This window comes from Maritalea sp. YIW29, from assembly GCF_057219265.1.
In genome coordinates, this window is the sequence record NZ_JBXVVF010000003.1 from 1 (window position 1) to 115,343 (window position 115,343).

General features: G+C 49.7%; 109 protein-coding genes, 1 tRNA gene and 1 riboswitch (1 of these 111 running past the window's edge). Of the genes, 47 read left to right on the forward strand and 63 right to left on the reverse strand.

Annotated features, from left to right (window positions below; all coding sequences use genetic code 11):
• Positions 1-67: 67 nt before the first annotated feature.
• Positions 68-676, reverse strand: a complete 609-nt coding sequence (locus tag AC2D8L_RS15500) for a Crp/Fnr family transcriptional regulator (protein WP_484686414.1) — start codon at positions 674-676, stop codon at positions 68-70.
• 49 nt (positions 677-725) lie between these two features.
• On the opposite strand from AC2D8L_RS15500, the gene AC2D8L_RS15505 reads away from it, so the two are divergent.
• Positions 726-1,292 carry a hypothetical protein gene (locus tag AC2D8L_RS15505; protein ID WP_484686415.1) on the forward strand — a complete coding sequence of 189 codons (567 nt, stop codon included), beginning with the start codon at positions 726-728 and terminating at the stop codon, positions 1,290-1,292.
• Here AC2D8L_RS15505 and AC2D8L_RS15510 read toward each other — a convergent pair.
• From AC2D8L_RS15510 to AC2D8L_RS15590, 17 genes are all read right to left on the reverse strand, one after another.
• A complete protein-coding gene (locus AC2D8L_RS15510; RefSeq protein WP_484686416.1) occupies positions 1,279-1,965 on the reverse strand; it encodes an aspartate/glutamate racemase family protein in 687 nt (228 codons plus the stop codon). The genes AC2D8L_RS15505 and AC2D8L_RS15510 overlap by 14 nt on opposite strands.
• Positions 1,966-2,481, reverse strand: coding sequence for an RNA pyrophosphohydrolase (locus AC2D8L_RS15515; protein WP_484686417.1), 516 nt, complete (start codon positions 2,479-2,481; stop codon positions 1,966-1,968).
• 1 nt (position 2,482) lies between these two features.
• The gene (locus AC2D8L_RS15520; protein ID WP_484686418.1) at positions 2,483-3,658 is read right to left on the reverse strand and encodes a divergent polysaccharide deacetylase family protein; all 1,176 of its coding nucleotides are present in this window, start codon (positions 3,656-3,658) and stop codon (positions 2,483-2,485) included.
• 56 nt (positions 3,659-3,714) lie between these two features.
• Positions 3,715-5,043: a S41 family peptidase gene (locus AC2D8L_RS15525; RefSeq protein ID WP_484686419.1), complete on the reverse strand. Its 1,329-nt coding sequence runs from the start codon at positions 5,041-5,043 to the stop codon at positions 3,715-3,717.
• A 3-nt stretch (positions 5,044-5,046) separates the two neighbouring features.
• Positions 5,047-6,387, reverse strand: coding sequence for a murein hydrolase activator EnvC family protein (locus tag AC2D8L_RS15530; RefSeq protein ID WP_484686420.1), 1,341 nt, complete (start codon positions 6,385-6,387; stop codon positions 5,047-5,049).
• A gap of 90 nt (positions 6,388-6,477) precedes the next feature.
• Complete coding sequence (rlmH, locus tag AC2D8L_RS15535; protein WP_484686421.1) at positions 6,478-6,960, reverse strand: 23S rRNA (pseudouridine(1915)-N(3))-methyltransferase RlmH; 483 nt, start codon at positions 6,958-6,960, stop codon at positions 6,478-6,480.
• A complete protein-coding gene (gene rsfS, locus AC2D8L_RS15540; RefSeq protein WP_484686422.1) occupies positions 6,960-7,349 on the reverse strand; it encodes a ribosome silencing factor in 390 nt (129 codons plus the stop codon). The genes rlmH and rsfS overlap by 1 nt, the downstream gene beginning before the upstream one ends.
• Positions 7,350-7,486: 137 nt before the next feature.
• The gene (locus tag AC2D8L_RS15545; RefSeq protein WP_484686423.1) at positions 7,487-8,113 is read right to left on the reverse strand and encodes a nicotinate-nucleotide adenylyltransferase; all 627 of its coding nucleotides are present in this window, start codon (positions 8,111-8,113) and stop codon (positions 7,487-7,489) included.
• Entirely contained in the window at positions 8,110-9,396 is a 1,287-nt protein-coding gene (locus AC2D8L_RS15550) for a glutamate-5-semialdehyde dehydrogenase (RefSeq protein ID WP_484686424.1), read from the reverse strand. Before AC2D8L_RS15550 ends, AC2D8L_RS15545 begins: the two co-directional genes overlap by 4 nt.
• Entirely contained in the window at positions 9,393-10,550 is a 1,158-nt protein-coding gene (gene proB, locus AC2D8L_RS15555) for a glutamate 5-kinase (protein WP_484686425.1), read from the reverse strand. The genes AC2D8L_RS15550 and proB overlap by 4 nt, the downstream gene beginning before the upstream one ends.
• Positions 10,551-10,555: 5 nt before the next feature.
• The gene (obgE, locus tag AC2D8L_RS15560) at positions 10,556-11,605 is read right to left on the reverse strand and encodes a GTPase ObgE (protein ID WP_484686426.1); all 1,050 of its coding nucleotides are present in this window, start codon (positions 11,603-11,605) and stop codon (positions 10,556-10,558) included.
• Between the two features lie 27 nt (positions 11,606-11,632).
• A complete protein-coding gene (locus tag AC2D8L_RS15565; RefSeq protein WP_484686427.1) occupies positions 11,633-12,166 on the reverse strand; it encodes a GNAT family N-acetyltransferase in 534 nt (177 codons plus the stop codon).
• Positions 12,167-12,178: 12 nt separating this feature from the next.
• On the reverse strand, positions 12,179-12,706 hold the full coding sequence (locus tag AC2D8L_RS15570; protein WP_484686428.1) for a GNAT family N-acetyltransferase: 528 nt from the start codon (positions 12,704-12,706) through the stop codon (positions 12,179-12,181).
• Positions 12,706-13,269, reverse strand: a complete 564-nt coding sequence (locus AC2D8L_RS15575; RefSeq protein ID WP_484686429.1) for a GNAT family N-acetyltransferase — start codon at positions 13,267-13,269, stop codon at positions 12,706-12,708. Before AC2D8L_RS15575 ends, AC2D8L_RS15570 begins: the two co-directional genes overlap by 1 nt.
• 134 nt (positions 13,270-13,403) lie before the next feature.
• Positions 13,404-13,670 (reverse strand): 50S ribosomal protein L27, encoded by a 267-nt coding sequence (gene rpmA / locus AC2D8L_RS15580; RefSeq protein WP_484686430.1) that lies wholly within the window; start codon positions 13,668-13,670, stop codon positions 13,404-13,406.
• Between the two features lie 17 nt (positions 13,671-13,687).
• Positions 13,688-14,278, reverse strand: coding sequence for a 50S ribosomal protein L21 (gene rplU, locus AC2D8L_RS15585; protein WP_484686431.1), 591 nt, complete (start codon positions 14,276-14,278; stop codon positions 13,688-13,690).
• Positions 14,279-14,549: 271 nt separating this feature from the next.
• Positions 14,550-14,906: a winged helix-turn-helix transcriptional regulator gene (locus AC2D8L_RS15590; protein WP_484686432.1), complete on the reverse strand. Its 357-nt coding sequence runs from the start codon at positions 14,904-14,906 to the stop codon at positions 14,550-14,552.
• 111 nt (positions 14,907-15,017) lie between these two features.
• On the opposite strand from AC2D8L_RS15590, the gene AC2D8L_RS15595 reads away from it, so the two are divergent.
• The gene (locus AC2D8L_RS15595; protein WP_484686433.1) at positions 15,018-16,100 is read left to right on the forward strand and encodes an NAD(P)/FAD-dependent oxidoreductase; all 1,083 of its coding nucleotides are present in this window, start codon (positions 15,018-15,020) and stop codon (positions 16,098-16,100) included.
• A gap of 15 nt (positions 16,101-16,115) precedes the next feature.
• Here the strand turns inward: AC2D8L_RS15595 and AC2D8L_RS15600 are convergent, their stop codons facing one another.
• The 7 genes from AC2D8L_RS15600 to AC2D8L_RS15630 all read right to left on the reverse strand — a co-directional run bounded on the left by AC2D8L_RS15600 (position 16,116) and on the right by AC2D8L_RS15630 (position 23,865).
• Entirely contained in the window at positions 16,116-16,529 is a 414-nt protein-coding gene (locus AC2D8L_RS15600; protein WP_484686434.1) for a hypothetical protein, read from the reverse strand.
• Positions 16,516-17,940 carry a M20 family metallopeptidase gene (locus AC2D8L_RS15605; RefSeq protein WP_484686435.1) on the reverse strand — a complete coding sequence of 475 codons (1,425 nt, stop codon included), beginning with the start codon at positions 17,938-17,940 and terminating at the stop codon, positions 16,516-16,518. Before AC2D8L_RS15605 ends, AC2D8L_RS15600 begins: the two co-directional genes overlap by 14 nt.
• A 77-nt stretch (positions 17,941-18,017) precedes the next feature.
• Positions 18,018-18,932: an ABC transporter permease gene (locus AC2D8L_RS15610; protein ID WP_484686436.1), complete on the reverse strand. Its 915-nt coding sequence runs from the start codon at positions 18,930-18,932 to the stop codon at positions 18,018-18,020.
• Positions 18,925-19,935, reverse strand: a complete 1,011-nt coding sequence (locus AC2D8L_RS15615) for an ABC transporter permease (RefSeq protein ID WP_484686437.1) — start codon at positions 19,933-19,935, stop codon at positions 18,925-18,927. The genes AC2D8L_RS15610 and AC2D8L_RS15615 overlap by 8 nt, the downstream gene beginning before the upstream one ends.
• Positions 19,936-20,058: 123 nt before the next feature.
• Positions 20,059-21,762 (reverse strand): peptide ABC transporter substrate-binding protein, encoded by a 1,704-nt coding sequence (locus tag AC2D8L_RS15620; protein ID WP_484686438.1) that lies wholly within the window; start codon positions 21,760-21,762, stop codon positions 20,059-20,061.
• A gap of 122 nt (positions 21,763-21,884) precedes the next feature.
• A complete protein-coding gene (locus AC2D8L_RS15625; protein WP_484686439.1) occupies positions 21,885-22,895 on the reverse strand; it encodes an ABC transporter ATP-binding protein in 1,011 nt (336 codons plus the stop codon).
• Entirely contained in the window at positions 22,885-23,865 is a 981-nt protein-coding gene (locus tag AC2D8L_RS15630) for an ABC transporter ATP-binding protein (RefSeq protein WP_484686440.1), read from the reverse strand. The genes AC2D8L_RS15625 and AC2D8L_RS15630 overlap by 11 nt, the downstream gene beginning before the upstream one ends.
• Positions 23,866-24,162: 297 nt before the next feature.
• On the opposite strand from AC2D8L_RS15630, the gene AC2D8L_RS15635 reads away from it, so the two are divergent.
• On the forward strand, positions 24,163-27,375 hold the full coding sequence (locus AC2D8L_RS15635) for a WD40/YVTN/BNR-like repeat-containing protein (protein WP_484686441.1): 3,213 nt from the start codon (positions 24,163-24,165) through the stop codon (positions 27,373-27,375).
• Entirely contained in the window at positions 27,372-28,586 is a 1,215-nt protein-coding gene (locus AC2D8L_RS15640) for an MFS transporter (protein ID WP_484686442.1), read from the forward strand. The genes AC2D8L_RS15635 and AC2D8L_RS15640 overlap by 4 nt, the downstream gene beginning before the upstream one ends.
• A 49-nt stretch (positions 28,587-28,635) precedes the next feature.
• On the opposite strand, the gene AC2D8L_RS15645 is transcribed toward AC2D8L_RS15640, so the two are convergent.
• Positions 28,636-29,250, reverse strand: a complete 615-nt coding sequence (locus tag AC2D8L_RS15645) for a pyridoxamine 5'-phosphate oxidase family protein (protein WP_484686443.1) — start codon at positions 29,248-29,250, stop codon at positions 28,636-28,638.
• Positions 29,251-29,445: 195 nt separating this feature from the next.
• On the opposite strand from AC2D8L_RS15645, the gene AC2D8L_RS15650 reads away from it, so the two are divergent.
• From AC2D8L_RS15650 to AC2D8L_RS15665, 4 genes are read left to right on the forward strand one after another with little or no spacing between them, the layout of a single operon-like run.
• Positions 29,446-29,736, forward strand: a complete 291-nt coding sequence (locus AC2D8L_RS15650) for an STAS domain-containing protein (RefSeq protein WP_484686444.1) — start codon at positions 29,446-29,448, stop codon at positions 29,734-29,736.
• A gap of 7 nt (positions 29,737-29,743) precedes the next feature.
• Positions 29,744-30,103 (forward strand): response regulator, encoded by a 360-nt coding sequence (locus tag AC2D8L_RS15655; protein ID WP_484686445.1) that lies wholly within the window; start codon positions 29,744-29,746, stop codon positions 30,101-30,103.
• A 32-nt stretch (positions 30,104-30,135) separates the two neighbouring features.
• Positions 30,136-32,580, forward strand: a complete 2,445-nt coding sequence (locus AC2D8L_RS15660) for a chemotaxis protein CheA (RefSeq protein ID WP_484686446.1) — start codon at positions 30,136-30,138, stop codon at positions 32,578-32,580.
• A gap of 22 nt (positions 32,581-32,602) precedes the next feature.
• Positions 32,603-33,082 (forward strand): chemotaxis protein CheW, encoded by a 480-nt coding sequence (locus AC2D8L_RS15665; protein ID WP_484686447.1) that lies wholly within the window; start codon positions 32,603-32,605, stop codon positions 33,080-33,082.
• 103 nt (positions 33,083-33,185) lie between these two features.
• Here the strand turns inward: AC2D8L_RS15665 and AC2D8L_RS15670 are convergent, their stop codons facing one another.
• Complete coding sequence (locus AC2D8L_RS15670) at positions 33,186-33,539, reverse strand: hypothetical protein (RefSeq protein WP_484686448.1); 354 nt, start codon at positions 33,537-33,539, stop codon at positions 33,186-33,188.
• Between the two features lie 158 nt (positions 33,540-33,697).
• Between AC2D8L_RS15670 and AC2D8L_RS15675 the strand changes: the two genes are divergently transcribed.
• The 9 genes from AC2D8L_RS15675 (at position 33,698) to AC2D8L_RS15715 (ending at position 44,280) form a co-directional block, all read left to right on the forward strand.
• Positions 33,698-34,279: a chemotaxis protein CheD gene (locus AC2D8L_RS15675; RefSeq protein ID WP_484686449.1), complete on the forward strand. Its 582-nt coding sequence runs from the start codon at positions 33,698-33,700 to the stop codon at positions 34,277-34,279.
• 286 nt (positions 34,280-34,565) lie between these two features.
• Positions 34,566-35,468: a CheR family methyltransferase gene (locus AC2D8L_RS15680; protein WP_484686450.1), complete on the forward strand. Its 903-nt coding sequence runs from the start codon at positions 34,566-34,568 to the stop codon at positions 35,466-35,468.
• Positions 35,465-36,520: a protein-glutamate methylesterase/protein-glutamine glutaminase gene (locus AC2D8L_RS15685; protein ID WP_484686451.1), complete on the forward strand. Its 1,056-nt coding sequence runs from the start codon at positions 35,465-35,467 to the stop codon at positions 36,518-36,520. Before AC2D8L_RS15680 ends, AC2D8L_RS15685 begins: the two co-directional genes overlap by 4 nt.
• Positions 36,521-36,615: 95 nt before the next feature.
• Positions 36,616-37,005: a response regulator gene (locus tag AC2D8L_RS15690; RefSeq protein WP_484686452.1), complete on the forward strand. Its 390-nt coding sequence runs from the start codon at positions 36,616-36,618 to the stop codon at positions 37,003-37,005.
• 208 nt (positions 37,006-37,213) lie between these two features.
• Positions 37,214-39,733 (forward strand): methyl-accepting chemotaxis protein, encoded by a 2,520-nt coding sequence (locus AC2D8L_RS15695; protein WP_484686453.1) that lies wholly within the window; start codon positions 37,214-37,216, stop codon positions 39,731-39,733.
• Between the two features lie 269 nt (positions 39,734-40,002).
• The gene (locus AC2D8L_RS15700) at positions 40,003-40,368 is read left to right on the forward strand and encodes a YbaN family protein (protein WP_484686454.1); all 366 of its coding nucleotides are present in this window, start codon (positions 40,003-40,005) and stop codon (positions 40,366-40,368) included.
• Between the two features lie 85 nt (positions 40,369-40,453).
• Positions 40,454-42,625 carry a malate synthase G gene (locus tag AC2D8L_RS15705; protein WP_484686455.1) on the forward strand — a complete coding sequence of 724 codons (2,172 nt, stop codon included), beginning with the start codon at positions 40,454-40,456 and terminating at the stop codon, positions 42,623-42,625.
• A 3-nt stretch (positions 42,626-42,628) separates the two neighbouring features.
• Positions 42,629-43,438, forward strand: a complete 810-nt coding sequence (locus AC2D8L_RS15710) for an IclR family transcriptional regulator (RefSeq protein WP_484686456.1) — start codon at positions 42,629-42,631, stop codon at positions 43,436-43,438.
• Positions 43,439-43,578: 140 nt separating this feature from the next.
• Complete coding sequence (locus AC2D8L_RS15715; protein WP_484686457.1) at positions 43,579-44,280, forward strand: L,D-transpeptidase; 702 nt, start codon at positions 43,579-43,581, stop codon at positions 44,278-44,280.
• Between the two features lie 19 nt (positions 44,281-44,299).
• Here AC2D8L_RS15715 and ppk2 read toward each other — a convergent pair whose 3' ends face one another.
• Positions 44,300-45,160 carry a polyphosphate kinase 2 gene (gene ppk2, locus AC2D8L_RS15720; RefSeq protein ID WP_484686458.1) on the reverse strand — a complete coding sequence of 287 codons (861 nt, stop codon included), beginning with the start codon at positions 45,158-45,160 and terminating at the stop codon, positions 44,300-44,302.
• A gap of 166 nt (positions 45,161-45,326) precedes the next feature.
• Between ppk2 and AC2D8L_RS15725 the strand changes: the two genes are divergently transcribed.
• The 7 genes from AC2D8L_RS15725 to phoB all read left to right on the forward strand — a co-directional run bounded on the left by AC2D8L_RS15725 (position 45,327) and on the right by phoB (position 53,481).
• Positions 45,327-46,619, forward strand: a complete 1,293-nt coding sequence (locus tag AC2D8L_RS15725) for a sensor histidine kinase (protein ID WP_484686459.1) — start codon at positions 45,327-45,329, stop codon at positions 46,617-46,619.
• A gap of 230 nt (positions 46,620-46,849) precedes the next feature.
• Complete coding sequence (locus tag AC2D8L_RS15730) at positions 46,850-47,851, forward strand: PstS family phosphate ABC transporter substrate-binding protein (RefSeq protein WP_484686460.1); 1,002 nt, start codon at positions 46,850-46,852, stop codon at positions 47,849-47,851.
• 84 nt (positions 47,852-47,935) lie between these two features.
• Positions 47,936-49,327: a phosphate ABC transporter permease subunit PstC gene (gene pstC, locus AC2D8L_RS15735; RefSeq protein ID WP_484686461.1), complete on the forward strand. Its 1,392-nt coding sequence runs from the start codon at positions 47,936-47,938 to the stop codon at positions 49,325-49,327.
• Positions 49,320-51,158: a phosphate ABC transporter permease PstA gene (gene pstA, locus AC2D8L_RS15740; RefSeq protein WP_484686462.1), complete on the forward strand. Its 1,839-nt coding sequence runs from the start codon at positions 49,320-49,322 to the stop codon at positions 51,156-51,158. Before pstC ends, pstA begins: the two co-directional genes overlap by 8 nt.
• A 34-nt stretch (positions 51,159-51,192) precedes the next feature.
• On the forward strand, positions 51,193-51,999 hold the full coding sequence (gene pstB / locus AC2D8L_RS15745) for a phosphate ABC transporter ATP-binding protein PstB (RefSeq protein WP_484686463.1): 807 nt from the start codon (positions 51,193-51,195) through the stop codon (positions 51,997-51,999).
• A 23-nt stretch (positions 52,000-52,022) separates the two neighbouring features.
• Positions 52,023-52,727 carry a phosphate signaling complex protein PhoU gene (gene phoU / locus AC2D8L_RS15750; RefSeq protein ID WP_484686464.1) on the forward strand — a complete coding sequence of 235 codons (705 nt, stop codon included), beginning with the start codon at positions 52,023-52,025 and terminating at the stop codon, positions 52,725-52,727.
• Between the two features lie 52 nt (positions 52,728-52,779).
• Positions 52,780-53,481, forward strand: a complete 702-nt coding sequence (gene phoB / locus AC2D8L_RS15755) for a phosphate regulon transcriptional regulator PhoB (RefSeq protein ID WP_484686465.1) — start codon at positions 52,780-52,782, stop codon at positions 53,479-53,481.
• A 210-nt stretch (positions 53,482-53,691) separates the two neighbouring features.
• Here the strand turns inward: phoB and AC2D8L_RS15760 are convergent, their stop codons facing one another.
• Entirely contained in the window at positions 53,692-54,153 is a 462-nt protein-coding gene (locus tag AC2D8L_RS15760; protein ID WP_484686466.1) for a MarR family winged helix-turn-helix transcriptional regulator, read from the reverse strand.
• A gap of 95 nt (positions 54,154-54,248) precedes the next feature.
• Here AC2D8L_RS15760 and AC2D8L_RS15765 point away from each other — a divergent pair, with 95 nt between their 5' ends.
• Complete coding sequence (locus AC2D8L_RS15765) at positions 54,249-54,473, forward strand: hexameric tyrosine-coordinated heme protein (protein ID WP_484686467.1); 225 nt, start codon at positions 54,249-54,251, stop codon at positions 54,471-54,473.
• A 118-nt stretch (positions 54,474-54,591) separates the two neighbouring features.
• On the opposite strand, the gene AC2D8L_RS15770 is transcribed toward AC2D8L_RS15765, so the two are convergent.
• Together AC2D8L_RS15770 and AC2D8L_RS15775 are read right to left on the reverse strand one after the other, a co-directional pair.
• The gene (locus AC2D8L_RS15770) at positions 54,592-55,347 is read right to left on the reverse strand and encodes a globin domain-containing protein (protein ID WP_484686468.1); all 756 of its coding nucleotides are present in this window, start codon (positions 55,345-55,347) and stop codon (positions 54,592-54,594) included.
• A gap of 217 nt (positions 55,348-55,564) precedes the next feature.
• Positions 55,565-56,116 carry a GcrA family cell cycle regulator gene (locus AC2D8L_RS15775; protein WP_484686469.1) on the reverse strand — a complete coding sequence of 184 codons (552 nt, stop codon included), beginning with the start codon at positions 56,114-56,116 and terminating at the stop codon, positions 55,565-55,567.
• 373 nt (positions 56,117-56,489) lie between these two features.
• Here AC2D8L_RS15775 and AC2D8L_RS15780 point away from each other — a divergent pair, with 373 nt between their 5' ends.
• From AC2D8L_RS15780 to AC2D8L_RS15800, 5 genes are all read left to right on the forward strand, one after another.
• Positions 56,490-57,668 carry an acetylornithine transaminase gene (locus AC2D8L_RS15780; RefSeq protein WP_484686470.1) on the forward strand — a complete coding sequence of 393 codons (1,179 nt, stop codon included), beginning with the start codon at positions 56,490-56,492 and terminating at the stop codon, positions 57,666-57,668.
• A 41-nt stretch (positions 57,669-57,709) separates the two neighbouring features.
• A complete protein-coding gene (gene argF / locus AC2D8L_RS15785; protein ID WP_484686471.1) occupies positions 57,710-58,636 on the forward strand; it encodes an ornithine carbamoyltransferase in 927 nt (308 codons plus the stop codon).
• On the forward strand, positions 58,636-59,637 hold the full coding sequence (locus AC2D8L_RS15790) for an Hsp33 family molecular chaperone (protein ID WP_484686472.1): 1,002 nt from the start codon (positions 58,636-58,638) through the stop codon (positions 59,635-59,637). Before argF ends, AC2D8L_RS15790 begins: the two co-directional genes overlap by 1 nt.
• 117 nt (positions 59,638-59,754) lie before the next feature.
• On the forward strand, positions 59,755-61,287 hold the full coding sequence (locus tag AC2D8L_RS15795) for an efflux RND transporter periplasmic adaptor subunit (protein WP_484686473.1): 1,533 nt from the start codon (positions 59,755-59,757) through the stop codon (positions 61,285-61,287).
• A gap of 1 nt (position 61,288) precedes the next feature.
• The gene (locus AC2D8L_RS15800) at positions 61,289-64,444 is read left to right on the forward strand and encodes an efflux RND transporter permease subunit (protein WP_484686474.1); all 3,156 of its coding nucleotides are present in this window, start codon (positions 61,289-61,291) and stop codon (positions 64,442-64,444) included.
• Positions 64,445-64,512: 68 nt separating this feature from the next.
• On the opposite strand, the gene AC2D8L_RS15805 is transcribed toward AC2D8L_RS15800, so the two are convergent.
• A complete protein-coding gene (locus tag AC2D8L_RS15805) occupies positions 64,513-65,958 on the reverse strand; it encodes a TrkH family potassium uptake protein (RefSeq protein ID WP_484686475.1) in 1,446 nt (481 codons plus the stop codon).
• Between the two features lie 130 nt (positions 65,959-66,088).
• On the opposite strand from AC2D8L_RS15805, the gene AC2D8L_RS15810 reads away from it, so the two are divergent.
• Positions 66,089-66,721, forward strand: coding sequence for a CDP-alcohol phosphatidyltransferase family protein (locus AC2D8L_RS15810; RefSeq protein WP_484686476.1), 633 nt, complete (start codon positions 66,089-66,091; stop codon positions 66,719-66,721).
• A 12-nt stretch (positions 66,722-66,733) separates the two neighbouring features.
• On the opposite strand, the gene AC2D8L_RS15815 is transcribed toward AC2D8L_RS15810, so the two are convergent.
• Together AC2D8L_RS15815 and metZ are read right to left on the reverse strand one after the other, a co-directional pair.
• Positions 66,734-66,964 carry a hypothetical protein gene (locus AC2D8L_RS15815; protein WP_484686477.1) on the reverse strand — a complete coding sequence of 77 codons (231 nt, stop codon included), beginning with the start codon at positions 66,962-66,964 and terminating at the stop codon, positions 66,734-66,736.
• 9 nt (positions 66,965-66,973) lie between these two features.
• The gene (gene metZ / locus AC2D8L_RS15820) at positions 66,974-68,179 is read right to left on the reverse strand and encodes an O-succinylhomoserine sulfhydrylase (protein WP_484686478.1); all 1,206 of its coding nucleotides are present in this window, start codon (positions 68,177-68,179) and stop codon (positions 66,974-66,976) included.
• A 30-nt stretch (positions 68,180-68,209) separates the two neighbouring features.
• Positions 68,210-68,288: riboswitch (SAM riboswitch) on the reverse strand.
• 119 nt (positions 68,289-68,407) lie between these two features.
• Here metZ and AC2D8L_RS15825 point away from each other — a divergent pair.
• On the forward strand, positions 68,408-69,502 hold the full coding sequence (locus AC2D8L_RS15825; protein ID WP_484686523.1) for a 2'-deoxycytidine 5'-triphosphate deaminase: 1,095 nt from the start codon (positions 68,408-68,410) through the stop codon (positions 69,500-69,502).
• On the opposite strand, the gene AC2D8L_RS15830 is transcribed toward AC2D8L_RS15825, so the two are convergent.
• The 3 genes from AC2D8L_RS15830 to AC2D8L_RS15840 form a co-directional block, all read right to left on the reverse strand.
• Positions 69,499-69,942 carry a hypothetical protein gene (locus AC2D8L_RS15830; protein WP_484686479.1) on the reverse strand — a complete coding sequence of 148 codons (444 nt, stop codon included), beginning with the start codon at positions 69,940-69,942 and terminating at the stop codon, positions 69,499-69,501. The genes AC2D8L_RS15825 and AC2D8L_RS15830 overlap by 4 nt on opposite strands.
• 49 nt (positions 69,943-69,991) lie before the next feature.
• Entirely contained in the window at positions 69,992-71,347 is a 1,356-nt protein-coding gene (locus tag AC2D8L_RS15835; RefSeq protein WP_484686480.1) for an MATE family efflux transporter, read from the reverse strand.
• Between the two features lie 115 nt (positions 71,348-71,462).
• Positions 71,463-71,768, reverse strand: a complete 306-nt coding sequence (locus tag AC2D8L_RS15840; RefSeq protein ID WP_484686481.1) for a DUF6460 domain-containing protein — start codon at positions 71,766-71,768, stop codon at positions 71,463-71,465.
• Between the two features lie 74 nt (positions 71,769-71,842).
• Between AC2D8L_RS15840 and AC2D8L_RS15845 the strand changes: the two genes are divergently transcribed.
• The 3 genes from AC2D8L_RS15845 to pdeM are packed head-to-tail and all read left to right on the forward strand — an operon-like array spanning position 71,843 to position 75,567.
• Complete coding sequence (locus AC2D8L_RS15845; RefSeq protein ID WP_484686482.1) at positions 71,843-74,386, forward strand: ligase-associated DNA damage response DEXH box helicase; 2,544 nt, start codon at positions 71,843-71,845, stop codon at positions 74,384-74,386.
• Positions 74,387-74,395: 9 nt separating this feature from the next.
• Positions 74,396-74,857 carry a GNAT family N-acetyltransferase gene (locus AC2D8L_RS15850; RefSeq protein ID WP_484686483.1) on the forward strand — a complete coding sequence of 154 codons (462 nt, stop codon included), beginning with the start codon at positions 74,396-74,398 and terminating at the stop codon, positions 74,855-74,857.
• Positions 74,854-75,567: a ligase-associated DNA damage response endonuclease PdeM gene (pdeM, locus tag AC2D8L_RS15855; RefSeq protein WP_484686484.1), complete on the forward strand. Its 714-nt coding sequence runs from the start codon at positions 74,854-74,856 to the stop codon at positions 75,565-75,567. Before AC2D8L_RS15850 ends, pdeM begins: the two co-directional genes overlap by 4 nt.
• On the opposite strand, the gene AC2D8L_RS15860 is transcribed toward pdeM, so the two are convergent.
• The 5 genes from AC2D8L_RS15860 to AC2D8L_RS15880 form a co-directional block, all read right to left on the reverse strand.
• Positions 75,564-76,007 (reverse strand): GNAT family N-acetyltransferase, encoded by a 444-nt coding sequence (locus AC2D8L_RS15860; protein ID WP_484686485.1) that lies wholly within the window; start codon positions 76,005-76,007, stop codon positions 75,564-75,566. The two genes, pdeM and AC2D8L_RS15860, sit on opposite strands and share 4 nt — an antisense overlap.
• 4 nt (positions 76,008-76,011) lie before the next feature.
• Positions 76,012-76,464 carry a DUF3429 domain-containing protein gene (locus AC2D8L_RS15865; RefSeq protein WP_484686486.1) on the reverse strand — a complete coding sequence of 151 codons (453 nt, stop codon included), beginning with the start codon at positions 76,462-76,464 and terminating at the stop codon, positions 76,012-76,014.
• 5 nt (positions 76,465-76,469) lie between these two features.
• Positions 76,470-77,207, reverse strand: a complete 738-nt coding sequence (locus AC2D8L_RS15870) for a TIGR02186 family protein (RefSeq protein ID WP_484686487.1) — start codon at positions 77,205-77,207, stop codon at positions 76,470-76,472.
• Positions 77,208-77,230: 23 nt separating this feature from the next.
• A complete protein-coding gene (locus tag AC2D8L_RS15875; protein ID WP_484686488.1) occupies positions 77,231-78,160 on the reverse strand; it encodes a sulfite exporter TauE/SafE family protein in 930 nt (309 codons plus the stop codon).
• A 123-nt stretch (positions 78,161-78,283) separates the two neighbouring features.
• Complete coding sequence (locus AC2D8L_RS15880) at positions 78,284-81,721, reverse strand: peptidoglycan-binding protein (protein ID WP_484686489.1); 3,438 nt, start codon at positions 81,719-81,721, stop codon at positions 78,284-78,286.
• Positions 81,722-81,943: 222 nt separating this feature from the next.
• On the opposite strand from AC2D8L_RS15880, the gene AC2D8L_RS15885 reads away from it, so the two are divergent.
• Both AC2D8L_RS15885 and AC2D8L_RS15890 read left to right on the forward strand, forming a co-directional pair.
• Positions 81,944-82,351: a MerR family transcriptional regulator gene (locus AC2D8L_RS15885; RefSeq protein ID WP_484686490.1), complete on the forward strand. Its 408-nt coding sequence runs from the start codon at positions 81,944-81,946 to the stop codon at positions 82,349-82,351.
• A 90-nt stretch (positions 82,352-82,441) separates the two neighbouring features.
• On the forward strand, positions 82,442-83,104 hold the full coding sequence (locus tag AC2D8L_RS15890; RefSeq protein WP_484686491.1) for a response regulator: 663 nt from the start codon (positions 82,442-82,444) through the stop codon (positions 83,102-83,104).
• On the opposite strand, the gene AC2D8L_RS15895 is transcribed toward AC2D8L_RS15890, so the two are convergent.
• Positions 83,101-83,787 (reverse strand): ArsR/SmtB family transcription factor, encoded by a 687-nt coding sequence (locus AC2D8L_RS15895; RefSeq protein ID WP_484686492.1) that lies wholly within the window; start codon positions 83,785-83,787, stop codon positions 83,101-83,103. The two genes, AC2D8L_RS15890 and AC2D8L_RS15895, sit on opposite strands and share 4 nt — an antisense overlap.
• Positions 83,788-83,859: 72 nt before the next feature.
• Between AC2D8L_RS15895 and AC2D8L_RS15900 the strand changes: the two genes are divergently transcribed.
• Both AC2D8L_RS15900 and AC2D8L_RS15905 read left to right on the forward strand, forming a co-directional pair.
• Complete coding sequence (locus tag AC2D8L_RS15900) at positions 83,860-84,186, forward strand: NIPSNAP family protein (protein ID WP_484686493.1); 327 nt, start codon at positions 83,860-83,862, stop codon at positions 84,184-84,186.
• Positions 84,183-84,530: an antibiotic biosynthesis monooxygenase family protein gene (locus AC2D8L_RS15905; protein ID WP_484686524.1), complete on the forward strand. Its 348-nt coding sequence runs from the start codon at positions 84,183-84,185 to the stop codon at positions 84,528-84,530. The genes AC2D8L_RS15900 and AC2D8L_RS15905 overlap by 4 nt, the downstream gene beginning before the upstream one ends.
• Here the strand turns inward: AC2D8L_RS15905 and AC2D8L_RS15910 are convergent.
• Positions 84,527-86,116, reverse strand: a complete 1,590-nt coding sequence (locus AC2D8L_RS15910; protein WP_484686494.1) for an ATP-binding response regulator — start codon at positions 86,114-86,116, stop codon at positions 84,527-84,529. The genes AC2D8L_RS15905 and AC2D8L_RS15910 overlap by 4 nt on opposite strands.
• 546 nt (positions 86,117-86,662) lie before the next feature.
• Here AC2D8L_RS15910 and AC2D8L_RS15915 point away from each other — a divergent pair.
• Together AC2D8L_RS15915 and AC2D8L_RS15920 are read left to right on the forward strand one after the other, a co-directional pair.
• The gene (locus AC2D8L_RS15915; protein WP_484686495.1) at positions 86,663-87,301 is read left to right on the forward strand and encodes a response regulator transcription factor; all 639 of its coding nucleotides are present in this window, start codon (positions 86,663-86,665) and stop codon (positions 87,299-87,301) included.
• Positions 87,302-87,465: 164 nt separating this feature from the next.
• Positions 87,466-87,876: an ACT domain-containing protein gene (locus AC2D8L_RS15920; protein ID WP_484686496.1), complete on the forward strand. Its 411-nt coding sequence runs from the start codon at positions 87,466-87,468 to the stop codon at positions 87,874-87,876.
• Between the two features lie 53 nt (positions 87,877-87,929).
• Here AC2D8L_RS15920 and hemA read toward each other — a convergent pair whose 3' ends face one another.
• Positions 87,930-89,210, reverse strand: a complete 1,281-nt coding sequence (gene hemA / locus AC2D8L_RS15925) for a 5-aminolevulinate synthase (protein ID WP_484686497.1) — start codon at positions 89,208-89,210, stop codon at positions 87,930-87,932.
• A gap of 278 nt (positions 89,211-89,488) precedes the next feature.
• Complete coding sequence (locus AC2D8L_RS15930) at positions 89,489-90,946, reverse strand: pyridoxal phosphate-dependent decarboxylase family protein (RefSeq protein ID WP_484686498.1); 1,458 nt, start codon at positions 90,944-90,946, stop codon at positions 89,489-89,491.
• 264 nt (positions 90,947-91,210) lie between these two features.
• On the opposite strand from AC2D8L_RS15930, the gene AC2D8L_RS15935 reads away from it, so the two are divergent.
• On the forward strand, positions 91,211-92,782 hold the full coding sequence (locus tag AC2D8L_RS15935) for a putative bifunctional diguanylate cyclase/phosphodiesterase (protein WP_484686499.1): 1,572 nt from the start codon (positions 91,211-91,213) through the stop codon (positions 92,780-92,782).
• Between the two features lie 17 nt (positions 92,783-92,799).
• On the opposite strand, the gene AC2D8L_RS15940 is transcribed toward AC2D8L_RS15935, so the two are convergent.
• The gene (locus AC2D8L_RS15940) at positions 92,800-93,285 is read right to left on the reverse strand and encodes a TspO/MBR family protein (protein ID WP_484686500.1); all 486 of its coding nucleotides are present in this window, start codon (positions 93,283-93,285) and stop codon (positions 92,800-92,802) included.
• A 293-nt stretch (positions 93,286-93,578) separates the two neighbouring features.
• Between AC2D8L_RS15940 and AC2D8L_RS15945 the strand changes: the two genes are divergently transcribed.
• Genes AC2D8L_RS15945 through pcp form a run of 3 tightly spaced genes read left to right on the forward strand, consistent with a single transcriptional unit; the run spans position 93,579 to position 97,098 of the window.
• Positions 93,579-95,039 carry an NAD-dependent succinate-semialdehyde dehydrogenase gene (locus AC2D8L_RS15945; RefSeq protein ID WP_484686501.1) on the forward strand — a complete coding sequence of 487 codons (1,461 nt, stop codon included), beginning with the start codon at positions 93,579-93,581 and terminating at the stop codon, positions 95,037-95,039.
• A gap of 53 nt (positions 95,040-95,092) precedes the next feature.
• Positions 95,093-96,451: a mechanosensitive ion channel family protein gene (locus AC2D8L_RS15950; RefSeq protein ID WP_484686502.1), complete on the forward strand. Its 1,359-nt coding sequence runs from the start codon at positions 95,093-95,095 to the stop codon at positions 96,449-96,451.
• On the forward strand, positions 96,448-97,098 hold the full coding sequence (gene pcp / locus AC2D8L_RS15955; protein ID WP_484686503.1) for a pyroglutamyl-peptidase I: 651 nt from the start codon (positions 96,448-96,450) through the stop codon (positions 97,096-97,098). The genes AC2D8L_RS15950 and pcp overlap by 4 nt, the downstream gene beginning before the upstream one ends.
• A 15-nt stretch (positions 97,099-97,113) precedes the next feature.
• Here the strand turns inward: pcp and AC2D8L_RS15960 are convergent, their stop codons facing one another.
• From AC2D8L_RS15960 to AC2D8L_RS16005, 10 genes are all read right to left on the reverse strand, one after another.
• Positions 97,114-98,502, reverse strand: coding sequence for a serine hydrolase domain-containing protein (locus tag AC2D8L_RS15960; protein WP_484686504.1), 1,389 nt, complete (start codon positions 98,500-98,502; stop codon positions 97,114-97,116).
• Positions 98,503-98,611: 109 nt separating this feature from the next.
• On the reverse strand, positions 98,612-99,886 hold the full coding sequence (locus AC2D8L_RS15965) for an NAD(P)/FAD-dependent oxidoreductase (protein WP_484686505.1): 1,275 nt from the start codon (positions 99,884-99,886) through the stop codon (positions 98,612-98,614).
• A gap of 82 nt (positions 99,887-99,968) precedes the next feature.
• On the reverse strand, positions 99,969-101,078 hold the full coding sequence (locus AC2D8L_RS15970; protein WP_484686525.1) for a Gfo/Idh/MocA family protein: 1,110 nt from the start codon (positions 101,076-101,078) through the stop codon (positions 99,969-99,971).
• Positions 101,079-101,111: 33 nt separating this feature from the next.
• A complete protein-coding gene (locus tag AC2D8L_RS15975) occupies positions 101,112-102,170 on the reverse strand; it encodes a sugar phosphate isomerase/epimerase family protein (RefSeq protein ID WP_484686506.1) in 1,059 nt (352 codons plus the stop codon).
• A gap of 35 nt (positions 102,171-102,205) precedes the next feature.
• Positions 102,206-103,327, reverse strand: a complete 1,122-nt coding sequence (locus AC2D8L_RS15980) for a Gfo/Idh/MocA family protein (protein WP_484686507.1) — start codon at positions 103,325-103,327, stop codon at positions 102,206-102,208.
• Between the two features lie 11 nt (positions 103,328-103,338).
• Positions 103,339-104,085: a sugar phosphate isomerase/epimerase family protein gene (locus tag AC2D8L_RS15985; protein WP_484686508.1), complete on the reverse strand. Its 747-nt coding sequence runs from the start codon at positions 104,083-104,085 to the stop codon at positions 103,339-103,341.
• A gap of 22 nt (positions 104,086-104,107) precedes the next feature.
• Entirely contained in the window at positions 104,108-105,184 is a 1,077-nt protein-coding gene (locus tag AC2D8L_RS15990) for an ABC transporter ATP-binding protein (protein WP_484686509.1), read from the reverse strand.
• A gap of 2 nt (positions 105,185-105,186) precedes the next feature.
• On the reverse strand, positions 105,187-106,104 hold the full coding sequence (locus AC2D8L_RS15995) for a carbohydrate ABC transporter permease (RefSeq protein ID WP_484686510.1): 918 nt from the start codon (positions 106,102-106,104) through the stop codon (positions 105,187-105,189).
• The gene (locus AC2D8L_RS16000) at positions 106,094-106,990 is read right to left on the reverse strand and encodes a carbohydrate ABC transporter permease (RefSeq protein WP_484686511.1); all 897 of its coding nucleotides are present in this window, start codon (positions 106,988-106,990) and stop codon (positions 106,094-106,096) included. Before AC2D8L_RS16000 ends, AC2D8L_RS15995 begins: the two co-directional genes overlap by 11 nt.
• A gap of 130 nt (positions 106,991-107,120) precedes the next feature.
• Positions 107,121-108,356 (reverse strand): ABC transporter substrate-binding protein, encoded by a 1,236-nt coding sequence (locus tag AC2D8L_RS16005; RefSeq protein WP_484686512.1) that lies wholly within the window; start codon positions 108,354-108,356, stop codon positions 107,121-107,123.
• 200 nt (positions 108,357-108,556) lie between these two features.
• Between AC2D8L_RS16005 and AC2D8L_RS16010 the strand changes: the two genes are divergently transcribed.
• Entirely contained in the window at positions 108,557-109,579 is a 1,023-nt protein-coding gene (locus tag AC2D8L_RS16010) for a LacI family DNA-binding transcriptional regulator (protein ID WP_484686513.1), read from the forward strand.
• A gap of 14 nt (positions 109,580-109,593) precedes the next feature.
• On the opposite strand, the gene AC2D8L_RS16015 is transcribed toward AC2D8L_RS16010, so the two are convergent.
• A complete protein-coding gene (locus AC2D8L_RS16015; protein WP_484686514.1) occupies positions 109,594-111,771 on the reverse strand; it encodes an EAL domain-containing protein in 2,178 nt (725 codons plus the stop codon).
• Positions 111,772-111,947: 176 nt separating this feature from the next.
• Between AC2D8L_RS16015 and AC2D8L_RS16020 the strand changes: the two genes are divergently transcribed.
• Complete coding sequence (locus AC2D8L_RS16020; RefSeq protein WP_484686515.1) at positions 111,948-112,994, forward strand: hypothetical protein; 1,047 nt, start codon at positions 111,948-111,950, stop codon at positions 112,992-112,994.
• A 35-nt stretch (positions 112,995-113,029) separates the two neighbouring features.
• On the opposite strand, the gene AC2D8L_RS16025 is transcribed toward AC2D8L_RS16020, so the two are convergent.
• From AC2D8L_RS16025 to AC2D8L_RS16045, 5 genes are all read right to left on the reverse strand, one after another.
• Positions 113,030-113,104: transfer RNA gene (locus tag AC2D8L_RS16025), tRNA-Phe, on the reverse strand.
• 185 nt (positions 113,105-113,289) lie between these two features.
• Entirely contained in the window at positions 113,290-113,499 is a 210-nt protein-coding gene (gene yacG / locus AC2D8L_RS16030) for a DNA gyrase inhibitor YacG (RefSeq protein WP_484686516.1), read from the reverse strand.
• Between the two features lie 2 nt (positions 113,500-113,501).
• The gene (locus tag AC2D8L_RS16035) at positions 113,502-114,134 is read right to left on the reverse strand and encodes a Maf family nucleotide pyrophosphatase (RefSeq protein WP_484686517.1); all 633 of its coding nucleotides are present in this window, start codon (positions 114,132-114,134) and stop codon (positions 113,502-113,504) included.
• 32 nt (positions 114,135-114,166) lie between these two features.
• On the reverse strand, positions 114,167-114,385 hold the full coding sequence (gene infA, locus AC2D8L_RS16040; protein WP_269392687.1) for a translation initiation factor IF-1: 219 nt from the start codon (positions 114,383-114,385) through the stop codon (positions 114,167-114,169).
• Between the two features lie 61 nt (positions 114,386-114,446).
• Positions 114,447-115,343, reverse strand: partial view of a UPF0262 family protein gene (locus tag AC2D8L_RS16045; protein ID WP_484686518.1) — the 3' portion only. Its footprint extends 63 nt past the window's final position; 897 of the gene's 960 nt are visible here — the last part of the coding sequence; the start codon falls outside the window, past its right edge; its stop codon occupies positions 114,447-114,449.

The following is a 115,343-nucleotide window of genomic DNA, read 5'->3' on the forward strand; positions in this document are numbered from 1 at the left end:
TAAAAGTTTACCTACGACCTCACCGCGTAACATCAAGACCGTTCGGATGAAATGCCGAGCGGTCTTTTTATGTTGAATGTTTGCGCGCACGGCTGAAACTGACCGGCGTCATGCCCAAAAATGAAGCAATTCGCCAATGCTCGAATTTGTCTTCAAAATCAATGTGAGAACGCCGGAACCATTCTAAACGTTTGGCATTGTTTAAGGCTGCAAGTGCCCATTGATGCTCGGATTGTGCGCGCATCCGCTCACGCATAATAGTGTTGCCCCAGTCGCGCACGGTTTCATTTGCGACCATCAGCTCCATAAATGCTGACGCAGATGCACCAGCAATTCGGCAAGGGGAGTTGGTTTCGATTGAAACCCAGGATACGTCGTCTTTTGTCCGGGAAATGTGGGGTGGCAGCACACAAGGGCCTTCAAACATTCCAACGCAATGTGCAGCGCCTTCTTCATCACAGATAGAACAGGAAACACAACCACTAAGCAGCAGAAGCTCTTGGTGAGATTGTTCTCCCTGTCGGACGATTGTCGAATTCTTCTTCGCTGCCTCAATTGCAAATATAGGCACGATGAGGGTTGCCCTATCTGAGCTCACCCCAAAGTGTTGTGTAAGAATTGTCTGAAGTTCGATGGCGTCAACTGGTCTTTCCATTATCAAATGATAATGCGCCATGCTGCCGCCTTATGCCATCAAATTCATGTGGCAACAAAAGGAAATCAAAATGTACCGCATGAATTTGAAACCAAGTATGACTTGGATATGTTTCGTCGCAGCGATGGCAATATACGTGACAATGTTAGTTGTGACATTGCCATCTCTTGCGAACATGGCGAACGGTTTGCTCGCATTTGATATGCGCCCGTTTGGCTATTCGGTTGATGATGCTAATGTTTATTTACAGGCGCTATCCGAAGCGGAGCGCAATTATTATATCGAGCGCCAACTTGTACTCGATATTTTTTATCCGCCATTGCTGAGCCTAACGATATTTGGTGCCGCTAAATGGTGTTGGAGCCGGATAGGGCACGACACAAAATATGCGTCAATTGCATTCGTTATTGTCTCATTTTCAATCACGCTATTCGATTATGCCGAAAACATATTCATCTATTTCATGTTGACCATTCAGAATGTCCCGGATGATCTAATTGAAATAGCAAGCCTGACGACAATCCTGAAATCCAACGCAACAATATTGGCGTTTTTGGGACTGATCGGCCTGTTCGCAATCCAAGCAGCCATCTGGCTGCTACCACGGCTAAGAAAGTTAGTTGCTAGCTTAAAATAAAGTCAGCCGCAGCGTGAGCGTGAAGGGCCGTCGTATCGAATGTGGGAATAGGGCTGTCATCGTCACCAATGAGCATGGTAATTTCTGTGCACCCTAAGATGACAGCTTGCGCGCCTTGGGCCTGCATCGAGTTGATGGCATCCACATAAACAGCGCGGGATTGATCAGAAACGATGCCTTTGCAAAGTTCATTGTAAATGATCCCAGAAATGTTGGTACGACCCACTTCTGGCACCACCACGTCTAGACCACGCATCTGCAGCCGTTCTTTGTAGAATGGCATTTCCATTGTGAAGGCCGTGCCAAGCAATCCAATTTTATCATACCCATCCGCCAACAAGGCATTGGCTGTCGGGTCTGCAATATGGGTAAATGGCAAATCAGTAGCGTCTTCAATACGGTTGGCCACATTGTGCATTGTATTGCTCGCCAAGAAGATCGCCTCGGCCCCGGCAGCAGATAAGCGTGTTGCACTGTTAGCCATAGCACTGCCTAAACCGTCCCAATCGTGATTGGCTTGCTGCTCCGCAATTGGTGCAAAATCAACGGAATGAAGCAGAATGGGTGCGGAGTGCAGCCCACCCTTACGCTTTGATATTTCGCGGTTAATCGCAGCGTAATAAAGGGCTGTCGATTCCCAGCTCATACCACCAATCAGGCCAATGGTTTTCATTTAAGCTGACGCTCCAATTTGCCCAAATTCGGCGACCAGTTTTTGGTAAACATCGCGCTTGAACGGCACAATGAGGTCTGGCATTTCAGCCAAGTCCTTCCATGCCCACGTAGAGAACTCTGCAGCATGTTTCCCATTTGCTGGCCTCGTCACATTTATTTCTGCTTCGTCGCCAGTAAATCGGTATGCAAACCAGTCTTGCTGCTGGCCACGAAATTTGCCTTTAAGGCCGACACCTAAAAGTTCATCGGGCAAGTCGTAGAATAGTGGTTCAGCCGTCCGCGCGATCATTGTGACGGATGTAACATTTGTTTCCTCGTAAAGTTCGCGCAACGCGGCCTCCGCCGCAACCTCGCCACGATCAACACCGCCTTGCGGCAATTGCCACACATATTTTGTGAACTTTTGATCCTGCGGTAATCGTTTGCCTGCAAAGACTTTACCTGCAGTGTTGAACAACAAGATACCAACACATTGCCGATAGGGCAGTTGCTCTCGTAAAGCATAATTTGTCATATTAAATTCCAGTATTATCAGAAAGTAAGGCGCTAACGGGGACCAAAATAAAGCCCCTATCTTCCAATCCGTTTGCCCATTGGGTAAGTGTTGTTACCGATATTGGCAGCACTGAAGCAATGCCGATCGCTTGCCCTTTGTCGCGGGCACGTTGCTCTAGCTTTTTCAATTGCTCCAAAATTTTGCCCCGCGAAGGTACATTATCCAGCATCAAATCTGATTGGGCAAACGCTGCGCCTGACGTTTGTGCCAGCTGCCGCGCAACGGAACGATTGGATGTTCCATCGTCAAAATAGGCTAGGCCTCGAAGTGCAATTTCTTCCATAATTGGTTCAAAGTCATTGCTGGCGGAAGTGAATTTCGCCCCCATATGGTTGATAATACCGATATAGGAATCGATGCGGGACATAAGCCAATAAAGCCGGTCCAGGTTGGCGCGTGCGGATTGGCCAACCAGCAATGTCTGCGGCCCCGGGTCATTTTGCGGATAGTCAAAAGGCTCAAGAGGCACTTGCAGCACAATTTCGTGGCCGCCCTGGCGCGCGCGTTGAGCGACCTCGGCGACGTTTTTGCCATAAGGGGCAAATGCCAACGTGAAGTCATCAGGCAATTTGTCGATCGCATCAACGCTACCATCTTTGGAAAGCCCCAATCCGGATACGATGACGGCGATTAGAGGTTTGCCATCCGCAGACGAGCTTGTGATTGACGCGCGTCTATAAACATCAATTGGACGATCGCCGTCGGGTGAAACTTGCGGAATAGACCCATGCTGGCTTAATTCCAGCATGTCAGCTTGGGCGAGAAAAGTCTCGGCGCCATCATTGTCATCCGGCAGCCCATCGGTGCTGATGATCAGTTGGTCGCTTTGCGCGTTTTGGGTTGTTGCATCAACATTGTCTTGCGCGATGATCAGGTCAGGCGTTTCATCTTCAATAGCCAGATTGCGTTCAAGTTCGTTGCTGTCGACAACGGAGTTTACCTCAACATCAGCAACAGGGCGTCCTCCATTTGGATTATCTACAAACCAAATCCATGCGACAGGTGCACTGATCACGAGAACGAGCAAGCCAACGCTCAACTGCACAATGGGCAATCGCCCACGTCCTGAGCCGCTGTTATGTCGTCTGCCCTTGGAGCGGGTGCGCCCCAAGGGTTTATCTAACTTGTCGATCATTCGCCGCAAACAATCCTATTCAGGTTGGCATGGAATTGGCCCCATGCTCGTGTGGTTTAGTTCTCCGAATTCGGTGGAAATGCCTCATGAGTTTCATTGCCCAAAATCAAGTCGACAGCATATTTTAGCTGATTGTCTTGGTCTGGATCACCCGGCACGTAAACGGATGAACCTGTTGTGGCTTCCTGTTCGGTGCCACCACCAATTTGACCGTCCAACGCCGCTTCACCGATAATCTCGTCGCGCCCTTGCAGTGCTTCAGGAATGTCTTGAAAAATTTCGATGTCAGGCGTGATGCCCGCGGCCTGAATAGAACGACCGCTTGGTGTGTAATAGCGAGATGTGGTCAAACGCATTGCGCCATTCGCACCCAGTGAGATGATGGACTGAACTGACCCTTTGCCGAAAGAACGTGTGCCAAGCAATGTTGCACGTTTTTGATCTTGCAAAGCGCCAGCAACAATTTCTGATGCGGAAGCAGAGCCACCATTGATCAAAACAATCAGTGGAATGTCAGAAATCAACTTGTCCAAATCATCCGGGTTGGCGTCATAGCGTGTGTTTTCGTCTGCTGTGCGCCCACGAGTTGAAAGCACATTGCCACGGGCTAGAAATGCATCTGCGATGAAAACAGATTGGTCAACTAGTCCGCCTGGATTGTTCCGCAAATCCAACACTAGGCCTTTGAGGTCGTCGCCGAGTTCATCGTGCAGATCACGAATGCCGTCTTCGATGCCAGCGTAGGATTGACCGGTGAAACGGGCCAAGCGGATCACACCAACATTGTCACGAACCGATGTGCGCACAACGCGGAACGCGATAACGTCGCGGGTAATGGTGAGTTTAATAGGCTCAGCGACACCCTCACGCACAATGGTGATGACAATGTCAGTGCCAATTTCGCCACGCATTTTGTCGATTGATTGGTCAAGCGAAAGTCCACGCACCGCGACCCCGTCCAATTCAACAATATAGTCATTGGCCAGAACGCCTGCCCGCGCAGCGGGGGTCTCATCAATTGGCGACACCACTTTGATCACTTCATCTTCCATGATCACTTCAATGCCTAGTCCACCAAAGGTGCCCTGCGTATCTTCACGCACCTCTTCGTAGTCTTGTGGGTCAAGATAGCCCGAATGCGGGTCAAGAGAAGTTAGCATACCTTGAATGGCGGCACGCACGAGCTCTCGTTCGTTGGGCGCATCTACATATTCTTCGCGAATACGGTCGAATATTTCGCCTAGCAAGTTGAGTTCTTGATAGACTTCCTCCTCGCTAAGGGGAGCCTTTTCAACTTTTTCAGCCTCTTGTGCTGAAATTGGGAAGCTGCCAGCAATGACAATTGCAAGGGACATCCACAGGGGTTTAAGCACACTAAGTTTCATATTCTATCCATCACGTGTTGCGGTTTTTGTGGTTGCCCACCAATCAGAAGGGTTAATTGGTGTCCCTTCCTCCCGAAGTTCAATATATAGGGTTGGACGCGAGTTGCCAGCACTGGTCGCGATTGTTTGAGATATTGTGCGCTTGCCCATTATCCCTACTGGTTCTCCCATCAAAATAAACTGGCCAAGTTCAACTGATGTTTCAGCCAAGCCCGCCAGCAGAATATTATATCCCTGACCAACGTTTAAGATGACAATTTGGCCGTAATTAAGGTACGGGCCCTTATAAATCACCCACCCGTCGGCCGGTGCGACCACTTGAGCCTCGGCGCGGGTAACGATAAAGGTGCCGTTGGCAACGCCGCCAAATCCATCATTATTGCCAAATTCGATAATGCTCACGCCGTTCGAGGGAACGGTGAGGTGACCTTTGCCGGAAGGAAATGGAAATGCAGGTTGATCACGATCTGTGTCCGCCAGCGCCAATTGAATAGCTTCTGCCTCAAGTTGTGCGCCGATATTGAACCGTGGGTTCTCATCAGATTGCCGTGCCGCCTCGTTGGCTTCTCCAACCGACTTGACCTCTTTTTCTAGGGCGCGAACCAACTGGTTTAGGGAACTCGCCCGGCTGGCGAGCAGCTCTGCTTCGCGCTGTTCAGCTTCTAAAGCTTGTCCCGCACGTTCAACGCCGGTGCGTCGCGCTTCCAGCAATACGGCGATTTTTAGCTTTTCTTCGCGCAAGACAGAAAGGTTCTTAAACAGTTCAGCTTCCTCGGCTGCTGCTTGCGCCTTGATTTCCCGCAATGCTTCCAGTTCCACCCGAATGGCATCAGCTCTGTTGCTCAATTGCGGCAATATGGATGCCAGCAAAAGTGCCGCACGCGCGGAGCTCGTGGCGTTGTCAGGTTCAACGATCAGCGCTGGCGGCGGGTTGCGGCCGATGACCTGCAAAGCGGTGAGCAACGTGCTGATTTCAGCATTCTCAACATCCAACACTTCTTGGATGGATTGTTCCTCGTCACGCAACTCGCCCATACGTTCCGAAATTGAGCCAACTTCAATCTCAGCAAGTTTGACCCGTTGTGCCGAGGCAATCAGTGCCGCTGTTTGCTTGGAGCGATCACCTTCCATATCGGCAATCTCTTGTCGCAACTCTTGGACACGTTGGGTGCTGATTTCAATTGTCTGCTCAACGCGTTCAAGTTCGGCGCGGGCATCTTGCTCTGTTTGAGGGTCAACAAATTGCGCAATTGCTGGCATCGCATTAACAGATGCGAAGACAAGGCCACAAAATGCGGCGCACCGTAATATTAAGCTGGAAAATGGAGCACGAGACAAACTCACATAACCTCAAAGCGCAATGGGGACCGAATCAGTGATTTCAATCTAGCAAATCGTCAAAAGGTTTGGGGATTTTGTTGGATCAATTGATCGCTATTCGCGGTGATAGGGATGGCCGCTCATAATTGTGATGGCGCGATACAATTGTTCGCACAGCAATGCACGCACAATTTGGTGCGGCCAGGTGAGGGGAGAAAAGCTAAGTGTAAGGTTTGCTCGTTTGCGCACAGACGCATCCAAACCGTCGGGCCCACCGATAATAAAGCACGTGTGCCGAGCGCCATCATCGCGAATATGGCCAAGTTTATTGGAAAAGTCGGGGCTGGTCATTGTGCGCCCGCGTTCATCTAGTGCGATGATTTGTGCGCCGTCCGGGCAGGCGCCCAGCAATTGTTCAGCTTCTTGCAATTTGCGTTGGGCGGTATTGTCCCCCCGCGCTTCACTGAATTCGGAAACATCGAAACCTGTCAGACCCAATGGTTTCCCTGCACCACGGGCGCGTTCAAGATAACGCGCCACAAGCTCTTGTTCGGGGCCAGATTTCAGCCGCCCAATGGCAGCAATCGAAACGCGCATTAGTGCGTGTTCTCACCCGGAAAATCAGCCGACCACATTTTCTCAATGTTATAGAATTCGCGCACTTCCGGGCGGAAGACATGAACAATGACATCACCGCCATCAACCAAAACCCAATCGCATTGCTGCAATCCTTCGGTCTTTGGACGACCAAGACCGGCTTCGCGCATCGCGCGTTGCAATTGGTCCGCAATCGCGCCCACATGCCGGTTAGAGCGGCCAGTTGTAACCACCATATAATCGGCAAGGCTCGATTTCTGGCGAATATCAATCAACACGGTTTCTTCTGCTTTGGCGTCTTCCAAAACGGTTGAAACAAGTTCGATGAGATTTACGTCGGGATTTTTAGGTGGGGCTTTGTTGCCCTCTGGTGTGGTTGTTGGCGTCATGCGCGCACAGCCAACTCTGACAGATTTAAAACCATATTGGTTCGTCAAGTCCTTCTAAATAAAAATAGCGCCTCAATGGACGCCTGTATCTTCATTATGCGCCTTTTGCCCTTGTTTTTCAAGTAGGCAAGTTTGCACTATGTTTTTTGGTTACTGCGCAATTGGGTTGACGATAAATTGCTCATGATTCCATGCAAATAGACCCATGCTGGCGCTGGCATGTTTGCCAATTGGTGCGCGTCACCTTCATCAATGCGATATTGACTAAGGGTCGTTGCCGCGCGTGAAAATGGTGCTTGTCGTGCATCCCCAGGGCGCACATAAATTGCCATTGGCATCATTTTCGCAATGTCTTGCCAGCGTTCCCAGCGGTGAAAACCGACGAGGTTATCAGCGCCCATAATCCAAACGAATTTTCGATCAGGCAAACTCGATTTCAAAAATTCTAGCGTATCAAATGTGTAGCGAAATCCGTGCTCGGCTTCAAATCCCGTAATGCGCACGCCGGGATGGTCGACAAGTGCCCGCGCCGCGTCGATACGTTCGCTGAGAGGTTTGAGTTGAGAATGGTTTTTGAGTGGATTGCCCGGCGTTACCAGCCACCAAATAGCGTCTAAACTGAGGCGTTTTAACGCTTGGCGAGAGACCATGCGATGGCCTTGGTGTGGTGGGTTGAAGCTACCGCCAAACAAACCAATCCGCATGCCCGGCGCTGAACTGGGCAGGTGGTTCTTGCGTGCATTGTCTAAAAACACCGTACTCACGGGCGGATTTGTCCGTCGCCGCGTACCAAGTATTTGAAGCTCGTCAGTTGTTCAACGCCAACAGGGCCGCGAGCATGCATCTTACCGGTCGCGATACCAATCTCCGCTCCCATCCCAAACTCGCCACCGTCGGCGAATTGGGTCGAGGCATTATGCATCACAATCGCAGAATCCACTTGGCTGAAAAATGCGTCCACGGGGGCGAAATCTTCAGAAATAATTGCTTCGGTGTGACCGGACGAATATTTCTGCACATGGGCAATTGCCGCTTCGGTATCGGGGATAATTTTGACTGATATAATTGCATCCAGATATTCAGTGGACCAATCTTCTTCCGAAGCTGGCTCTGCCATTTCGAAAAGTTCGCAGACCTGTTGATCACCGCGAATAGTACAGTTTTGTGCCGCTAAAGTTTCGCAAAGTACCGGAACGAATTCCGCTGCAATGTCGCCATGTACCAACAATGTCTCAGCCGCGCCGCAAATTCCGGTGCGGCGCATCTTGGCGTTCAACACAATCTGTTTTGCCATCTCAAGATCAGCGCTCTTATCCACATAGATGTGACAAATGCCTTCAAGATGAGAGAACACCGGAACCCGTGCTTCTTTTTGAACACGTGCCACAAGGCTTTTGCCGCCACGTGGTACAATCACATCAATATTGCCGCTAAGTCCGCTAAGCATTTCGCCCACCGCAGCGCGATCGGTTGTTGGCACAAGCTGGATGGCTGTTTTGGGCAAACCGGCTTTTTCCAGCCCAATCTGCAATGCTGAATGGATAGCGCGGGAGGAGTGGTAACTGTCAGACCCACCACGCAAAATTACGGCGTTGCCCGCTTTTAGACAAAGCGCGCCAGCGTCTGCAGTAACGTTAGGGCGACTTTCAAAGATTACGCCGATGACGCCTAACGGTGTGCGAACTCGGTCAATTTTTAAACCGTTGGGTCGTTCGATGCTGGCGATTTTTGTCCCTACAGGATCTGCCAATTCTGCAATGGCACGTAGCCCTTCGGCTATTGCTGCGATGCGATCTTCATCCAATGTAAGTCGGTCAAGGAATGACGCCGTCATGCCTTTAGCGCGACCAGCTTCAACGTCTTGTTGGTTGGCGGTTAGGATTTTGTCCTGCATGCCCAAAAGCGCATCAGCGGCGGCGGTCAGGGCTAAGTTCTTTTCTGATGTCGAGGCGGTTGCGAGTTGGCGCGCGGCATCTTTTGCGCGACTGCCGATGTCAGCCATAATCTGAGCAATTTCATCGCTGTTAGACGTGTTCAATTCACTCATTCTGCACGCTCCTTGATATCATCGCTCGTCAAAACCAAATTGTCACGATGGACAAGTTCTGTTCTGTTCACCGGCCCCAGAATTTCAACAATCTCTTGGGAACGACGGCCAATAATACTTTGTGCGTCAATGGCATCAAAGTTGGCAAGCCCTCGGGCAACTTCCAAGTTCGTTGGATCAAAAATTGCAATCGCATCACCGCGCTGAAACTTGCCCTCAATTTTGGTGACACCAATCGGCAACAGGCTTCTGCCGCCGCGCAAAGCTTTTAGTGCACCGTTATCAATATGCACGCGCCCGGTGGGTATAGACGCCATAATCCAGTTTTTGCGAGCAGCACGTGGTGTTTTGCTCGCAACGAAATAACTGTGCTTCCCGCCATCAAATAGAGTTTGCAAAGGGTTCAATTCATGTCCCTTACAAATTATCATCGCCGTTCCGGCATTTACGGCCATTTTTGCGGCTTCGATTTTTGTGACCATGCCGCCGCGCGACAAATGACTTGCTGCGCCTCCTGCCATCGCTTCAATCGTGGGGGTGATTTTTTCAATCACCGGCAAATGTTCGGCAGTGGGATCAAGATGGGGCGGCGCGGTATAGAGCCCGTCAATATCGGAAAACAAGATCAAGCCATCTGCTTCGATCATTGTCGCAACGCGAGCGCTTAGGCGATCGTTGTCGCCATATCGGATTTCACTTGTTGCAACGCTATCATTCTCGTTGATGATGGGGACGGCACCAAGGTCCAGTAGCGTGTTAATTGTCGTCCGGGCGTTCAAAAAATGCCGACGTTGTTCTGTAATATTGGGCGTCACCAAAATCTGACCCGTGACGACATCATGTGCGTTCAGCGCATCACGATAGGCTTGCGATAGCGCGATTTGGCCAACCGATGCAGCCGCCTGACTTTGGTCCAGCGAGAGATTTTGAGAAGTTAAGCCTAAAATGCGCCGACCTAGCGAGATCGCGCCCGATGACACAATCAATACTTCAACGCCAACGGACTTCAATCCAGCAATATCTGCACAAAGGCTTTCCAGCCAGCTTTGGCGGAGTTGTCCGGTAGTCCCGTCGACAAGCAGTGCTGACCCGATTTTTATCGTCAGGCGCTTAAAGCTTGATGCTGTGAGGGAGCCGATCAACTGTGCAGACATTTATCCTAAGGCGTCCAATTTTGATCAATTTCGGCCGCAGCTTTGGCTTCTTCTTCTGCCTGCTTTTTAGCCCCATCCATTGATGCAATGACTTTATACAGAATTTGATCTGTGTTTTTCTTGCTGACGGCAGAAATGGCCAAAACTTCACCACCCGATGCTTCGCGTAGGGCTGCAAGTTTTTCTTCCCGCTCTTCGTCAGTCAAAGCATCGATTTTATTCAGCGCAAGAATTTCTTGTTTCTCATCCAACCCGTGGCCATAGGCGGCCAACTCGCCACGAATGGTTTTGTACGCGCCAACAACATCTTCTTGGGTGCCATCAATCAGATGGATGATGGAACGCGTCCGCTCGATATGGCCCAAAAACCGATCGCCAATGCCCGCGCCTTCATGCGCACCTTCAATTAGGCCAGGAATATCAGCGAGCACAAAATCTCGTTCACCGATTTTCACGACGCCCAGATTTGGGTGAAGTGTTGTAAATGGGTAGTCGGCAATTTTCGGCTTGGCGGCAGAAACTGCAGATAGGAATGTTGATTTGCCGGCATTTGGCAGCCCAACAAGTCCGCTATCAGCGATCAGCTTTAGGCGTAACCAAATCCACTTATCTTCAGCCTCGATGCCCGGATTGGCATGGCGTGGCGCCTGATTGGTTGCGGTTTTAAAGTGCATATTGCCAAAACCACCATTGCCGCCTTCAAGCAAAACAACTTGTTGGCCGATCTCGGTCATATCCGCAATCAATGTCTCATTGTCTTCTTCAAAGACTTGGGTGCCAACCGGCACTTTCAAAATGACGTCTGCACCATCAGCACCGGTACGCTGCCTGCCCATGCCGTGGGTGCCAACAGGGGCTTTAAAATGTTGCTGGTAACGATAGTCGATAAGCGTGTTGAGCCCATCGACGCACTTGACGATGATGTTGCCACCCCGTCCGCCATTGCCGCCATCAGGACCGCCGAACTCGATGTATTTTTCACGCCGAAATGACACAGCACCTGCGCCACCCGCGCCGGATCGAATATAAACTCTAGCTTGATCGAGAAATTTCATGTCACTTCAAACGTGGTCGCAAACGCACTATTGCGTGGCGGCGACAAACGCATCCTTTGTTAGTTGCGTATCGATATGCTGCAAATCTGCGTTTTGTGCAAGGCAATGTACCGTGCTACGGCCAATTTCGACGAATCCAAGCTTCTTTTGTATCGCTAAAGACGCCAAATTGGTCGGATAAACGCCCGATTTTATGTAATCAGGGTTCGCAATGTCAAAAATCCAAGCAACAACAGCTTTGCACGCCTCACTCATATAACCCTTACCCCAATGCACCGGGTCCAAGTAATAGCCGAGCCGTGGCACCACGCCGTCCTGCGAAAATCCGGTTGAACCGCAATATTGTCCATCTTGGTCAATGATCGAGAATTTGGCGTCAAATGGCTCAGCATTATCTTTCACGCGCTCAACCCACTCGATGGCAGCGTTTTCTGCATAAGGATGGGGCACGCGCGCCAGATTTTTGGCGACTTCAAAGTCAGCCAAAATACATTGCATGCGATCCGCATCCTCAAACTTTGCCGGGCGTAGAAATAGACGCTCTGTCATAAGTTCAAACATAATATTGTTCTTTTACAGTGGTTTAAAGTCTTGGCGTTTTAGCAACGTCGTGACCAATGGCAATGCACGGCCTTGCGAATTGCTCATCCGGTCTTCAGTTTCAGTTTCAACAAAACCCAGCTTCGCCTGAACTGCAAGTGAGGCAGGGTTGAAGGTGTAAGCACCGGAAGTTATTGATGCCAGCTCAGTTTGATCAAAAAGCCAGCTAATTGCTGCGCTTGCAGCTTCACTGACATAACCGCGGCCCCAAAATTCTCTCTTGATGTAATAGCCAAGTTCTGGCTGCGCACTAGAACCGTGAAATCCAACAGAGCCACAGTAAGTGCCAGTGGGTAGCGCAACTGCGAAATTAGTTGTTGCGGGGTTGCCATCATTTTTCTGCGATTTAATCCAATCGATCGCGTCTTTTTCGGCAAAAGGATATGGAACGGCAGAAAGATACTTCGCGACTTCAAAGTCGCTAAGTGCATCCGTGATGTCTTTGGCATGTTCTAGTGCCACTGGTCGCAGCACTAGCCGTTTTGTGTGAAGTTCAAGCATTATTCTGCCGCCTCTTGAGCGAACATGTCATCCCGCGCGGGGCGCACGAACGTCCAAACTGCTTGGTCTTTATGCTGCCCGCAGCTCGTTTCTTCGCCATTGGCGACAAAACCGACCTTTTCCAGCAGCCTTTTTGATGGGTTATTTGACTTCAAGCAACGCGCAAACAGATCGTCTTCTGGCGCGGCGATGTCCAACTCGTTCATCAAACCATCGATAGCTTCAAAGCCGATGCCGCGTCCCCAATGGGGTTCGCCAAGCCAATAGCCAAGCTCTGGATTGCCATTTTCATGCTGGTGAATGCCACAGACGCCCATCATGGTGCCACGACGGTTACATATCGCCCATGTGCGCTCGGTTGCGCCGTTGGCGATTTCATTGATGAACTCTAGCCCGTCATCCATTGTGTATGGGTGCGGCAGGCGCGCGAGCACGTCAGAGATTTTTTTATTGTTGGCCAATTGAACAAGGTCCGCCAAATCGGCGAGTTCAATTGGCCGCAGTTCCAATGTGTCGGTTTTGAACCTTAAGGGCAAAGCCCTGTATATCGTGTTGAAAGTCATTTTGTTGCTCCAAAAGTAAAAAGGGGAGCCGGTTTCCCATCTCCCCTTTTAAAAACTCTTTTGAAGCTTTTGCGAATGTCTTATCCGCCGGGGTTCTTTGAGAAACCGGCGGGTAAGTGATTAATCATCCGCCGTTATTCTGCCGCCTCTTGTGGCATCACTGATACAAAGGTCTTGTTATTGCGACGGGTTGAAAACGTCACTTTGCCTTCGACGAGCGAATAAATTGTATGATCTTTGCCAAGACCTACATTTTCACCTGGGTGCCACTTTGTGCCGCGCTGACGCACGAGAATGTTGCCTGGAACGACGCTTTCGCCACCAAACTTCTTCACGCCGAGACGACGACCAGCTGAATCACGACCGTTACGGGACGAACCGCCTGCTTTCTTATGTGCCATTTGTCAGTCTCCTACTCTTATTCGCCAGCCAAAAGCGTTTTTGCTTGGCTAATCCAGTCTTCACGTTCAATGCGGCCTTTAAAGTTTAGCTCTGCATCAACGCGTTCAATCTCTTCTGGTGTAAAGGCTGCAACTTGGCTCAAAGTTGTAACACCCAATGCGTGCAACTTCTTCTCAAGGGCTGGTCCAACACCAGAGATCAATTTCAAATCGTCTTTTGCATCTGCTTTAGCAGCAGGTGCTTCAGACTTGGCAGCAGCAGGCTTTTTAGCCGCTTTTGCTTTTGGCTTCGCGCCACCTGTCAAAATGTCAGTGATACGCACAACTGACAAGTTTTGGCGGTGACCCGCTTTACGGCGATAGTTTTGACGACGTTTCTTTTTGAAGACGACGATTTTCTTCGCGCGCTTTTGTTCAACCAACTCGGCTGCAACAGTTGCGCCATCCACAAGTGGAGCACCAATTGTTACATCGCCATCAGCGCCTACCATCAATACTTCTTCAAATACGATAGCGTCGCCAGCAACGGCTTCGAGTTTTTCAATTTCCAGAACGTCATCAGCAGCAACTTTGTACTGCTTGCCGCCTGTTTTGATTACAGCAAACATATCATTTCCTTTGAGCATTATTGCTCTGTTGTGTCGCGCTGTGCGGCGCCGAACATGGGGTTCGAACTTGTGATTCCCAATTACGGGAGATCGGCCTTAAGCTGCGCATTTTACAAACAAAATCACGCGCACTGATGACAGTACGCGCAAATTTGAATTGGTTTATGCTGGAGAATGGGCAAAGAGTCAAGCAATTGCGGGGCGTTTTGCGGCGAAATTTAAGAACCAAGAGCAATAATGAAGACCAGCACGCCTTTGAATAGAATTGCGTTCAATCGGCCTGTTTCGGCAACACCCTTGGTGCGGGCATTTTGTCCGCATGTTCTTTTGCCCATTCATGCATGGATTGCAAAAGAGGCAGCAGGCTTTGCCCTAGCGGGGTCAAACTATATTCCACATGAGGTGGAATGGTTTGGAAATCCTTTCGAACGACAAGCCCAGCTTCTTGCATTTCACTTAACTGGCGCGTCAATGTTCGATGAGTAATGGAACCCAGTTTTCGTTGCAATTGATTGAAGCGGCAAGTTTCTTGCACGAGCCAATATACGATCAACAATTTCCAGCGGCCTGAAATGGCTGAAAGCAAAACTTCAATGTGGCAATATTCTTCAGTCTCATGCGAAATCATAGCAGTATCCTAAATGACCGTACTTGTCATAGTGATCATACTGCCTAATTTACATTGAACAAATGTACTAATCAATGGGTTGTTCCCAGAACCAGTGAGACGGACGCTAAGATGAGCGATAAGAAAAGACTTGTGATTGTTGGCGGTGGCTATGTTGGCGCCGAGGTTGCCAGAGAGATGGAAGAGGTTGCTGATGTAACGTTGATTGAACAACGCGAAGCATTCGTTTTGCCCCCAGCTGCTATTCGCGCATTGCTGGATCAATCTTTGTTGGAACAGCTGGTGTTGCCCTATGATAAATTATTGAAGCATGGCCGCGTGGTGCGTGGGCGTGCGACGCAAATTTTGTCAGATGGCGTCATCTTGGCGGATGGGACTAAGGCCGACGCCGACTATATTGTCGTCGCAACCGGTTCATCTTATGCCGCGCCGTTTAAGCCCGCCGGTGAGAGCGTTGAGGACTTTATCCATGCGCACAAACAAGTCAGTGCAAAGCTTTTAGACGCGAAAACAGTTGCAATTGTTGGCGCCGGTGCCGTGGGTATCGAACTTGCCGGTGAAATTGCAGCTGTTCGGTCTGACACCAAAGTCACGTTGATTTCATCTGACGAGACACTTTTCCCCATGTACTCGAAGTCACTAGGCAATCAATTGCAGCAAAAGTTGGAGAATATGGGTGTTTCTGTTGTTCTTGGCCAACGAGCCCAAGATTTGCAACATTTGGATATGCCATATGAAGGGACTGTGACGTTAACAGACGGGCGTGAAATTTCTGCAGATCTGATCTTCCCCGTTATTGGGTCTAAGCCAAACGCGGATCTCATCAAAACGCTGCCAGGCATAGTTGAAGGTGCAAGTGGGCGCGTAAAAGCCGATAGCTGGATGCGGCCAACTCAATACCCAAATCTATTCGTTGCAGGGGACATCGCCGATGTTGGTGATGGTATGACAATTGTCGCAATTTTACGACAAGTGCCTTGGTTGATTAAGACGCTAAAAGGTGTGTTGGGTGGCCAAACTGTTGAAAGCCAAAAGCCTTACACGCCGTGGAAGAAGGCGCCAATTTTGGTGCCACTTGGCGAAAACGTAGGCTGTAGCTGGCTGTTTATGACGGTCGGAAATTGGTTTACGCGGAAGCTGAAGGGCAAAGACCTGTTCATTCCAAAACATCGCAAGGCCTTCCGGTTGGAGTAACCAGAAAGGTGGTGGCTAAGGCCCAACGCATGAAACAGCAACCGGTGCCACACCGGTAAAATGCAAGATACCGATTTGTACGGGTTCATTTTCATCATCAAACTGTCGAAGAAGCCGCACCGAAGCGAGGTGCTGATCTGCTTGGTCATCCATTAGCTCGAGATGAAGCATTTGATCATTCGCTGAGAACTGCAAAATTCTTGCGTTCTCAGCACCTTCGCGCTGTCGAGTTGAAACAAACCGCTCGCCAATCGATGCATCCACTTCCAAGGCATTGAGCATAGGCCCCGCGCCCAACAGAATGTCGACCGAAGCATCCACGCCGATGCCCTCACACCACATCGATGAGGTCGCATATGCTGTTTTTGGCAGCGCATTCAGTGAAGCGATCAGCCCTGATAGAATGATAATTTTGCTATTCAATTTCATTGTTTTTGGCTTTCATCGCTGCAAAATCCTCGCCTAACTCTCCCGCATCCCAAAATATGCCCGCCATCATTGCCAAGCCATCTTCTACAAGCGGCATAAGCAAATGCTCGTCAGGAGCATGTTGACCGCATGAGTTGTAGGAGTGGGGAACCCAGATTGTCGGCATGCCCAAAAGATCACAAAATATATCGTTGGGCAAAGATCCTGCGCCATTGGGCAAGATTTGTGGCGGTTCGCCAATGGTATTGGCAATTGAGTTGGCGCACCATTTCACCCATGGCAAATTGGGGTCATGCCTTGAGGCTTGGTAAGCTGGGTTTTGCTCTGGCTGTGTGATTTCAATTTCGGTGAAACCATGCCAATCTAAATGGCGCCTGAGGGCTGGAACCACATTGTCTGTGTCAGTGCCGACAATAAACCGCAACGCGCAATGCATGGCGGCGCGTTTTGGAATGGCGTTCACCGGGTTCTTGGCGTCCCCAACATCCATCGCCAACACGTCAAAACTGTTCCAAGAATAAAGTCTTTCGGGAACATTTAGACCAGGTTCACCCCAATCTTCGTCAGGCTCGTCGGCGCTTTCTCCGGGATCGAACGGACAATCTTTAAGAGCTGGACGCACATAGGCTGGAAGATCTTTGGGCAGCCATGCATCGATTAGTATTTTACCGTTGCGGTCCATGATGGTAGCTAGGGCATGGGCCAACAATACACTTGGATCAGAGATGATGCCGCCCCAGTTGCCCGAATGGTGATCTTCTTGTCGCAGATCGGCAACCAGCGAAAATTCCATCGCCCCGCGCACGCCGAGCATCATGGTAGGGCAATTAGGGGCAACGCGCGGCCCGTCTGATGCGATCAACACATCAGCTTTTAGAAGTTCTTTGTTGGCTGCGCAAAACTCGCGCAAGCCGGGCGAGCCAATTTCTTCTGACATCTCTACGAGGAAGACTAGGTTGAACCCAAGTTTGCCCCGGGCTTTCAACACGGCTTCAAGTGCTAGCATATTAATTGTGTGCTGCCCCTTATTGTCCGCTGTGCCGCGGCCATAAATCCGGTCGTCAATAATTGTTGTCGCCCATGGGTCAAGATCGTTCTGCCACTCGCCCTCCATGCCGGGCACCACATCGCCGTGGCCGTAGCAAAATATGGTTGGTAGTTGATCATTTTCATCTCGTCGGGCCACCAAAAACGGTCCGCCACCGGCCACCGGATTTTCGTGCAAGGTCACATCGCACCCCAACGTTTCAAAGTCGGGTGTCAGGATATCTTCTAAATAGACCCATAGATCCTTGTGGCTTTCGGGCACAGCACTCTGGGTGGGCACCGCGACACGCTTGGACAGATCCTCAATAAAACGACCATCTTTGGCAAAAGTCTTTGCAGTTATTACGGCTTCATCTCGGCTCATTGAGTAGGTCCATTATTTGTTGAAAAGAAAAGGGCGACCCAATGGGTCGCCCTCAAAATCAAGGTGAGGTGAGTGGATCACCGCCCGCGAATGCGTGGGTCCAATGCATCACGTACCCCGTCGCCAATATAATTGACGCTCAGAACGGTCAGTGAAATGGCAAGTCCGGGCCATATCACCCGCGCTGGATTAAGCGTCATGAAGTTCGCACCATCAAACAGCAAACGTCCCCAAGTTGGGAAATCTGACGGGAAACCAAGCCCCAAAAAGCTCAACGCGCTTTCGGTAATAATCGCGTTGGCGATCCCCAATGTGGCCGAGACCATCACCGGGCTCAATACGTTGGGGAAAATGTGCCGTGCCACAGTCTTTAGCGATCCGGTGCCAATCGAGCGCGCAGCCAAAACGAACTCTCGTTCTTTAATCGCCAACACTTCACCACGTACGATACGCGCCGTGTTCATCCAACTGGTGATCCCGATCACAAAAACAATCAGGAAGAAGATGCCCATTTCGGGCCCAAATACGGATCGTAAACTATCCCGGAACAACAGAATGATCACCAGCAACAAAGGCAAAATTGGCAGCGCCAAGAACAAGTCGGTTGTGCGCATCAGTGGGCCATCAAGACGTTTGAAGAACCCAGCAATCACGCCGATCAATGTACCGACCAACAGGGATAGACCCATGGCCGCAACACCCACGGCCAAAGACACACGTCCGCCACTCAAAACCTGAGCAAGCATATCGCGACCCAAATTATCTGTGCCCATTGGGTGTGCCCAGGTGGGGCCCAAATTCTTGTTGCGAATGTCTAAGAATTGAGGGTCAATTGTATGGATGAACGGTCCAAACAACACGGCCGCAACAATGAACAGGAAAATAATGGAACCCGCAACGCCACCTTTATGTTGCAGGAACTGGCGGAGTACATCGCCCCATAGGGAACGTTGTGGTTTAGCCATTACTGTGGAAGCTGTTTGATCAGTCATAGCGGATCCTTGGGTCAAGAATACCATAAACCACGTCAGCGATCAGATTGAACAGGACAATCAAAATCGCAAACATGAAGGTGAGGGTTTGAACGAGCGGGAAGTCACTACCTTGAATGCCGATAATCAGTAGCTGGCCCAATCCATTTACCCGAAAGATTTGCTCGGTAATGATGGCGCCGCCGAAAATCGTTGGGATGCCCAACGCAATCACGGTCACAACTGGAATAAGTGAATTGCGCAACACGTGGGTCAAGACAACCACTTTTTCCTGCATGCCCTTAGCCCGCGCCGTACGCACGTAATCTTGGCTTAAATTGTCCAACATCGAAGCGCGCATAAAGCGGGATATCTGTGCCGCGTTGAACAGCGCCAACACCGTTACGGGCATCACCATTTGTTTGAACTGTATCCAGAACGTTTCAAGGCTGTTGACCTGCAGCGTGGTGTCATAAACCGACGGGAACCATCCCAACTGAACCGAGAAAATTACGATCATCAATAGGCCGGTGAAGAAGGTTGGTACAGAAAATCCAACCATGGAGATGAAAGTCCCCAATTGGTCAAACCATGAATATTGTTTGTATGCTGAAATTACACCGATGGGCAATGCGATCAAAATTCCAACCACATAAGACAGGCCAACAACCCAAAGGGTTTGTGGAATGCGCTCTGCAAGAAGGTCAAATACTGGACCGCGGGTCGCAAATGAAATGATGCGAGGGCGGCTGGCAGGATCGCCAATTGAAATGCCAATTTGATCGAGCCAATGCAAAGGCTCGTAAATGAAGAAGCCGCGAAGCCATTTGAAATAAGCAATGTGCAAAGGTTCGCCAACGCCCAATGCTTCTCTGATTTTCGCACGCACTTCTGCGGGAATAGTCAGGGGCAAACTACCTGTAGGATCGCCTGGCGCTAAATCCAAAATGAGAAAGATGATGAAACTGATCACCAACAATGTCGGGATTGCAAAAAGCAGCCGCCTGAGCGTGAAATTCAGCATGTAATGTCCCCGGAAAAACTCTTATCATTAAGTCGCAAATTGACTTGGTCTTAAGCCAAGGAGCGACCTTGGGGCATCGCCCGCAACCTAAATTTTAGGCCGCGGGCGATACGATTTTGATGATTAGTTACGTGTCCACTCTTCAGCAAACGCTAGCTCTGAATCCCAAGGATTAAGAACAACGTTACCTAGAGCGTTAGACGCAGCTGATACGCGACCACGGTGAATAAGTGGGATCATCACATATTCCTGCATAAGCATATCGTTCATCTTTTTCGCCATTTCAGCACGCTTCTCAATAGAAGCTGTCTTACCCATTTCAGCGCTTAGAGCATTATACTCTTCTGAACAGTAGCGTGGCATATTGTTACCAATCCACTGGTTCGCTGGTGATGGGATTTCTGAACATACCCAGTTGCCCATATAGGCTTCAGGATCTGTGCCGTCGAAGTTGTTGGTGTACATTTCGATGTCAGCAAAGAACTTCTGGAATGTATCAGGAGATGATTGGTCACCACCAAAGAACACGCCAGCGTCAATGTTGCGCAATTCAGTTTCAACACCAATCGCCTGCCACATTTGTTTGATCAAAGCTTGTGTGCCCTGACGAACTGAGTTGGTAGATGTTTGGTATAGAATTGAAAGACGAACACCGTCTTTAGCACGAACGCCGTCGCTGCCCATTGCCCAACCTGCATCGTCAAGTAGCTTGTTGGCTGCATCAACGTCTTGTGTCTTACAAGCGTCATTTGCAGAAGAAGCATAAATTGCAGGCGCTGGAAGCACGTTACAAGTTACCTGGCCGTTTGGACCGTAGCCAACTTCAACCAAGATATCGCGGTCAATAGCCAAAGACAAAGCTTTACGCACATTGATATCGCTTAGGAATGGGTGAGCCCCACCTTCAACAGTACCACGCTTGTCGCCAAGATCAGGGTTAACGTCAGTCAACTGAACCATCAAACGCTCAACAGATGTACCAAACGCAGCGATGATTTTGCCTTTACCAGCAGCTTGCATTTGATCAAGAACTTCAGGCTCAACCTGAACGTTCCAAGCATAATCAAACTCGCCAGTTTCAAGCACTGAACGTGTAGTTGCAGCACTATCGCCACCACCCTTTAGCACTGCTGTCGCAAATGCAGGTTGGTTAGGGTTGCGGTAGTTTTCATTGGCTTTAAATGTCACCACGTCATTCGCGCGGAACTCGTCCACAACAAATGGGCCAGTACCAATTGGGCCAAAGTTTGCATCAGTACATTCTGGGGCTTTCGCGCCCATGCAGTCTTTAAACTGAGCTTCCTGGATCACTGGTGCAGTAGCGCCAACAAATGGGCCATATGGGAATGGTTTTGCAACAGAGAAGTTCACACGAACAGTGTGATCATCAATTGCTTCCACGCTTTCCACATCAGCAAAGTTTGAAGCCGCGTTACAACCACCTTCTGGGTGCATACAGTAGTTCGCTGAGAATACAACGTCGTTCGCTGTAAATGCTGAACCGTCTGACCAAACGATGCCGGTTTTCAATTTCCAAGTGATTGAACGAAGGTCGGCAGCAACGCCACCATTTTCAATTGTTGGAATTTCTGCAGCCAAGGCAGGTTCCATAGAACCGTCTGGGCGATAGTTTGCCAACGGATCAAGGATCAAAGACGAAGCTTCAACGTCTTTAGTACCACCAGACAAAAATGGGTTCAAAATAGAAACAGCTTGCCAGTAGGCAATGTTTACGTTTCCAGCTGAACCGCGCTCTGCGAAAGCGGCTGAGCCAGCAAAGCATGATGCTGCTGCAGTCGCCAGAACGAGGGTTTTAAGTTTACGCATTTAGTTCCTCCTATTACTTACTAAAACCTTGTTATTATTTTCATTTGAGCCGGTTCAATCCGGCTTCCCGATGCAATTTCGTAAGTAAAAAAATGCACCGAATTGGTATTATCGTAATTCGATTATTCTTCGACCAAGTGGCATGCCACATAGGCCCCATCACCAAGATGCCGCCATTCCGGCTCTTGGTCAAAACACTTTTCAACGGCCACCGGGCAGCGCGTGCAAAAACGACAGCCTTTTGGTGGGTTCGCTGGGCTTGGTACATCACCTTGCAACACGATATGTTCGCGTGTTTTCTCGATCTCTGGATCGGGAACTGGCACAGCGGACAAAAGTGCTTTCGTGTAAGGGTGACGAGGGTTCTTATAAAGTTCTTCTTTAGGCGCGATTTCAACAATCTTGCCCAAATACATAACCGCCACGCGGTCCGCGATATGGCGCACCATGCTCAAATCATGACTGATGAACAAATAGGTCAGCCCCATCCGCTCTTGAATATCTTGCAGCAAGTTCACCACTTGGGCTTGGATCGATACATCAAGCGCGGCAATTGGTTCGTCGCAAACAATAAAATCTGGCTCAAGCGCAAGCGCTCGGGCAATACCGATACGTTGGCGTTGGCCGCCTGAAAACTCGTGCGGGTAGCGGTTCACGAACGATGGGTTCATGCCAACAGAATCCAGCAAACTTTTCACTTTCTCCTGCTTTTCCTTGGTCGACATTTTGGTATGTTCGTCCAAAGGTTCGGCAATAATATCGCCAACCGTCATGCGAGGGTTCAAACAGGCTTGTGGGTCCTGAAAAATCATCTGCATGCGCGGGCGCATTTTCAGCATTTCGCCTTTGTTTAGGCTTGAAATATCAATGCCCTCAAAGTCGATTTGACCGTCGGTCAATTCATAAAGGCGCAGCATAGCGCGACCGGCGGTTGATTTGCCGCATCCACTTTCGCCCACCAAGCCCAGTGTTTCACCACGCTTAATGTCAAAATTTAGCCCATCGACGGCCTTCACAGAGCCAACTTGGCGCCGCAAAATGCCCGCATGAATGGGGAAGTGAACCTTTAGGTTTTCGGCCCGAACAAGTGTCTCGCCGCTCGCGATTGCATCAACTGTCGTCTCAACCGTCATGGCGAGGTGCCTCCTTCTCAACATCCCACCAGCACGCTACATCGTGCACGCCTTCAATGCGCTCAAGCAGCGGGTTCTCATTGTGGCAGCGATCAAATGCATGTTCACAACGCGGGGCAAATGGGCATGATTTTGGCTCACCGCCAATGCTTGGTGGCGAACCCTTAATGCTACGGAGCCGTGTTTCACCGCTACCCTCGGTTGGCAGCGTGTTGAGTAGGGCGCGTGTGTAAGGGTGCAGTGGTCGCTTATAGAGGTCGTCCACTTTGGCATGTTCCACAACAAATCCGCCATACATAACAATAATGCGGTCAGATATACCAGCGGCGACGCCTAGATCATGGGTAATCCAAACAATCGCCATGCCAAGTTTTTTACGAAGCTCTTTAACCAGCTCGATAATTTGGGCTTGAATGGTCACGTCTAGCGCCGTTGTCGGCTCATCCGCAATAAGAATTTGGGGATCACAGGCAAGGGCGATCGCAATCATTACCCGTTGACGCATACCGCCGGAAAATTGGTGTGGGAAATCATCAAGGCGATTGGCGGCACCTGGAATACCGACAAGCTCAAGCAATTCAATGGCGCGATCGCGTGCTTGACCTTTGTCCAATCCAAGATGTTCTTTTAAAGGTTCCATAATCTGGAAGCCCACGTTGAACACAGGATTTAGCGATGTCATGGGATCTTGGAAAATAAACCCGATTTTGCCGCCACGAACTTCTCGCAACTCTTCGGGTTCCATTTGCAACAGATCATTGCCATCAAACATGACTTTGCCTGACGCGATCTCCGCTGGCGGAATTGGGAGCAATTTGAGCAACGACATCATCGTCACGCTTTTGCCTGATCCACTCTCACCTACAACACTTAACAACTCACCCTCTTCAAGATGAAAACTGATGCCGTTTACGGCATGCACTACACCATCTTGAGTGTGGAATACGGTTTTTAGGTCCGTAACGTCCAATACCGGCTTAATAGCCCTTCCCCCCAGAATTTATTTTTTTCAAAAACAGTATCCAAGGCAAAAAAAATTTCAAGAACAAAATGTCTTACAATCTATATTATTGGTGCTTGCCAACTTTAGCTAAAGGTGCATTCATTGATTGGTTGAACCATTAAAACGTGTGCTGCTGGCAGTAACGCGAACTGTCAAAGCATGTTCTTTGTTTTGATAAACCTATGTTTATATTTAAAAAATGGGAAAACGTACCCGTTGTTACTACCCTGCGGGATTGGATAGTTGTTCAGGAGGAATTGATAAATGACCACGAAGTCAGAAATTGCGAACAGTAATGCCATGCCGGCGGCTGCAAAAGCGGACTTGGTCAGCTCGGGACTGAACTGGAGATGCATTGGCCCGCCGCGTGGCGGGCGTGTTGTCGCCGTTGCTGGCGATCCAATTGACCCGATGACATTTTATTTTGGCGCCTGTGCCGGAGGGGTATGGAAAACTAGTGATGGCGGCATTTGTTGGGAAAATATTTCTGACGGCTATTTCAACAGCGCTACGGTTGGTGCGCTTGCTGTTTCTGAGAGCGATCCAAATGTAATTTATGCGGGCATGGGCGAAACCACCATCCGAATTGATGTTTCCTATGGCGATGGCGTCTATAAGTCGACTGATGGCGGCGAAAGCTGGATCCATTTGGGTTTAGAAGAAACACGACATATTTCAGAAATTCGTGTTCACCCAGACGATCCAGATACCGTTTATGTGGCAGCGTTTGGCCATGCGTTCGGCAAAAACAAAGAACGCGGCATTTATCGCTCTGTCGATGGTGGTGAGAATTGGGAACTCATTTTGCACGAAAGCGACGGTGCGGGTGCGATTGACCTGGCCATGGACCCAAACAATCCGCGCCACCTGATGGCGACAACATGGGAAGCGCACAGGCACTTCTGGACATTGTCGAGCGGCGGGCCGGGCAGTAAAATTTATCGCTCCAAAGACGGGGGCGACACATGGGAAAACATCACAGACCGCCCCGGATTTGCCAAAGGTATGTTGGGGAAAATGGGTGTGGCTATTTCTCCGGCTCAATCCGGTCGAGTTTGGGCGCTTGTTGAGGCTAAGGGCATCGAAGGTGCTCTGTATCGATCTGACAATTTCGGCGATAGTTGGGAGCGTGTTAGTCCAAATCGTGACCTTTTGCATCGGCCTTGGTACTATATGCATGTCTTTGCGGACACCACCAATCCGGACACTGTTTATGTAACGAATTACCAAATGTGGAAATCCACAGATGGTGGCCGAAATTTCGACGAGATCACCACGCCCCATGGCGACAATCATGACCTTTGGATCGACCCGATTAACAATCAGCGCATGGTTCAAGGAAATGATGGAGGCGGCAATGTGTCGTTCAATGGTGGCAAAACGTGGACGTCGATTTACAATCAACCAACCGCCCAGTTTTATCGCATGGATATCGATAACCAATATCCTTATCGCCTTTATGCGACCCAACAGGATAATACTTCGATTTCGGTGCCTTCTTCGACCGAATGGGGCGCTATTACCCTAGGTGACTGCACCTACCCGGGCACGGGTGAGAGCGGCTTTATCGCGGTTCATCCAGATGATGCAAATATTGTTTATGTTGGCGCGGTCGGCTCTTCGCCGGGCGGCAGCGGGGCATTGCAGCGCTATGACCAACGCACCAGACAAAGCCAATTGATCAATGTGTGGCCCGAGGAAAATACAGGGCTGCGCCCGCGTGATCTGAAATATAGGTTTGCGTGGACTTTCCCCATTCATTTCTCGCCACATGATTCCAATGTGATTTATGCCGGTGGCAACCATGTGTTCAAGACGACAGATGAAGGCAAAAGCTGGGAGGTTATTAGTCCAGACCTAAGCTTGAACGATCCAGAAAAACTTGACTACTCAGGTGGTCCGCTAACTGGCGATAGTGCTGGGGCAGAAACCTATGCGTCGCTTTCGACTTTTATCGAGTCGCCACATCGAAAAGGCGAATTATGGGCCGGTACGGACGATGGTTTGATCCATGTAAGCCGTGATGCTGGTTCAAATTGGCAAAATGTAACGCCCCCGGACCTACCGGAATTGGCCTATATCGGTTCGGTTGAAGTATGTGAGCAGGATCCAGATAAAATTTACGTCGCCGCAACACGTTTCAAACTCGACGACTATAAGCCCTATCTTTATGTCTCATCCGACAGCGGCAAAAGCTGGAAATCGATCAACGGCAATATGCCAACCAATGAGATCACGCGCGTATTGCGCTCTGATCCAGTTTCTGCCGATCTGTTGTTTGTCGGCACTGAAACGGGTGTCTTTTATTCGCTGGACGATGGCGAGCATTGGGTGCGCGTGGAGGGCGGTTTTCCAGTGGTGCCGGTGTATGACATTAAGATCAAAAATGAAGATTTGGCGGTAGCAACCCACGGGCGATCATTTTGGATCGCCGACGACATTACGCCGTTGCGCGAAATGGCCAAAAAGCACGACGTCACCCATGGGGAAATGTTGTTTAAGCCGCGCGACACGGTTCGACAAAAGCTGCATTGGGCCACTGGCGTTTTTGATGGCGACGGGAAGAACTACAGTCCAGCATTTGGTGTTGGCGGCACGACTTTTAATAAGCCCCAAAGTGACGGGACAACCAAAAATGTTCACTATGATGTAGGTGAAAATCCACCAAATGGCGCCATCATTTATTATTGGTTTGACGAGAAACCGGAAGGCGTCGTTGAACTCATATTCAAGAGTATGGATGGCAAAGTAATTGCCACATTCTCCAATGGTGAAGATGAGAAACCAAACCGCAAACTCGCGACAGATGTCGGGCTCAATCGGTTCATTTGGGACCTGCATTTGCCTGCCCCAACGCCATTTGATCAAAGCCTGATCAAAAAGCCCTATGAGCCGTTGGCTAAGTCAGGTGATGGGCGCGGACCACGCGTAAGCGCGGGCACATATCTTGTTGAACTTGATGCAGAAGGCGCGAAAATTGAACAGCAATTTGCTGTGGTGAAAGATCCGCGTTTGGACGTGTCGCAAGACGATCTGGATCAGCAATTTGACGAGCTGAATATGCTGCATGAGTGCCAAAGTCGCCTGCACGAAGGCGTCAACAGTTTGCGTTATCTGCGCCAACAGCTGGACGGGCTTGAACGTAAATTGGGTGCTGGCCACCAGGCTTTGCTTGAACAAGCGGTGACAATTGGCGAACAATTGACGGACATTGAAGGCGCGCTGGTCAACCGGTTTAAAGAAACACCGCGCGATGTCTTGCGCCATCCAGCTGGTCTAGACGATACGCTCGGCGAACTTTCATGGGCACTTTCAATTGCGGACACCGCACCGACAACGCAAGTTGTCGAGGTGAGCATAGAGGTTCGCGAAAAAGTTGATACGCAGCTTTCGGCGCTTCAGGCGTTGGTCGAGGGGCCAATTGCGGCGTTGAATACGGAAATTGAAAAAACTGGGGTGCCAGCAATTTCCTCATGAGTCGAATGCCTGACGTGAACAAAAATCTGTGGCGGATTACTGCCGCAGATTTTATCGTACGAACCGCTTATCAAATGGGAAAGTCACCCTTGCTGCCTTTATTTGCCGCAAGCCTTGGTGCGAGTTCCGCTTTGCTCGGTTTGATCGTGTCCGTATCCACAATGAGCGGCTTATTTCTCAAACCCATTTTTGGTTTTCTTTCGGACCGCTCGGGCCGCAAGCTTTGGATGTTGATCGGCGTGTGCCTATTTGCTTTCACACCCGCGCTATATTGGTTCGTCCAAACGCCGGAACAGTTATTTGGCCTCAGGCTGTTCCATGGGTTGGCAACTGCAATTTTTGGTCCGGTTACATTGGCCTATGTCGCATCGTTGGCATTGGAGAAACGGGCAACAAGGCAAGGTTGGTTCGGCCTTGCGCGGTCGGGAAGTTATCTGATTGCACCAACAGCATCCGCATGGATGCTTGGATTTATGGATCCCGCCGCTGTCTTTTCAATAATAGGCGCGATGAGTTTGCTTTCGTTTTTTCCAATTTTAATGTTGGATGAACCCAACCAAGAAAAGGCAAAAGAGCCGACAAAACAGAACTACATTTCCGAATTCATGCATGCAGCTCGCCAAGCCGGGAAGGCGCCCATATTGTGGTTTGCCGGATCCATTGAAATGCTGGTCTATATTTCGACATACGCCATCAAGGCATTTTTGCCGCTTTATGCACATCTGGAATTGGGCGTTGATTTGCTCACAGTTGGGATTTTCTTTTCCCTTCAAGAAGCAGGCAATCTTTTCGCCCGGCCGTTTGGCGGCATGCTGGCCGATCGGTTTGGCCTGCGCCCGACGCTTGCATTTGCGTTAGCCATGTTGAGCATTTGCATTTTCTTGCTAACTTACGCGTCTGCCGGACATGAACTCATATTGATCGCTATAATGATGGGTCTCATGCTTGGTGTTAGCCTCCCCACGATCATTGCGCTCTATAGTTTGGAACTTGAAGACAAAAATCTTGGCCTTGGCATGGGTATGCTTGGGACTATTCGAAATCTGGGCAAAGTTGCTGGCCCGATTGCTGGCGGATTTCTGTTAGCGATTGCGAACTATCAGACGTTTTTTACGACCTGCGCGCTGGTTGTATTGTCTCTTTCTATTGCCCTATTTCTCGGCTGGGTCGGAGAGACGAATAGCGCAAGGGTTAGAACCCAAGACCAATAAACACCAATCTAATTCTAGCTAATTGGCGCTAAGCGGCGTAGCTTGCTCCTTACCACATGGTCTTTTCAGCACGGCCAGCCCATTCATCATCATATTTTTGCCCGCCAACTTCGCCCTTTGTTAGGGTCGACAAAATCTCGCCCGCTGTAGGAAGTGTTTTCGGATCGATATGCTTATCTGCGTCCCACATATGGGAACGCATGAGCGCACGAGCGCACTGGAAGTAAACACGGTCAACCTTCAAAACAATCGCGGAACGGGGCACTTTGCCATTTACCTCAAATGAAGCCAACAACTCTTCATCAGTCGTTATGCGTGCTTGGCCATTGACCCGCAGCACGGTGTTACTGCCCGGAATGAGAAACATAAAAGAAGTACGTGGATCCCGAACAATATTGCGCAGCGAGTCAATCCGGTTATTGCCTCGCCGGTCAGGCATGATCAGCGTTTTTGGATCATAGATGCGCACAAAGCCTGGCTGGTCGCCGCGAGGCGAGCAGTCAATGCCTTCATCAGCAACCGTCGCAAGACCAACAAATGGCGAAGAATTTATGAATTGAGCGTAGATGTCCGCAATATAATCCAACTCTTTGACCAAAGATGCAGCCGAAGGGCTTGTACCGTAGATGTTTTCGAGTTGCTCAATCGAAGAAATATACTGCATGCATTTTGGTCCTTAAGTCGCTGTTTTCCGAAAGACTAAGTCCGGGACCGATTCGGTGCAAATGGCCGCAATTATTCTATTGTCGCTTCCATTAAAACCAAGAAAATTGGCCTTCTTTTAATATGGTTAGGAAATATTAAACAGTTCCGGCTGAAACTGCGCGAGAATGAATCGCGTTTTCGGGGGATGCCCACCATGGCAGACACGCAGCTAAAACAGATGAAATTGCCAGCAATTGCGGACATTGGCGCAGTAGACGAACTGCGTGATGAGATGCTTGATGCACTGAATAATGGCGATCTCGAGGTAAGCCTCGATATGGTAGAACGCGTCTCAACCAATGCGTTGTTTATGCTGTTGAGCGCAGCTCAGACGGCGAAAAACCACAATTATAAACTTCTGCTTAGCGCACCAAGTGAACATTTTACCAACGCCCTAGAGACGTTGGGCTTGGATAGCGCCTTTGCACCATTGATGAAAGGATAGTTCGTTTATGCGTGTACTCACGGTTGACGACTCTCGTACGATATTGGCAATGCTTCAGCACACGCTTGCCGGTGCAGGATACGAAGTTCTGCAGGCTGAGAATGGCCAAGAAGGGCTCGACGTGTTGGGCAGTGAAGATGTGGATGTGGTGATCACCGATATCAACATGCCAATTATGGACGGCATTGAATTTATCAAAAATGTGCGTTCGTCTGGACAGTTTCAAAGTCTGCCAATTCTAATTTTGACCACTGAGACTTCTCAGGACAAACGCGATCAGGGACGGGCCGCTGGCGGTACGGGCTGGATTGTTAAGCCGTTTGACCCGGCAAAGTTGCTAAGCGTGATCAAGAAGGTTTCGCACTAAGAATTTAAACCAAGTGTATCGTTGGATGTGCAATGAGCGAATTAGACGAATTTAAGGCTACCTATTTCGATGAGTGTTCCGAGCTCTTAACAGAGTTGGAAGAACAATTCATGGCGATTGAAGAAGGCGATCAAGATCCTGAACGCCTTAATGCTGTATTCCGCGCCATCCATTCGATAAAAGGCGGCGCCGGTGCATTCGGCTTTACCGGACTTGTTAGTTTCGCGCACAGCTTTGAGACACTTTTGGACTTCGTGCGCGACGGGCGCATTGTACTAAACCCTGAAGTTTTGGCTCTTTGTATCCGCTCCAGTGACCTTGTCGCAGATTTCGTTACCGCCGCTCAAGAAGAGCGCGAGTTGGAAGAAGGTTACGGCGCTGAGCAAAAAGCAGCTTTTGAAGCCCTATGTAATCCTGATGGGGAAGGCGAAGGCGACGAACATTCTAATGACGATTTCGACATCGATTTCACACCTGTCATGGTTGGTGGAGACGATGGTGCATCGTCCGATAGCGAAGATGTCTTTGACAATCCGCCTCTAACATCAAGCGATGATACGGATTTGGGCGCGGCCCTAACGGATGCGGTTGATGACCTTGCAGGTTCCGACATTGCCTTTGTTGAAGACGATCAAGCTGGTGAGAAAACCGACGCTTGGACTTTGGAATTCACGCCACTTCCAGCGCTCTTTGAACGCGCGAACGATCCGCTACTTCTGTTCCGCGAACTCGCAATTGTTGGCGAATCCAACGTGGTCGCAAATATCCGTGAAGTGCCAGAACTAGACCAATTTGAACCTTTCCAGCCCTATTGCAAATGGGTTGTTTCGCTTAAAGGCGACGATGTCACCGAAGAACGCATTCGCGAAGTATTTGAGTTCGTTGAAGGCGACTGCGAAATTGCAATTACCCCGCCAGGAACACCTGTCGCGCCTGTTGCTGCATCACTCGTTGGCAACCTAGACGAAGTTGAACCAGCTCAAGAGGCGCCAGCCGAGGAAACCGCTGGCGATGAAGCCCCGAGTTTCGCGGACCTAGCTGGAGAGCTAGGTGTTGATATGGACAAGGCCGACGACATTGTCGCGGACGAAGAACCGGCCGCCGAGATCGAAGTGCCAGAAGAAACAGCAACGGCACCTGTTGAAGATGTTGCATCTGTTGAGGACGTTGCCCCTGAAGAGCCAACACCTGCTCCGGCACCTGTTGTGGCTGCGACGCCAGTACCGACACCGCCAGCTGGCGGTGGTGATGCAGCTGCGAAACCAAAAGTTGCGCCAAAAACCAATGAGAAACCGCCTGTTCAATCTATTCGGGTGGACCTTGATAAAGTTGACCGTGTTGTGAACATGGTTGGTGAGTTGGTGATTACACAGTCCATGCTGACCCAGCAAATGGATGAGACACTTCGTGATAAGTACCAAGAACTTGTGCGAGGTATCGAAGTATTGGCCCAAACGACACGTGGTCTACAAGATTCGGTTATGGCGATCCGCGCCCAACCTGTGAAATCTGTATTCTCTCGTATGCCAAGGCTGGTTCGAGAACTAGCCAATAAAACAGGCAAAAAAATCAAGCTGGAAATGGTTGGCGAACATACAGAGATCGATAAAACGGTTATCGAGCAATTGTCTGATCCGCTGACGCACATGATCAGAAACTCTGCTGACCATGGTATTGAATCAGTAGAGACACGCACAGGTAACGGCAAGGTCGACACCGGCACGATCACGCTATCAGCTGAACAAGCTGGTGGTAACATTTTGATTATCGTTGAAGATGATGGTGCGGGTATTAACCGCGAACGCGTGCTGGAAACTGCAAGAGAGCGCGGTGTTGTTGGCCAAGAGCAGACACCAACCGACGAGCAAATTGATAATCTAATTTTCGCGCCAGGTTTCTCAACCGCTTCTGAAATTTCAGATATTTCTGGTCGCGGTGTGGGCATGGACGTTGTGTTGTCCAACATCAAGAAAATTGGCGGTTCGGTTCATGTGCGTTCAGTTCCCGGACGCGGCACAAGAATGACATTGCGCTTGCCACTTACTTTGGCGGTGCTTGATGTCATGCTCGTGTCGGTCGCAGGCTGCCCATATGTGGTGCCGCTTTCTTCAATTGTTGAAACGATTCAGGCCGGACGTGCAGACTTTGGCAAAGTGCCAAGTGGCGCGCGCTTGCTGCAAATTCGCGGCGAATATGTGCCTGTTGTAGACCTTGCGACCCGCTTTGCGATGTCGACAGAAGCTGAAGAAAAAGATCGTTTTGTGGTGCTTTGCGAAGCAGAGGGCACCAACAAGCTCGCAATTATTGTCGACGAAATTATCGGTCAGCAGCAAGTTGTGATTAAGAGTTTGGAAGAAAATTATGAACGTATTGACGGCATAGCCGGCGGTACAATTTTAGGTGACGGTCAGGTTGCCCTAATCGTTGATGTGCAGAGCCTTAAGACGCCTGTGGGTCATCGCAGCGCGGCGGCGTAACGCGAAAGATTGAGAGGAAGTTATGGAAGCCATTGAACTCAACGAAAACCATCTTGAAGTCGGCGGTGCCAATTCAATTCAATTGATTGCATTTTCGATTGGTGAACAAGCATACGGTGTGGAAATCACAACCGTTCGAGAAATTCGAGCATGGAACGGCGCAACGCCGTTGCCCAACACCCGCGAATTTGTCCGCGGCGTGGTGAACTTGCGCGGAACAATCGTGCCGATCTTTGATCTACGTGCGCGATTTGGCGCAGGCGTAACCGAAGCAACGAAAACACACGTGGTTGTTGTGTTGGCGGTTGGCGAAAAATGGATTGGTATTCTTGTGGATGCCGTTTCAGATATTTTGACTGTGCAAAAGAACGATATTCATTCTGTGCCTGAGGGCGAAAACATGGATTCAGAATTGTTGAATGGCATCGTGACCCACGACAGCAAAATGCTGGGGTTGATTGATCTAGAAGCCGTTGTTGGTCAAGCAACAGACGAATCCTAAGAATTGCTGCCTCTCAACAAAGGGGCTTTTCGTTAGCCAAACAAAAAAAGGCCCGGATTTTACCGGGCTTTTTTAATGCACTAATTGGGGGGGTAACTGAGAATTAGAACAGTTCAATGTCATCGTGCTTAGCACGACCAGCAATCCCAGACAAATTGGGCTTACGTAATTCGTCCAAAGTCAAATTGGCCCAGACATCTGCGCTCTCAACTTTTTCTGACACTTCAACCAATTCCGCCATGGATCTGGCGGCATTCGCAATGTTGTCGCATCGTTGTTGGATGCGATCTTGCGCCTGTAGCGCTACAATTATTGTTTGAACTGCAACTGCACGTGCATCCTTACATTCACGATTATCGTCCATCAAGATGGACAAACCCTCGTTAATTTTGTCGACCATTTCAGCGGTCTGTCTGGACGTTTCATCAAGCTCGATGGCAAGTTTGGCCAAAGACATACTTATATTCCCCCATTTCCAACAGCACCCACACTACATCGCATTTCCTAACTGCTACTTTCAAAAATCGACAATAAAGCAATTGTTTTTATTGTGGTTAGCAGTTCACTAACAAATTCACTGTTACCTTAGGGCAAATTGAGAACAGGTAGAATCAAGTGAAAGCATCTGTAAATTCCCCACGCGACATTCCAAGAAGTGCAACCGTACAAGTTCACCAGGGTGATTGCCACGTATCTGGCGAGTCAGAAAAAGCGTTTTCGACAGTCTTGGGGTCATGTATTGCTGCATGTGTTCGCGACAAAATAACCGGCGTTGGTGGGATGAACCATTTTCTGCTCGGTGTTCAGTCCGACAGTTCCAAAGATAAATATGGCGAGTCAGCGCGTTATGGTGCGTACGCTATGGAGGAATTGATCAACAAAGTGCTCACCCAAGGTTCTGGCCAACGTGGCGAACTCGAGATCAAAGTTTTTGGCGGCGGCAATATCAACCAAAAGATGGATGATGTCGGCGCAAAGAATGCGGCCTTCGTACGCGGTTTCCTAGCGGCTGAGGGGTATAGAGCCGAGGTTGAAGATCTTGGTGGTACATATGCGCGCCGGGTGGTTTTTCAACCCGTACCTGGTCGAGTGTTTGTGAAACATCTAGATAGCTCTGTTAATGATGGCTTGATCAAAGAAGAGATTTCAAAGGCAAACAAGCCAGTGGAAACACACGACGATATCGAATTGTTCTAAACTTGAGCGTTCGTTATTATTTCGTTTACGTGGCCATGTGCTAGCAATCTTCTATTAACCATTCCAAATTAATGTCTGAGGTAAGTGGTGGCGCCATATTGGCGCCGCGCTGCTTGCGTTTGAACACACATAATGACTTGGAACGCCTATTTTTTCACATTGTTGATAAACATTTACCAAAAATAAGGGGTGAATGGTGACAATGAATGAAACACGGGTCGAAAGTGAGCAAAGTGCTTGCTGTAAACCTGTCTTAGGAGTTTGAACAAACGAAGAATGTTGTCGTTTGTTCGATCGTACCAAGCGGTATGGCTATCAAAAGGGGCAAGTAGCAAAGATGGACAGTGGTGAAATCTCTTTGTCGGATCGCGAATTTGAAGCGGTAAGAAACAAGGTTTACGATCTAGCGGGCATCTCAATGAGTGACGCTAAACGTACGCTCGTGGTTTCCCGACTTTCAAAAATTATTCGCCGACTAAACCTAGATACATTTTCGTCTTATCTTGATCATCTAGACCGAAATGCCTCCGCCGACGATATTCAAGAATTTATCAACGCGTTGACAACGAACCTGACACGGTTCTTCCGCGAAGATCACCACTTCGCTCATCTTAGTGATCATATTGGTAAGATCGTCAATGATCCAACCAATGCCAATCGCTCTAGATTGCGGATTTGGTCTGCTGGATGCTCGACCGGGCAGGAGCCATATACAATTGCGCTCAGCCTATTGGCAGCCCACCCCAAATTGAAAAATTGGGACTTCAGAATTCTTGCGACCGACATCGACACCAACGTTGTCCGTAAAGCACAGATGGGCATTTATAAAGCAGGCGATCTATCTGGCTTATCGCCAGAACGGGTGAAGCTTTTTGACCGCGATAGTGATGGCACCGTGCGCATCCCTGAACATGCAAGATCCAGAGTAACATTCAAGTCGTTAAACTTGATGGAGAAATGGCCAATCAAAGGTCCTTTTGACGCGGTTTTCTGTCGGAACGTCGCAATTTATTTCAATAAGCCGACCCAAGAAAAAATGTTCACACGCATGGGTGAATTGTTAGCGCCTGGAGCATTCCTTTATATTGGGCATTCTGAGAACTTGAATTCAGTTTCGGACAAATTCAAACTTGTTGGTAAGACAATCTATGAAAACAAACTTAGCTCTAGTTCACGGAGTGCAGCATGATTAAAGTCCTCGTCGTCGACGATTCAGCTCTCATTCGAGAAGTACTTTCATCGCTTCTGTCCGCTGGAAATGACATCCATGTTGTGGGCACAGCCTGTGACCCAATTGATGCGCGGGGCAAAATTAAGACCCTGAACCCGGATGTGGTGACGCTTGATATTGAGATGCCAAACATGAATGGTTTGGAGTTTTTGCAAAAGATCATGCGCTTGCGTCCAACACCGGTTGTTATGATTTCGACACTAACCCAAAAAGGCGCGCGTGAAACGTTGCTTGCTCTTGAGTTGGGTGCTGTCGATTTTGTTGCTAAGCCGGGCCATGACTTGGCCGGCGGCCTAGAGCAATTTGGCAAAGAGGTACGCGAAAAAGTAATCGCTGCAGCACAGTCTGATGTGCGTGGACGCGCTATGGATCGCCAGCCAAAAGCTGCACCAGCTAGTCCGGTTGCATCAGGCGCCAAAGTATCTGGGAAATCACTTATTGCGATTGGCGCATCTACTGGTGGTGTTGAAGCAGTTAAGACGGTGCTTTCCCGACTGCCAAAAGATTCGCCGCCCATTATTATTGCCCAACATATGCCTGCTGGATTTACGGAAAGATTTGCAGCTCGGCTAGATGAAACCTGCGAGTTAACAGTCGTTGAAGCCAAAGAACGCGAACTGTTGTTGCCAGGACATGCATATGTTGCGCCAGGAAATTCACACCTTCGAGTTGAGCGCTCGTCCGGCCAGCTTAAATGTCGTTTAGGCGACGAGGGCAACGTATCCGGGCATAAACCATCCGTTGATGTACTATTTGAGTCTGTAGCCAAGCAGGTTGGTGCCGATGCTGTCGGCGCAATTTTGACCGGTATGGGCAAAGATGGCGCTGTCGGCATGAAGAAAATGCGCGACGCGGGATGTTACACGATTGGGCAAAGCAAAGCTTCGGCTCTGATTTATGGAATGCCACGTGCTGCAATGGAATTGGGCGGTATTGTGGAGGAAGCTCCAGTTGAGAAAATTGCTGAGAAACTAATGACCGCCTTGGTGCGGCGCACCGATGCTGCCTAACTGCCCAAATGGGCATTGAGGGATTGGTAACGGTTAACAGATATGGTTCGGATGAATGTACTTTTTACAAAACAGAAAACTAGAGGCATCTGCTAATGCCTAAGGCGAGCTCAATGTGCGTGCTGATTGTTGATGATCAACAATCAATGCGCGGGATCTGTAAGTTTATTTTGAACCAACTTGGTTTCAAAAATGTAGTCGAGGCCAAATCTGGGCGCGACGCGTTGGTGAAGCTTGAGTCGGCGAGTGTTGACCTCATTATTTCTGATTGGAATATGGATGATGTTGATGGGTTGACGTTGCTTAAAGTAATTCGAAAGCATCCAAAGACATCCGCTATGCCATTTATTATGGCAACTGGCCGTGGCGACAAAGAACAAGTTAAAGAGGCTATTAGTTGTGGCGTGAACAATTACGTTATTAAGCCATTTGATGCTGGAACGATGAAAAAGAAGATCGAAGCAGTAATTGGCGCATTAAGTTAACAAACTGTTCTAAGAAGATACCAATTGGAGGCCTTTCCACCCCAGTGGAAGGGCCTTTTTATTTAGAATTGATTTAGATGTTTCATTGTAGACTTAGTAACCAAAACAGATTGTTCGAGAATTGGTATGTTATGCCAATCGAATAATTTTCGCTCCGACACTTTGTTAGTTGTTGGGAGTTTGCAAGTTTGAGGCGGAGACAGGCTCGATGTTAAATAAGATTAAATTGCCAACCATCAAGATTGCTCAAAAGCTGCCGCTGGTACTTATAGGCGCGGCGCTGGTAGTTGCACTTGGTGTGGGTATAGTGAGTTATCGTTTAAGCGAATCCACGGTTGCCCAACTAGCAGAACAAAGATTGTCTACAATAGCGAGTATTCGAGCTCAGTCTCTTGTCGAGCTGCTGGACAAAATGAAAGTCGATTTGTTAAAAACTGCTGGCGACGACAAGCTTGGTGGCACATTTAACGAATTGCGCGACACTTGGGAACAAGCAGACAAATCTGACCCAACTGGATTCTTGCAAGATGGCTTTATTGCCAAAAATCCACATGCGGAAAACGAGCGTCACTTGGCCAACACGGCCAAGCAATTTACAAACTATGACTTCACGCACTCACGTGTTCATCCAAACTTTGCTACCCAAGCAGTAAATGCTGGTTATCGTGATATCCTTTTGCTGAGTGCAGATGGCGTTGTTGTCTATAGCGTATTTAAGAACAATGATTTTGCGACGAGGGTCGAATCCGGTTCTTCACTTGATGTGCTTCTGGGTAAAACGCTGGCCGTTGGCGCAGGCGAAGTTGCCTTCACAGACTTCGCGCCATATGCTCCCTATGGAGAACAAGCAGCGAGTTTCATGGCCACGCCGGTTGCCGACGCAAAAGGAAATGTAGCGGGCGCGTTGGTCTTTGGCGTTCCGATCGATACAATTGCTAGCTTCGTGGGCTTGAAAAAAGGTCTGGGCGAGACCGGCGAAACATTACTTGTCGGTGCAGACAACGTATTGCGCACAGACTCATCTTTTACAGAAGAAAACGACCAGTTTGTTACCAGGCTTGAAACTGAAGCTGTGATGGCTGCAATTGCCGGTGAAGAAGCGCGTAGCAATTCAGAGAACTATCGCGGCGAAAAGATGCATGTTGAGGCGGTTCCTGTATCGTTTGCGGATACAAAATGGGCCATGGTTGCCTTGGAGAGCTTTGAGGCTTTGCACGCACCGCTTGTTGAACTTCGTAATATGATGTTGATAGTTGGCGGTGTCGCGATGTTGCTTGCGGTTGTCGTCGGTCTGTTCTTTGCACGCTCAATCACTGGCGCTATTTCCAGCCTCACATCCACAATGCGTGATCTTGCTGAGGGTGACTTAGACGTTGAAGTGCGCGAAGCTGGTCGCACAGATGAACTCGGTGAAATGGGTCGCGCAGTTGAGGTATTCCGTGAAAACGGCATCAAAGTGCTGCAGATGACCGAAGAAGAGAAAGAAGCCACACAGCGACGCGGTGAAGAGCGCGTTCAAATGATGTCAGAACTTCAGGGCGCATTTGGCGTCGTTGTTGACGCGGCGGTAGGCGGTGACTTCTCACAACGTGTGCAAGCTGAATTCCCAGATGAAGAGCTAAATCGTTTGGCAACTGGCGTGAACTCGCTTGTTGAAACAGTTGATCGCGGCATTCGCGACACCGGCGAAGTTTTGGCTGCATTGGCCAACACGGATCTGACCAAACGCATGGACGGCGATTATGAAGGTGCATTCCTTGAGTTGAAGAATGACACAAATCGTGTTGCTGAACGTCTTACGGATGTTGTTGGGCAATTGCGCGGCACATCTTCAGCACTGAAAAGTGCAACAGGCGAAATTTTGGAAGGTGCAAATGACCTTTCTGAACGTACAACACGCCAAGCAGCGACCATTGAAGAAACGTCTGCTGCGATGGAGCAGTTGAGCGAAACTGTGCTTGAAAACGCCAAAGAAGCTGATGCGGCTAGTGAAATTGCGGACAAAGTTCGCAACACTGCAGAAGAGGGCGGCGATGTTATGCGCCAAGCCACTGATGCGATGGGTCGCATTACGGACAGCTCCAGCAAAATCTCAAACATTATCGGCATGATCGACGATATCGCATTCCAAACGAATTTGCTTGCATTGAACGCCTCAGTTGAAGCGGCCCGAGCCGGAGAAGCTGGTAAAGGATTTGCGGTTGTTGCGGTTGAAGTTCGACGCCTAGCGCAATCGGCGGCCCAAGCTTCGTCTGAAGTGAAGGTTTTGATCGATCAATCGGTAACTGAAGTTGGCGGCGGCACGAAGCTTGTTTCCCAAGCTGCAGACAATCTTGAAGTGATGTTGGAAGCAGCACGGAAAAACAATGAGTTGATGGTTTCCATTGCGCAGAAGAGTAAATCGCAAGCCTCTTCAATTGAGGAAATCAACACAGCGGTCCGCGAAATGGATGAGACAACGCAACACAATGCGGCATTGGTTGAACAGACCAACGCAGCCATTGAGCAGACTGAAGGTCAAGCAACCGAGCTTGATCGCATTGTTGATGTGTTTATAACCTCGGGTTCTGCACCTACGGCGAGTGCGCCAGTGGAAAAAGCGCCAGCCGCAGAGCCAAAGCCGACAGGCATTAAAGCCTTGCAGCAAAAAGTAACCAACGCCGCAAAATCCTATCTGTCAAATGGTAATGCAGCGGTTGATACTGATGCAGAGTGGCAAGAGTTCTAAGAACTACGAAATTGGAATTTGAAAAGGGCGGCCTTCGTGGTCGCCCTTTTTCGTTTACGCCTGCAAAAATAAAAGCGCCCGGCCATGGCCGAGCGCTTACACCAAGTTCGCGAAAGGAAAGGGGGAGCGAACTTGAACCGATGTCGTTAAGGCAGGTGACATCAAATCATTAACATGATTTTTATAATCATATTAAATTGCCTTTGCAAGCAACAATTGAAATTACTTCACAAAGTCCCATTTGTGTTGAACAAGGGGACATGAAACATATGAATTCGTTTAAACGTACATTGTGGCTTGGCACTGGATTGCTTTGCGTTGGGCTGGGCATTATCGGCGCTATTCTGCCGCTTTTGCCAACCACGCCTTTCATGCTTCTTGCCGCATTTTGTTTTGCGCGCAGCTCCGAACGGTTGCACAATTGGCTTATCGATCATCCCCAATTTGGCCCGCCCATTAGGGCGTGGAATAAAAACGGTTCAATCGCACCGGGCGTAAAACGTATTGCCATTGCATCAATGTTGGTAGTCTTGACCGTTAGCTTTGTATTGAATGTGCCATCCCACATTTTGTTGATCCAAGTCTTCGTGCTGGCGGCAGTGGCCACTTTCATACTCACCCGCCCATCCAGCTAATTCCGTAATGTGGAACGGCATTCCAAAATGTTGACTTAGGATGAGTTTTGTTTATGCTCGCGTTTAAATAACGAGGAGCATGATCATGTCGCAAAACTATACCCAATTTGGACGTCTCAAAGTCGCGCAGGAACTTGCAGACTTGGTGGCCAATGATGTTCTTAATGGTTTGGATTTTACACCCGAACAGGTCTGGGCTGCGTTTGACAAGATCCTAACTTCTCTGGCCCCACGCAATAAAGAACTGCTGGCTTTCCGTGAAACCCTGCAAAGTAAAATTGACAATTGGCACAAAGAACAGTCTGGCCAACAAATCGATCAAGGTGAATATCAAAGCTTCTTAAGAGAGATTGGCTATTTGGTCGAAGAGGGCGGCGACTTTTCCATTCAGACGCAAAATGTCGACCCTGAGATCGCTAGCCTTGCCGGTCCACAATTGGTGGTGCCGGTGATGAATGCGCGCTTCGCGCTAAATGCCGCCAACGCCCGTTGGGGCAGTCTTTATGATGCGCTCTACGGCACAGATGTTGTGCCAACCGATGGCGAATTGGCTGCAGGAAAAGCCTATAACGTGAAGCGCGGCGACGCAGTTATTGCGGAGGCGGCGAAATTCCTTGATCAAGCAGCGCCGTTGGCAGGTGCCAGCCATAAATATGTCACGGATTATGAAGTTTCTGGCTCTGCACTGACTGCAAAACTGAACAATGGCCAATCAGTTGGGTTGGCAAATCCTGAGCAGTTTATGGGTACGCGGGAACTTGGAAACGCCAGAAGCCTACTGCTGCAAAACAACGGACTGCACTTCGAAATCATCATTGATAAAAGTGACCCAATTGGCAGCCAAAGCGCAGCAGGCGTAAAAGATATCAACGTAGAATCTGCCCTGACCGCGATCCAGGATTGCGAAGACTCTGTGGCCGCAGTGGATGCCGAGGACAAAGCGGTGGTCTATGGTAATTGGTTGGGCCTTATGAAGGGCGACTTAACGTCAGAATTCACGAAGGGCGGCAAACAAATGGTGCGCGCGCTGAACCCTGATCTGGCGTTTACAGGTTTGAACGGCGAAACCATATCGGTGCCCGGCCGCAGCTTGCTGTTGGTGCGAAATGTTGGGCATTTAATGACCATTGACGCTGTTTTAGACCAAGATGGTAACGAGGTGCCCGAAGGCATGCTGGACGCGCTCATCACCGTGCTTTGCGCCATGCATGATCTGAAGAAGAATGACGGCGTTCGGAACTCGCGTCACGGCTCCATCTATATCGTGAAGCCCAAAATGCATGGGCCTGACGAAGTGAAGCTGGCTAACGATCTGTTCAATATGGTTGAAGATGCGTTCGGGCTTGAGCGCCACACGATCAAAATCGGCGTGATGGACGAAGAGCGCCGTACAACAGTGAACCTAAAAGAGTGCATTCGCGCGGTTAAGGATAGAATTGTATTCATCAACACCGGGTTCCTTGATCGCACAGGTGACGAAATTCATACTTCAATGAAGGCTGGTCCGGTGCTGCCAAAGGCTGCAATTAAAGGCGAGCCTTGGTTATCTGCCTATGAGGATTGGAATGTGGATACCGGGTTGGAAACTGCCTTCTCTGGTCGCGCACAAATCGGCAAAGGCATGTGGGCTATGCCTGACGAAATGGCCAAAATGGTTGCTGCCAAGATCGAGCATCTAGAAGCGGGTGCAAACTGCGCATGGGTGCCGTCGCCAACGGCCGCAACATTGCATGCAATGCATTATCACCAGCTCAACGTTTTTGATCGACAGAAAGAACTATCCGCCCGTGCAAAAGCGAGCCTAACGGATATTCTAACCCCACCGTTGATGGGCGGCAAAAACCTATCGACAGATGAGGTCACTGCAGAGTTAGAAAATAACGCCCAAGGCATTCTTGGATATGTCGTGCGCTGGATCGAGCACGGCGTCGGTTGTTCTAAAGTGCCGGACATCCATGATGTTGGGCTTATGGAAGATCGCGCGACATTGCGCATTTCTTCGCAACATATTGCCAACTGGCTGGAACATGGTCTTGTGAGCGAAGATCAGGTGATGGCGGCCATGAAAAAGATGGCTGAAATTGTTGATGCACAGAATGCTGGTGATCCAAATTACAGACCAATGGCTGCGGACTTTGATGCGTCGATTGCATTTGCTGCCGCATGTGATTTGGTGTTTGAAGGAGTAAATCAACCCTCAGGCTACACTGAACCAATTTTGCATGCACGGCGTAAACAAGCCAAATCTTCTGCTTAAGCGATGGACAAGCAAGTTGTTGGTAAATCCGCGGCCGGCAAGGGCAGCGTTCAGTCATTGAACCGGGCGCTTGGCTTGCTGCAGCTTTTGTCTGATTATTCTGATGGGCTGTCGTTGGCCGAACTCGCACCTTTGGCTGATTTGGCCCCGTCCACCGCCCACCGGTTGCTATCAAGTCTGCAAGCGCTTGGTTTTGTTAGCTTTGAACCCGACAGCAACAAGTGGTTTGTCGGGGTCGAAGCGTTCCGTGTGGGTGCGGGATATTTGCGGCGTCGCGACCACATCGCGACCGCAAGGGAAGTGATGCGTCAACTCGTACGGCAAACAGGTGAAACGTCCAATCTTGCGGTTATTCGAAATCATACCCTGACTTTTGTCGGGCAAATTGAGTGTGAAGAAGCAATGCGCATGGCGGTGCCGCTAGGGGCAAAGGGGCCTTTACATGCCAGCGCAGTTGGTAAATCCATTTTGGCGTTCATGAGCGAACAGGAACAAGCTGAAATCCTCGCCCATATCGATTACCCAGCACTAACCAAAAAATCTCACTCATCCGCCGTCGCGCTTCAAGCCGACTTGATTCGGGTTCGCGCATCCGGGTTCGCCATGGATGATGAAGAACAGTCCGATGGTTTACGATGCATTGGCGCCCCGATATTTGACGAATTCGGCGAGCCAATTTTCGCCGTCTCCATTTCCGGTCCTACGGTTCGGGTAACCGAGCAACGTATCACTGAGCTCGCCCAGCACGTCAAAGATGCAGCGAAATCGATTACTGACCGTATCGGTGGCATTGTGCCGGCCGTCTCTTCGTGACCTCACGCAAATGTGTGCTGATCACGTTCACTTTTTTTCAACTGTGGCAAAATCGCAGTATTTTTTGAAACAAACTTCCTATAAACACATTTTGTTCGTTGGATATGGCGCGTTGAGCGCCCTTTTGCGTTAGAGTGAGTATGATCGAAAAGTTTGACCGTCGTAAATTTATGGCTTTGGGCAGCGCAGCCGCTGCAACTTCAGTTCTTGCTGCGTGTGGCGTTTCTGGATCTGCTGGCGTTCGCGCCGCTTCATTCCGGGATCAAAAACGTGCTGACCTAATGCGTTATGCAGCGATTGATGATGGTGAATTCACCATTCCGGCCATCCCTGGAAACCGTATTGACCGCAAATTCTGGCGTCAAATTGTCGATGATCCATTTGGTGAAGTGCCTGGCACGCTCGTGGTCGATACGCCAAACCGTTTCCTTTACCTAACGATGCAAGACAGCAAAGCGCTGCGCGTCGGTATTGGTGTTGGCAAACAAGGCTTTACATGGGCAGGTCGTGCGACTGTTCAACTCAAGCGTCGTTGGCCAACATGGACACCACCGCGCGAAATGATCGAGCGGACGCCAGAGCTAGAAAAATGGGCAAAAGGCCAACCTCCGGGGTTAGATAACCCACTAGGCGCCCGCGCTCTTTACATTTATCAGGGTGGCAGAGACACGCTTTACCGCATCCATGGTTCACCTGAATGGTGGTCGATTGGCACTGCCGCTTCCTCAGGTTGTATCCGCATGACCAACCACGATGTGGTTGATATCTTCGAACGGGTGCCAAACGGATCGCCGATTGTTGTTATCCCTGACAACAAGTTTTCTATCGAAAGCATGGTCTAGTCATAACGTGCTACCGGGCCTATTCATCGGCTCGGTGACGTTTCAAAAATGTCTGTGCAGTTTGAACGATCTCCGGATCTATATCGGAAACCAGTTTTTCGTCTCGGCCGTCATATTCAATGCTCGACAGAACCTTCTGAATTATTGCAATGCGCGCGCGGCGTTTGTCATTTGAGCGAATAATCGTCCAGGGCGCGTGTTCAGTGTCCGTGCGTTTCAGCATCTGGTCACGTGCACTCGTATATTCATCCCACATACCCAGAGCTTTGCGATCAATCGGGCTTAGCTTCCATTGTTTGAGCGAACTATGTCGGCGGTCATGGAACCGCTTTTGCTGCATTTCCTGCCCGATATTCAGCCAGAACTTGAAAAAGTGGATGCCTTCATCAACGATCATCCGTTCAAAATTAGGAGCTTCATTCAAAAATTGCTCGGTTTGCGCTGCGCTGCAAAAACCCATAACGGGTTCAACAACTGCGCGATTGTACCAAGAGCGGTCATATAAAACCTGTTCACTAGCAGTCGGTAAATGCTTGGCATAGCGTTGAAAGTACCACTGGCCTTGCTCGCGATCTGTCGGCTTGGAAAGGGCAATCGTGCGGTTGTGCCGCGGGTTTAGGTAATTGAGATAGCGCCTGATTGAACCGCCTTTACCCGCTGCATCACGTCCCTCGAACAATATCGCGACGCGGCCGTCTCCATCCTGCAAATATGTTTGTAATTTTACGAGCTCGACTTGCAACGCCAACAAAGTCTCTTCGTAAGTCTCCCGGTTCATCTTTTTGTCGTATGGGAAATTGCCGCTTTGGAAGGCGTTTTTGTCGATTTCCTTGTCTAGCTTGGGATCATCTAGGTCAAATGCAGCAATTTCGTCGCCCATATCTAATTGTCTCTCTTAAAGATTGTCATTGTAACTGGTCGATTGTGTTCTGATTTGAACGGTGAGGTCAAACCATTGTCGTCTAAGCTTCACAATTAGCCATTACCTCCTATTGCCCTAAATATGATATGACCTTTTGTCGAACCAAAATAAAGCAATGGCAGCTATGGAAACTGATACAAATTTAACGGATGAAATTCGCCCGCCACGCGGCTGGCGCGATCGGTTTTATGCAGCGCGTTGGGTGCTTATCACCTGCATTTTGGTTTTCGCAGGTCTTTACATTACGGGTAGGTTGACCAGCATTGACGCGTTTTTGGCGTGCATGCTCATCTTTCTTGCCGCCATTGCTGTGCCGCGCCGGGCGCGTCTAATGCGTAGCGAATTGCCTGCTCAGGAAAAGATCAACATTTGGCCGGACACGTCGATTAAACGATTTGCCGATACCGTTTCTGACCCATGTATAATTGTTGATCGCCGCGCGATTTTGCGCTACCGCAACAGCGCAGCTGCGGGCGAATTCCCCGCTTCAACCGTCGGCGATCCTTTAGCATTTTCGCTGCGCAACCCGGCATTGCTCAATACTGTCGACCAAGCCATCTCCACAGATGCCCGCGTGACCGGCGAGTTTCACCAATCGGTTCCTTCTGACAATTGGTACCGGATTTCGGTGACCCCATTAGAAACAAAAAAACCCAATGTTGGCCCAACCAAACGGTCCGAGTTGCTTGTGGTCACAATCGTCAACGAGACCAATCAGCGAAAACACGATCAGATGCGCGCAGATTTTGTGGCGAATGCAAGTCACGAACTGCGTACGCCTTTGACTTCCCTCATCGGCTTTTTGGACACATTGCGCGGCCCTGCGTCAAATGACGAAGTGGCGCGCGAAAAATTCATGGGCATCATGCACGCTCAAGCCGAACGTATGTCGCGGTTGATCGATGATCTCTTGTCACTCTCAAGAATTGAGCTGCGCCAACATATGCGGCCGACCTCAGAGGTCGACATTGCTGCAATATCCCGCGAAGCGATTGAACTGTTGCAACCCCAAGCGCTAGAATCAAAAGTTGACGTCCGTTTTGAGAATCAGCTCGCACAGAATTCTGTAACCGGTGATCGCAACGAACTCATGCAGGTCATGACAAACTTGGTTGAAAACGCCATCAAATATGGTGCGACCGGTGAGGTCGTGAATGTGACTTTGAGCGAATGTACGACCAAGCCAAACCAATCCGTTATGGTTGAAGTTACCGACAAAGGCCCCGGAATCCCTGCTGAACATGTGCCACGGCTAACAGAGCGCTTCTATCGCGTGGATGCGGAAACTTCCCGCCGCAAAAAAGGCACGGGCTTGGGCCTTGCCATTGTGAAGCACATCGTTGGCCGCCACCGCGGCGAACTCCATATCGCCTCAACAGTCGGCGAGGGGACTGTCGTAAGTGTATGTCTTCCGTGACATAAAATGTCACATTGGTGATTCATTCAGAAGAGAATTCGAAATTATATCATATAATTCAGCGCGTTAACCTGTCATCTAATTGTCATTTAAATGACATAAAACAATTAGGTCGCGGTCATAATGTGCGCCCAGTCCGGTGAGCCTAATCAGCAAATATGAACAATGATTAGGTGATGCATCGGCAGATTATTTGACGTTTCGAATGTGAGCTCTGAAAGGCAGACATCATGAAATTCGCCCATTTTGCAAGCGCTGCAGCAATTCTTGTTGCAACATCACTTACAGCAACAGGTGCGCAAGCACGTGACCAAATCTCTATTGTTGGTTCGTCAACAGTATTCCCATTCGCTACAGCAGTTGCTGAGCGATTTGGCCAAACATCAGATTTCGCAACACCAGTTGTAGAATCAACTGGTTCAGGCGGTGGCTTGAAACTTTTCTGCGAAGGTGTTGGTGAAGGTACACCAGACATCACAAACGCATCTCGTCGTATTAAAAACAAAGAAATCGACAAATGTGGCGAAAACGGCGTAACGCCAGTTGAAGTCAAGGTTGGTTTTGACGGTATCGTGCTTTCAAACGCCAAATCAGGTGCATCGTTGAATGTAACACGCGAGCAAATCTTCATGGCGTTGGCGAAAAACGTTGTTGTTGATGGCGCGGTTGTTGCAAACCCATATTCAACTTGGTCAGAAATTGATCCATCTCTTCCAGCTGAGCCAATCGAAGTACTTGGCCCACCACCAACATCTGGCACACGTGATGCGTTTGTTGAGCTAGTGATGGAAAAAGCATGCCAAGAAGGCATCGAAGAAGATTCTTGCGCAGAAATCCGTGAAGATGGCGCATTCATCGACGCTGGCGAAAATGACAACTTAATCGTTCAAAAGCTTGAAGCTAACCCTTCTGCTTTCGGTATCTTCGGTTTCTCATTCCTTGATCAAAATGCAGACAAGATCAAAGGCGCGATTGTTGACGGTGTAGTGCCTACATTTGAAGCAATTGCTGATGGCGATTACCCCGTGTCACGTTCATTGTTCTTCTATGTGAAAAAAGAACATGTCGGTGTTGTTCCGGGTATCATGGAATATGTTGCTTCATTCACCAGCGAAAATGCATGGGGCGACGAAGGTTATCTTACAGAAAAAGGCCTGATCCCGCTTCCAGCAGCTGATCGTGCTAAATTCAAGGCAGATGCTGAAGGCCTAGTAGCTGCTCAAAAGATGTAAACATCTTTGAAATACCGCGCCGCCCCGGCTTTACCTGGGGCGGTGTTTATGCTCGATGAGAGTAAATTAATTGGGGAGTGCGACGTGCAAATTTGGCTAACTTTACTTGTCGTCATTATCGCTAGCGGCGGATTGTTTTACGTTGGGCGGTCCCGCGCAATCGCGGTGACAAACGGCAATGCCACGCTTTTGCATTCCAATCCAAGTTTTCACGGCGGCATGTTGCTCATTCTTGGTCTTGTGCCCGCCGCCGTAGTAACGCTTGTTTGGCTTTTCACTTCAAAATATTTTGCTGACGCCTTTGTCGCGTCCGGCTTGGGCGACGAGTTTCTGGCGTTAGGTGACCTTGAGCAAGGCGCATTTTTGCGTCGCACTTTTGGTTTCTCCCAAAGCCTAAATATTGGTGACGTTTCCAACTTGGAGCTATCGGCAATCGAGGCTTATCGCTCGTTCTATTCTGGCGCGACGCTCGTTGTTCAAATCGCGATTGCCGCCCTAGTTTTAGGTGGTGGCTATTTCGGGTGGAGTCGTATTCGCACAGAATTGCGCGCACGCCAATTTGTGGAGCGTACAGTTTCCATTGCGCTGGTGGCCGCATCTGGTGTCGCCATTCTCACAACCATCGGCATCGTATTGTCGCTGATATTTGAGAGCTTAAACTTCTTTCAAAAAGTGCCGTTCTTCGACTTCTTGTTTGGTACCCACTGGAGCCCGCAAAGCGCCTTTGAGGGTGTTGGGTCCGAAGAGACAAATAGAAATTCAGAAGTTTTCGGTGCAATCCCAATTTTCGCAGGCACGTTGCTCATCACATCCATCGCGATCTTGGTGGCGGCGCCCATTGGTTTGATGTCCGCGATCTACCTTTCTGATTATGCGAGCCCACGGGTCCGGGCATTTGCAAAACCAATGCTGGAAATCTTGGCTGGTATTCCAACCGTTGTGTACGGGTTTTTCGCGGCCCTTACCGTTGCACCGTTCCTTCGCCAGTCTGGCGCATCCATTGGACTATCGGTTTCATCCGAAAGCGCGCTGGCGGCAGGCCTTGTAATGGGCATAATGATTATTCCATTTGTTTCGTCTCTGTCTGACGATGTGATCAACGCTGTTCCACAAAGTTTGCGAGATGGTTCGGCCGGTCTTGGCGCAACAAAGTCAGAAACCATTCGCCGCGTAATCTTACCCGCAGCATTGCCGGGCATCGTTTCTGCTTTGATGCTCGCGATTTCGCGTGCGGTTGGCGAAACAATGATTGTGGTGATGGCTGCAGGCCTTTCAGCAAATCTAACGGCGAACCCCTTAGAGGCGGTGACGACAGTTACTGTTCAGATCGTAACATTGTTGGTCGGCGATCAGGAGTTCGACAGCGCGAAAACACTTGCAGCCTTTGCGCTGGGGCTTGTGTTGTTCTGCGTGACATTGATGCTAAATGTTATCGCCTTGCGCGTGATCCAGAAATATCGAGAACAATATGACTGATTTGACCGCCAGCACAGTGAAACAAGTCGCGTCTGTTCACACGTCACAAGAAGCACGTGCCCGCTTGGCAAAGCGCTATCGCACTGAAGGCAATTTCAAATGGATTGGGCGCGCAGCAATCGGCGTTTCCGTCGCATTTTTGCTTCTGCTTTTGTCTTCCGTCGTTTCCCAAGGCCTGCCAGCATTTACATTTAATTTTGTAAACTTGCCATTTGAGGTCAATGCGGAGCGATTGGGCACAGACGGTTCTGATCCGAAGGCTTTGAAAAAAGCAGATTATGACAGCATCATCCGGGATGCGATCCGCGCTGAGTTCCCTGAAGTAAAATCGCGCGGCGGCAAACGAGCACTGGGCGGCCTTTTGTCCTCCGGTTCTTCGGTCTATTTGCGCCAACAAGTGTTGGACGATCCTTCAGTAATCGGCACAGACCAAAAACTCGAAGTACCAATTTCAGATTTTGCGGACCTTTATCTCAAAGGCCAGATCACGGACAGTACCTACATGGATGGTACGTTTGATCTGAAGGTCCAAACTTTGGATGACGGATATCGCTTGGTTGCAGATGGCCCTGTTTTTGTTGGGTTGCTTGAAGCCGCGAAGGAAGAACTCGCTGCTGTTGCTGCCTCTTTGCGTGGTGAGCAGGCCGGCGCATTGCGCTCACAAGGCAAACTTGAGGGTGAGATCACCGTGCTCAAGGAACGCATTCCGACAACTGGTGACCTATCGGTCAAAGAGCGGTTGGAAAAAACCCTTACGAAAACCGAGAAACAGTTGAGCGCGCTATTGTTGCGCATCGAAAAACTGCAGGTCCAAGCTGACGAGTTGGATCAACGGGTCGCCAATAAAGGTTTGGGTGAAACCCTCACCGAAAACATGCCCTCTGGGTTGGTCTATCTGACAAACGGCGTTTTAAAGCTAACATCCATTACCTCGAACACAGCGACAGCGACGGCGTATCTTCCGATCCAAGTAGACCTCACCGAAGTGGCCAAAGGCGATTGGAAATTGCGGGTCTTGGATGTTGTTGAATCCAACCGAAAATTCTCAGACCAAGAAATTGTTTGGACTGACAAATTGGTTGATCGCAGCTATGTGCGATCTGGGTTCAACTCAATCTTCTTTACACGCGGGGCAAGCCGCGAACCGGAAATGGCGGGCGTATTGGGCGCGGTAATTGGCTCCGCATTGACCCTCATCATCACATTGGCCCTTTCGTTTCCACTCGGTGTTGCTGCAGCGATCTACCTCGAAGAATTTGCGCCTAAAAATCGCTGGACCACCTTGATTGAAGTGAACATCAACAATTTGGCGGCGGTACCCTCAATCGTATTTGGTTTGCTTGGCCTCGCTGTGTTCCTAAATTATTTTCATCTGGATCGCTCCGCGCCCTATGTTGGTGGCATGGTGTTGGCGCTTATGACATTGCCCACAATCATCATCGCTTCACGGGCAGCATTGCGTGCAGTGCCTCCATCCATTCGCGAAGCTGCGTTGGGCATTGGCGCTTCTCGATTGCAAACTGTAACCCATCATGTGCTGCCGCTGGCAATGCCCGGCATTCTGACAGGTACCATTATTGGCATGGCCCAAGCGTTGGGCGAAACAGCACCGCTATTGATGATCGGCATGGTTGCCTTTGTGGTGGATGTACCCCAAGCATTTAGCGACCCAGCAACTGTTTTGCCTGTGCAAATTTTCATGTGGGCAGATTTTCCTGAACCGGCTTTCCAACAACGTACATCTGCAGCCATTATGGTGCTGCTCGCGTTTTTGATTGCCATGAACGCCATTGCAGTTGTGCTGCGTAAACGATTTGAGCGCCGCTGGTAGTCCCAGTGCTTGCTCTCAATATTAGAGGTTCGAAATGAGTGTAGCGACCGATATCTTGCAGCCAAATGTGCAAACGGGCGACGAGACCATCAAAATGAGCGGCAGAAAAGTCTGTGTTCACTATGCTGAAAAACAGGCGCTTTTTGACGTGGATTTGGACATTGTTGCCAATCAGGTGATCTCCCTAATCGGGCCATCTGGTTGCGGCAAGTCAACATTTTTGCGCTGCCTAAATCGCATGAATGACACGATCGATATTTGTAAAGTCTCCGGCCAGATCAATCTGGAGGGCCAAGATATTTATGACAAATCGATTGATGTGGTAGAGTTGCGGGCGCGGGTTGGAATGGTTTTTCAAAAACCAAACCCATTCCCGAAATCGATTTATGAAAACGTGGCCTATGGCCCGCGTATTCATGGCATGACCCGCTCAAAAGACGAGCTTGACGAATTAGTGACATCCTCACTTCGTCGCGCGGGTCTGTGGGAAGAAGTGAAAGACCGCCTTGATCAACCTGGCACTGGCCTTTCCGGTGGTCAGCAGCAGCGGCTTTGCATCGCGCGTGCAATCGCAACAAAGCCAGAGGTTCTATTGATGGACGAACCTTGTTCAGCGCTTGATCCAATCGCGACTGCGATTATCGAGGAGCTAATTGACGAGCTGCGTGAAAAATTTACAATCGTAATTGTGACCCACTCGATGCAGCAAGCAGCTCGGGTCAGTCAAAAAACAGCATTTTTCCACCTCGGTAAATTGATCGAGGAAGGCCCGACAGAGCAGATTTTTACAAATCCGCATCATAAGAAAACCCAAGATTATATTACGGGTCGGATCGGGTAATTTAACGGCGAAAGGGCAACAAAATGGCCAACGCATCGAACGAACATATTGTATCTTCCTACGAAGAAGAACTAACAGAACTGACCCGTGCAATCTCAGAAATGGGTGGCATGGTGGAAGTCGCGATTACCGACGCCACCCAAGCGCTGATCCGGGTCGACCATGACTTGGCGAAACAAACATCAAAGGGCGACCGCGCCGTTGATGACATGCAACGCTATATCGACGAGAAGGCGGTTTCAATGATCGCGCGTCGCCAGCCCATGGCCGCTGATTTGCGCCATATCGTATCTGCCATCCACGTTGCAACTGATTTAGAGCGTGTTGGGGACATTGCGAAAAACCTAGCGCGACGCGTCAAACATATCGACAGTCAACGCATTTCCAAGCAGCTTTATAGCGGCATTCGGCATATGTCAGATCTAACTTTGAGCCAGATTAAACTTTCAATCGATAGCTTTACGACACGTGACGCCGAGATTGCTTTGGATGTATGCCGCCGCGACGATGAAGTTGATGCACTATACGTCTCGCTGTTCCGTGAATTTTTGACCTACATGATGGAAGACCCGCGCAATATTACCGACTGCGCCCACCTTCTATTCTGCGCCAAAAATTTGGAGCGAGCTGGTGACCACGCGACCAACATTGCTGAGGCTGCCTATTATCTAAAAACAGGCGAGAACCTTTATTACGACGTTGAATCGGGCAAGGTGCAGCTAACCTAAAATCGCTGCCATCTTCCTTACATTCACTTCTATCTTAAATGGAATTTCCGTTATGGCTCCGTTCATTTTGATTGTCGAAGACGAGGCTGATCTTGCTGTTATGCTTCGCTATAATTTGGAAGCCGAAGGCTATCGCGTAGCTGCCGTTGAAAGTGGCGACGAGGCGACTTTGCAACTTCAAGAAGAGTTACCCGATTTAATCCTTTTGGATTGGATGTTGCCCGGATTGTCTGGCATTGAGCTTTGCCGACGTTGGCGCTCACGTGAAGAAACATCACGTGTGCCCATCATCATGATGACGGCCCGTGGTGAAGAAGAAGAGCGGGTTCGCGGCCTAGCAACAGGTGCCGACGATTATGTTGTAAAGCCATTTTCCGTGCCTGAACTTGTTGCCCGCGTCAAAGCGCACCTACGCCGCGCCAACCCAACCCTAATGGCCAACAGTTTAAAGTCTGGCGATATTGAACTCGACCGCGAAACCCACCGTGTGCGCCGATTGGGCAAAGAAGTTCACCTTGGTCCCACCGAATACCGCCTTCTGGAATATCTAATGCAAAGCCCGGGACGCGTTTATAGCCGCGAGCAATTGCTAGATGGCGTTTGGGGGCACGATGTCTATGTCGACGAGCGTACCGTCGACGTACATGTTGGACGTTTGCGCAAAGCGATCAATCGCGGAAAGTCAAAAGACCCCATCCGCACCGTTCGCGGTGCCGGCTATGCCTTCGACGAGAAATTCGCTTCGTCCGCATAAATTTTAGTTTCCACGGTCGCTTTATAGCAAAACCAATTAATGATTTTGGCAGCAAGTTAGAAGAGCGTATATTTGTAGCTAGACTTTGTGCCACCCGGTAACGCGATCTCTAGTTCCGACTTCGGAATTGACGCCATCGGGTCTTAAACACTTCAGTCGAAGTCACCAGGCAAGGGTGAAAATAGCAACGCCATCTGCCAATAGGTTGCGTCATTTGGCAGTGAATCGCCCAAGGCCAGCTTTAAGTTTCCCCAATACTTGGATTAGCCCCTCTAGTTCCACTTCTGAAAGTTTGGTGTCCTCAATCATACAGCTTGTGATTGAGGCACTTTTTCTTTTTAATTCCTTTCCGGCATTAGTAAGCGAAACGACAACTTGTCGTTCATCTTGCTTGTTGCGTATGCGGCTGATGTATCCTCGTTTTTCTAACCGTTTAAGAAGTGGCGTCAATGTGCTGGTTTCCATCGCGAGCGCTGACGCTATATCAGTCACGATTCTACCATCTTTTTCCCAAAGCAAAACGAGCGTAATATATTGTGGGTAGGTCAGATCCAAGGGCGCAAGGTGCTGCTTGTAAGACCGATTGACGACATGCCATGTGGAATAAATCGCATGACAAAACATATCATTTGCGCCTTTTGGGCGTTTTGGCTCGTTCACTAAAATGCTCATCGTAATTTACATCGTGTACGATATTATCGTTTGACAATCACTTTCAAGTATTATTTATATCGTGCGCGATATAAATATGGAAAGAGGAGCTAAACGTGAGCTGGTTATCATCACTAAAAACGAATACACCCGAAGAAGGTTATGAATTGGCGATCAAACTGTCACGGATGGCAGTCAAAAAAACACAACCCGACGACGACGCACGAAATCGCATGCGCCCAGATTATGCAAATAGCGCTGACAGTCTTACTCAGGTGTCTCTTGTCGTTGCTACAAATTTCCAAACAGTTTCAGCGGCCAACAACTATTGGCGTACCTAAAACAATCGTGGTCGACCAATCATTCAAACCCAAAACCTACATTGGTGGCTTTACACTGACTAAAAGCTAGCAAAGTCCATGCAGGAAAAACCACCAATCTATGCAAATGATTTTTAAGTTAGATCATAAGCGCTTTGCTGACGAGTGCGTCTTTATCAACATAGTTTGAAACATCGACGCCGTTGTCTAGAAGGGCTTCTCTCAGTTCGTTCTCGGTCAACGCCTCCACGTCACTTTGGGACATTTTTAGGAAGTTCACCTTCCGCTTGAAGGCAGGGTTTGTCTCTCCGAAAAAGCTTTGATTTGAGAATTTGAATTCCTCAGCATATTTGGTCATGAAGTGAGTAAGAAACGTGTTGATGCTTAACCTGACGCGCGGGTCATCGGTCATTTGATCGCTTGAGCCATTTAGCGCGTCCAGCATGAGCTGCGACCAGCGTTGAGCCCCTTTGTCATTCATCAATTGCATGGCGTTGTGGGTGTGATGAAAATTTAGGCGAAACTCCGCACCATGATAATATGGGCCGCCGCCCATCACATCGATCCACATGGCAGCTTGGGTGTTGACATGATGGTTGATGCCACCCACGCGGGCAAAAACAGACGTAAACCAGTCTTCATCCGCAAACACACGTTCATAAAAATTTGTGACAATGTCTACGATTGCGTCTTGGCCCAACACCGAAAATAGTTGCCAAAATTGGATGGGTTTTGACGCATCCGCGGATGCGTTTAACGACACAATTTGCGCAATGCGGTGGGCGTCCTTGGGTAAATTCTTCTTTTCAACGGCCGATTGAATATAGGCGTTCTGAATTTTCTCTGACATATAGCCGTGGCGCGTTGGATGTTTGGGATAGCTAATAGTTGTCATGTTCCGGTCCTTCACCCTTTGAAGCTACTTCTGCCCAGTTCGGAAATGGCGGTACGCTTCAAAATTGAATTTATCGTTCCAACGCCACTATCTATGCATCAACGCATATAAGTTCAATCAGCGAGGGTTCGCACGAAAAAGTGATAGGCGCCCCTGCAACAAAAAAGCCGCCCAATGGGCGGCTTATTGTCAAAACGTTTTATCAAACTAGAACCGATCAGCTTTTCCGGCGACGGTCCAATTGGTGATAAGCGCGTTTGGAGTGAAATTCGCAATAAGGTTTGCCCTCATCTGAATCTCGCCCACAAAAATGAAAATCATCATTTAGCGGATCGCCAATTGGCCATTTGCAGGTGACTTCATTTAGCTGCAAAAGTGTAATGCGCTCTTCCACTGGAATGAAGATCTCTGCTTCTTGGGCGATGGCGAGTTCAACATTCGCATCCGTTTCCGCAGACATTTGCAGAGCGTTCGCGCCTGATACAGGGGCGTTCACCGTGCGACGTCTCGGTGTGCTCGATGTCGTACCACTAACCGAACCACCCGCGGGCCTTCTTGGCGCCGATGCAGTTGATGTGGCTCTAGGCTTACGCGCACGTGGAGCAGAAGGTGCTGGTTTTGCACGGCCAGATAATTTGAGGCGGTGAACTTTACCGATAACAGCGTTACGTGTAACGCCTTCACCAAGTTCTCCAGCAATCTGGCTTGCGCTAAGACCTTCCATCCATAGTTTTTTCAAAGTCGCTACGCGTTCGTCAGTCCACGCCATGAAGATCCTCCGCAATTATGCTCAGATAGAATCCAATACCCCGCCAAAAAATGAGTTTTGGCAACAATACCATCCATCGTATGTTAAGGTAGGTCCGCCACACGACATATCGTGCCCCTACAATATGCACTTTACCGGATTGGCCGAATCCATGACAAGGGGCGCAAAAACTTATCCTCTTAAAATATTGCTAATTTTTGGCGATTGGTCACCAATAGGTCACCAATTTCTGTCAGATTGACAAATTGGGCCAACAAAAGGCATAAACGTCACTGATAAGGCGTGCATCGTGATAAACGAGCGCGTCTTATTGCTTCTCAAAATGAGAACTTAACACTCCGAATAATCACCAATGTTCCTGTAGGAAAGAAAAATGTCGGCTCTTTATAAGAATTACGCCCGTTCTGAAATCGCTTTTGAAAAAGGCGAAGGCGTCCGACTATTCACAAAAAATGGTGATGACTATTTCGATTTTGCTGGCGGCATCGCGGTCAATATTGTCGGCCATGCAGACCAACACGTTGTTGGTGCTCTTAAAGACCAAGCTGAAAAGCTTTGGCACGTGGGCAATGTATTCACCATTCCAGAGCAAGAAAATCTTGCTCAGCGTCTGACGGACATTAGCTTTGCCGATATGGTGTTTTTCACCAATTCTGGTGCAGAAGCTATAGAGTGTGCGCTAAAAACGGCTCGTCGTTACTTTTACGATAAGGGCGAAAAAGACCGTTACGAAATCATCACCCTTGAAGGTGCATTTCATGGCAGGACATTGGGCACCATCGCTGCGGGCGGCAATCCGGCATACCTGGAAGGTTTCGGCCCAAAGGCTGAAGGCTTTATTCAAGTTGCGCGCGATAATATCGACGCGATCAAAGCAGCGATTACGCCAAACACTGCCGCCATCCTGTTTGAGCCCATCCAAGGCGAGAGCGGCATCAACATATTAAGCGCAGATTTCTTGCGCGACGTGCGCGCACTTTGCGATGAACATGGCATTTTGCTTATCTTAGATGAAATTCAATGCGGCTATGGCCGAACAGGCAAAATGTTTGCTTATGAATGGGCTGGCATCGAGCCGGACATTATGGCCTTGGCAAAAGGCATCGGTGGTGGGTTTCCGCTCGGCGCATGTTTAGCGACTGAAAAAGTGGGCAGCTCAATGGTGCCGGGCACACATGGTAGCACTTATGGCGGCAACCCGTTGGCATGCACCGTTGGGAATGCCGTGCTGGATCGCGTAAGCGAAGATGGGTTTCTTGAGCATGTCGGTAAAGTCGGCAACCATTTGAGCTGGAGCCTGCAACAACTGGCGCAAAAGTACCCAGACTTGATCGAAGAAATTCGGGCGAAGGGTCTTATGATGGGCATAAAGCTAAAACCACCGGTTGGCGAAGTTGTTGCCGCGATGCGAGACGCGAAGATTTTGACGGTTGGGGCAGGCGACAATGTAATGCGCCTTTTGCCGCCACTGATTGTAACCGAAGACGAAATTGATGAGGCTGTCCGACGATTGGACGCTGGTCTAAAGTCTTTGGCCAGCAAAACCGTTTAGCAGCACAAAAACTCATTTCAGATTTGAAGAAGGACGTCGTTATGACAGCGGCAGTTAGACACTTTTTGGATATCAAAGATTATTCAAAAACCGAATTACGTAAAATGCTTGAACTCGCCTACGCCCTAAAGGCCAAGCAAAAAGCAGGCGAAAGCACGCCAATTTTGCACGGTAAGATTTTGGCGATGATTTTTGACCGCGAAAGCACACGCACCCGCGTTTCGTTTGATGTCGGTATGCGCCAACTTGGCGGGCAAACATTGATGCTTACAGGCCAAGAAATGCAATTGTCGCGAGATGAGACGATCGCCGACACAGCACGTGTTATGTCCCGCTATGTCGATGCGATCATGATCCGTTTGCTTAATCACGATGATTTGCTCGAATTGGCTGGTGCGGGTTCAATTCCTGTTATTAACGGGCTTACACGTCTGTCGCATCCTTGCCAAATCATGGCGGATATCATGACGTTTGAAGAACATCGCGGGTCCGTTGAAGGCATCAAAATTGCATGGCTAGGTGACAGCAATAATGTGTTGGCGTCTTGGATACATGCAGCGGATATTTTTGGCTGCACCTTGACTATTGCCTGTCCTGAACAATATAGCCCTGATCAAGGCATGCAGGCCGACATAGCCCAAGCAAATGGTCGGATCAGTGTTACACGAGATCCAAATGAAGCCATAAAAGACGTCGATTTGGTTATCACTGACACATGGGTATCCATGGGTGACCTAGACGCCAATATCCGTCGTGAAAATCTAGCACCTTACCGGGTGACAGAGGAATTGATGGCGCAAGCAAAACCAGATGCATTGTTTATGCACTGCCTGCCAGCCCACCGTGGTGATGAAGTGACCAGCCAAGTTATGGATGGTCCACAATCCGTGGTGTTTGACGAAGCGGAAAATAGACTTCACGCACAAAAAACCATTCTGGCGTGGGTCTTTGGAATTGAGGAGCTCTAATGAGCGAGAGTTTTATGGAGGCCGTTGGCCTTGATCGTCCAGAAAGTGGTGACGACACAATATTGCCGTTTGCAGTTGAAACTCTAGATGTACGTGGACGCACAGTGCGGCTTGAAGATGCACTGGACACAATTTTGCGACGTCACAATTATCCTGCGCCTGTTGCTCGCCTTCTAGGCGAGGCAATTGTGCTGGCTTCTTTGATCGGGTCCTCATTAAAGTTTGCGGGTCGGTTTATTCTGCAAACCCAAACCGATGGTCCTGTAAATCTGATCGTTGTGGATTTGCAAACACCAAACGGATTGCGCGGTTATGCCCGTTATGATGAAGCTGCCCTGTCCAAAGCAGCAAGCGAAGGCAAACTCGCGCCTGCCGACCTATTGGGCAAAGGCAGTTTGGCGATGACCATTGACCAAGGCGAGCACACCGAACGTTATCAAGGAATTGTTGAGCTCGACGGGTCGGGGCTTGAAGCCGTTGCACATAAATATTTCCAACAATCTGAACAGATCCCAACATTGGTTCGGTTGGCTGTTGCGCAAGTGCAAAACAAAGGCCAAACGCAACCTAAATGGCGTGCTGGTGGACTGTTGGTGCAGCATTTGCCAGCCCACGGTGAACGCACGATGGCCGACTTGCCTGGCGATGGCGACTTTGACAATCAGGACACAAATGACGGATCGTTTGAGGAAGATAATGGTTGGGTGGAAGCCACAGCAATTGTCCAAACCGTAGACGACCACGAATTGGTTGATCCTGAATTGTCCTCAGAGCGGCTAATGTTCCGTCTGTTCCACGAGCAAGGCGTTCGGGTATTTGAACCGATGGACATGGTTGAAAAATGTGGCTGCGACGCTGACAAAATCGAGTTGATGTTGTCGCAGTTTTCCTATGAAGACCGCCAATCTATGATCAAAGACGATGAGATTGAAGTGGTGTGCGAATTTTGTTCAACACCATATTATTTCAATCCGAACATGTTTGGTATCGACGAAGAATGATCTAAAAGCGTGGCCCGCCCGTATATCCCATAGAGCTAAGGGATCAAACCTTTCCAAAGATTAAGTTGTTGTAATGGCTGATGGCCATTACCATCTTTGAACATTGGAAATGTCGATATGGGCGGGCCAACTAAAATGCTTCACAAGACCGGCGAACAATCTGAAGACGCAATACCTGTTGAAACGCCAAAACGTCGGCGGTTTTCGATTTTTGGAATTCTATTTCGCTTCCTGTTTGCGATAGCCATTATTGCAGGCGCAGGGTTGTATGCTCGCAGCATGATTGCAGATCGTCCCGAGCCGCCAGAGCGTCAGCCTCGAGAACGCACGTTCACGGTTCAATCAACGCCTGCGGAATTCGCTAATTTTCAGCCCAATCTCGTCTACTTTGGTGAATTGCAAGCCGCCACCAAGCTCGATATTCGCAGTCAAGTTGCTGGCAAAGTTGTTGCGCTAGCTGAAGGGCTATCCGTCGGCAGCGCTGTATCAAAAGGCACGCTGCTAGCCTCTATCGATGACTTTACCTATGGTGGTGCACTTACTGAGGCGCGCGCAAGCCTGGCGGAAGCCAAATTTAGCCTAACCGAAGCCAAAGAACGCCTATCACTGGAAAACGCAAACCTAGATTTCGTTCGTAGCCAACTCGACTTGTCCAAACGCGATTTGGAGCGTGCGAAATCTCTGTTTGAAGCCGGATCAATCACTGAGAAGTCGTTAGACGACCGTGAACTGCTCGTTTCCCAACGAGAGCAGGCATTGTTGCAGCGTGAGAGCAACATCATCATTCAACAAGCACAACTTGATCGGCAGCAAGCTGCACTTGAGCGAAGTGAATGGCAGGTTGAACGCGCGGAACGCAACCTTGCGGACACGAAAATTTACGCGCCCTTTGATGGTATTGTCACCTCAAACAATATCGAGCTTGGCCGCGTCATTTCAAACAATGAGGTGCTGATTAGCCTTTATCAGACTTCTGCACTCGACGTTCGTTTTACCATGTCGGATCAGCAATATGGTCAGCTTTTGGAAGACGGGTTGGTTGGTCGCGATATTGTCGTGAAATGGGAAGTTGAACCCCAACCGATTATTGCCACGGCTCAAATCTCACGCACCGGTGCTCAAATTGATGCTGCCAAAGGTGGCGTCGAAATTTTCGCTCGCATAGACGCGTCAAAGGCCGCTCAACTAAGGCCCGGAACATTCGTGAAAATCGAAGTGCCCGGCCTCAAATTTGAGAATATGCTGCGCCTGCCAGAAGCAGCCATCTATGACAACCAATATATTTATGTGGACAGCGATGGACGCATGTCTCGCCGTGATGTCGAAGTTTTTGCCCGTGACGGGCAGTTCCTTCTTGCAACAGCTGATTTTGAAGCGGGCACGCCAATTATCACTAGCCGAATAGCGCAGGCTGGTGAGGGGGTCGCAATCGTCAACGAAGGCGAACCCGCGCCTTTCGTACGTCCAAATCGCCCTCGAGGAGAAGATGCTCAACGCGGTGAACGTGGCGACAGACCCGCCCGAGAGGGTGGCCAGCGCCCGAACAATCGTCAGGGAAATCGAGATGGTGGCGGCGAAGGACAACGTCCAAACCAAACAAATAACGACAATGACGCTGAACCTGAAGTAACCACTCAGGAGAGCAATTAGCATGGCAAATAAGCGCGCCAGAAATCTGTTGGAAATTTTCGTTCGCCACAAGAACGCCGCCAATCTATTGATGGTGTTGCTCATTCTGTTTGGCGTGTGGGGCATGTCAAAGCTCAACCGGCAATTTTTCCCCTCGCTGGAAGTCGGCGTGATTTCTGTTTCTACCAGCTGGTCGGGCGCGAGTGCGGACGATATTCGCAAAAACCTTTTGCAGGTCATAGAACCTACCGTGCGGTTTTTGGATGGCGTGAAGTCAATGGAATCCACCGCGCGCGAGGGTAGTGGCTCGATTACACTGGAATTTGAGCGCGACACAGATATGCGCACAGCAGAAGCCCAAGTGGAAGAAGCCGTTGCTGCCATTACCAATTTACCAGAAGACGCGGATGCACCAGAGGTTGACCGGCCAAAATTCTTTGACCCAATTGCCGATATCGGCATTTCGGGGCCGTTTCCCGAAGCGACATTGCGCAAATACGCCCGCGATCTTCGGGATGGGCTACTGGATGCAGGTGTCGATCGGGTAACCTTTACCGGCTACCGCGCACGTGAAATCCGCGTGCTTGTTGATGACGCTAAACTACGCCAACTTGGTCTAACGACAGCCGACCTCGCACGAACGATTTCAGTCAATACAGTTGATAAGCCTTCTGGCACTCTAGACGGTGATTTTGAAGCACAAATCCGAGCAATTGCGCGGGATGTGAACATTGCGGAACTGGCGAATTTAGAAATTCGCACGTCCCCAACAGGTGAAAAGCTGCTGCTTGGCGATGTCGCAACGATTGAAGACGGTTATGATAATGACCAGTCAGTCGGCTTTATGCGCGGTCAGCGCGCGATCCAATTGTCTGTCTCTCGGTCTGCCACGGCAGATACGATTGAGAGCTTTGAAAAAATGAACACCTATCTCACAACGGCCAAGGCTGAGTTGCCTGCGTCATTGGAAATTGAGGTGTTCAATGCCGCAGCCGAATTGGTGGAAGACCGGCTTGGTTTGTTGGTCAAAAACGGTGTCACCGGGCTCGCTCTCGTTTTGATCGTCCTGTTTATCTTCCTAGATTTCCGAATTGCGTTCTGGGTCGCTGTGGGTATCCCCGTGTCGATTTTGGCAACGCTTGGGGTGATGTATTTCACCGGGCAAACCATCAATATGATCTCGATGTTCGCACTATTGCTGACGCTGGGGATTATCGTAGATGACGCGATTGTGGTGGGGGAACACACTGCCACCCGCTATGCCATGGGCGATAGCCGCCAAGAAGCGGCAATTGCTGGTGCCGGCCGCATGGCAGCGCCAGTTATCGCAGCCAGTTTAACGACAATGGCCGCGTTCGGACCAATTCTTTTGGTGGGTGATGTCATCGGGCAGATCCTCTCGGCGTTACCCATGGTGGTTATTGCGGTCTTGATCGCCTCATTAATTGAATGCTTTTTGGTTCTTCCCGGACACCTCTCTCACGCATTGCCGCGAGAGCGGAAAGCGCCGGGTTGGTTTCGTAGAAATTTTGACAACGGATTTGATTTCTTCAAAGAGAATATCTTCGGGACCTTGGCCGACATTACCTATAAATGGCGCTACGCGACCGTCGCAGCAACCGTTGCGCTTGCGATCACCGGCGGCGCACTAATACCCTCAGGCAAATTGGCATTTGAGTTCTTCCCATCAGTTGAGGGTGAAACGGTCAATGTGACAGCATTCTTCCAGCCGGGCGTGCCCCAAGAATCCATGTATGAGCTGGTGAACCAGCTCGACAACGCTGTGCGCAAAGTTGAAACTGATTTAACCCCTGATGGCGAGCAACTGATTGTTACAACCTTTGCTTATCTCGATATTGAAAACGGGCGCGCCAACCTTTCGGTGTTCCTAACGCCTGCCGAAGTGCGATCCATACGCACGAACCAAATTGGCCGTGCAATTCGTGAAAATGTACCAACTATTGCGGGCGTCGACCGCCTTTCTGTTCGGGAGCCACGCGGTGGCCCGCCGGGGCGCGCAATCGATGTTCAATTTTCCGGAGCCGAAACGACAGTCTTGAAACAGGCCTCAGAAGAATTGCAGGCAATCCTTGAAGGATTTGATGGCGTAAACGCGATTTCGGACACGCTGCGATATGGCAAGCCAGAACTTGTTCTTGAGCTTACCCCACGTGGGCGTGCTCTTGGGTTCTCCCTTGACAGTTTAGGGTCTCAAATCCGCGACACCTTTGAAGGACGATTGGCACGCCGGGTAGCCGAAGAGGAAGAAGAAATCTCCATCCGCGTTGAACAACAATCCAACGCAACCGGCACCGCAGCCCTTCGCGATTTGTGGGTGCGCTCAGACGCTGGAAACTTTGTGCCGTTGGCAGAAGTAGTTTCCTTTAGTGATCGACAGGGTTTTAACCGGATCAACCGAGAAGAAGGCAAAACCGTTGTTAGCGTTCGGGCTGATACAGACACTACAATATTACAGGGCGCAGAAGTTATAGAGCGACTAGAAGCGGATCACATGGGCGCACTCGCGGCGAAGTTTGGTGTGGAATATAGCTTTGGCGGCACTCAAGCCGAGCAAAATGCTGCCTTTGGCGATTTGCAACTCGGCGGCCTGATCGCGTTGGGAATTATGTATGTCATTATCTCTTGGATCTTTGCTTCTTACTTTGCACCCCTCGCGGTGATGCTGATCATCCCGTTCGGCGTTGTTGGCGCAATCTGGGGCCACTACCTGATGGGCTATAACCTTACAGTTATTTCTGTGATGGGGCTGCTCGGCCTGGCCGGGATTTTGGTGAACGACTCCATTGTGTTCGTCTCTCGTTTGCAAGAACGGGTTGAAGAGGGGGACAGTCTGGAACGGGCCGCGACCGGCGCAGCGCGAGATCGTTTGCGCGCCGTGCTGCTGACTTCCCTGACAACTATTGGCGGACTTACGCCTTTGTTGTTTGAAACAAGTCTACAGGCTCAGTTCTTGATCCCAATGGCCATCACAATTGTGTTCGGTTTGGGGTTGGCGACAACGCTGGTGTTGTTCTTAGTACCCGCTTTTATTGGCATCGGTGCTGACATTGGCGCATTTTTCAGTTGGCTGTTTTTGCGCAAAGGCGCACCAAGTTTCCGTGGATTGCTGCGCGGCGATCACCACACCGTGCCACGTGGCCCTGAGCTTGAGGGATAGGCAACCAGCGGCGTTAAGAGTGATCGGGGATGCGAACTTGTTCGCGACGGCGGCGTAAAAAATGCCCCTCAGCTTTTCCAAAAACGCGGCAAGAACAACACGATGACGGTAAAAATCTCCAACCGTCCAACGATCATGCCTGCTGCCAATAGCCATTTTGAAATGTCAGGCAGCGGCGCAAAATTGCCAGATGGGCCAATGATATCGCCAAGTCCCGGCCCCACGTTTGAGATCGCAGTTGCTGCGCCGGAAAATGCGGTTAGCGTGTCTAGGCCTGTGAAGCTAAGCAGCAATGCCAAGATCATGAATGCTGCGATATATAGGAACACAAAACTCATCACCGATGCAGAAACATCGTCGGTGAGGATCGTACCATTATAACGTTTAACGAAAATCCCAGACGGGTAAAGGATCTCCCGAATATGCTGTTTGAGGTCCAAGAATAGAACTTGGAACCTAAAGATCTTGATCCCACAAGACGTCGAGCCCGCGCACCCACCAATAAACATCAGCACAAAAAATAAAGCAGTGGCTTGGTGTCCCCAATTTCCGTAATCTGTGGTGGCATAGCCAGTGCCTGTCATAACTGAAACAACAGAAAACAGAGCGTGACGCAGTGCTTCTTCGCCTTGCGCGATGCTACTGACATATTGAATGGCAACGGCGGCGATTACAAAAAATGCAACTGTGCCGAAAAATGCGCGGATCTGTGAATCGTTGAATATGCTTTTCCGATCACCGGCCAAAAATCTAACATAAAGCAAAAACGGTAAGGCACCCAAAATCATGAAGGCGATGGCAATATAGTCGATTGCAAAACTATCATAGGAACTGATTGAGCCATCTCGGGTGGACAGGCCGCCAGTCGCTACCGTGGTCATGGAATGGACCAATGAATCGAACAGTGGCATGCCGGCCGCCCAATATGAAATCGCGCAAACCATTGTGAGAACAATATAAACCGATGTCATGCTTGCTGCGATTTGGGCCGCTTTTGGTAAGATTTTATCCGGCGTATCAAATGCTTCAGCCCGGAACATTTGCATGCCACCAATTTGCAGCATCGGTAACACGGCAATGGCCATCACAATGATCCCGAGGCCGCCATACCATTGCAACAAGCCGCGCCACAATAAAATGCCCGGCGGCATGCTATCCAAACCCGTCATGATGGTTGAGCCCGTGGTGGTGAGGCCGGAGATTGCCTCAAAAAATGAGTCCGTGTAGCTAAGTTCAAGCCCTGCCCAATAAAAGGGGAGCGCAGCGAAAAATGCCAATACAACCCACACAAGTGCTGTCATCAGAAAGGCTTGGCGCACATTTAGCGTTTGTTCTTTTCCAAACGTCGCGGCCCATGTTCCAGCACCCATGAAGGTGGTAATTAGCCCGGCGGTAACGAACACAATCCAATCTGGGTTGCCAACCAAAGCGTCGGCTATGGCTGGCAAAAACATCGAGCAGCCAAGCGTCGCAGTTAATGCGCCAATGATCATCAATACGGGACGAATTTGCATAAGCGGTGGGTTTTATCCTTGTGTCCAATGCTCCATTTAAGCCCTAGCACAAGTTTTGCTCACTTAAAAATGACCAATGTGATTTGCCACAATATGTTAGGCTGAAACCGCATTGAAATTAGGATCAAATATGCTCGACGGATACGCCCGAAAAATCATTGATGGACCGCTCAATATGGTGGGCAAACAGTTGGCGAAAACAGGCGTTAGCGCCAATTCGGTCACCCTAGCTGGTCTTCTCATTGGTCTAATTGCCGCCATTTCAATTGCTCTGGGCAATGTTTCGGCTGGTTTATGGTTGCTGTTGCTTTCCCGGGTAGCAGATGGTTTGGACGGCGCGGTGGCGCGTGCAACGCAAAAAACAGATTTTGGCGGATATTGGGATATCGTCGCGGACTTTTTCTTTTACGGGGCGATTCCCCTCGCTTTTGTGGTGCTTGACCCAGCGGCAAATGGCATCGCAGGCGCAGTGCTATTGCTGTCCTTTTACTTTAACGGCGGCACATTTTTGGGTTATGCGATTTTGGCGGAAAAGCACGAGTTGACGACGGAACAACGCGGATCAAAATCACTCTATTTTTCAACCGGTTTGCTTGAGGGTACCGAAACAATCGCATTTTTCATTGTGTTGTGCGTTTGGCCGCAACATTTTGCCGTGCTGGCATATTTGTTTGCTGCAGCCTGCTTTTACACGGCGGTTTCGCGTATCTGGCTCGCATACAAGGAATTCGGCCATTTGCGAACTGAGGCAGCTGATGCCTAGCGACTTAGTCGCTTAGCGGTTGCGCGGATGGCTTTTTGCCAACCGTTCGTTGCCCCGTTTATAGTTGCCCGTAATGCGGGCCATCACCTGTTGCTGATCCGCAAATTCGCAATCATCCATCTCTTCAATAAAATCTGAAGCGGCTTCATTACGAAGTGTTGTCGCTAGACGACCATTATGGCTGATTTTTACCTCACCATTTTTCCGGGCGCGAAATGTAAATCCTAAATCATCATCACTCATGGGGTCGCTCTATATTTGGTCCAAAGCAAAGGCAAAGTCTTCAATCAAATCTTGTCCGTCTTCCAGCCCAACAGAGAGGCGCAGCAATTTGCGGGTAATGCCTGCTTCCAATTGTTGTTCATCTGTGAAGCGCTGGTGTGTGGTTGTCGCAGGGTGCGTAATGATTGATTTCGCATCGCCCAAATTATTTGAAATTTTGATAATACTCAGCCCATCGGCCACATCAAAAGCATCTTGCTGACCGCCTTTGATTTCAAAGGCAAGCATCGTGGAACCACCGCTCATCTGGCGTTTGCCCAGCTCATATTGAGGATGTGATTTGTGATGTGGATAGAACACTTTGTCGACTTTTGGATGGTCAGCCAAAAAGTCCGCGAGCGCCACCGCTGATTGGGTCATCCGCTGAACCCGCAGGTCCAAAGTTTCCAATCCCTTTAGCATTACCCAAGCATTGAACGGACTAATGGTCGGCCCCGTCTGACGAATAATCGTGTGGATGTCCGCTTCGATCAGCTCTTTTGAACCTAGGATCACGCCGCCCATACAACGACCTTGGCCATCAATATGTTTCGTCGCTGAGTAGGTGACCAAGTCGGCGCCAAGTTCTAGCGGCTTCTGAAACAGAGGCGTTGCAAACACATTATCGACAATCAAAACAGCGCCGTTCGCATGGGCGATTTCCGCCACAGCTGCGATATCCACCAACTCCAATGTTGGGTTCGTGGGCGTTTCAATGAAAATGGCTTTGGTGTTTGGCTTCATTGCCTTAGCAAAATTCTCGGGGTCACGACCGTCTACAATGGTCGAGCTTACCCCCCAGCGCGGCAAATAATCTTCTACCACATACCGGCATCCGCCAAACAGCGCACGGGAGGCAACAACATGATCGCCTGCGCGCACTTGGCTCATTACCGCAGTTGTAACCGCCGCCATGCCCGTCGCTGTCGCGCGAGCCGCTTCAGCCCCTTCTAGCAAACACATCCGGTCTTGGAACATATCGTAAGACGGGTTGGAAAAACGCGAATAGATATGTCCGTCATCATCGCCTTGAAACCGAGCTTCAGCCGCTGCCGACGTTTCGTAAATAAAGCCGGAATTCAAGTATAGCGCTTCGGAGGTTTCGCCGAATTGGCTGCGCACAGAACCGCCATGGACCATCTGGGTTGCCGCACGGTGATTTTTTGCATCCGCCAGCGGGTTTTTTGCGTTAGCCATTGAGCACTCCAAACAAAAATGCCGACCCATTGGCCGGCAAAATGGTCGACTTTAGCAATTTGTTTAAGGTGGCTGCAATCAGACCGGCCAAATCACCACCATTTCAGGGATGATGTAACGCCAATTGTCCCCCGCCGTCAATATTGCTGTTGCCGCCTCATATTGCCCCTGGGCCGCATTATTGCTAGAGAGGGCCCAATAATTGTGAGCGAGTGGAATTTTAGATCTATGGCGGGCGTAAGCGGCATCTTTTCTGCAAGAATGATTGCAGACCTCAATGCAACAGGCGGCATCAATACTTCAATCGCTTTTGACGAAGATCAGGTGCAACCGGCAAGTCTGGATTTGCGTCTTGGCGACATCGCCTACCGTGTGCGTGCCAGCTTCTTGCCGGGGCCGGGCAGTTCTGTGCATGAACGGATCAACACACTGAAACTCCACGAAATTGACTTGTCAGTCGGCGCAGTTCTCGAGCGCGGGTGCGTTTATATCGTGCCGCTTTTGGAAAGCCTTGATTTACCCGAAGGCGTCAGTGCCACCACAAATCCAAAAAGCTCGACAGGTCGCTTGGATATTTTTACCCGCGTGATCACAGATCAGGGCCGGGCGTTCGACACAGTTCCTGCGGGATATAAGGGCCAACTTTATCTTGAAGTCAGCCCACGCACATTCCCCGTGTTGGTGCGCAAAGGTTCGCGCCTTAGCCAAATTCGTTTTCGTGAAGGCGATACACGCCTCAGCGTCCCCGAACATCAGGCACTGCACGCCAAAGAAACGTTGGTGTTTGATCAAAATGCGCCAGTCGATAATGGCGTTGCGCTTTCAATTGATCTTAAAGGCGGTGATCGGGGCGGGTTGATTGGCTATCGCTCAAAGCGCCACACAGCTGTCGTTGATGTCGATAAAAAGGCCGCGTTGGATATTCTTGATTTCTGGGATCCGCTTTATGATCGCGGGGGTGGCGAACTCATTCTAGATCCAGATGAGTTCTACATTCTGGTGTCGCGCGAAGCGGTGCATGTACCACCTGATTATGCAGCTGAAATGGTGCCATTTGACCCATTGGTTGGCGAGTTCCGTGTGCATTACGCAGGTTTCTTTGATCCCGGATTTGGCCATGCGGGAGCTGCGGGCGCGGGCAGTCGTGCCGTTTTGGAAGTGCGATCTCGCGAAGTACCGTTTTTGGTGGAACATGGCCAGACTATCGGTCGCTTGATCTATGAACGTATGGCGGAACGGCCGGACAATCTTTATGGCGCCAACGTTGGTTCAAACTACCAAGGCCAGCATCTTAAGTTGTCAAAGCACTTTAAAGCGAATTAGTTTTCTGCCTTGCCCAAAATACGCAGGCGCGGCTTATGTCGCGCCGTATAGGCATATTTGCCCCATAAGGCATAAATTGGCGTCATAAAGCCTGCGTCAACTTCAATTTTATCGGTCAGTCGTGCGCCCTCTGCGGTGGATGTAACGGTGCCGGTATGTTTCCAACTTTTGATGCCTGCGCCTTTTTCTGCCGAACGGAAGACCATCTTTTCTTCATCGCATTCGACCACATGCATCTCGTATTTTTGCTTTGGGAAAATGCCGAGCACAGACACGTCCACCACAATATGCTGCCCAGTGTAAATCTTCCCGCTTGGCATGCCGTCGAACGTCGCTATGCCCTCCATAATCTCCTCAAACTTGTCGCCGTCAATCACAATGTCCCACAATCGCTTGGCAGAAACGGGGTACTCATTTGTTACAATAATAGTTTGGGGCATGTGCTCTCCTACGCCTTCGCTAATATTTCACCTAAATTGTTTTAGATATTTACGCCCCGGCCTCCACCTTCGCAAAAAGCTTAGGCATGCGAAGCTTGAGCAAGCCCAAGAAAACCAAACTTCTGCCGATGAAGAAGCTGTGAAGGGCCCACCACAGTCCTGCGATACCTAATATTGGTGTCAGTACCGCCCACACAATCGCAAAGATTATGGTCGAGATGATCATGCCGTTGCGCATGTCTGATCCCATGGTTGCGCCTGCAAATACGCCATCCAAAACAAACGCCAGCACGCCAAACACCGGTGCGATGGCAGCAACCAGCAAATAGTCTCTGGCGGTTTGGCGCACCACTTCGCTGGTCGACATGAAATCAATGATTGTTGGCCCTGTTATGAGGAACAAGATCGTCAGTATGCCCGAAAGGATGAACCCCCAAAGCGAAGAGAGTTTGATCGCGTCGACAAACGCAGGTCGCCATCTGGCGCCAATCGCCTTGCCGCACAGTTGTTCCGACGCAGCCGCGAGCCCATCCAAAAAGAAGGCTGCAACCATCATAAAGTGCAGCAAAATACCATTGGCCGCGAGAATGTTGTCGCCAGCCCGAGCGCCTTGCGATGCGAAAAACGAAAAGACAGCGCTCAGCAAAACTGAACGGATAAGAATGTCGCCGCTTAGTCCCAAAAGTCGTTTGATTTGGGTGACGTTCATCAAGTCTGCTTCGGACAGTTTTCGCAAGAGGCGGGAATGTCCACCCAGTTGCACGATTGCCCAAATGACGCCAAGTATCAGCATGATGACCTGTGCAGCGACGGTTCCCCAAGCAACCCCCTCAATCCCCATATCAAGGCCGAAGGTGAAACTGATGGAGAGGCCGATATTGGAAATGTTCAAAATCAATTGAAGGACCAGCGCCGTAATACTTTGTCCGCGCCCCAAAAACCAGCCAACAAGTGCAAAGTTCATCAGAACAAATGGAGCGGCAAGTACGCGAATGTAAAAGTAAGTCTTAAACGCGCTAACCACATCATCGCTGGCGCCATAAGCGACACTGGCAAAATCTGCGATGGGCACCATCAAGGCCAATACCAATAGACCGGCGACAAATCCAACTGTCACGGCGCGCACCAAATGGGCGGCCTGCGCGGCGTCGTCGCGTGCGCCAAAGGCTTGGGCGGTAAGGCCTGTAGTTGATAGACGCAAGAAGTAAAAGATTGCGGCGATAAAGTCGAAAACCAGGCCGCCAATCAAAAGGCCGCCGAGCAAATCAACTTCGCCTAGTCGGCCCACAATAGTAGTGTCGGCAATGCCAACAAGTGGTTCGGTAACAAAGGCAATGGCGGTTGGGAGCGCGATGAGCCATACATCTTTATGCCCCACATTGAAGGGGTAACTCTTCTTGCTCATGTGACTTGCCTTTAGAAACAGCGTAGCGCGATCGCGCAACGCCAAGAGATTCGCTAAAGGTAAAGTCTAGCTGCGGGCATGAAACCCGCAAGCTTAAATTTTCCGTTGGCTCAGACTAGCCAACAACGCGGCGCCAAATGCGAATGAGCACGTAAAGCGGAAACACGATTGCTGCGCCAAATCCAAACCAAATGCCCAGATCTCCCATAAAGCTACCAAGGTCTGCAAACGTTGCGCCAATGTAACTGCCAAGCGTGCCAAATATTGTGCCCGGTGTAATGTCCATCACCCGCATGATGAAGCCAACGATTAATGAAAGGATGACCAACTTGAAGAAAACCCGTTTTGGACTGCCACCCAAAAAGTTTCGGCGTTCAGGTTCTTGTGCGTCGTCATAGTCACGTTGTTCTGTTTTGCTCATTTTATTCCCTCAAGCTTGGTTGGCCATAACAAATTCGCTGGCGATAACTGTGAACTGAGTTAAATATAGGAGCAATGCGCAAATCAACAACCACCGACAATCGAATTAATTCTGACGATCCAAATTTGTTCGCCCATGCTTGGGGACTGCCGAATGTGGTGCGCGATTGGTTTGTTCAACGCGATTGGGCACCGCGTCAGCATCAGTTGGATATGCTGGAAGCAGACCGGGTTGGACGTTCCGCCCTTTTGATTGCCCCAACGGGTGCTGGTAAAACATTGGCCGGGTTTTTGCCTTCAATTGCTGAGTTGGCGGAAGAACCTTTTGACGGCATGCACACGCTTTACATTTCGCCACTAAAAGCTTTGGCCGTGGATGTCGCGCGGAACTTGATGGACCCCATCGCTGAAATGAAACTCGACATTCGCGTTGAAACCCGCACCGGTGATACCCCAACGTCGCGCCGTCAACGCCAGCGGTTTGACCCTCCCAATATTATGATGACAACACCAGAGCAATTGGCCCTGATGCTGTCGCACAAGGAAGCGCCAAAACTGTTTGGCTCGCTTCGGCGTGTGGTGCTCGACGAGCTTCATGCACTGGCCTTATCCAAGCGCGGCGACTTGCTGGCGCTAGGGTTGGCGCGGTTGGGCACATTGTGCCCAGATCTAAAAATTTCTGCCTTGTCTGCGACCGTTGCAAAGCCAGAAATGTTGCGCGATTGGATACACACGCCAAAGCCGGAACGCGAAGTTGTTTTTGTCACCAATGAAGGTGGGGCAGATCCAGAGGTTGAAATTTTAGCCAGTGACGATCGCGTGCCGTGGGCGGGCCATTCCGCAAGATATGCGGTGCCGGAACTGCTTGAAGTCATCAAGAAAAATGGCACGACACTGCTGTTCGTTAATACGCGATCACAAGCTGAAATGCTCTTCCAATCCCTTTGGGAAATAAACGAGGATGGATTGTCCATTGCGCTGCACCACGGCTCGCTTGATGTGGAACAAAGACGCAAAGTTGAAGCGGCAATGGTTGCCGGAAAATTGCAGGCCGTTGTGTGTACATCAACTTTGGATTTAGGCATCGACTGGGGCGACGTTGATCTTGTTGTACAAATAGGTGCGCCAAAAGGATCATCGCGCCTGTTGCAGCGTATTGGGCGTTCAAACCACCGACTGGACGAGCCTTCGCGGGCTATGCTGGTGCCAGCAAATCGATTTGAAGTTCTAGAGTGCGAAGCAGCAAAAGAGGCAGTGAAAGACCGGGCCCAAGACAGCGAAGACCCGCAGCCGGGTGGGTTGGATGTGTTGGCGCAACATATTTTGGGCATGGCATGTTCAGCTCCATTTGATGCGACGCAATTATATGATGAGGTGATCCGCGCTTGGCCGTACCGCGATTTAGAGTGGGAGCAGTTTGAGCGGGTAGTCGATTTCGTCGCCACCGGCGGATATGCATTGCGCGCCTATGAGCGTTTTGCCCGGCTGCGAAAGACCGAAGACGACACGTGGCGGATTGTGCACCCAAAGATTGCCCAACAATATCGCATGAATGTGGGCACCATTGTCGAGGAACCGATGCTAAGGGTCCGGCTGGTGCGATCCAAGGGACAACGACGTGGTGCAACCACTGGCCCGATTGGCAGAGGTGGGCGGGTGCTGGGCGAAATTGAAGAATATTTCATCACTCAGCTCATGCCAGGCGATACTTTCATTTTTGGCGGTGAAATTGTCGCCTTTGAAGCGATGCGCGACAATGAGGCCTATGTGTCGCGCTCATTTGCAAAGAACCCTAAAATTCCAGCCTACATGGGCGGCAAATTTCCGCTCTCCACCTATTTGGCAGAACGGGTTCGTAAAACCCTAGCGACGCCGGAACGTTGGAACAGTTTACCCAATCAAGTCAGTGATTGGCTAAGGCTTCAACGCGATGTGTCTACCATTCCGGGCACCGACAGTCTGTTGGTGGAAACGTTTCCCAAGGCCGACAAATTTTTCATGGTTTGCTATCCGTTTGAAGGACGCTTAGCCCATCAAACCCTTGGCATGTTGCTCACCAAACGGCTAGAGCGCGACCGGGCAAAACCGTTGGGGTTCGTGGCGTCTGAATATGCTTTGGCAATTTGGTGCGCGACGGACATTGGCGCACAGTTCAAGCGGGGGCGTTTGTCGTTAAACGAGTTGTTTGACGAAGACATGCTGGGCGATGATCTTGAGGTGTGGCTCGATGAATCTAGCCTGATGCGCCGAACGTTTCGCAATTGCGCAATTATCTCTGGGCTGATTGAACGTCGCTACCCTGGCCAGGAAAAATCTGGGCGCCAGATCACCATGTCCTCTGACTTGATTTACAATGTTCTTTATGAGCATGAGCCAGACCATATCCTCATTCAGGCAACCCGAAGAGATGCGGCGCGGGGATTACTTGACATTGAGCGCCTTAGCACCTGTTTAAAGCGCATCCGTCAGCATATAATACACAAAGACCTAGAACGAATCTCCCCGCTTGCGGTGCCCGTAATGCTGGAAATTGGCAAAGAACCGATTTTCGGTGAAGGGCGTGAAAGTGTTTTGGCAGAAGCTGCGGAAGATTTGTTACGCGAGGCATCAGGAAAATAGGTGGCATAGTTGTCCAATTTTGAATTTGAAATTCGAGAAATGAAACCTGAAGAGTGGCCCCAATGGGCGGCCATGCGGCAAGTGCTGTTTTACGGGTTCACGGATGAAGATGCGGAAAAAGAAGCCAAGCTTTTCCTAAGCGGTGAAGACCCCAACCTCAAAATTGTTTTCTTGGCATTTGTAAATGGGCAAGCAGTTGGTTTCGCAGACATTGCTCATCGCTCCTATGCCGACAGTTGTTACGAGGGGCCTGTTGCCTATCTTGAAGGTTGGTTCGTAAAACCTGATTTTCGCAAGTCTGGCATCGCCAACGCTCTTGTTGAGGCTGGGGCAGACTGGGCACGAAAACATGGATACCCACATTTGGCATCAGACGCCGAGCTGAAAAACGTTGACGGACACAAAGCGCACGAGGCTTGTGGGTTCGCAGAAGTTGGACGCGTTGTGCAATATCGGATGAACCTGAAATGAGCCAATTGCAGTCCCAACAATTTGCCTCACAATTTGATGGATTTGCGTTGGAATTTGCGGGGCAGAGCTTCCTTGCTTTGACCTCCGGGGCCCTTTATTGGCCAGAAACTCAAGCACTGTTGGTCGCCGATTTACATTTAGAAAAAATGTCTTCTTTTGCGAAGTCGCGTCAGTTCCTCCCGCCTTATGACACGGGTGCCACGCTCAAGCGTTTAGCCGATGATATTGCGGCCACGGGTGCAAAGTCACTGATTGCGCTGGGAGACAGTTTCCATCGAGACGAGGGCACCACAACCTTGAGCATTCAAGATGCGGACTTGCTTAGTGACCTAACGCAGTCCGTCGATTGGCTATGGCTTGCAGGCAATCATGATCCCAGTGAACATGAACTTGGTGGCCGGTGCAGCGAAAGCGCATCCATCAATGGGCTAAACTTATCCCATGAGCCATCAGAAAATATCGAACACCAAATTGCCGGGCATCTCCATCCAGCGGCCAAGGTCAGCATGAATGGAAGGTCAATCCGGCGCGCGTGTTTCGTTTATGATCAAACAAGGATGATTATGCCAGCCTACGGTGTCTCAACTGGCAGCCTAAATATTCTAAATCCAGCATTCGCCGCGGTGATCGATCGTCGACAGATGCAGGTTGCAGTATTGGGCAAAGGCCAAATTTATCCCGTAAGTCGCAAGCACCTTATCGGGCGCTAAAAGCGCACCTGAAACCCGGTCTTGTTTTGTTTGAACCCAGACGCTTTGTAAAACTCAAGTGTCTCTGGTCTCTTGCTTCCCGTCATTAACATCAATTTGTAACATCCGGCACGTTGTGCCCGCTCCGTCGCGGAAGCGAGGACTTGTCGCCCAAAACCAAGGCGGCGATAGTCTTTGTGCGTCACGACATTTTCAACCAACCCGAATGGGCGGCACCCGCGCGTTAAGTTCGACATGATGTAGAGCGTACAAGCCGCAACGATGGTGCCATCAAGTTCACTAACAATGACTTGCTGCGTTGGGTCATCAAGTGTCAGTGCAAGCGCGTTTCGAAATGCAGGCTCAGAAACAGGCGGCTCATTTGGATGCAGGTGCGCATAAATTTCGCGCAAGGCAACGACGTCTCGAATTGTCGCATTTCTAATTTCGCTTTTGAGCATCAACCTAGAAAAACCTCGCAATGACAATGAGCAAAAGTGTTACGCAAACCAGCCATGTTAGGACCGCACGTAGCCGTGCGTAAGCTTGAGGCACGCGCCCGCGCATGCCCGAAACAACGTCCCATAATCCATGTGCCGCAAATCCAAATGTCAGCAAAACTAAGCCCACATCGACTGGCATCAATAGCATTATGAAGCCGGCAATGGCGCCAAATGTTCCCACAATGTATGTGAATTCGCTTCCTGCACCACCTTGCAAGCGAATGCCCCAGCGGATGCCACCAAGAAACGACAAAATCAGGGCGCCATAGCCAACAAGGGCGCGCTCATATTCATTAGGGGGGAATGGGGAGATGGCGGGAATGAGGACAAATATCAAGCCCAGAACAAACGGTATCCAGCCAGCCAATGCAGCGAATGCAACTGTTCTAGACCAAAACAGAGGCAGGTTGGACATGTCTATTACCTCCTAAAGGCGACGCCGCTAAGCCATCCTGTAAAAATTGCCAGCAAAACACAAACAAGGCCGTAAAGGAAAGAATGGTCTCTTGCTGACGAGGATAAAAACCGCTCGAACCCGACGGTTTTTACAGTAAAACGCTGCGCTTTCTTGGCCTTAAGCTCACCGTTTTTAAACAGATGCGTAATCGCAATATAGTTCCCGTTTGGAACATGTGCTGGCAACTCAATTCGCGCAGAATAAAACGTGTTGGAATGAAAGATGACCCCGTGCTCGATTTTCTTATAGAGATCTTGCTCTTCCATTAGTCGAATGAGTTCTTGGCTAAATTCACTAATTTTTGCCGCATCGCCTTTTGGTTGCAAAAATGGAGCGCTGTCAAATGCGAGGCCGTTCACCGCTAATTCTTCAAGATTTGCGATCTGATCAACGGGTAAGTTTGAAATCAAATGGAAAAACGACGGGAAATTGTTGAAGGCAACTTCCTCACCGTTCAGCCAAACGCCAAACTGGTTGGTCTTGCGACGGGCAACGCGGGTTGATGTGGGACCTCGAACCGCAATGACGATATGATAGTCGTTGGTGACTTGCTCTGCTTCGGCGTCAAAGGCGTTTTCGATATTGCCAAAGAACGTGATTTCTTCGCCAGAAAATGTCGATGTGATGGAGATCTCAGGGTCCGAACTGGCCGCAACAAGCCGCTGCGCGCTGGCTTCTGCTGCCACAAATATTGCAAACATAAATGAGAAAATCGCCCTCATCATCATGTTGCATTCCCCAGCAATACCGTCATCGAAAATGGATCAGCCGGTGTGAGGAGTAGAGATAGGGCAAACCTGATGGCCACGGCCAAAACGATAATGGCCAAAAGCGCACGCAATTGCTCACCGCGTAAATGTTGCCCAGCAGATGCACCAAATTGAGCGCCAATAACCGAACCAACCATCAGCGAGAACGCCAGCATAATATCAACTGTTTGGCTGTTGACCGCATGCAGAATTGTTGTGGCGGCCATAATGGCCAGCACTTGCAGCAAAGATGTGCCAATAACAACCGAGCCGGGGACGCGCAGAATATAGATCAAAGCGGGCACCAAGATGAAGCCACCACCAATGCCCAATAGTGAACCCAAAAAACCAATGCTGCCGCCAATCAGGATGACAGGCAAAATGCTAACATATAGATTTGATCGCTTGAACCGCATCCGCAAGGGCAGTCCATGCACCCAACTATGTTGACCTGGCAATTTGTGTGGAACTGTTTTGCCGGCCTTGTGCTTGATCATCGATCGAACAGCTTCAACAAGCATTAGTCCACCAATGGAGCCGAGAAAGATCAAATATCCCAATGAGATAACAAGGTCCAACTGCCCCGCTGCACGCAATATGCCGAACGTCCAAACGCCGCCAAACGCGCCACATATCCCAGAAAGGATGAGCACCGAAGCGAGTTTAACGTCGATCCCACCGCGTCGCCAATAGGAGAGGGCACCTGAAGTTGATGCCGCGACAACCTGCCCGGTGACGGATGCAACGGCAACAGGTGCTGGTATGCCAGAGAAAATGAGCATCGGCGTGAGCAAAAAACCACCGCCGACCCCAAACAATCCAGAAAGAAAACCGACCGCGCCGCCAAGCCCTATCAACATAAATATGTTGAGTGAGATTTCAGCGATGGGCAAATAAAGTTGCACGGCAGAGCATCCCGGTTCATTGCGCTCGATTGTAACAGGGTTTAGGCCGCAGCTATTGCCCTGTCAATCTCGGAAAATGGGCAATCCGCCCTCTAAACCAAATAGCTCTAGCGTCGGCGTGCCTTAGACCGGCTGGCTGCTCAGGACCGTTAGAAGTCGTGGGTTGATCGCTCCGCTTTCATCCATGCCCAATGTACGTTCGAATTGACGGATCGCTTCGCGTGTTTTCGGGCCAATCATGCCGTCAGGTTTACCCAAGTCAAATCCAAGTTTGCTGAGCGCAATTTGCACATTCAAAACGACATTCTTTTCACCGATTTCGTCACCGGGATTGAACGATTTCGACCAAGTTCCGATCGGCGCATAATTGGCAATCAGATCAATTGGTGTGAACTGCCATTGCTCAAGCTCTTGTTTTATCGACTGCATTTGCGCCGCATCGATTGAGCGTGCAACATCATCACGGGCTTTCGCCGCGTCTTTGTCGCCGCTTTGGGCCGCAATAGAGAACCACTTATATGAAAGACCAAAGTCTTGGCTGACACCCAACCCACGCGCATAAAGCATGCCGAGATTAAATTGGCTGTCGAGTACGCCGCGCTTTGCTGCTTCCTCAAACCAACGTGCCGCAGCATTGAAATCACGCTCTTCGTCTGGCGCACTGGCGTTCAGTGCTGCCAAATTGTGCATACCCATGCGGTTGCCCGCCTCAGCTGAGCGCAAATACCATAATTTGGCTTGTTCCAAATTCTTTTCTACGCCCAAGCCATGTTCATACGCAGTGCCCAGTCGATATTGTGCAGAAGCATAACCACTCGCTGCGGCCCGCTCAAACCAGCTAAACGCTGCTTGCGAGTCTTTGGCGACCGCTTTGCCTTCAGAATAGATCATCGCCACTTCATATTGGGCACGAGGGTCGCCGTCAGCCGCTGCTTCACGCAATGCCATTGGGCCAACGCCTTCTTCGGGCAAAGAAACAGTAATTGGAGACTTCGGAATACTTGCAGTAACCGTTTGGGTGTCAATAACTTGTGAGGTTGGCGCGATCAGAGCGACATCTTGCTCACTTATCGAAGCAGTATCGGTCAGAACAGACATTTCTGTGGGCATGCTCTGCTGTTCCATCAGCGCCGTTTCAACTTCGGTTAGGCTTATTTGCCTTGGTGCTTCACCAACATCCGCAGATTCCAAACCTGCTGGAATTTGTTGAGATTGGCTTGAGTTTTCGCGATCCAGCACAAGGTTTGCCGTCATCGCCACGATGGCTACAATCGAAGCCGCCAACAAAATGGGCTGGCGATTGCGCGTCAAAAAGCTCTCTTTGCCGTGAACTTCTTCGAGTTCGGCCACACCGCCTAGTTCACCGTCTTCTGTATGATCAAAGGCGCTTTGTGGTTTTGGCGCGTTGGCCAAAGATTGTGGGCGCGCTGGCTCCGGGCCGACTGACAGTATTTGGCCTTGCACATCATGTGGTTTAACCTGTTCAATTGGGTCAAGCACTGGTTGTTCAAGCTTTGGCTCTGCTTGTTCAATCAAATTGGCTTCGGCCAAATCTGTCTCAGGCTCGGTTTTCGCTGATTTGACAGATTTAATGCGGTCGAGTGCGCGCCCCAAAAGACCACCAGTTGCTTTCGGATTGGTATCGCCAGTGCGCGCGATTGATGCGCGTCGCGCTGCAGCAATAAAGCTCTCACGTGAACGGTCTTGCGCCAATTCCTCTTGCGATGGTGTTTCTTCAACGTCAACAGGATTAGTTGGCATTGGCATCGCCGGTTCAACGCGATCTGGCGTAAACGCGGACTTTGGCCGTGGCGGTGCCTCTTTTGCTTGGCTCAATGGCACGAATTTGGGTTTGCCAGGTGCGGCGAACTCATCTTGCGCTACGGCGTTCTCAGCCGGTGCCACAACTGTTTCGGTTCGAGTAGGTTCCGCCGCCGCCCGAACTTCGCGGTTTGGCGCAGATGTTTGCACGACAGAAGTTGGTTTTAGTCGTTGAACTGGCTTGGGTTTAGCTTCGGCGGATGGATTGCTCGCCACAGCTTTCTGAGGGGATATCGATTTTGTTGAAAGCGCTTCAAGTCGCTTGAGGCTGCTCGAAAGCTTGTTCTCAATTGCGCGTAGACTATCGAACTTGTCTGTATTGTCACTTGGAAGCTGAACATTCAAACGTTCAATGGCGTCCGAAATCCGTTTCTCCATCGCCTCCAACGCAGCAGGCATGACATCATCGCCTGCGCTAACCCTTGAGCCCGTATTGCGGACTTCGCCTAGTGTCTCGTTCAAACGTTTTTCCATGGCTTTAAGGGCCATGATTGTGTTTTCAGAATTGTCGCCTGCGGGGGCGGAAGATTGAATTTGTGAGATACCAGCAATCGCTTGGGTAATCCGGTCTTCCATCTCCTCGAGCCGAGACGAAAACCCAGAATTGTCTGCCGTCGCAGATGGAAGACCGCCTTGTGTGGCAAATTCATCCAAGCGTGTTTCGAGTGCTGTAAAGCGAGGCTCAAGTGCGTTCACCAACTGGCCACGCAGCCCTTGCATCTCCCGTTTCACGTCGTCCGTGAGGCTATTGCCTTGCCCCTGATCCATTGCAGAAAGGCGCTGAGATACATTCTCAATTTGCGCCAATATGGCGGTGCTTTGCTGCGAAGTATCGCGCTTTTGCATGCCGTCCACGGCACGTGCAATGCTGCCAATGCCTTTAGCAATTGTCTCAATACTAGAATTCGGGCGGTCGATGCTTTGTTCTAGAACATCAAATTTTTCATAAATGGCGCGGATGCTTTGCTCAATCCGCTCTTGTCCTGCCTGGTCATTGCCACCAATATCATCGGACTTTAACTGTTCCATATGACCAATTTGGCGGACCTGCAATTCGGCAAGTCGCTCAATTGCAAATTGCAAATTATCCAGCTGATCGCTTAGCGCGTTTGCCTGTGGCGTCTGGTGTTCGCTAATTTCACGGCTGAGACGGCTAATCTGCGTCTCGATGCGAGAAAAACCGTCATGGCTTGGCATTTGGCCTGCTAAATCGCGAATGCTCCGGTGCAAACCTTCAATTTGTCCGGTGAGTTGATCGATATGGGCTGCTTGGCGTTCTTGAAACGCCATGTCGATTTGTGGCGCCTGAGGCGCAAAATTTGCGTGCCGAGCATCAGTATATTCATGCGCGTCAATTTGCTGGGTCGATGCGCGAATTTGGGCAATTGCAGCGTCGAGTTTATTGCTCGTATCTCGCGGGCTACCGGCAGCTTGCGCTTTCTTTTTCTTCTTCTTTTTCGACTTTGCTTGCTTACTGCCCAACCGATCAACGGCTGTTTTGACATTGCTCAATGCCTCTTGGCGCCGAATTTCCATTGGGTCACGACCGCTCATTGCATCTGAAAAATGTGAGTTAGACACTTGCCCATATTCGGTGTCACCGGAAAACTCAGTAATTTGATCCTGCACCTGTCCTAACAAGTCCTCAAGCTCGTTTTTCAGCGCGTCCCATGGTTGAGGGGCGTTATTGAAATGGCTTGCTGGCGGCACTTGGGCCTTTTGAGGACGGCGTCTTGGCATTTTCTATCCACTTATCGGCGTAAAATTCGTCGCCTTGATATCTAGTTCTCGAACACGCCTACCATTCAGCTAACATGGTAAAGAAGCTGTTAATTCGCTATGCAAATTGACAATAATCAGGTCGGATTTGCCCCATAATTGCCAAATTGGCGAAAAATATGCAAAAGACCACAACGTTTTTGCGCGCAAAAATTTAGAACGAAAATCACATCGAGGAATTGAATGTCGGCAAATATTGGCGGAGGACACGTTTATACAATTGGTGATTTGGCTGACTTTTTCGGCATCACCCACCGTGCCCTGCGCTTTTACGAAGACAAAGGCATGCTCAAGCCGCGTCGCGTGGGGCAAAAGCGGCTCTACTCGAGCAAGGACCGCACTAAATTGCGGCTGATCTTGAACGGCAAACAGATTGGCATGACCATTCGCGAAATTCAGGAGTTTCTGGAAAGTTATGAATTGCGCGACGGTAACGATCGGCAAATGCGAAAAGCGCTAGCGAAAATTCGCTCGCAGCGGCTGCTGTTAAAGCAAAGGCGCGAGAGTATTGAAATTAGTTTGCAAGAGTTGGAGCGCGTGGAAAAAATCATATCGGGCATGGTTGAAGTTGAATCAACGTTGGATGAGTAATTCCAATCAGCTGTGAAACCGGGCGCTGTGACTTGTTCTCTGCCAATTGTTACGCTACACCAGAATTAGAACGACCGCATAGGAAGCTAAATGCCTGTAAATCGCATCATTATTGCTGATGACCATCCATTATTTCGTGCAGCTTTGCGCCAAACAATTGAAGCCGAAAATGGCGATGGCGGTTCTATCGAAGAAGCAGGAGATTTAGAAACACTCACCAATTTGCTTGGCGAAAACCGAGAATGCGACTTGGTGCTCTTGGACCTCGCAATGCCGGGTGTTCGGGGTTTTTCCGGTCTCTTGCTGGTCCGGGCTCAATATCCTGAAGTGCCGGTGATGATTTGTTCGGCCAGCGACGATAGTGCCACGGTTCGACGTTCAATTGATCTTGGTGCTTCTGGGTTTCTGCCCAAATCGGTCGGTCCAGATACCATCCATGCCTCTATCAAAACAGTGTTGGATGGCGGTATTTGGGTACCAGACGGCTTCACATTCGAAGAAGAAGATAGCGAAATCGCTGATTACACCAAGCGATTAGCGACACTCACACCACAACAGTTGCGTGTTTTGATGATGTTGTCTGATGGGTTGATGAACAAACAAATCGCCTATGAATTGACTGTTTCTGAAGCCACGGTAAAAGCGCATGTGTCAGCAATTTTGCAAAAGCTGAATGTGGATAGCCGCACCCAAGCTGTTATCGCAGCATCCAAGTTAGAACAGGTTCAAATCGAAACCGTATCTAACGGTTAGTCTTTTGCGGCATACCAATCCGTAAACGCTTTCTGGCCTTGCTTGCTAAATGTTACGACCCGTGAATTTGGTTCGCGCTTTGCCCATTTGCGAAGATAAATTTGCTCTAAAATAGCCTTGCCCAGCGTTCCTGCCAAGTGAGTGCGCCTTTCGCTCCAATCAAGGCATTGCCGACAAAGTGGCCGACGCTTGTTGTTAATTGCGTCCAGATCAATGCCAGATTGGGTGAAGAACTGCTGTCCAATTGATGTCAAATGCAGATCTTCGTCCTTTTCAATCAAATACCCCTTGGCGATTAGCCCATCATATAACTGAATGCCCTTATCGCCCGCCAAATGATCGTAGCACACCCTTGCATTGCGCATTTGAGGGTCGCGAGGGCCGGTGCGCGTGCGCAAATGCCCGCGACTTACAGCCAAATGCATAAGGCTCTCCAAGACCTTTGCCACATCATCATCCGGCAAAGAGAAATAGCGGTGACGCCCCTGTTTTCTTTGGCGCACTAAGCCGCCATCAAAAAGTTTTGCAAGGTGCCCACTGGTGGTTTGCAGCGTTACACCTGCCTCCTGTGCTAACTCAGTCGCGGTTAAGGCCTTGCCGCTCATTAAAGCCGAAAGAATGTTTGCGCGTGCAGGGTCGCCAATAAGCTGGCCGATGCGCGATATGTCGGGTCCGTCTTTCATAGTTCGATCATAGCCGAAGCATTGAGGGAATTCAATGTGCCATAAATCGGCAAGAGTTTGAAAGGACCCGCCATGATTACATGCTTTATTCAATATCAAATCGATCCAACAAAGCGCACACAGTTTGAACAATATGCAAAAAATTGGGGGCAGGCCATTCCAGAATGCGGAGCCGATTTAATTGGATATTTTTCGCCCCATGAAGGCTCATCAACATTGGCTTATGGCGTGTACTCGATCAAAGATCTTGCAACATATGAACAATATCGTGCGCGGTTAGCACAACATCCTATTGGACAGAAAAATTATGAGTTTGCCCAAAAAGAGAAGTTCATTTTGAACGAGGAACGCACCTTCCTAAAATGCGCATCAATGCCCCACAGACGGGTGAAACCATGATTGCGGTAATTTTTGAGGTCGTTCCACACCAAGAACATAAAGACGCGTATCTTGCCATCGCTGCTTCGTTGAAGTCAGAACTTGAGGCCGTATCAGGGTTCATATCTGTCGAGCGCTTTCAAAGCCTTACTGATCAAAACAAGGTGCTGTCATTATCATTCTTTGAAGACGAAGAGGCGGTGCGTGCTTGGCGAAACCTACCTAGCCACCGGCAAGCGCAGTCCAAGGGACGCTCGAAGGTCTTTAGCCATTATCGGCTGCGGGTGGCCAGCGTTGTCCGCGATTATGGACTTGAGGAACGTGACGAGGCGCCAAAAGATAGTTTGAGTTTTCACAAGCTTTAAGTCAGACGGCCAATAAGCGCGCGCAGCGCCGCAGGCTTTACCGGCTTGGGCAAGACCGAGATGCTGCGCTCGGCCGCCAATTCACGCACCTGGGGAGTTCGATCTGCGGTGATCAGAATGGCGGGCAAGTGTCCGCCAATTGTCTGCCTGAGCCACTGTATCGCGTCCAAGCCGGAGGTTTGATCAAGATGGTAATCCATCAAAACGATGTCCGGGATCCAGCCTTCCAACATGGATGATTGGGAAATGTCTTTGAGCGACTTTGCCGTTCTCACATCGCTTCCCCAGCCTGACAGCAGTGCGTCCATAGCATTCAAAATATCAATTTCATTGTCCACACATAGAATTTGTTTCGTTGAAAACTGGGCGCTGTTGAGCGTTCGTGTTGGATTAGGGGGCTCTTCAATTGGCTCGGCAGCCTTGGTTGCGGCACGGGCATAAATTGAAAACCGAGACCCTTTGCCGACATTGCTTTCAACTTCCAGTTGTAAGTCGAGCGCCGAGCAAATGCGTTGCACGATGGAAAGTCCTAGTCCAAGGCCCGAAGCGATCCGCGCTCCCGGCTCTAGGCGAGAAAACTCGTTAAAAATTAGGGACTGCTGCCCCTCATCAATGCCAATACCGCTATCGATGATATCCAAACGAATACGATTTCCGCGTTTGCGGCACCCCACAAGAACTGAGCCACCTTCAGGCGTATATTTGATGGCATTGGAAACAAGGTTTTGCACCACTCGCGCCACCAGCCGCCGATCTGTATGCACCGCACCATCTGCGCCCACCAGCCTTAGCTTTATGTTTTTCGCCGCCGCAGCGGGCTCAAATTCTACACGGACTTTGCGCAAAAGCTCTTGAATGGAAAAAGTAGAATTGGATGGCTTAAGTGCGCCACTATCGATCCGCGAAATGTCGAGCAGGGCGGACATGATGTCCTCAACGGCGCCCAACGACGCGTCGATATTTTGGGCCAACCGCGCGAGGTCGCTACCATGGGCGCGCTCGATCATTGTTGATGTATATAGACGTGCGGCGTTTAACGGCTGCAATAAATCGTGGCTCGCAGCGGCCAAAAATCGCGTTTTGCCTAAATTTGCTGCATCAGCTTTCGCCCGGGCACGTTCCAGTTCCGAATTTAGCGAAGTAAGTTCTTGCGTTCGGTCTTGAACACGGGCTTCTAACGACTGATTGACACTTGCCAATTCTCGTTCCGCATCAATTCGGCTGGAAATATCTGCATAGCTGATGACCATCCCGCCATCGGGCAAATGGTCGGTGCGGACTTCAAAATATTGCCCATTGTGACCTGGGCGTTCGGTTAGGCTAATGCTCTTATCGCCAATTTGTTCAAGCCGCGCGCGAATAAGCGTATCTTGATCTCCATCGCCGAAATCGCCTCGGACAACGAGGAACTGAATGATATCGCGAAGAGCTGCGCCTGGCGCGGCTAATTCTTCGGGCAGTTCTAAAAGCTCCAAGAAAAGCGCGTTAGACAGAACAAGTTGGTGGTCGCGATCAAACATCGCGATACCTTGTCCCAAATGGTCAACCACCGTCCGCAAAGCTGGATCATTGTCATTTCGGCTCAACCTAACACCCCAGTTCTGCGTGTAACGTCTCAATGATATGCGTTCACCTAAGCGCTAACATTTTCTTCACGGCATGCGCAATTACAAGTGAAATTTAGTGCCTACATCGGGCGACGAAAGGAATTCGCGATTTCGAATCACTCTTTGGCGACGCAGTAAGTATTAGATGCAGCAAGTTTTGCAGTTCCCAGTTTATGATCTCTCCTTAGAGTTGTGCAGTTTTCTCAAAAAAATCTAAACTATTCAATATTTTAGCGCTTCTAGAAAAGAAAATACAATTTTTAGTTGTATTTTTGAATAGGAAAAGATACCTCATATAGGCATAGATACCTCTACGGAAATTTACATATAGATACGTGAATGTACGTTGATACTCTATCTGACTACCGAACACGTACTGTGTGATCATACTTACAGTGCGCCTCCGCATCGTATTTTAGCGGAGAGTTTGTATTTTTGAGCAATATTGAGGCTGGACAATGATCAACAATGATCCACGAATGGCACTAACAAATACAATCTATAATTGTTTTCTTGGGGGTATAAATGACCGCTGAGATTTACTATCACAACTCACTCAACAAAGACCGTCTTATCCACATTGTGGATACCGACCATGCAACTTGCGAAGCCTTGGGGGTATTGTTTCGGCTTGAGGGCTTTCAAACTCAAATCTCCAATTCGATCACCCAATTGCTGGCGCAAATCGACCGTCGTTTGCCGGACGTCATTATCATCAACATGAAGGTCGATAGCGAGGACACGCTCCCGACAATTGTACGCATTAAATCGATGCGGACCGGCGCGCCAATCTTCATGCTGTCAGATAGCGAGAATGTAGGCGGTGCGGTTGAAGCGATGAAACTTGGCGCGTCCGATGTTATCATCAAGCCGATTGATACAGAGCGATTAGTTCGCGCGGTTCGGGATGCATTGCGGCGCGATATACATATCGGTGCCGTGCAAACGGGTTTCCATCGGCCAGTTGAGGTGCGGGGTTTCAATCAACTAACGCCACGTGAACGCGAAGTATTGCAATTGATTACAAACGGCCAATCCAACAAAGAGGCTGGGCGAGAGCTGGGCATTAGCCCTCGAACGGTCGAAGTTCACCGTTCTCGTGTGATGGAAAAACTGGGCGCACGCAACACCGCAGACCTTGTTCGCATTGTCCTCACCAGCTGAATTCCCTCCCGACAGTTGGTTGTACGACCGAACAAGTTGGGGTGGCCGTTGGTCACCCTTTTTTCTTGAAATCTATTTCATTATGCGCAAACTAACGAGGTAGTTGGGACGACCCAACAACCTTCGTTTGTGCCGGGACGACCCGCTAAAAAAGGGACTGCCCGATGAACAGTTCAGCCATTCACGACCTGACCAGCTTAATTAAGGGCATGGACCCACAGCTTTCACCCGAGCGCTATGCGTTCGCAACAATCGCTGAGGATCGGCTTTCCAGCATAAATGTGAACCCAATTATGAGCTTCGTCGAAGATGAAGGCGTAACGCTAATACTGCGCGAGCAAGACGCGATTTCCGCAAATATCGAGCATGAGTTCATCTGTCAAAAAATTACACTACACGTCCATTCAGCGCTTGAAGCTGTTGGCTTTATGGCCGCGATTTCAAATAAGCTGAAACAATTGGATGTGCCGTGCAATGTGATTGCGGGGTACCACCACGACCATCTGTTTATTCCAGTTGAAAAAGTGGACGCGGCGATGAATGGCCTAGCAGAATTATCCAAAACAGGTGTTTGATCTGCAGCGCAGGGGCTCGTTCAACAGCGAATTTTGCTAGTCGTTACTACCGACTAGCCGCCGTTGGTTGGCAAAACTAAATCGCCCGAATTCAATGCCTGCGCGGTCAGCTGAGACGTATCGATATTCATCGGCAAATCCAAAACTTGCCAAACGCTGAGCAACGCATCACGCAATTCAAATAACATTTCGTCCGTATGTAACGGCGTAGGGGTTATCCGCAAACGTTCTGTATCCTTAGGCACCGTTGGGTAATTGATCGGTTGAATATAGATATTGTGCTTGTCCAAAAGCATGTCGCTTGCTGCCTTACAACGCCGCGCATCCCCAACAATCACCGGCACGATGTGCGTATCTGTTGGCATAACGGGCAAACCAGCCGCCGACAAAATCTCTTTCGCGCGTTGCGCTTGACGCTGTTGGCCTTCGCGTTCTGTGGCTGAGACCTTAAGGTGTTCAATTGAAGCGCGTGCCGCAGCACACAGGGCAGGGGGCAGCGCTGTGGTAAATATGAACTCAGATGCATAAGAACGCACCGCGTCAACAATTGGTTGATTGGCAGTGATGTACCCGCCCATCACCCCGAACGCCTTGGCCATTGTGCCTTCAATAATGTCGATGCGATGCATCAATCCGTCACGTTCGCAAATACCCGCGCCGCGCTCGCCATACATGCCAACCGCATGCACTTCGTCAATATAGGTGAGCGCGTTAAATTCTTCGGCTAAATTTGCGATCTCTTCAATCGGCGCGACATCGCCGTCCATTGAATAAACAGATTCAAATACAATCATTTTCGGCTGGTCTTTGCCTGCTGCTTCCAGCAACTCACGCAAATGAGCCATATCATTGTGGCGGAAGATCTTCTTTTCCATGCCCGATTGCTTCACACCGGCAATCATGGACGCATGGTTCAGCTGATCAGATAAAACCAAACAGTCCGGAATCAGTCGAGCAATTGTGGAAATCGATGCTTCGTTGGAAACAAATCCAGACGTAAACACCAAAGCCGCTTCTTTGCGGTGCAAGTCTGCGAGTGAACGCTCAAGTTCAACCAGCGGGCGATTGGTGCCGGCAATGTTGCGGGTGCCGCCGGCGCCCGTTCCAAGCTTGCCTGCAGTTTCCTGCATCGCAGAAATCACTTTTTCATGCTGTCCCATGCCCAGATAGTCATTTGAGCACCAAATCGTGATTTCGCGCGCATTGTCCGCATGGTCACGAAACACCGCCTTGGGGAAATGCCCAGCGATGCGTTCCAAATCTGCAAATACACGATAGCGTTTCTCACGACGCAAAGTATCGATGGCGTCCTCAAATAGTCCGCGATAATCCATCTATTGATACCCCTATCTCAAATGGCTGGGAGCACGAAGCTGCTCACTCTATAAGCCAAACTATATCGATCTGCCGATCCGGCAACATGACGCAGGTCAATTATTCACATATTCGCATTGTGCTCAACATATATAGCAAAAATTACATGTATATATTGAGCTGTTGCTACTTATTTAGGGACATTCTGGCATTGCGCAACTGATTTTGCATGCTTTTCGATCACGATTATTGGAGCAAAACACGGCTGGTGCACTCCATTTTGCTCAAACATTTAGCTCTATTGTGCTTCCTTCAATTGATCTCCCAGCCGCAAAACCGCATCAACCAGGCCATCTTCCTGCCCCGTTTCGCTGCGCGCACCGACAAAACAAGGCCTGATGGCCAAGATCTCATCCACTTTTGTAGTGCTTGGAATAAATTCATTTTCCCGCACCAAACGTCGATGAATGCGCTGGTTGAACGTGTTGAGATCATCAATGCCGTCCGCAACATATCGGAAACAACAAATGGACAGGCTGGGTTCCAACACAAGCTCTAGCCTGTCATCTTCCCTTACACGCTCAGCGATCCGTTGCGCCATGTCATTATGCCGCCTGATGCGCTCCCGCATGCCTTCAGCACCAATTTCTTTTAGCATGGCCCAAACAGCAACGCCGCGAGAAGGGGCGCTCAGTTCAACACCGAAATCAAAATAGGGAATCCCAAAATCATCCATCGAATGGGTCGGGCCATTTGCGCCGTCTTGATAGTCGACAGAGCCTTCTAAATAGTCAGCGGGCTCCTGAGTAAATGCCCGATGCAATATTTCCCGATCACGCACAAAAGTTGCTGCTATCCCAACGCAGGCGCCTAACCATTTGTGGGGGTCAACGATGGCACTGTCTGCCAACTCAATTCCCTCATATAAATGAGAAATTCGACCATCCAAGACGCCCGGCAAACCGTAAGCGCCATCCACATGGAACCAAATCTTGTTCGCCCGTGCGATCCTGCCAATATCTTTGATCGGGTCAATTGCGCCGGTATTTGTGCTGCCTGCATTGGCAACGACGGCGACGGGCAAAACTCCATCTCGCAAATCCGCCGCAATTGCGTCTTCCAACGCAGATGGGATCATGCGTTTTTGTGCGTCGCACTCTATCAAGCGAACTGACCTCCGCCCAAGTCCCAGAACCCCGGCGGACCGTTGTATCGTATGATGGCACTCAGCACTTGCATAAATGCCTGTCTTCCGGTCCACACCATAAGCTGCAACATCATGTCCCACTTGCTCAAACGCCCACTGGCGTGCGCCGCCCAAAGCAACCAGATTTGCAACCGATCCGCCGGACGAATAAAGTCCCTTCATGCGCGAAACACCGCACAATTGGGCCAGCCAATTGAGTGAAAGTTCTTCCAAAAAATTGAATGCATTTAGTGTGTAGCGCTGCGGCGCTGCAATTGAAGCGGCGGTTGAAGCAATAGCCGAAGCGGTTGTGCCACCAGTTGTAATAAAGGCTGAAAAGCCAGGTCGGATGATCGCCGATCCGTTGGCAATTACTTCATCAACCAAACGTTGCGCGACATTGTTTATGCCAACGCCATGCTCTGGCAAAGGTTCGTCTAAACTCTGTTGCCAATTTTTGTCCGGATCTAATGCATCGCCATTTTCAAATTTTACGAACTCGTCCAAACCTTCGCCCATTTTGGCAAGGTAGGTTTGAAACTGGCCAGTTTCTGCGAAATCTTTGGACACTATTACCGCCGCTCTAAATGAGGATTTGGATTCTATTGGTTACTAAGTTGATCTGTTTGCTGGCATAAATTCAACCCGAAAATTCAAGCGTTTGTCCTCAGAGTACTTACACCGGAGATGAGCAAGCCCTGAACGCGGAAGGTTCAATATATATAATGTTTTAACTATCTCGAACAAAAGGAAGAATTCTGACTAGGCGTTTTCACAATTGTTAAGTAGGTCAAACTATTTTGGTCGCTCGCAGCAATATAAAAAGGCGACGGGATGAAAAAGGGCAAAAAACCAATTTTGGGTCGCGCGGGATTTGACGCTTTAGTGATCATTGCGATTGTCGCCGCTGTTTGGGCTTTTTTGGCGCAATGGGAAGTTTTGGGCCCACTTTCAAACATTGTTGGGCAAATGGAAGTCTACAATTTAGCCGAGTTTGCCCGGGGGGCAATTATAGCAACGGTTGGCAGTTTGATATTTGCTTGGCGCCGCATCTCAGATTTTCAGCGAGAAGTGAAAATGCGCGGAAATGCTGAAAATGAAATCATTTGGCTTGGCCAGCACGACCCATTGACGACGCTCCCCAATCGACAGTTTTTGGTTGAATTATCAAAACAGTCAGAATTTTCAGACTTCGAAAACTCAGATCAACAGCATGCTGTCCTTATGCTGGATTTGGACGGATTTAAAACCGTAAATGACTTGCTGGGTCATGCAGGTGGCGATGAACTTCTCGTCCAAATTGCGGACCGCCTAAAATGGTCATTTGACGACCAACATGTGGTGCGACTTGGCGGAGACGAGTTTGTGATTGTGTTGCAAGGGGCCAACCGTGCGGACGCTGAAATTGCTGCGCAAACAATCCTTGATGTGATTGCAAAGCCATTCCAACTGGTCAACAATCAAATGGAAGTTGGTGTTTCTGTTGGTATTGCTTTGATGCCCGACAACGCGCAGTCAATAGAAGCTGCGGTTAGCAACGCCGATGCAGCTTTGTATGAAGCAAAGCAACAGTCTAAGGGTGGGTTTAAGGTTTTCAATGAGCGTGTCGGTCTGGCGATGACCGAGCGCTCGCTCATCGAACAAAAACTGCGTAAAGCGCTTCGAGACGACGAGTTGTCGGTCCATTACCAGCCCTATATCGACATGAAGACAAAGCAAATAATTGGCTTTGAGGCGCTTGCGCGCTGGCAACAGGAAGATGGCACATTTATACCGCCGGGCAAGTTCATTGAAATTGCTGAAAAATCGGGACAGATTTTGGAGCTCTCCGAAACTTTGCTGACCAAAGCCTGCATTGACGCTTGCAATTGGCCAAGCGACACAACGCTTTCGTTCAACGTTTCCGCTTCTCAGCTGCGAGATCGGTTGATGGGTGATCGTATTCTCGAGCAAATAGGCGAATGCGGGCTGCCGCCACACCGCCTCGAACTTGAGGTGACAGAAAGCTGTTTCGTTCATGACCATGAAACCGCCATGGAAAACTTGATCGATTTGCAAAAAGCCGGTGTGAAAATTGCCTTGGATGATTTTGGAACGGGCTATTCAAGCTTCTCGCGTTTGACAAGGATCGATTTCGATAAAATCAAAATCGATCAACTATTTGTCCAAGAGGCAAATGATTGCCCAAGGATGTGTAAGATTGTCCGAGGCATATTTGCACTCAGCAAGAGCCTTGAGACCACAATTGTTGCAGAAGGAATTGAAACCGCCTCACAATTGGCAACGATGCAGGACCTTGGTTGCGATATAGGTCAAGGCTATCTATTTGGTCGCCCAGTGCCCGCTGCTGAGGCGTTGGAATTGCTTGCGGCCGGAAATCAAGGCGTACGCGGACGCGTAAATTAGTTCCACGGCATGTTCATTTAGCCGTTTAACATCCAATAGGCCGCGTTTAGGACGCTGGCAAAACTTATCCAAGCTAAATATGGAATGGTTAGATACGCGCTGATCCTGTCTCGGTTCCACATCAAAATCAAAAATAGCAACGTCACCAAGTCCAGGGCTAGAATATAGCCAAGCGCTGCACCCAAATTGTTCGCGCCAAAAAACACCGGTGTCCAAATCGTATTCAACGCGAACTGCAGCGTCCACAAGGCGATCAATATTGGCTTAAGCGGATCATCTCTCATGAAAACAAGTCGATAAGCAACAGTCGCCACAAAAATATAAAGCACACCCCACACTGGTCCAAACAACCAATTGGGAGGCGCAAAAGCGGGCGCGTTAAGTTGGGCGTAGTAGCTTTTTATGTCCCAAAGCCCCGCGCTACTCGCAGCAACAACGGTCACGATATAGAAAATGATCCACGTGGCTATGTTAGCAATTCGGCTTGACTTCAACGTAACCATAAATCATCTCCAAAACTTCATACCGACCTTAATACGTTCCGTCCGTCGTCTTGGATCAATGCTGGTCTCAGGAAATTTTGCAGAGCGATATTCCAGTTCGTTTTGGGCGCAAATTAGTGGGTCATGAATTTTTGTGAATGACCTATTCAAAATGATCATCGATGTTTTACTTAAATGAGTCGGCTAGGGCGTGACAGCGCGAATTTGCGACGCTACGCTGCAAGTCTTCATCGTATTCTTTCAACAGTTCCAAAAGCCCACCCAATGGCTCGATTGTTGAGAAAGGTTCTTCTATGTCAGACAATTTTTCAAAGTTTAACGTCACCGACGCTTATATTGACGGGCAATGGGTCAAAGCATCCTCTGGCGATAGCTTCGCTGTCGCCAATCCAGCCAATGGTGATCATTTGGCTGATGTCGCGGATTGCACCAAAGCAGATGCGCTACGTGCGGTTGCAGCTGCAAAGTCGGCATTTAAGCTTTGGTCAGGGAAAACGGCTAAGCAACGATGCGATATTTTGCGCAAATGGAACGATTTGATTTTGGTCAATGTCGATCAGCTCGGTGCACTTTTATCTAAGGAACAGGGCAAGCCGCTTGCTGAGGCTAAAGGCGAGATCATTTATGGCGCGAGCTATATTGAATGGTTTGCTGAAGAGGCCCGTCGGGCATATGGCGACGTCATCCCGGCGGCGCGGCCTAACACCCAGATTGTCGTGATGAAACAGCCTGTTGGCGTTGTTGCCGCCATTACACCATGGAATTTCCCCAATGCGATGATCGCCCGCAAGGTTGCCCCGGCTTTGGCCGCGGGGTGCACGATGGTGATTAAGCCTGCACCAGAAACACCCTTGTCTGCATTGGCATTGGCCGTCTTGGCTGAAGAAGCGGGCATCCCCAAAGGCGTGATCAACATTGTGCCAACCTCCCAAACAGCAGATGTGGGCGAAGTGCTGACCACCCACCCGGATATCGCAAAAGTTTCGTTTACAGGCTCCACCAATGTTGGGCGCTTAATCATGCGAAACGGTGCCGACACGATTAAGAAGCTTTCACTGGAACTTGGCGGCAATGCGCCCTTCATCGTGTTTGATGATGCTGACTTGGACGCGGCGGTTGAAGGCGCGCTGAATTCAAAGTTCCGCAATTCAGGACAGACCTGTGTTTGCGCTAATCGTATCTATGTTCAGGCAGGCATTTACGACGCGTTCGCGAAGGCATTCGCAAGTCGGGTTGAGACCCTAAAGGTTGGAGATGCATTTGACGAAGGTGTAAATCAAGGCCCATTGATCAACCAAAATGCCTTGGCCAAAGTCGAAGAATTAGTCGGCGACGCGCTGGAAAAAGGCGCGTCAGCAGTTGTTGGCGCACGGCGTCATGAATTGGGCGGCCTTTATTATCAACCAACCGTATTGCGAGATGTGCCGCTCAACGCCCGTGTGTTGAAAGAAGAGATTTTTGGCCCGGTTGCCCCGCTGATCAAGTTCGAAACAGAGCAAGATGTGATCGACCTCGCCAATGATAGCGAGTATGGTCTCGCTGGTTACTTCTTCGCGCGCGATATCGGACGTGTTTGGCGCGTTGCCGCCGCCCTCGAATGCGGTATTGTCGGCGTGAATGAAGGTGTCACCTCGGCGGTGGAAGCACCATTTGGTGGGGTAAAACAATCTGGGCTCGGGCGCGAAGGTTCCCACTATGGCCTGGATGATTATTTGGATATCAAATATGTGTTGATGGGTGGTTTGGCCAGCTAGCGTACGGATAATTTATCATTCCGCTCGGCCAAGAAGTTGGGTAATGTCACAGGATGGATGATTTCGGCCCCCAAATCGATGCTGCGTTGCAAGCGCTTAATAGCTTCTTGCAAATCTTTGGTCTTTCCCTCACCCAAACACATCTCTTCTGGGGGGCAGTACAACTGCTCGTGATCTTGAGCTGTTCGATTTTAGCGCGCTTTTTAGCTTCAAAAATCGAACCGCGTCTGGAGGCGCGCGTTCGCGCATTGTCTATTAAAGGCAGCAGGCTTCGCTTGATTGCTGTTGCCCTGCGCCGCACCCATTGGGCGATATTTGTAATTTTGCTCTGGCTTGGCGTGTCGGTGCTGCGGTCAAGCACATGGGACAGTCGGTCGTTTCTGCTCACCGTTGTCGCAAGTTTAGCCACATCGTGGTTGGTGATCTCGTTTGCATCTCGCGTGATCAAAAACCGGACATTGTCGCGTCTTGTTGCGATTGTGGGCTGGGCCGTTGTTGCGCTTTATACGCTGGGCATAATGCAGCAAACAATTGCCCTATTTGACGATCTTGCTATCGAATTAAGCGGGTTCCGAATTTCGTTTTTGATGGTTGTACAAGGCATTGTGCTGCTGTCTGTTCTATTTTGGGGTGCGATGGCGCTCAGTCATTTGCTGGAAAAGCAGTTCCAAGCGTTCGACGATATCTCCCCCACAATGCGGGTATTGGTGGGGAAAATCTCGCGATTTGCCCTGCTGACGATGGCCGGTATTATCGGCTTTTCTATCATTGGGATTGATTTTTCCGCGTTGACGCTTGTTTCCGGTGCAATTGGATTAGGCATTGGCTTCGGGCTGCAAAAAGTGGTGTCGAACCTAATTTCCGGGGTGATCCTATTGCTGGACCGTTCCATCAAACCCGGCGATGTCATATCCGTCGGCGACACATTTGGTTGGATCACCTCTCTCAACGCGCGCTACGTCTCTGTTACAGCCCGTGATGGCCGCGAATATTTGATCCCGAACGAAGACCTAATCACCCAGCAAGTTGAAAACTGGTCCTTTAACGACACCTATATCCGGATCGAAATACGGTTCGGCGTCAGCTACAATGCAGACCCGCATTTGGTAAAAAAGATTGCGGTTAAAGCCGCGCTACAACATTCAAGAACCGTCCATGCGACTGGGGAATATCAGACGGTTTGTCATATTGTTGGATTTGGCGACTCTTCGATAGATTTTACCTTGCGCTTTTGGATCGCCGACCCAACAAATGGCACCACCAATATTCGCGGGGACGTTTTCCTAGCGCTGTGGGATACGTTTAAAGAACACGACATTGAAATACCATTCCCACACCGCCAATTGCTGCTTGACCCAACAGCTAGCGCGGCCCTCAATCCGCAACCAACAAGCGAAATTAAAGCGACATGACCACAAAAATACTGCTGACTGGGTTCGAACCATTTGGCGGCGAGAATTCCAATCCATCAATGGAAATCGCTAAGGCACTGGATGGATTTCAGGACGATCAAATTGTTGTAAATTCAATGGTTCTGCCTGTAGAGCGCTACGCGGCAACAACAAAAATCATCGAGCAAATTGAAAAACATCAACCAAATATCGTCGTCGCGCTGGGGCTTGCGGCTGGGCGAGGGGGCATTACCCCGGAAAAGGTGGCGATCAATTTCGATGATTTCCGCATAACAGATAATGGGGGAAACCAGCCCATCGGCGAACCAATTCGCAATACCGGACCTGCAGCACATTTCTCGACGCTGCCAGTAAACGCGATGACCAAAGCGATGGTGGACAGCTGCGGCGCGGCCAGCGTTTCGTTTTCCGCAGGCACCTTTGTCTGCAATCACCTAATGTATGGATTGCTGGATTACATCGAACAGAACGCCCTACCGATCCGCGCAGGGTTTATTCACGTGCCCCAAGCGAGCGAACTGCTGGCCGACGGTGCTCAATTGCCCACACTTGCTTTGACAAAAATGACAGATGCAGTCCGCGCAGGTTTGGTCGTTGCGGCAGGCGCTGAACAGGACCTGAAAATCAACGCCGGCAATATTCAATAATCCAATTCTCAATGATTATTGCTCAATTGCATCAAGGATAGCGGCAACAAGCGGCTGCGACTTATAGTTCAGTTTGGATGGGGTCAAACCCATGCGTACCACGACCAGGCCTTTGGATGGGATTATCGCGACCGATTGGCCGTCATGCCCAAGCATCCAACGTGTGTCATCCGGTAAGTTAAATCCTTCATCTGGATTTGTGCCACCAGGTGTGTTTCCCGACGGCCCGCGTAACCAAATTTGACCATTTCCATATTGTGGTTTCCCCCACACTGCCGTGCTGGTTTGTGAAGGGTGGGTCATCCACGCAATATAGTCGGCGGGAATAATTTGCTGCCCACCCCAATTCCCTTTTTGCAAGATAAGCTGTCCGATCCGTGCCCAATCTCGGGCCGACGCATATAGATAGGAAGAGCCAACATAGGTGCCACTGGCGTCTGTTTCCAATGTCGCGCTGCTCATCCCAATAGGGCCAAACAATTTCTGGTGCGGCCATTCGAGTGCAGCTTCGCCCAAACTATCTTGCCAAATTCGCGACAACAGAACGCTTGTGCCAGATGAATAATGAAATGAGGGTTTCGGATTCTCCGTCTCCAATGGCAAGGAGGAAACGAACTTTGTCATGTCTGGTTCGAGATAAAGCATGCGTGTGATATCGGAAACGCTGCCATATCCCTCATTCCATTGCAGCCCGGAGCTCATGTTTAAGAGCTCACGCAGCGCAATATTGCCGCGCCCATCCGTTTGCCATTCGGCGAACAGTTGATCTTGATCCAGTCGCAATTTTTCCGGCGGCAGCGTACCAAAAATCAGGCCAGTGACCGTCTTGCCCATCGACCAGCCGAGCAATGGTGTGCTGGGTTCAAAGTCCGGCCCATATGTTTCCCCCAGTAGTTTGCCGTCTTTTATCACAACCACACCGCGCATTGCCGGGCCAACCAATTTTTCATTGGCAAGAATACCATCAATTTTCAGGTTGTGATCGCCCATCGGCCATTCGCTTTGGGTGAAATGTTCGTCGATTTTTGCGCTGTTTATGGTGATGGATTTCGCCGCCTCAATCTGACCATCTGGCACGCTTGCACAGCCCAGCCCTTCCCGATAAACAGCCGTTCCTGTGGCGAATAGGCCTAGTAATCTTGCGGTGACGATTCCTTTTGGTTCATCCACGTCAACATTGATATAGCCAAGGATCGGATGGCCACCAGCTTGCACGTCGATGTTTTGAACTTCGGTCGCCTCGCGCCCCGCCACAAAGGCGTTGGAGCAAACAATTTTCGCTGAATAATTGGAGGCAACACGCAATAGATCAGGTGGCGCTAAAAACAGATAAAGCGCAGTGCAAATAACGATAATTGCCCAAAGACCTAAAACGGCTTTGACCAGAAACCCGACCCATTTCATTCGACCCGCCTCCTCACGAAATGAATTTGAGGCCATCAAATCACATTTGACGTAAGGTGCAAGGCATTTATCTATTGGTCAACTTGACGTTGTTTTTTGTTTCCGACAGCTACCGTTCGTCCCATCTGTCCTGCAATTGCATGCTCCAATAGGCCAGTTGCGTTCCGATACGACCAAGTGGTCCACCACCCCATCGGGCAGTGAAGGGTGCGAACAATTTATGTCGATCAGATTTCCCCGCGATGGCTTCCGCCGCGACAATGCCGATGGCGGCGGTGGTGTTCAGTCCATGCCCGCCCGTAGCGGTTGCCGTCCAACATCCGGGTTCGATTTCGCGCAGCAATGGCATTTTATGCACACAATAGCCCATTAACCCGGACCATGCTTTTTCGATTTTTAAGCCCGTCAATTGTGGGTAAATCGCCTCGATATCGTGCTTGAGCAATTGAGCGAGCGCTTTGGGCTCGCCCTTTTGCGTGGTGATACGTCCACCCCAAAGCAAACGATCCCCGCCTTCAATCAATCGATAATAGTCCCCGGCCCGTCGATTGTCGGAAATACAGCCAGGAAAGGAAATCGCCTCTTTGAGTTGAGAAGCCATCTTTGCGGTTGTCACCACATAGGTCGCAACAGGCAGCACCGCGCTTTCCAGTTTTGGCGATAGATCATGCAAATAGGCACTGCCACACAAAACAACTTGTCCAGCTTTCACACGCCCGGTTTCGGTCTCAATCTCCCAATGGGTTTGGTGCTTGTGCAAGGCCCGGGCTTCGCTCGCTTCAAAAATCCGCCCGTCTTCTGCAGCAATTTTGTTGGCCAAAGAAACGCAATAATTTAACGGATGAATGTGAAAAGCTGACTTATCTTCAAGGCCCTGAAAGTATCGTGTTGATTTAAGATACTCGCGGACTTTTTCGGTGGGCCAAAAGCTGTAGTTCGCACCATATGTATCAGCAAGTTTTTCAATTGAAGATTTGAGATTGTCACCATCATCGTGGCGCACGACGCTTAGCCAATGTTGTTGCGGATCTTGGCCGTCAGATGCGAAAGATCCGATATTGTCGCGCACATATTTTGTGCCTTCACGACTGATGTCAAAAAGGGCCTTGGCGTGGTCGACGCCGAGTTTCTTCTCGAGGTTTAAAATTCCTTCGGCATATCCATCCGAAACAAAACCGCCATTGCGGCCAGAAGCGCCCCAGCCGATTTTTTGCCCCTCAAGCAGCACGACAGATTTGCCGTGCCTCAGCAATTCACGTGCTGTCGTCAAACCCGCGAGGCCGCCGCCAACGATACACACATCTGCTTCAATATTTTGATCTAGAGCCGGGAATGAGGTTTTCGAAATTAGCGTGTCGGCGTAATAACTATCAATATGGGACATAGGAATTCCAGAACAGATGAATGTGCTTGCTCAAAGCTTACATATTCATGCCGCCCGCACAAAGCTCGTTCTGATCATAAAGTCATGCGTCAAGAGATGTCCATTGTGCATTTGCCTTCGACGAGCGAATAGCAGCATCGATAAATCGCATCCCATCAATGCCTTCTTCAATTGTTGGGCTTAGGCAACCAGCGGACTGACCATTGCGGATGATATCTGCGGCCTCGTTGTAGATGGTCGCAAAGCCTTCCAAATAGCCTTCCGGGTGGCCGGGCGGTACGCGGGTAACATCGTTTGCGATTGCGCTAGTGCCGTGCCCACCGCGGGTCAGTAAACATTTGGGTTCGCCAAATTTACTCACCCACAATTGGTTTGGGTTCTCTTGGTGCCATTCTAGCCCGCCTGTTTCGCCAAAAATGCGGATGCTCAATGCATTTTCATTGCCCGGTGCGACTTGCGTTGCCCAAAGCGTGCCCTTCGCGCCATCTTTAAACCGCAACAAAATTTGCGCGTCGTCATCCACCAATCGCCCGTCGACGAAACTGGTCAATTCAGCGGCCAACTCAGTAACTGGCTGGCCACAAATAAACTGAGTAAGCTGAAACGCGTGGGTGCCAACATCAGCAATCGCACCGCCTGCGCCAGAGCGGGCAGGGTCTGCGCGCCATTCGGCTTGCTTATTTTCGCTCAGGTCAACAGGGGCGGATAGCCAGTCTTGCACATATTCAACTTGAACCCGGCGCAACCTTCCGATCTCGCCTGAACGCACCATTTCACGCGCTTGGCGCACCAATGGGTACCCAGAATAATTGTGTGTGAGGATAAACTCAGCGCTGGAGCGTTTGGCAATTTCACCCAATTCAACCGCCTCTTGCAAATTGGCGGTGAGGGGCTTATCGCAAATCACGCTGATCCCAGCCTCCAAAAACGCTTTCGAAACAGGGAAATGCAAATGGTTTGGTGTGACAACAGAAACAGCCTCAATGCCATCGTCGCGGCTGGCTTCGACTTTTGCCATTTCTTGGAATGATCCATAGGAACGTTCCGGCACAATGCCCAGTTGTGCCGCAGATGTCGCGGCACGTTCCGCACTGGACGAAAGCGCGCCAGCCACCAATTCAAATCGGTCGTCTATTCTCGCAGCAATGCGGTGCACCGCGCCGATAAATGCACCTTGCCCACCGCCAACCATGCCCAGCCGAATTCGCTTACTCACAACATTCATCTATTCAATGCCCATCATTGCCCGAACAGTTGCTTTGTCCGCGCCACTATCGGCGAAGTCATCAAACGCGCGTTCGGTTCGGCGGATCAAATGATGCTCGATAAAGGGCGCGCCTTCGCGGGCACCATCTTCAGGATGTTTCAAACAGCATTCCCATTCCAATACGGCCCAGCCATTGTAGCCGTGGGTCGAAAGCCGCGAGAAAATGCCAGAAAAGTCAACTTGCCCATCACCTAACGAACGGAACCTGCCTGCGCGATTCAGCCATGGTTGATAACCAGAATAGACGCCCTGACGACCGTCTGGATTAAACTCGGCATCTTTCACATGGAACGCGGAAATGCGCTCGTGATAAATGTCGATGAAGGCGAGATAATCCATCTGCTGGAGGAGGAAATGCGACGGATCATAATTGATCATGCATCTTTTGTGGTCGCCAACTGCCTCAAGGAACATTTCAAACGTCGCCCCGTCAAACACGTCTTCGCCGGGGTGAATTTCATAGGCAATGTCCACCCCATGATCTTCATAGGTGTCCAAAATCGGTTTCCAGCGACGCGCCAATTCACCAAAAGCTTCTTCCACCAACCCATCAGGCCGCTGCGGCCAAGGGTATAGATATGGGAAGGCGAGGGAACCTGTGAAAGACACAGAGACATCCAACCCGAAATTGCGCGACGCTTTTGCCGCTTTGATCAGTTGGTCTGTCGTCCATTCTTGCCGCGCTTTGGGGTTACCACGCACACCTTCAGGCACAAAGCCATCGAACTGCGCATCATAGGCGGGGTGAACAGCAACCATTTGCCCAAGCATGTGCGTTGAAAGCTCGGTAATCTGCACGCCATTTTCAGCACAGACCCCAGCTACTTCTTCGCAATAGGTTTTGGACGTGGCAGCTTTTTCTAAGTCGAACAGACGGTCATCGCCTGCTGGAAGTTGCACACCCTTATAGCCTAAATTACCGGCCCATTCGGTAATCGCGGGCAGGGAATTAAAGGGAGCTTCATCGCCCAAAAACTGTGCCAGAAATATACCTGGCCCCTTCATATTATTTGACATAATCCTGCCTCGTATCTTCGTGGCGTTACCGGCGGTTAAGCCAGTAACGTTTCTGCGTCGGTTGGTCCAAATGCGGCGGGTCGTTCACAACTTGTCGTCATGTCGACAAATTGGCCTGTTTCCCCAGAGGTGAGAACACCAGTCATAACGTCTACGACGTGTAAGGCAATGTCCAAACTGCAACGATAGTTGCCACCATTTAAAATGGCATGTGCCATATCTGCCAAACCAGCGGTTCTATAATTTGCGTTTTCGCCTTCATTGGCTTTCCCGAACGGGTGATCCCACTGTTCAACGGGTTTGATCTCGCCATCCGTGCCAGCCAATTCTAATTGGCCACCAAAGAAGTTAGGGTCGGGTACAAATAGGCTGCCCTTGCTGCCATAAATTTCCATGTTGGAATGTTTATGCGCCCAGATATCCCAAGAGTTGGACATCGTGACAGTTGCACCATTTTCGAACTGCAATAGAGCGTGAATGTTTGTTGGCGTGTCCACAGGCACCGTTTCGCCATTGCGTGGGCCATTGCCAATTGTGCGGGTTTCAGAACCCTTGGTGGCAAGTGCTGCTACGCGGGCAATAGGGCCCATCATGTTCACTAAGTTAGTGACATAATAAGGTGCCAAATCGAGCACCGGGCCACCGCCGGGTTGGAAGAAGAAGTCCGGGTTGGGATGCCAGTCTTCCATGCCGTGGCTCATGACGTGACAAGAGCCTGCAATAACATCGCCGATCGTCCCGTCATCAATCAGTGCGCGGGCTTGCTGATGTGATCCGCCCAAGAATGTATCGGGGGCACAACCAACTTTCAGTCCCTTTTGCGCAGCTTTTTCACGCATCGATTTTCCGTCAGCAAGCGACAACACCAAAGGTTTTTCGGAGTAGGCATGCTTGCCCGCCTCTAGAATTCTCATGGTGACTTCAAAGTGCGCATCGGGGATCGTGAGGTTGACCACAATATCGATATCGTCGGCGGCCAAAAGCTCATCAATCGAATTGTCTCGAATACCAAACTCCGCTGCTCGCGCCGCACTCGCGTCACGGTTCAAGTCTGCGCAAGCCCGCATTTCAATCGATTTAAATGATGGGGTTAGTCGCATATAGGCGGCAGAAATGTTGCCACAACCAATAACGCCGATACCAAGTTTTTTGCTCATATTACGATACTCTAAAATTTATTGATGTTCTGAATTGAATTCTTCGCAAAAGCAAAGCCGTCCGCAGGGTTGTCATGCTCAACCGCAAAGATGCGTGCATTGGATTTTGATTTCACGGCGTTGAGTAAACCGGCCCAGCCCATGGTGCCCGCGCCAACGTCGCACCAACCATCTTGGTCTACATTTTCGCCTGCTGGCGCAATGTCCTTGACGTGGATTGCCGTAATGCGATTGCCATATTTTTCGATCCAAGCAAGTGGGTCTTCGCCACCCACAACAATCCAGGCAATGTCCGCTTCCCAGCTGATATTTTGCGCATTTTCCAGAATGATTGTCATGGGGAGTTGCCCGTCAGCCAACGCCTTGAATTCAAAGTCGTGATTGTGCCAGCCAAAGCTAATGCCTTTACCATCAAGCTTGTCGCCAATAGCTGAAAGCCTCTTCGCAAAAGCGGCCCAACCAGCGGCATCAGTTGGGCGCTCGCTTTCGTCCAAATAGGGGCAATAGACATGTGTCATGCCAAATGTCTTGGCGATATTCAAAGCACGGTCAAAGTCGTTCTCAAGCATATCGATGCTGAAATGCCCAGACGGCATTTTCAAACCATTTTTTTCAAGATCAGCAGAAAACGCCGCCGGATCAACATATACGTCGCCATAGCCCTCGACCTGGGTATAGCCATTTTCAGCCAATGCCTGCAGCATTTTGCCCCACGGTAAAAAGTTCCGCGCGCTGTACAGTTGAAAACTCAAATTCATAACTCAATCCTCAATTATAGGCCTAAACCCGTAATTCACTTTGTTTGTCAAAAATAGAAGCTCGCGCTGGGTCAAACCCAAGCGTGAATTTGTCTCCGGTGGAAATTGTCGCTTGCCCGTCGATGCGAACGCGGAAGGCTTGACCTTCAACGCTCGTCCAAACCAATGTGTCTGATCCCATTGGTTCTACGATCTCAGCCACAACCTCTATCGAGAATGCTTGTTGCCCCGCGCCTGGTCCGGCGATGGCGTGCTCTGGTCTAAACCCAAACCAAACCGGTGCATTGATTGGTCCATCTGCGAATTCATAGCCCTTTAGATCGATGGACGTCTTGCCAACTTTAAACTGCCCGTCATCGCTCATCTCACCTTCTAAGAAATTCATGGACGGTGAGCCGATAAAGTCTGCAACATATTTATTGACCGGGCGATTGTAGATTTCAGTTGGGCTATCAAGTTGTTGGATAAGCCCTTCTTTCATAATCGCAATACGGTCAGCAAGCGTCATCGCTTCAACCTGATCATGGGTCACATAAATCATCGTGTTGTTCAGGCGCTGGTGAAGACGTTTGATCTCAACCCGCAAATCAGCACGCAGCTTGGCGTCCAAATTCGAAAGTGGTTCATCAAACAAGAACACATCAACGTCGCGAACCAGGGCGCGTCCAATGGCAACACGTTGCCGTTGACCACCCGACAATGCGGCTGGCTTGCGGTCGAGCAAAGATTCCATTTGCAGAATTTCTGCGGCTCGAGCTACGCGCTTCTCAATTTCTTCTTTTGGCACTTTGGCGTTCTTAAGCCCAAAGCTCAAGTTGCCCTTCACCGTCATTTGCGGATAAAGCGCATAGGATTGAAACACCATGCCAATGCCGCGTTCGCTGGGCTCTTCCCATGTAACGTTTTTGCCATTGATATGGATTTGCCCATCGCTGACATCTAGGAGCCCGGCGATACAGTTTAGCAATGTAGATTTGCCGCAACCTGATGCCCCCAGCAGAACAAGAAATTCGCCCTCGTCAATGTCGAGATTGAGTTGTTTGAGAACTTTGACATTGCCAAAGTTCAAGTCAAGATTATTGATTGAAACACTGGTCATGATCAGCCTTTCACCGCGCCGGCGGCAATGCCACGGACGAACAGTTTTCCAGAAACAAAATAGATAACAAGGGGAACAATACCGGTCAGAAGCGTTGCCGCCATATTGACGTTATATTCCTTCACACCTTGCACGGAGTTCACGATGTTGTTCAGTTGCACGGTCATTGGATAGGAATCTGGCTTGGTATAAATCACACCAAATAGGAAGTCATTCCAAATGCCGGTTACTTGCAAGATCATCGCCACAACAAAGATCGGTAGTGACATTGGAATCATGATCTTCAAGTAGATGCCCCAAAAACCAGCCCCATCAACACGCGCGGCCTTAAACAGTTCTTCAGGTAGTGACGTGAAATAATTCCTGAACAGCAAAGTCAAAATTGGCATGCCGAAAATGGTATGCACCAAAACAAGGCCTTCAACTTTTCCGAATAGGTTCAACTCACGCAAAATGATCACGATTGGATAGATCATCACCTGATAGGGGATGAAGGCACCAAAGATCAGGATTGTGAAGAAGACTTCAGATCCCTTGAACTTCCAATTTGCCAATGCATATCCGTTGATCGAAGCGATGAAAATCGAAATCACAACTGAGGGGATAAGAATGCGAACCGAATTCCAAAATCCACGGCTCAATCCCTCACAGTTTAAGCCCGTACAGGCTTGCGACCAGGCTTTTACCCATGGTTCAAATGTGATTTCAACCGGTGGCGCAAAGATGTTGCCCAATCGAATTTCGGGCATGCCTTTGAGCGAGGTTGTCACCATCACATACAGGGGCAATAGGTAATAAAACGCCACCAAGATGAGCGTGCCATAGATCATAATGTTACGGCCTGAGAGCGCTTTGCGCGGTTTCGTGCCGCGGGGCCCTGCCATTTCAATCGACGCGCTAGTGTTCATGTTATTTGTCATCGCGACGTCCTCCATATTCAAGATATGCCCAAGGGATGAGAACAATCAGCACGCTCAACAACATCATGGTTGAGGCGGCGAAGCCTTGCCCCAAATTCTGGTTTTTGAACATGGCGTCATAAACATATTTGGCCGGAACTTCCGAAGCGATGCCTGGACCGCCATTGGTCTGCGCCACCACGAGGTCGTAAACTTTCACAATGCCGGCGGAAATGATCACCAAAGCGGTGATGAAAACCGGACGCATCATGGGGATGACGATGAAAATATAGGTTTTCCATTTCGGAATGCCATCAACACGTGCGGCCTTCCAAATTTCTCCATCGATGCCGCGAAGGCCTGCAAGCATAATAACGGTGATAAAGCCCGTGCCTTGCCATAGCCCGGCGATAAGTACACCAAAAATCACAATGTTCGCATCGTAAAGCGGGTCGAAAACAAAGCCTTCGAAGCCCCAGCTGCGAACGATATTCTGAACACCGAAATCCGGGTTCAATATCCATTGCCATACCAGACCGGTAACGATGAAGCTCAACGCGAACGGATAAAGTATGATGGTACGAAATGTGTTTTCGAACCTGATTTTTTGGTCCAAGAACGCCGCCAATGTGAACCCAATGACAAGCGAGAATATCAATGAGGTAATGCCGTAAAAGGCAAGGTTCTCAATTGAGATTAGCCAGCGTCGTGTGCCCCAAAGTCTTTCATATTGGTCAAAACCAACGAAATCCAGTTTCGGCAACAGTTTGGATTTGGTGAATGAATGCACGATCGTCCAGATCGTACAGCCAATGAAAATCACCAACGCCGTTGTTACCATTGGCAAAGCAGCTATTTTCGCATTTAGGTTCTTAAACAAGCGGTTAGGGCGTTTTGTGTGCGCCATCTTATGTGCCTTTCGACATCAGCCTGATTATTCGCGCCAGGTAAAAGACCGAGCGCGAACAATGCGGATCAAGCCTTACCCAAATTCTCAATAACGAATGGGGTAAGGCCTGACTGGAGGGAGCTATGACTTACTCAGCTTGAGCAATAATTGCTGCATATTCAGCTTGAGCTGTAGCTGGTGTGATGCTGGTGTCGTTCCAGAATTCAACCATCAAATCTTCGATCTGACCTGTTGTATCTGCAGTAAGCACTTGATCACCACTTGGCATAATGTTGCCGTCAGCCAAGATCTTTAGACCTTTCTGCATACAGTCGTTCGCAGAAGAAAGATCAACATCACCACGTACTGGCAACGAACCTTTTTTCAAGTTGAAGGCAACTTGAACTGGTTTAGAGATCATCAATGCAGCAAGTTCTTTTTGTGCTGCTGTAATCGCAGGATCGTCATTTTTAGGGAAGTAGAACGCATCGCCACCAGTTGAGATGATCTCGTTCACGCCTAAACCCGGCAGACATGTGTAATCAGTGCCCGCAGTTTGGCCCGCAACCTGGAACTCGCCTTGCGCCCAGTCACCCATAATTTGGCCACCAGCTTTGCCGGTAATCACCAAGTTTGTCGCTTGGTTCCAGTCTTGAACATTTGAGCCAGCGGATAGTGCACGGGCTGCGCCAAACGCTTCAAACACTTTAGCCATTTCAGGGCCAGCCGCCGCTTCAGCGTCTTTGTTCACGTTGATTTTGGTCCAAAGATCCAAGCCACCGATGGCCACATTTAGCACACCAAATGCACCTGAAGTTTGCCAAGATTGTTGGCCCATTGCCAGAGGAACAGTGCCATTTGCTTCCAACGCAGGAGCGGCAGCAACAAACTCATTCCAGTTCGTTGGCACATCAACACCAGCATTCGCATATGCTGCGTTGCTCAACCAAATCCACTGCCATGAGTGAATGTTCACAGGCACACAGTAGATTTTGCCATCAACTGTACAGCTATCAAGCAAACCAGTTGGGTTCACGACGTCGCGCCAACCGCCAGCTTCTGCAACATCTGTCAGATCAAGCATCAAGCCAGCTTCAACTAGTTCTTCAGCTTGACGACCGTGGTTCAATTGGGTTGCGCCCATTGGGTCGCCACCAAGAATACGGCTAATAATGATTGGACGGGCAGTGCCGCCAGAACCAGCAATCGCGCCATCAACCCAGTTGTTGCCGGTTGCGTTGAACGCTTTCGCAAACTCAGCAACCGCTGCGGCTTCACCGCCAGAAGTCCACCAATGTGTAACTTCAAGGTCTGTCGCTTGCGCTGAAACTGTTGCTGTACAAATCGCCGTTGTGGCGATCAGGATTTTCTTCAAATTGTTCATTTCTTCCTCCCTTGGGTGAGGCTTTCGCCTCGAAAAGTCATGTGCAACTCAAGTCCGCTACACACAGCTCAAATTCTGCAATCGATTACATTTCTATGTAAGATAGTTCTGTAATCGATTACATAATAAATCACTAGCGCTTTGCTTCTGTCAAGAATTTGTTTACAACTGCCAGTACAGATCGCGCAGAAAGAATAAGAATGAACGCAAAAGGTCCTACGATTCAAGAGGTTGCTGCTGCTGCAAATGTTTCCACAGCCACGGTAAGTCGTACGCTTTCCAACCCCGATTTGGTTTCGGAAAAGACACGCGCTGCCGTTTTAGAGGCCGTTGAAAAGACCGGTTACCGCATAAACCGAGCAGCACAGAATCTGCGAAAGCGGCAAGCCGGTGCCATTTTGGTGTTGCTCCCAGATCTTGGAAATCCTTTTTTCTCCCAAATTCTTTCTGGCGTCGAAAGTGTATTTGCCACCTCTGATCTGAGTGTGCTCATCGCAGACACAAGTGGTATCAAACAAGACCAACTCACAAGTTACTTTCGTGACACGCGAGCGGACGGAGTCATCTTGCTAGATGGAGCAATTCCTCGGGACGTACTCAAGGAACTCGCTGAGACCGCACCCGACAACCGCATCGTGTTTGCTTGCGAGTGGAAACCCGGCATCGATCTGCCGTCAATCCGTAGTGACAATCAAGGCGGCGCTGCGCAAGCTGTTTCCCATCTTGTCAATCTGGGACATCAAAAAATTGGCCACATTGCTGGCCCACGAAATAATGTGCTGACTAAGGAACGGCTATTGGGTTTCCAAGCCACATTGGATGAATTTGGCCTCGAAATAGAACCCGAATGGATCGTGGATGGCGGGGACTTTTCTCTAGATGCGGGAGCACAGGCGGCTCGTCAATTTGTCGAAATGCAAGATCGCCCAACCGCGGTTTTTTGTGGTTCCGATCTGATAGCGATGGGCTTTATCTCTGAATTGAATAAAAGGGGTGTCTCAGTTCCCAGTGACATGTCTGTTGTTGGATTTGACGATATCGAAATTGCGGACCGCTTTATTCCATCTCTTACAACAGTACGTCAAAACAGAACGCAACTCGGTGTGCTCGCTGCAACAACTTTGCTGGGACATTTATCCGGGCGTGAAAACACCACGAACGACAATTTGCAGTTGGTCGATGTTTTACTAATCAATCGAGACAGCACTGCACGGCTAAATTGAAAATGGTGCAGGGTCTAAACAGCCTTGCTATTGGCAAAATTGAATAGCGAATAGCGTTCAGCCCCATTTTGCATCAATGCTGATAGCTCTGTCGCAGAGCTTGGCCGGCCATAATAATAGCCCTGAATTTCATCGCAGGCGCATCCTTCAAGAAATTCTCGCTGTTCATTTGTCTCCACGCCTTCGGCAATGGTCGATATGTCCAAGCTTTGCGCCAGGGAAATAATGCCTCTCACGATGCGTCGATCGCTCGCGCTCCAATTCAAGTCCTTGATGAAAGAACGATCCAACTTGATGCGATCAATTTCGAATTCTCGCAGATATCCCAGTGAAGAATAACCAGTGCCGAAGTCATCCAATGCAACACTCGCGCCTATTTCCCGGATTTCGTCCAAAATCATCTTGGTTTGGTCCGAATTGTTTAAAAACAGGGACTCTGTAACTTCCAGCTCTAACCGGTTGGGATTGATGCCATGTTTTTTGCACGCATCCTCAATGGTGCGCACTAGGTTTCGATTTTGAAACTGGCGCGAAGATAAATTGACCGATAGACGAAACGACTGTCCAAATTGCTTGTTCATGTTTGCCATGTGAGCGCAGGCTTGCTGCATGATTTGATCGCCCAGTTCGCCGATAAGGCCGGTTTGCTCCGCAATCTGAATGAATAGGTCAGGGGCAATAGGGCCAAAATCATGGTGCTCCCAACGTGCCAAGGCCTCGAATCCAATCAGCTCTTCGCCTTGAACCACGACTTGGGGTTGAAACGCGACGTCCAATGCGCAGTCATGTACGGCTTTGCGCAAGTCTTGTTCCAGCCGATGGCGATAGGCCGCTTCTTCCGCCATCTTATCTTCGAACTGCAAAATTGTGTGCTGCGTGGATTGCTTGGCTTGATAAAGGGCAATGTCTGCAGATTTATACGCTTCCGCAATCTCTACATTTTGGTCTTCGATTATATAGATGCCAAATGAACACCCAACGAATACTTCTACAGACCCAAGTTGGATTTTGGATTGAATTTCATGTTTTAGTTCCGTGCAGACCTGCTGCGCTTCCTGCGCGGTTATTGTTGGCGAGACGATACAAATCCCAAATTCATCACCACCAAGACGCGAAATTAACATACGTCCATCAGAACGCGCCCTCAAGCGGTCCGCGATAATTTGCAACAAGAGGTCGCCCGAAGCATGGCCATAGCAGTCATTTACATTCTTAAACCCATCAAGATCCATAACGATAAAAGCGGCGCGCAGAGACGGGTCCTCGTTTAGCCGGTCTTCGATCTGGGTAACAAATGCGGTACGGTTTAGAGTGCCTGTTAACACGTCGTGATTGGCAAGATGCTGAAGATCGGCCGTACGCTCGACAACCCGCTGTTCTAGCTCATCCCGGGCACGCAAAAGTTCAATCTCGTTGAATTTCTTGTCCGTAATGTCCTGCAACGTACCCGCATATTCAACAGGTGTACCTTCATTGCCCATCAAGGGTTCGGCTATTTCACGGACATAACGAAGTTCGTCATTTTTGGTGACAACGCGATATTCAATGTCATATGCGCCAAAGCCGGGGGTGCCCATTTTACGAAAAACACTTTTAACTCTTTCCCGGTCCTCGACATGCACAAATTCAATCTCGCCAGACTCAAAGATGCCAAAAATATCGGCAAAGTCTACATCCAAGATATGTGCGAATTGTTCGGAGCAAGAAATGAGGCATTTGTCGCCGACGGACCAGCGCCAATTGCCAAGTCGTGCCAATTGTTGCGCTTGGGCAAGCGCTTCCTCAGCCAGCGACTTTGCGGTAGATTCATACGCAACACAGCCTAAGCCGACGGCCTTGCCATCGGCATCCTTGACGACAAAACGGTGTTCTTCATGAACTTCCAACGCGCCCGCTTCGTTGCAGGGCACAACGCGTTGCAGGCTACCTTCATCCATCACTTTTTTGTCCATCGCGCGCACGCGGTCCACCCGGCCAGCGCCGAATATTTCTTCCGGCGGACGATTAACCAGTTCGGTCTTGGTTCGTCCCATTGTGTTTTCAAAGTGATGATTTACGAAGCGGTATTGGCTATCTTTGTCTTTAAACCAAAGATCGAATTTTCCATGCTCATCAAGCGCACTCAGCCACTGTTCATACATGGTGCATTTGGCACGCAATTCGTCCAATTCATTTGAGATGTGATCGTTCATGTCTGCCCCGAAGTTGGCGTCGATTAAACCAAAGAGCAAATGAGGATTGGTTAAACAAACAAAGTAATTGGATATTTGGTTAGATTTGAATTAATTTCTTACCAAGCGTCATTGCCGTTTTGGTGTTGGAAATTGCAATGCGACAGAACTAGAAAATCTTTGGGGATCAAACTTCTATGACATTGCGCTCAATTTTTTTGAACTTTGTATGTGTTCTTTTACTCATGATAACGGGTGCATTTGCTGACGAAGATCATCGCATTCCGCTGAAAATATTTGGGCAGAATGTTGTTGGTGAATATGACGGATGTAGTTTTGCACTCTGGCAAGACAACAAAGACCCTCAGATCGATGAATATGCCTATGTGTTCTATTCGCCGATCCATGATGGTGGAGAATTGCCTGGATGGATGAAAATTGGCGACAAAGTTTATGAGATGTACCGTCAAGACCTATCCGAAACCGGTTTCGGTCAAGTCAGCCCACACCAACTTTATCGGTCTGACGATGAAGACTTCTGGGTCATCATGGACATCATGGAACAGCGTCTTGTTGGCAATGATGTCATAATTGATCTGGCTGAGTTGACAATTATTGGCTCCAAAAAGTTTCCATTTGTAAGCGTGGTCAAAGGAAAGTCAGGCTGCCCAGCAGAATTATACAGCCAAGTCGAAGAGCCGGTAGAACAGATGTCATATGATTTGCCCGGCGATCCAATTACTCTTTCATTTGTGCGCGATGTCAACGATATCAATGCAATCCCAAGGAGTATCAGAGACTACGTGGCTTCAAATTATGCGAGCTGCGATGTTGAGCAGGGGCCAGGCTATGCTGTGCAATATGCGATTTCGAATGAAATGTCTTTATGGCAAGTGCCGTGCGCAATTTATGCGCGCGATACAACGTCAAATTTCTTCACGATAATCAATGACAATCCAGCCTATTTTGCACCGGTTTATGCCAACCATCCTGATGGGCTGGCAGGCTTTCAAAGCGGCGACCTAAAAGAACTCTTGAACGCCACGGTTTCTCCGGCCAATGGGTCCATTAACGCTTGGGAAGATCTTGGACAGGGAGATTGCGGAACCTTCTGGCAATATAAACTTCGCGCTGTTGAAGGAGAGTCGGTTGAAGCCTTTTTAGTCCAGTACCGACAAAAACAAACCTGTGATGGCAATTATGTCGAGCCTGAAGACATGCCTGTGATCTACCAAGCTAACTAGCCAGAAGTTCGGTCTTAATGTATTTGGAGAAGCAATGGTGCCCGGGGGCGGATTTGAACCACCGACACGCGGATTTTCAATCCGCTGCTCTACCCCTGAGCTACCCGGGCATCTGATAAATGGGCTACCAAATCGGGTAGACTATTCATAGTGCTGGCGGGTTTATATGTCGTGAAAACAATATTGTCTAGCGGTCAATGACAAAATTTTCCACTTATCTCGCAACTTTTGCTTTCATCAATCAAAAGCCACCAAATTTCATGGCGTTAGCACGGAACGAAGTGAAAATTTTGGCCTATTCCGGATCGTAATCGTCCAGCTGCGCGCCATCTTCTTCGATAACGGGAATGGCGTAGGATCCATTGAGCCAATTGCCCAAATCAAGATCAGCGCACCGCTTCGAGCAAAAGGGTTTGAATTCCTCAACTGCAGGTCTTTTGCACATCACGCACGATTTTTGTGATGGTGTCGGCGAATCGGCGGCAGTCGGTTTTTTTTCGCTCACGGCTAAATTCCAGACGTTGAGTTCAACCAATTAAACTCAATCGGGTAATTTTCACCACGCAACAATTGTACTGTTTCATAAAGCGGTAATCCCATTACCGCATGGAATGAACCTTGAAGTTTGATCACGAACGCGCCCGCAATGCCTTGGATGGCATATGCACCCGCTTTATCTTGCCATTCGCCACTGGCCAAATAGGCGTCAACTTCAGCGTTGGATAAACGCTTGAAGCGGATGCGTGTTTCCACAACCCGGCGCTTTGCAGCACCTGAGGCGTTGAGCAAACAAATCGAAGTGAAGACCCGATGTGAGCGGCCACTCAATAGGCGCAATGATCCAGCCGCATCATCCAGCATTTCAGCTTTTGGCAAAATTCGTCGACCAACGGCCACAACCGTATCACCACCAAGCACCAATGCATTGTCTCCAATACCGGTTTGGCGGGCTTTATGTTGGGCTGTAAGCGCTTTGGTATGGGCCAACCGTGCAGCAAGCTTGCGCGGAATTTCACCCTTCAATGGAGTTTCATCCACATCGGCGGGGATCAAATGATCTGGTTCCACACCCACTTGATTGAGCAGCGCAAGACGCCGGGGCGAAGCGGAAGCGAGAATAAGGTCAGGACGAGTTGCCATGGGATTTCGGCTCTCTTTTAGGACCAAACCGCTTATTTAAAGCGGTAGGTGATCCGGCCTTTTGTAAGATCATAAGGTGTCATTTCAACCAACACCTTATCGCCTGCCAAAACGCGAATACGGTTTTTCCGCATACGACCAGCAGTGTGGGCGATAATTTCATGTTCATTTTCGAGCTTCACGCGGAATGTCGCATTTGGCAACAATTCCTGTACGACGCCCGGAAATTCGAGCATTTCTTCTTTTGCCATTCTATCTCCTGAAAGCATTTTAGCGCCTAAAGCGCTTGAATTGGCGGCAACCTATACAAATTCAAACCATTTGTGAACCGCTTGTAACAAGCGATTGCAACTCGGTGTTAATATGGTTGTTCAACTGCTCGCGCAAGGCGCGATATGCATCGAGCTTTTGAGCCCGGTTGCCGTCGATTAATGTGGGGTCACTTACATCCCAATGAAGCCGCGCACCTTCTTCGTAATTTCGGGCGTCAACTGCTGGAGGCGCCTCATCCGATAGCGTCACGATTAGATCAAATGAACTGGCCACCAATTCGTCCATCGTGTGCGGGGTATGCACCGACATATCGACGCCAATTTCTTCCATCACCTCATGGACAAAATTATCTACCTTTCCGGAGCGAACCCCAGCGGACCGCGCAATGATGCGGGTCGGAAAGGCCCGTCGGGCAAGGGCTGCGGCCATGGGTGAGCGCACAGAATTCATTGAACAAACGAACAAAACGGTTGGCATATCTGGCTTGTTGATCGCTTGCCTGTCCGCATTCGGTTGCACCGCGCAAATCAAGGTGAATAGCCGTCTTGCGGTATTTTCATCCATCTCCAACTTGCCGTCGAGCCGGTGGCGAAGCAACTCTGCTGCCTGATTATGCAGCCCGCGTCGCGCCATATCCACGCTTTCAATCTTATAGGGTTGCGCGCTTTTGATCGCATCGTAATAGCTTTCGCGAATGCGAAAATAGTCGCGAATGAGATGCCGAAACGGGGTCAGGGACAAAAAGTGGGCAGCAATTGGCTCGTTGGTTGTGGGGTTGCGCACATCCAAACCCAAATGGTTTCCACGAATGGAAACGTGAAGCGCATATGGCCCATGCGCTTCTTCAATGCTAGTAATGGGCGAAAATTGATTTTCCTCGACCAAATCAAAAACAGCGATTCGGCGCTCGTGCACTTCATCCGGATCAATCGAGAT

Excerpts from the sequence above, each read along its gene's own strand:
- AC2D8L_RS15905 (WP_484686524.1), top strand. The coding sequence starts at position 84,183 with ATGATTGCGGTAATTTTTGAGGTCGTTCCACACCAAGAACATAAAGAC.
- AC2D8L_RS15835 (WP_484686480.1), bottom strand. The coding sequence starts at position 71,347 with ATGAGCAAGAAGAGTTACCCCTTCAATGTGGGGCATAAAGATGTATGG.
- AC2D8L_RS15840 (WP_484686481.1), bottom strand. The coding sequence starts at position 71,768 with ATGAGCAAAACAGAACAACGTGACTATGACGACGCACAAGAACCTGAA.
- AC2D8L_RS15800 (WP_484686474.1), top strand. The coding sequence starts at position 61,289 with ATGGCAAATAAGCGCGCCAGAAATCTGTTGGAAATTTTCGTTCGCCAC.
- AC2D8L_RS15605 (WP_484686435.1), bottom strand. The coding sequence starts at position 17,940 with ATGAGCCGAGATGAAGCCGTAATAACTGCAAAGACTTTTGCCAAAGAT.
- AC2D8L_RS16000 (WP_484686511.1), bottom strand. The coding sequence starts at position 106,990 with ATGGCGCACACAAAACGCCCTAACCGCTTGTTTAAGAACCTAAATGCG.
- rplU (WP_484686431.1), bottom strand. The coding sequence starts at position 14,278 with ATGTTTGCTGTAATCAAAACAGGCGGCAAGCAGTACAAAGTTGCTGCT.
- AC2D8L_RS15500 (WP_484686414.1), bottom strand. The coding sequence starts at position 676 with ATGGCGCATTATCATTTGATAATGGAAAGACCAGTTGACGCCATCGAA.
- AC2D8L_RS15900 (WP_484686493.1), top strand. The coding sequence starts at position 83,860 with ATGATTACATGCTTTATTCAATATCAAATCGATCCAACAAAGCGCACA.
- AC2D8L_RS15715 (WP_484686457.1), top strand. The coding sequence starts at position 43,579 with ATGATCGAAAAGTTTGACCGTCGTAAATTTATGGCTTTGGGCAGCGCA.
- AC2D8L_RS15970 (WP_484686525.1), bottom strand. The coding sequence starts at position 101,078 with ATGGTTGGCGGTGGGCAAGGTGCATTTATCGGCGCGGTGCACCGCATT.
- AC2D8L_RS15880 (WP_484686489.1), bottom strand. The coding sequence starts at position 81,721 with ATGCCAAGACGCCGTCCTCAAAAGGCCCAAGTGCCGCCAGCAAGCCAT.
- AC2D8L_RS15515 (WP_484686417.1), bottom strand. The coding sequence starts at position 2,481 with ATGACAAATTATGCTTTACGAGAGCAACTGCCCTATCGGCAATGTGTT.
- AC2D8L_RS15665 (WP_484686447.1), top strand. The coding sequence starts at position 32,603 with ATGGAAGCCATTGAACTCAACGAAAACCATCTTGAAGTCGGCGGTGCC.
- AC2D8L_RS15890 (WP_484686491.1), top strand. The coding sequence starts at position 82,442 with ATGCCTGTAAATCGCATCATTATTGCTGATGACCATCCATTATTTCGT.
- AC2D8L_RS15590 (WP_484686432.1), bottom strand. The coding sequence starts at position 14,906 with ATGATTTCGCATGAGACTGAAGAATATTGCCACATTGAAGTTTTGCTT.
- AC2D8L_RS15670 (WP_484686448.1), bottom strand. The coding sequence starts at position 33,539 with ATGTCTTTGGCCAAACTTGCCATCGAGCTTGATGAAACGTCCAGACAG.
- AC2D8L_RS15830 (WP_484686479.1), bottom strand. The coding sequence starts at position 69,942 with ATGCCCCAAACTATTATTGTAACAAATGAGTACCCCGTTTCTGCCAAG.
- AC2D8L_RS15650 (WP_484686444.1), top strand. The coding sequence starts at position 29,446 with ATGGCAGACACGCAGCTAAAACAGATGAAATTGCCAGCAATTGCGGAC.
- AC2D8L_RS15610 (WP_484686436.1), bottom strand. The coding sequence starts at position 18,932 with ATGACTGATCAAACAGCTTCCACAGTAATGGCTAAACCACAACGTTCC.
- AC2D8L_RS15775 (WP_484686469.1), bottom strand. The coding sequence starts at position 56,116 with ATGGCGTGGACTGACGAACGCGTAGCGACTTTGAAAAAACTATGGATG.
- AC2D8L_RS15600 (WP_484686434.1), bottom strand. The coding sequence starts at position 16,529 with ATGAAATTGAATAGCAAAATTATCATTCTATCAGGGCTGATCGCTTCA.
- AC2D8L_RS15805 (WP_484686475.1), bottom strand. The coding sequence starts at position 65,958 with ATGCAAATTCGTCCCGTATTGATGATCATTGGCGCATTAACTGCGACG.
- AC2D8L_RS15625 (WP_484686439.1), bottom strand. The coding sequence starts at position 22,895 with ATGACGGTTGAGACGACAGTTGATGCAATCGCGAGCGGCGAGACACTT.
- AC2D8L_RS15660 (WP_484686446.1), top strand. The coding sequence starts at position 30,136 with ATGAGCGAATTAGACGAATTTAAGGCTACCTATTTCGATGAGTGTTCC.
- AC2D8L_RS15730 (WP_484686460.1), top strand. The coding sequence starts at position 46,850 with ATGAAATTCGCCCATTTTGCAAGCGCTGCAGCAATTCTTGTTGCAACA.
- AC2D8L_RS15635 (WP_484686441.1), top strand. The coding sequence starts at position 24,163 with ATGACCACGAAGTCAGAAATTGCGAACAGTAATGCCATGCCGGCGGCT.
- AC2D8L_RS15995 (WP_484686510.1), bottom strand. The coding sequence starts at position 106,104 with ATGACAAATAACATGAACACTAGCGCGTCGATTGAAATGGCAGGGCCC.
- AC2D8L_RS15780 (WP_484686470.1), top strand. The coding sequence starts at position 56,490 with ATGTCGGCTCTTTATAAGAATTACGCCCGTTCTGAAATCGCTTTTGAA.
- rsfS (WP_484686422.1), bottom strand. The coding sequence starts at position 7,349 with ATGACGCCAACAACCACACCAGAGGGCAACAAAGCCCCACCTAAAAAT.
- AC2D8L_RS15920 (WP_484686496.1), top strand. The coding sequence starts at position 87,466 with ATGAACAGTTCAGCCATTCACGACCTGACCAGCTTAATTAAGGGCATG.
- AC2D8L_RS15865 (WP_484686486.1), bottom strand. The coding sequence starts at position 76,464 with ATGTCCAACCTGCCTCTGTTTTGGTCTAGAACAGTTGCATTCGCTGCA.
- AC2D8L_RS15915 (WP_484686495.1), top strand. The coding sequence starts at position 86,663 with ATGACCGCTGAGATTTACTATCACAACTCACTCAACAAAGACCGTCTT.
- AC2D8L_RS15870 (WP_484686487.1), bottom strand. The coding sequence starts at position 77,207 with ATGTTTGCAATATTTGTGGCAGCAGAAGCCAGCGCGCAGCGGCTTGTT.
- AC2D8L_RS16015 (WP_484686514.1), bottom strand. The coding sequence starts at position 111,771 with ATGAACGATCACATCTCAAATGAATTGGACGAATTGCGTGCCAAATGC.
- proB (WP_484686425.1), bottom strand. The coding sequence starts at position 10,550 with ATGTCTGCACAGTTGATCGGCTCCCTCACAGCATCAAGCTTTAAGCGC.
- infA (WP_269392687.1), bottom strand. The coding sequence starts at position 114,385 with ATGGCAAAAGAAGAAATGCTCGAATTTCCGGGCGTCGTACAGGAATTG.
- AC2D8L_RS15770 (WP_484686468.1), bottom strand. The coding sequence starts at position 55,347 with ATGACAACTATTAGCTATCCCAAACATCCAACGCGCCACGGCTATATG.
- AC2D8L_RS15810 (WP_484686476.1), top strand. The coding sequence starts at position 66,089 with ATGCTCGACGGATACGCCCGAAAAATCATTGATGGACCGCTCAATATG.
- pcp (WP_484686503.1), top strand. The coding sequence starts at position 96,448 with ATGACCACAAAAATACTGCTGACTGGGTTCGAACCATTTGGCGGCGAG.
- phoB (WP_484686465.1), top strand. The coding sequence starts at position 52,780 with ATGGCTCCGTTCATTTTGATTGTCGAAGACGAGGCTGATCTTGCTGTT.
- AC2D8L_RS16010 (WP_484686513.1), top strand. The coding sequence starts at position 108,557 with ATGAACGCAAAAGGTCCTACGATTCAAGAGGTTGCTGCTGCTGCAAAT.
- AC2D8L_RS15725 (WP_484686459.1), top strand. The coding sequence starts at position 45,327 with ATGGAAACTGATACAAATTTAACGGATGAAATTCGCCCGCCACGCGGC.
- pdeM (WP_484686484.1), top strand. The coding sequence starts at position 74,854 with ATGAGCCAATTGCAGTCCCAACAATTTGCCTCACAATTTGATGGATTT.
- AC2D8L_RS15980 (WP_484686507.1), bottom strand. The coding sequence starts at position 103,327 with ATGAGCAAAAAACTTGGTATCGGCGTTATTGGTTGTGGCAACATTTCT.
- rpmA (WP_484686430.1), bottom strand. The coding sequence starts at position 13,670 with ATGGCACATAAGAAAGCAGGCGGTTCGTCCCGTAACGGTCGTGATTCA.
- AC2D8L_RS15640 (WP_484686442.1), top strand. The coding sequence starts at position 27,372 with ATGAGTCGAATGCCTGACGTGAACAAAAATCTGTGGCGGATTACTGCC.
- AC2D8L_RS15570 (WP_484686428.1), bottom strand. The coding sequence starts at position 12,706 with ATGCTTGAACTTCACACAAAACGGCTAGTGCTGCGACCAGTGGCACTA.
- AC2D8L_RS16005 (WP_484686512.1), bottom strand. The coding sequence starts at position 108,356 with ATGAACAATTTGAAGAAAATCCTGATCGCCACAACGGCGATTTGTACA.
- AC2D8L_RS15860 (WP_484686485.1), bottom strand. The coding sequence starts at position 76,007 with ATGCTCAAAAGCGAAATTAGAAATGCGACAATTCGAGACGTCGTTGCC.
- AC2D8L_RS15945 (WP_484686501.1), top strand. The coding sequence starts at position 93,579 with ATGTCAGACAATTTTTCAAAGTTTAACGTCACCGACGCTTATATTGAC.
- AC2D8L_RS15620 (WP_484686438.1), bottom strand. The coding sequence starts at position 21,762 with ATGCGTAAACTTAAAACCCTCGTTCTGGCGACTGCAGCAGCATCATGC.
- AC2D8L_RS15690 (WP_484686452.1), top strand. The coding sequence starts at position 36,616 with ATGCCTAAGGCGAGCTCAATGTGCGTGCTGATTGTTGATGATCAACAA.
- AC2D8L_RS15575 (WP_484686429.1), bottom strand. The coding sequence starts at position 13,269 with ATGACTTTCAACACGATATACAGGGCTTTGCCCTTAAGGTTCAAAACC.
- argF (WP_484686471.1), top strand. The coding sequence starts at position 57,710 with ATGACAGCGGCAGTTAGACACTTTTTGGATATCAAAGATTATTCAAAA.
- AC2D8L_RS16035 (WP_484686517.1), bottom strand. The coding sequence starts at position 114,134 with ATGGCAACTCGTCCTGACCTTATTCTCGCTTCCGCTTCGCCCCGGCGT.
- AC2D8L_RS15825 (WP_484686523.1), top strand. The coding sequence starts at position 68,408 with ATGGCGGGCGTAAGCGGCATCTTTTCTGCAAGAATGATTGCAGACCTC.
- hemA (WP_484686497.1), bottom strand. The coding sequence starts at position 89,210 with ATGGATTATCGCGGACTATTTGAGGACGCCATCGATACTTTGCGTCGT.
- AC2D8L_RS15845 (WP_484686482.1), top strand. The coding sequence starts at position 71,843 with ATGCGCAAATCAACAACCACCGACAATCGAATTAATTCTGACGATCCA.
- AC2D8L_RS15510 (WP_484686416.1), bottom strand. The coding sequence starts at position 1,965 with ATGAAAACCATTGGCCTGATTGGTGGTATGAGCTGGGAATCGACAGCC.
- AC2D8L_RS15795 (WP_484686473.1), top strand. The coding sequence starts at position 59,755 with ATGGGCGGGCCAACTAAAATGCTTCACAAGACCGGCGAACAATCTGAA.
- AC2D8L_RS15565 (WP_484686427.1), bottom strand. The coding sequence starts at position 12,166 with ATGTTTGAACTTATGACAGAGCGTCTATTTCTACGCCCGGCAAAGTTT.
- AC2D8L_RS15520 (WP_484686418.1), bottom strand. The coding sequence starts at position 3,658 with ATGATCGACAAGTTAGATAAACCCTTGGGGCGCACCCGCTCCAAGGGC.
- AC2D8L_RS15760 (WP_484686466.1), bottom strand. The coding sequence starts at position 54,153 with ATGAGCATTTTAGTGAACGAGCCAAAACGCCCAAAAGGCGCAAATGAT.
- AC2D8L_RS15895 (WP_484686492.1), bottom strand. The coding sequence starts at position 83,787 with ATGAAAGACGGACCCGACATATCGCGCATCGGCCAGCTTATTGGCGAC.
- AC2D8L_RS15960 (WP_484686504.1), bottom strand. The coding sequence starts at position 98,502 with ATGAAATGGGTCGGGTTTCTGGTCAAAGCCGTTTTAGGTCTTTGGGCA.
- AC2D8L_RS15790 (WP_484686472.1), top strand. The coding sequence starts at position 58,636 with ATGAGCGAGAGTTTTATGGAGGCCGTTGGCCTTGATCGTCCAGAAAGT.
- AC2D8L_RS15655 (WP_484686445.1), top strand. The coding sequence starts at position 29,744 with ATGCGTGTACTCACGGTTGACGACTCTCGTACGATATTGGCAATGCTT.
- AC2D8L_RS15940 (WP_484686500.1), bottom strand. The coding sequence starts at position 93,285 with ATGGTTACGTTGAAGTCAAGCCGAATTGCTAACATAGCCACGTGGATC.
- AC2D8L_RS15685 (WP_484686451.1), top strand. The coding sequence starts at position 35,465 with ATGATTAAAGTCCTCGTCGTCGACGATTCAGCTCTCATTCGAGAAGTA.
- AC2D8L_RS15550 (WP_484686424.1), bottom strand. The coding sequence starts at position 9,396 with ATGAGTGAATTGAACACGTCTAACAGCGATGAAATTGCTCAGATTATG.
- AC2D8L_RS15595 (WP_484686433.1), top strand. The coding sequence starts at position 15,018 with ATGAGCGATAAGAAAAGACTTGTGATTGTTGGCGGTGGCTATGTTGGC.
- AC2D8L_RS15815 (WP_484686477.1), bottom strand. The coding sequence starts at position 66,964 with ATGAGTGATGATGATTTAGGATTTACATTTCGCGCCCGGAAAAATGGT.
- rlmH (WP_484686421.1), bottom strand. The coding sequence starts at position 6,960 with ATGCGCGTTTCGATTGCTGCCATTGGGCGGCTGAAATCTGGCCCCGAA.
- AC2D8L_RS15645 (WP_484686443.1), bottom strand. The coding sequence starts at position 29,250 with ATGCAGTATATTTCTTCGATTGAGCAACTCGAAAACATCTACGGTACA.
- phoU (WP_484686464.1), top strand. The coding sequence starts at position 52,023 with ATGGCCAACGCATCGAACGAACATATTGTATCTTCCTACGAAGAAGAA.
- AC2D8L_RS15885 (WP_484686490.1), top strand. The coding sequence starts at position 81,944 with ATGTCGGCAAATATTGGCGGAGGACACGTTTATACAATTGGTGATTTG.
- AC2D8L_RS15985 (WP_484686508.1), bottom strand. The coding sequence starts at position 104,085 with ATGAATTTGAGTTTTCAACTGTACAGCGCGCGGAACTTTTTACCGTGG.
- AC2D8L_RS15935 (WP_484686499.1), top strand. The coding sequence starts at position 91,211 with ATGAAAAAGGGCAAAAAACCAATTTTGGGTCGCGCGGGATTTGACGCT.
- AC2D8L_RS15965 (WP_484686505.1), bottom strand. The coding sequence starts at position 99,886 with ATGTCCCATATTGATAGTTATTACGCCGACACGCTAATTTCGAAAACC.
- obgE (WP_484686426.1), bottom strand. The coding sequence starts at position 11,605 with ATGAAATTTCTCGATCAAGCTAGAGTTTATATTCGATCCGGCGCGGGT.
- AC2D8L_RS15705 (WP_484686455.1), top strand. The coding sequence starts at position 40,454 with ATGTCGCAAAACTATACCCAATTTGGACGTCTCAAAGTCGCGCAGGAA.
- AC2D8L_RS15615 (WP_484686437.1), bottom strand. The coding sequence starts at position 19,935 with ATGCTGAATTTCACGCTCAGGCGGCTGCTTTTTGCAATCCCGACATTG.
- AC2D8L_RS15950 (WP_484686502.1), top strand. The coding sequence starts at position 95,093 with ATGGATGATTTCGGCCCCCAAATCGATGCTGCGTTGCAAGCGCTTAAT.
- pstA (WP_484686462.1), top strand. The coding sequence starts at position 49,320 with ATGACTGATTTGACCGCCAGCACAGTGAAACAAGTCGCGTCTGTTCAC.
- AC2D8L_RS15695 (WP_484686453.1), top strand. The coding sequence starts at position 37,214 with ATGTTAAATAAGATTAAATTGCCAACCATCAAGATTGCTCAAAAGCTG.
- AC2D8L_RS15525 (WP_484686419.1), bottom strand. The coding sequence starts at position 5,043 with ATGAAACTTAGTGTGCTTAAACCCCTGTGGATGTCCCTTGCAATTGTC.
- AC2D8L_RS15990 (WP_484686509.1), bottom strand. The coding sequence starts at position 105,184 with ATGACCAGTGTTTCAATCAATAATCTTGACTTGAACTTTGGCAATGTC.
- AC2D8L_RS15710 (WP_484686456.1), top strand. The coding sequence starts at position 42,629 with ATGGACAAGCAAGTTGTTGGTAAATCCGCGGCCGGCAAGGGCAGCGTT.
- AC2D8L_RS15505 (WP_484686415.1), top strand. The coding sequence starts at position 726 with ATGTACCGCATGAATTTGAAACCAAGTATGACTTGGATATGTTTCGTC.
- AC2D8L_RS16020 (WP_484686515.1), top strand. The coding sequence starts at position 111,948 with ATGACATTGCGCTCAATTTTTTTGAACTTTGTATGTGTTCTTTTACTC.
- ppk2 (WP_484686458.1), bottom strand. The coding sequence starts at position 45,160 with ATGGGCGACGAAATTGCTGCATTTGACCTAGATGATCCCAAGCTAGAC.
- AC2D8L_RS15975 (WP_484686506.1), bottom strand. The coding sequence starts at position 102,170 with ATGTCAAATAATATGAAGGGGCCAGGTATATTTCTGGCACAGTTTTTG.
- metZ (WP_484686478.1), bottom strand. The coding sequence starts at position 68,179 with ATGGCTAACGCAAAAAACCCGCTGGCGGATGCAAAAAATCACCGTGCG.
- pstB (WP_484686463.1), top strand. The coding sequence starts at position 51,193 with ATGAGTGTAGCGACCGATATCTTGCAGCCAAATGTGCAAACGGGCGAC.
- AC2D8L_RS15700 (WP_484686454.1), top strand. The coding sequence starts at position 40,003 with ATGAATTCGTTTAAACGTACATTGTGGCTTGGCACTGGATTGCTTTGC.